96 protein-coding genes and 1 pseudogene (2 of these 97 only partly in view) are annotated in these 113532 nt (G+C 72.2%); 49 read left to right on the forward strand and 48 right to left on the reverse strand.

The window, feature by feature from the left end; genetic code table 11:
* Together ACZ6SA_RS12405 and ACZ6SA_RS12410 are read left to right on the forward strand one after the other, a co-directional pair.
* Window positions 1-571: the 3' portion of an ABC transporter ATP-binding protein gene (locus ACZ6SA_RS12405; RefSeq protein ID WP_347642973.1), read on the forward strand. Its footprint begins 296 nt before the window's first position; the window shows 571 of its 867 coding nt (coding positions 297-867); the start codon falls outside the window, past its left edge; its stop codon occupies window positions 569-571.
* On the forward strand, window positions 568-1533 hold the full coding sequence (locus ACZ6SA_RS12410) for a hypothetical protein (RefSeq protein WP_347642974.1): 966 nt from the start codon (window positions 568-570) through the stop codon (window positions 1531-1533). The genes ACZ6SA_RS12405 and ACZ6SA_RS12410 overlap by 4 nt, the downstream gene beginning before the upstream one ends.
* Before the next feature lie 2 nt (window positions 1534-1535).
* On the opposite strand, the gene ACZ6SA_RS12415 is transcribed toward ACZ6SA_RS12410, so the two are convergent.
* The 6 genes from ACZ6SA_RS12415 to ACZ6SA_RS12440 form a co-directional block, all read right to left on the reverse strand.
* The gene (locus ACZ6SA_RS12415; protein ID WP_465827875.1) at window positions 1536-1820 is read right to left on the reverse strand and encodes a maleylpyruvate isomerase N-terminal domain-containing protein; all 285 of its coding nucleotides are present in this window, start codon (window positions 1818-1820) and stop codon (window positions 1536-1538) included.
* 99 nt (window positions 1821-1919) lie between these two features.
* Entirely contained in the window at window positions 1920-3182 is a 1263-nt protein-coding gene (locus tag ACZ6SA_RS12420; protein WP_347642976.1) for a M20/M25/M40 family metallo-hydrolase, read from the reverse strand.
* Window positions 3179-5035 (reverse strand): prolyl oligopeptidase family serine peptidase, encoded by a 1857-nt coding sequence (locus tag ACZ6SA_RS12425; protein WP_347642977.1) that lies wholly within the window; start codon window positions 5033-5035, stop codon window positions 3179-3181. Before ACZ6SA_RS12425 ends, ACZ6SA_RS12420 begins: the two co-directional genes overlap by 4 nt.
* Before the next feature lie 4 nt (window positions 5036-5039).
* Window positions 5040-6194, reverse strand: a complete 1155-nt coding sequence (locus ACZ6SA_RS12430) for a C39 family peptidase (protein ID WP_465827878.1) — start codon at window positions 6192-6194, stop codon at window positions 5040-5042.
* A gap of 140 nt (window positions 6195-6334) precedes the next feature.
* Window positions 6335-7444: a DUF5925 domain-containing protein gene (locus ACZ6SA_RS12435; RefSeq protein WP_465827880.1), complete on the reverse strand. Its 1110-nt coding sequence runs from the start codon at window positions 7442-7444 to the stop codon at window positions 6335-6337.
* 59 nt (window positions 7445-7503) lie between these two features.
* Window positions 7504-9009, reverse strand: a complete 1506-nt coding sequence (locus ACZ6SA_RS12440) for a serine/threonine-protein kinase (RefSeq protein WP_465827881.1) — start codon at window positions 9007-9009, stop codon at window positions 7504-7506.
* 119 nt (window positions 9010-9128) lie between these two features.
* Between ACZ6SA_RS12440 and ACZ6SA_RS12445 the strand changes: the two genes are divergently transcribed.
* The 5 genes from ACZ6SA_RS12445 (at window position 9129) to scpA (ending at window position 18021) form a co-directional block, all read left to right on the forward strand.
* Window positions 9129-10994 carry a CASTOR/POLLUX-related putative ion channel gene (locus tag ACZ6SA_RS12445; protein ID WP_465827883.1) on the forward strand — a complete coding sequence of 622 codons (1866 nt, stop codon included), beginning with the start codon at window positions 9129-9131 and terminating at the stop codon, window positions 10992-10994.
* A gap of 31 nt (window positions 10995-11025) precedes the next feature.
* Window positions 11026-11964 carry an S-methyl-5-thioribose-1-phosphate isomerase gene (gene mtnA, locus ACZ6SA_RS12450; RefSeq protein WP_347642982.1) on the forward strand — a complete coding sequence of 313 codons (939 nt, stop codon included), beginning with the start codon at window positions 11026-11028 and terminating at the stop codon, window positions 11962-11964.
* 82 nt (window positions 11965-12046) lie between these two features.
* Entirely contained in the window at window positions 12047-13891 is a 1845-nt protein-coding gene (locus ACZ6SA_RS12455) for a peptidoglycan-binding protein (protein WP_465827885.1), read from the forward strand.
* 60 nt (window positions 13892-13951) lie between these two features.
* Window positions 13952-15790: a methylmalonyl-CoA mutase family protein gene (locus ACZ6SA_RS12460; RefSeq protein WP_465827887.1), complete on the forward strand. Its 1839-nt coding sequence runs from the start codon at window positions 13952-13954 to the stop codon at window positions 15788-15790.
* Window positions 15787-18021, forward strand: a complete 2235-nt coding sequence (gene scpA / locus ACZ6SA_RS12465; RefSeq protein WP_465827889.1) for a methylmalonyl-CoA mutase — start codon at window positions 15787-15789, stop codon at window positions 18019-18021. Before ACZ6SA_RS12460 ends, scpA begins: the two co-directional genes overlap by 4 nt.
* A gap of 137 nt (window positions 18022-18158) precedes the next feature.
* Here scpA and ACZ6SA_RS12470 read toward each other — a convergent pair whose 3' ends face one another.
* A complete protein-coding gene (locus ACZ6SA_RS12470; RefSeq protein WP_465827891.1) occupies window positions 18159-20708 on the reverse strand; it encodes a serine/threonine-protein kinase in 2550 nt (849 codons plus the stop codon).
* A gap of 111 nt (window positions 20709-20819) precedes the next feature.
* On the opposite strand from ACZ6SA_RS12470, the gene meaB reads away from it, so the two are divergent.
* From meaB to ACZ6SA_RS12490, 4 genes are all read left to right on the forward strand, one after another.
* The gene (gene meaB, locus ACZ6SA_RS12475; RefSeq protein ID WP_347642987.1) at window positions 20820-21779 is read left to right on the forward strand and encodes a methylmalonyl Co-A mutase-associated GTPase MeaB; all 960 of its coding nucleotides are present in this window, start codon (window positions 20820-20822) and stop codon (window positions 21777-21779) included.
* 27 nt (window positions 21780-21806) lie between these two features.
* Window positions 21807-22748, forward strand: coding sequence for an acyltransferase domain-containing protein (locus ACZ6SA_RS12480; protein ID WP_347642988.1), 942 nt, complete (start codon window positions 21807-21809; stop codon window positions 22746-22748).
* A gap of 279 nt (window positions 22749-23027) precedes the next feature.
* The gene (locus ACZ6SA_RS12485) at window positions 23028-23237 is read left to right on the forward strand and encodes a hypothetical protein (protein ID WP_347621348.1); all 210 of its coding nucleotides are present in this window, start codon (window positions 23028-23030) and stop codon (window positions 23235-23237) included.
* Window positions 23221-23925 (forward strand): hypothetical protein, encoded by a 705-nt coding sequence (locus ACZ6SA_RS12490; RefSeq protein WP_465827894.1) that lies wholly within the window; start codon window positions 23221-23223, stop codon window positions 23923-23925. The genes ACZ6SA_RS12485 and ACZ6SA_RS12490 overlap by 17 nt, the downstream gene beginning before the upstream one ends.
* Before the next feature lie 43 nt (window positions 23926-23968).
* Here the strand turns inward: ACZ6SA_RS12490 and ACZ6SA_RS12495 are convergent, their stop codons facing one another.
* A complete protein-coding gene (locus tag ACZ6SA_RS12495) occupies window positions 23969-24409 on the reverse strand; it encodes a YbaB/EbfC family nucleoid-associated protein (protein WP_465827896.1) in 441 nt (146 codons plus the stop codon).
* A gap of 114 nt (window positions 24410-24523) precedes the next feature.
* Between ACZ6SA_RS12495 and ACZ6SA_RS12500 the strand changes: the two genes are divergently transcribed.
* Window positions 24524-25144 carry a TetR/AcrR family transcriptional regulator gene (locus ACZ6SA_RS12500; RefSeq protein WP_347642992.1) on the forward strand — a complete coding sequence of 207 codons (621 nt, stop codon included), beginning with the start codon at window positions 24524-24526 and terminating at the stop codon, window positions 25142-25144.
* Window positions 25141-26229: an acyltransferase family protein gene (locus ACZ6SA_RS12505; RefSeq protein ID WP_465827899.1), complete on the forward strand. Its 1089-nt coding sequence runs from the start codon at window positions 25141-25143 to the stop codon at window positions 26227-26229. The genes ACZ6SA_RS12500 and ACZ6SA_RS12505 overlap by 4 nt, the downstream gene beginning before the upstream one ends.
* Here ACZ6SA_RS12505 and ACZ6SA_RS12510 read toward each other — a convergent pair.
* The 3 genes from ACZ6SA_RS12510 to ACZ6SA_RS12520 are packed head-to-tail and all read right to left on the reverse strand — an operon-like array spanning window position 26156 to window position 28576.
* Complete coding sequence (locus ACZ6SA_RS12510) at window positions 26156-26584, reverse strand: acyl-CoA thioesterase (RefSeq protein WP_465827901.1); 429 nt, start codon at window positions 26582-26584, stop codon at window positions 26156-26158. The genes ACZ6SA_RS12505 and ACZ6SA_RS12510 overlap by 74 nt on opposite strands.
* Complete coding sequence (locus ACZ6SA_RS12515; protein WP_465827903.1) at window positions 26581-28350, reverse strand: AMP-dependent synthetase/ligase; 1770 nt, start codon at window positions 28348-28350, stop codon at window positions 26581-26583. Before ACZ6SA_RS12515 ends, ACZ6SA_RS12510 begins: the two co-directional genes overlap by 4 nt.
* A 52-nt stretch (window positions 28351-28402) precedes the next feature.
* Entirely contained in the window at window positions 28403-28576 is a 174-nt protein-coding gene (locus tag ACZ6SA_RS12520; protein ID WP_347642996.1) for a hypothetical protein, read from the reverse strand.
* Window positions 28577-28601: 25 nt separating this feature from the next.
* Here ACZ6SA_RS12520 and ACZ6SA_RS12525 point away from each other — a divergent pair, with 25 nt between their 5' ends.
* From ACZ6SA_RS12525 to ACZ6SA_RS12535, 3 genes are all read left to right on the forward strand, one after another.
* Complete coding sequence (locus ACZ6SA_RS12525; RefSeq protein ID WP_347642997.1) at window positions 28602-29123, forward strand: CGNR zinc finger domain-containing protein; 522 nt, start codon at window positions 28602-28604, stop codon at window positions 29121-29123.
* A 241-nt stretch (window positions 29124-29364) separates the two neighbouring features.
* Window positions 29365-31047, forward strand: a complete 1683-nt coding sequence (locus ACZ6SA_RS12530) for an ABC-F family ATP-binding cassette domain-containing protein (protein WP_465827906.1) — start codon at window positions 29365-29367, stop codon at window positions 31045-31047.
* Between the two features lie 148 nt (window positions 31048-31195).
* Window positions 31196-32065 (forward strand): hypothetical protein, encoded by an 870-nt coding sequence (locus tag ACZ6SA_RS12535; RefSeq protein ID WP_347642999.1) that lies wholly within the window; start codon window positions 31196-31198, stop codon window positions 32063-32065.
* 66 nt (window positions 32066-32131) lie between these two features.
* Here ACZ6SA_RS12535 and ACZ6SA_RS12540 read toward each other — a convergent pair whose 3' ends face one another.
* Window positions 32132-32371: a TFIIB-type zinc ribbon-containing protein gene (locus ACZ6SA_RS12540; protein WP_443151539.1), complete on the reverse strand. Its 240-nt coding sequence runs from the start codon at window positions 32369-32371 to the stop codon at window positions 32132-32134.
* Between the two features lie 86 nt (window positions 32372-32457).
* Complete coding sequence (locus ACZ6SA_RS12545) at window positions 32458-33315, reverse strand: phosphotransferase (RefSeq protein WP_347643000.1); 858 nt, start codon at window positions 33313-33315, stop codon at window positions 32458-32460.
* A gap of 18 nt (window positions 33316-33333) precedes the next feature.
* Here ACZ6SA_RS12545 and ACZ6SA_RS12550 point away from each other — a divergent pair, with 18 nt between their 5' ends.
* Window positions 33334-34221 (forward strand): TIGR03619 family F420-dependent LLM class oxidoreductase, encoded by an 888-nt coding sequence (locus ACZ6SA_RS12550; protein ID WP_443151537.1) that lies wholly within the window; start codon window positions 33334-33336, stop codon window positions 34219-34221.
* Here the strand turns inward: ACZ6SA_RS12550 and ACZ6SA_RS12555 are convergent.
* From ACZ6SA_RS12555 to murQ, 12 genes are all read right to left on the reverse strand, one after another.
* Window positions 34218-34601: a VOC family protein gene (locus ACZ6SA_RS12555; RefSeq protein ID WP_347643002.1), complete on the reverse strand. Its 384-nt coding sequence runs from the start codon at window positions 34599-34601 to the stop codon at window positions 34218-34220. The two genes, ACZ6SA_RS12550 and ACZ6SA_RS12555, sit on opposite strands and share 4 nt — an antisense overlap.
* Before the next feature lie 9 nt (window positions 34602-34610).
* Window positions 34611-35819 (reverse strand): cytochrome P450, encoded by a 1209-nt coding sequence (locus ACZ6SA_RS12560; RefSeq protein WP_465827909.1) that lies wholly within the window; start codon window positions 35817-35819, stop codon window positions 34611-34613.
* Window positions 35816-37888, reverse strand: coding sequence for a beta-ketoacyl synthase N-terminal-like domain-containing protein (locus ACZ6SA_RS12565; protein ID WP_465827911.1), 2073 nt, complete (start codon window positions 37886-37888; stop codon window positions 35816-35818). The genes ACZ6SA_RS12560 and ACZ6SA_RS12565 overlap by 4 nt, the downstream gene beginning before the upstream one ends.
* 3 nt (window positions 37889-37891) lie before the next feature.
* Window positions 37892-41095 carry a non-ribosomal peptide synthetase gene (locus tag ACZ6SA_RS12570; protein ID WP_465827913.1) on the reverse strand — a complete coding sequence of 1068 codons (3204 nt, stop codon included), beginning with the start codon at window positions 41093-41095 and terminating at the stop codon, window positions 37892-37894.
* On the reverse strand, window positions 41095-44901 hold the full coding sequence (locus tag ACZ6SA_RS12575) for an amino acid adenylation domain-containing protein (RefSeq protein ID WP_465827915.1): 3807 nt from the start codon (window positions 44899-44901) through the stop codon (window positions 41095-41097). Before ACZ6SA_RS12575 ends, ACZ6SA_RS12570 begins: the two co-directional genes overlap by 1 nt.
* Window positions 44898-49577, reverse strand: coding sequence for an amino acid adenylation domain-containing protein (locus ACZ6SA_RS12580; RefSeq protein WP_465827916.1), 4680 nt, complete (start codon window positions 49575-49577; stop codon window positions 44898-44900). The genes ACZ6SA_RS12575 and ACZ6SA_RS12580 overlap by 4 nt, the downstream gene beginning before the upstream one ends.
* Before the next feature lie 8 nt (window positions 49578-49585).
* Window positions 49586-50632 (reverse strand): MupA/Atu3671 family FMN-dependent luciferase-like monooxygenase, encoded by a 1047-nt coding sequence (locus ACZ6SA_RS12585; protein ID WP_465827917.1) that lies wholly within the window; start codon window positions 50630-50632, stop codon window positions 49586-49588.
* A 13-nt stretch (window positions 50633-50645) separates the two neighbouring features.
* Window positions 50646-54110, reverse strand: coding sequence for a condensation domain-containing protein (locus ACZ6SA_RS12590; protein WP_465827919.1), 3465 nt, complete (start codon window positions 54108-54110; stop codon window positions 50646-50648).
* Between the two features lie 8 nt (window positions 54111-54118).
* Window positions 54119-54322: an MbtH family protein gene (locus tag ACZ6SA_RS12595; protein WP_347643010.1), complete on the reverse strand. Its 204-nt coding sequence runs from the start codon at window positions 54320-54322 to the stop codon at window positions 54119-54121.
* Between the two features lie 2 nt (window positions 54323-54324).
* Window positions 54325-55626 carry an MFS transporter gene (locus ACZ6SA_RS12600; protein WP_347643011.1) on the reverse strand — a complete coding sequence of 434 codons (1302 nt, stop codon included), beginning with the start codon at window positions 55624-55626 and terminating at the stop codon, window positions 54325-54327.
* Between the two features lie 195 nt (window positions 55627-55821).
* Entirely contained in the window at window positions 55822-56877 is a 1056-nt protein-coding gene (locus ACZ6SA_RS12605) for a serine hydrolase domain-containing protein (RefSeq protein WP_465827921.1), read from the reverse strand.
* 117 nt (window positions 56878-56994) lie between these two features.
* Entirely contained in the window at window positions 56995-57894 is a 900-nt protein-coding gene (murQ, locus tag ACZ6SA_RS12610; RefSeq protein WP_465827923.1) for an N-acetylmuramic acid 6-phosphate etherase, read from the reverse strand.
* Window positions 57895-57951: 57 nt separating this feature from the next.
* On the opposite strand from murQ, the gene ACZ6SA_RS12615 reads away from it, so the two are divergent.
* On the forward strand, window positions 57952-59079 hold the full coding sequence (locus ACZ6SA_RS12615; RefSeq protein WP_347643014.1) for an exo-beta-N-acetylmuramidase NamZ family protein: 1128 nt from the start codon (window positions 57952-57954) through the stop codon (window positions 59077-59079).
* A gap of 68 nt (window positions 59080-59147) precedes the next feature.
* On the opposite strand, the gene ACZ6SA_RS12620 is transcribed toward ACZ6SA_RS12615, so the two are convergent.
* The 8 genes from ACZ6SA_RS12620 to ACZ6SA_RS12655 all read right to left on the reverse strand — a co-directional run bounded on the left by ACZ6SA_RS12620 (window position 59148) and on the right by ACZ6SA_RS12655 (window position 68128).
* Window positions 59148-60053 carry a GNAT family N-acetyltransferase gene (locus ACZ6SA_RS12620; RefSeq protein WP_347643015.1) on the reverse strand — a complete coding sequence of 302 codons (906 nt, stop codon included), beginning with the start codon at window positions 60051-60053 and terminating at the stop codon, window positions 59148-59150.
* Window positions 60053-61063, reverse strand: coding sequence for an ABC transporter ATP-binding protein (locus tag ACZ6SA_RS12625; RefSeq protein WP_465827925.1), 1011 nt, complete (start codon window positions 61061-61063; stop codon window positions 60053-60055). The genes ACZ6SA_RS12620 and ACZ6SA_RS12625 overlap by 1 nt, the downstream gene beginning before the upstream one ends.
* Entirely contained in the window at window positions 61060-62058 is a 999-nt protein-coding gene (locus tag ACZ6SA_RS12630; protein WP_347643017.1) for an ABC transporter ATP-binding protein, read from the reverse strand. Before ACZ6SA_RS12630 ends, ACZ6SA_RS12625 begins: the two co-directional genes overlap by 4 nt.
* A 2-nt stretch (window positions 62059-62060) precedes the next feature.
* Window positions 62061-62960 (reverse strand): ABC transporter permease, encoded by a 900-nt coding sequence (locus tag ACZ6SA_RS12635; RefSeq protein WP_347643018.1) that lies wholly within the window; start codon window positions 62958-62960, stop codon window positions 62061-62063.
* Window positions 62957-63967: an ABC transporter permease gene (locus tag ACZ6SA_RS12640; RefSeq protein ID WP_347643019.1), complete on the reverse strand. Its 1011-nt coding sequence runs from the start codon at window positions 63965-63967 to the stop codon at window positions 62957-62959. Before ACZ6SA_RS12640 ends, ACZ6SA_RS12635 begins: the two co-directional genes overlap by 4 nt.
* An 11-nt stretch (window positions 63968-63978) precedes the next feature.
* The gene (locus ACZ6SA_RS12645) at window positions 63979-65799 is read right to left on the reverse strand and encodes an ABC transporter substrate-binding protein (RefSeq protein ID WP_465827928.1); all 1821 of its coding nucleotides are present in this window, start codon (window positions 65797-65799) and stop codon (window positions 63979-63981) included.
* A 162-nt stretch (window positions 65800-65961) separates the two neighbouring features.
* Window positions 65962-66930, reverse strand: a complete 969-nt coding sequence (locus ACZ6SA_RS12650) for a zinc-dependent alcohol dehydrogenase family protein (protein ID WP_347643021.1) — start codon at window positions 66928-66930, stop codon at window positions 65962-65964.
* Between the two features lies 1 nt (window position 66931).
* Entirely contained in the window at window positions 66932-68128 is a 1197-nt protein-coding gene (locus ACZ6SA_RS12655; RefSeq protein ID WP_465827929.1) for a M20 metallopeptidase family protein, read from the reverse strand.
* Window positions 68129-68237: 109 nt separating this feature from the next.
* On the opposite strand from ACZ6SA_RS12655, the gene ACZ6SA_RS12660 reads away from it, so the two are divergent.
* From ACZ6SA_RS12660 to ACZ6SA_RS12670, 3 genes are all read left to right on the forward strand, one after another.
* On the forward strand, window positions 68238-69017 hold the full coding sequence (locus tag ACZ6SA_RS12660; RefSeq protein ID WP_347643023.1) for an HAD-IIA family hydrolase: 780 nt from the start codon (window positions 68238-68240) through the stop codon (window positions 69015-69017).
* Window positions 69018-69060: 43 nt separating this feature from the next.
* Window positions 69061-69684, forward strand: a complete 624-nt coding sequence (locus ACZ6SA_RS12665) for a hypothetical protein (RefSeq protein WP_347643024.1) — start codon at window positions 69061-69063, stop codon at window positions 69682-69684.
* Between the two features lie 125 nt (window positions 69685-69809).
* Window positions 69810-70232, forward strand: a complete 423-nt coding sequence (locus ACZ6SA_RS12670; RefSeq protein WP_347643025.1) for a hypothetical protein — start codon at window positions 69810-69812, stop codon at window positions 70230-70232.
* Window positions 70233-70235: 3 nt separating this feature from the next.
* Here the strand turns inward: ACZ6SA_RS12670 and ACZ6SA_RS12675 are convergent, their stop codons facing one another.
* Window positions 70236-70685, reverse strand: coding sequence for an NUDIX hydrolase (locus ACZ6SA_RS12675; RefSeq protein WP_347643026.1), 450 nt, complete (start codon window positions 70683-70685; stop codon window positions 70236-70238).
* 77 nt (window positions 70686-70762) lie between these two features.
* On the opposite strand from ACZ6SA_RS12675, the gene ACZ6SA_RS12680 reads away from it, so the two are divergent.
* The 3 genes from ACZ6SA_RS12680 (at window position 70763) to ACZ6SA_RS12690 (ending at window position 74359) form a co-directional block, all read left to right on the forward strand.
* On the forward strand, window positions 70763-71692 hold the full coding sequence (locus tag ACZ6SA_RS12680) for an acyl-ACP desaturase (RefSeq protein WP_347643027.1): 930 nt from the start codon (window positions 70763-70765) through the stop codon (window positions 71690-71692).
* A gap of 57 nt (window positions 71693-71749) precedes the next feature.
* Window positions 71750-73714, forward strand: a complete 1965-nt coding sequence (locus ACZ6SA_RS12685) for an ABC1 kinase family protein (protein ID WP_347643028.1) — start codon at window positions 71750-71752, stop codon at window positions 73712-73714.
* Window positions 73715-73819: 105 nt separating this feature from the next.
* Window positions 73820-74359 (forward strand): NADPH-dependent FMN reductase, encoded by a 540-nt coding sequence (locus tag ACZ6SA_RS12690; RefSeq protein ID WP_347643029.1) that lies wholly within the window; start codon window positions 73820-73822, stop codon window positions 74357-74359.
* A gap of 9 nt (window positions 74360-74368) precedes the next feature.
* Here ACZ6SA_RS12690 and arfB read toward each other — a convergent pair whose 3' ends face one another.
* Window positions 74369-74776, reverse strand: a complete 408-nt coding sequence (arfB, locus tag ACZ6SA_RS12695; protein WP_347643030.1) for an alternative ribosome rescue aminoacyl-tRNA hydrolase ArfB — start codon at window positions 74774-74776, stop codon at window positions 74369-74371.
* Window positions 74777-74946: 170 nt separating this feature from the next.
* Between arfB and ACZ6SA_RS12700 the strand changes: the two genes are divergently transcribed.
* The gene (locus ACZ6SA_RS12700) at window positions 74947-75777 is read left to right on the forward strand and encodes a hypothetical protein (protein ID WP_347643031.1); all 831 of its coding nucleotides are present in this window, start codon (window positions 74947-74949) and stop codon (window positions 75775-75777) included.
* A complete protein-coding gene (locus ACZ6SA_RS12705; protein ID WP_465827932.1) occupies window positions 75774-76352 on the forward strand; it encodes an HAD family hydrolase in 579 nt (192 codons plus the stop codon). The genes ACZ6SA_RS12700 and ACZ6SA_RS12705 overlap by 4 nt, the downstream gene beginning before the upstream one ends.
* 18 nt (window positions 76353-76370) lie before the next feature.
* Here ACZ6SA_RS12705 and ACZ6SA_RS12710 read toward each other — a convergent pair.
* Window positions 76371-76529, reverse strand: a pseudogene (locus ACZ6SA_RS12710) (hypothetical protein); the annotation flags it as partial.
* A 155-nt stretch (window positions 76530-76684) separates the two neighbouring features.
* On the opposite strand from ACZ6SA_RS12710, the gene ACZ6SA_RS12715 reads away from it, so the two are divergent.
* Window positions 76685-77917 carry a cytochrome P450 gene (locus tag ACZ6SA_RS12715; RefSeq protein WP_347643033.1) on the forward strand — a complete coding sequence of 411 codons (1233 nt, stop codon included), beginning with the start codon at window positions 76685-76687 and terminating at the stop codon, window positions 77915-77917.
* Window positions 77918-77923: 6 nt separating this feature from the next.
* On the opposite strand, the gene ACZ6SA_RS12720 is transcribed toward ACZ6SA_RS12715, so the two are convergent.
* Entirely contained in the window at window positions 77924-79336 is a 1413-nt protein-coding gene (locus ACZ6SA_RS12720) for an MFS transporter (protein WP_465827933.1), read from the reverse strand.
* Window positions 79337-79349: 13 nt separating this feature from the next.
* A complete protein-coding gene (locus ACZ6SA_RS12725; RefSeq protein WP_347643035.1) occupies window positions 79350-79958 on the reverse strand; it encodes a TetR/AcrR family transcriptional regulator in 609 nt (202 codons plus the stop codon).
* Window positions 79959-80068: 110 nt separating this feature from the next.
* Between ACZ6SA_RS12725 and ACZ6SA_RS12730 the strand changes: the two genes are divergently transcribed.
* Entirely contained in the window at window positions 80069-81208 is a 1140-nt protein-coding gene (locus ACZ6SA_RS12730; protein WP_465827935.1) for a Fic family protein, read from the forward strand.
* Window positions 81209-81217: 9 nt separating this feature from the next.
* Here ACZ6SA_RS12730 and ACZ6SA_RS12735 read toward each other — a convergent pair whose 3' ends face one another.
* A complete protein-coding gene (locus ACZ6SA_RS12735) occupies window positions 81218-81862 on the reverse strand; it encodes a biliverdin-producing heme oxygenase (RefSeq protein WP_465827936.1) in 645 nt (214 codons plus the stop codon).
* 117 nt (window positions 81863-81979) lie between these two features.
* Window positions 81980-82795, reverse strand: a complete 816-nt coding sequence (locus tag ACZ6SA_RS12740; protein WP_465827938.1) for an alpha/beta hydrolase — start codon at window positions 82793-82795, stop codon at window positions 81980-81982.
* Window positions 82796-82954: 159 nt separating this feature from the next.
* Between ACZ6SA_RS12740 and ACZ6SA_RS12745 the strand changes: the two genes are divergently transcribed.
* The 6 genes from ACZ6SA_RS12745 to ACZ6SA_RS12770 are packed head-to-tail and all read left to right on the forward strand — an operon-like array spanning window position 82955 to window position 88833.
* Window positions 82955-83770, forward strand: a complete 816-nt coding sequence (locus ACZ6SA_RS12745) for an STAS domain-containing protein (RefSeq protein ID WP_347643039.1) — start codon at window positions 82955-82957, stop codon at window positions 83768-83770.
* Entirely contained in the window at window positions 83770-84135 is a 366-nt protein-coding gene (locus ACZ6SA_RS12750; RefSeq protein ID WP_465828207.1) for an STAS domain-containing protein, read from the forward strand. The genes ACZ6SA_RS12745 and ACZ6SA_RS12750 overlap by 1 nt, the downstream gene beginning before the upstream one ends.
* Window positions 84132-84533, forward strand: a complete 402-nt coding sequence (locus tag ACZ6SA_RS12755; protein WP_465827939.1) for an ATP-binding protein — start codon at window positions 84132-84134, stop codon at window positions 84531-84533. The genes ACZ6SA_RS12750 and ACZ6SA_RS12755 overlap by 4 nt, the downstream gene beginning before the upstream one ends.
* A gap of 48 nt (window positions 84534-84581) precedes the next feature.
* Window positions 84582-85586 (forward strand): ATP-binding SpoIIE family protein phosphatase, encoded by a 1005-nt coding sequence (locus tag ACZ6SA_RS12760; RefSeq protein WP_465827941.1) that lies wholly within the window; start codon window positions 84582-84584, stop codon window positions 85584-85586.
* Window positions 85583-87238: an ATP-binding response regulator gene (locus ACZ6SA_RS12765; RefSeq protein ID WP_465827942.1), complete on the forward strand. Its 1656-nt coding sequence runs from the start codon at window positions 85583-85585 to the stop codon at window positions 87236-87238. Before ACZ6SA_RS12760 ends, ACZ6SA_RS12765 begins: the two co-directional genes overlap by 4 nt.
* Window positions 87235-88833, forward strand: coding sequence for a SpoIIE family protein phosphatase (locus tag ACZ6SA_RS12770; protein WP_465827944.1), 1599 nt, complete (start codon window positions 87235-87237; stop codon window positions 88831-88833). Before ACZ6SA_RS12765 ends, ACZ6SA_RS12770 begins: the two co-directional genes overlap by 4 nt.
* A gap of 28 nt (window positions 88834-88861) precedes the next feature.
* On the opposite strand, the gene ACZ6SA_RS12775 is transcribed toward ACZ6SA_RS12770, so the two are convergent.
* Together ACZ6SA_RS12775 and ACZ6SA_RS12780 are read right to left on the reverse strand one after the other, a co-directional pair.
* Window positions 88862-89923: an ABC transporter ATP-binding protein gene (locus ACZ6SA_RS12775; RefSeq protein ID WP_347643044.1), complete on the reverse strand. Its 1062-nt coding sequence runs from the start codon at window positions 89921-89923 to the stop codon at window positions 88862-88864.
* Window positions 89907-90908 carry an ABC transporter ATP-binding protein gene (locus ACZ6SA_RS12780; RefSeq protein ID WP_465827946.1) on the reverse strand — a complete coding sequence of 334 codons (1002 nt, stop codon included), beginning with the start codon at window positions 90906-90908 and terminating at the stop codon, window positions 89907-89909. Before ACZ6SA_RS12780 ends, ACZ6SA_RS12775 begins: the two co-directional genes overlap by 17 nt.
* A 128-nt stretch (window positions 90909-91036) precedes the next feature.
* Between ACZ6SA_RS12780 and ACZ6SA_RS12785 the strand changes: the two genes are divergently transcribed.
* The 7 genes from ACZ6SA_RS12785 to ACZ6SA_RS12815 are packed head-to-tail and all read left to right on the forward strand — an operon-like array spanning window position 91037 to window position 98659.
* A complete protein-coding gene (locus ACZ6SA_RS12785) occupies window positions 91037-92245 on the forward strand; it encodes a dipeptidase (RefSeq protein ID WP_347643046.1) in 1209 nt (402 codons plus the stop codon).
* A complete protein-coding gene (locus ACZ6SA_RS12790; RefSeq protein WP_443151502.1) occupies window positions 92245-93828 on the forward strand; it encodes an ABC transporter substrate-binding protein in 1584 nt (527 codons plus the stop codon). The genes ACZ6SA_RS12785 and ACZ6SA_RS12790 overlap by 1 nt, the downstream gene beginning before the upstream one ends.
* Before the next feature lie 4 nt (window positions 93829-93832).
* A complete protein-coding gene (locus ACZ6SA_RS12795) occupies window positions 93833-94786 on the forward strand; it encodes an ABC transporter permease (RefSeq protein WP_347643048.1) in 954 nt (317 codons plus the stop codon).
* Window positions 94783-95631, forward strand: a complete 849-nt coding sequence (locus ACZ6SA_RS12800) for an ABC transporter permease (RefSeq protein WP_347643049.1) — start codon at window positions 94783-94785, stop codon at window positions 95629-95631. Before ACZ6SA_RS12795 ends, ACZ6SA_RS12800 begins: the two co-directional genes overlap by 4 nt.
* The gene (locus ACZ6SA_RS12805) at window positions 95628-96797 is read left to right on the forward strand and encodes a M24 family metallopeptidase (protein WP_347643050.1); all 1170 of its coding nucleotides are present in this window, start codon (window positions 95628-95630) and stop codon (window positions 96795-96797) included. The genes ACZ6SA_RS12800 and ACZ6SA_RS12805 overlap by 4 nt, the downstream gene beginning before the upstream one ends.
* Before the next feature lie 10 nt (window positions 96798-96807).
* The gene (locus tag ACZ6SA_RS12810; protein WP_347643051.1) at window positions 96808-97647 is read left to right on the forward strand and encodes an alpha/beta fold hydrolase; all 840 of its coding nucleotides are present in this window, start codon (window positions 96808-96810) and stop codon (window positions 97645-97647) included.
* A gap of 19 nt (window positions 97648-97666) precedes the next feature.
* Entirely contained in the window at window positions 97667-98659 is a 993-nt protein-coding gene (locus ACZ6SA_RS12815; RefSeq protein ID WP_347643052.1) for an Lrp/AsnC family transcriptional regulator, read from the forward strand.
* Here the strand turns inward: ACZ6SA_RS12815 and ACZ6SA_RS12820 are convergent.
* Window positions 98656-99678 carry a phenylacetate--CoA ligase family protein gene (locus ACZ6SA_RS12820; RefSeq protein ID WP_465827949.1) on the reverse strand — a complete coding sequence of 341 codons (1023 nt, stop codon included), beginning with the start codon at window positions 99676-99678 and terminating at the stop codon, window positions 98656-98658. The genes ACZ6SA_RS12815 and ACZ6SA_RS12820 overlap by 4 nt on opposite strands.
* A gap of 107 nt (window positions 99679-99785) precedes the next feature.
* Window positions 99786-100976 carry an RNA-guided endonuclease InsQ/TnpB family protein gene (locus tag ACZ6SA_RS12825; protein ID WP_465827950.1) on the reverse strand — a complete coding sequence of 397 codons (1191 nt, stop codon included), beginning with the start codon at window positions 100974-100976 and terminating at the stop codon, window positions 99786-99788.
* Here ACZ6SA_RS12825 and ACZ6SA_RS12830 point away from each other — a divergent pair.
* Window positions 100895-101134 carry a transposase gene (locus ACZ6SA_RS12830; protein ID WP_465827952.1) on the forward strand — a complete coding sequence of 80 codons (240 nt, stop codon included), beginning with the start codon at window positions 100895-100897 and terminating at the stop codon, window positions 101132-101134. The two genes, ACZ6SA_RS12825 and ACZ6SA_RS12830, sit on opposite strands and share 82 nt — an antisense overlap.
* Here ACZ6SA_RS12830 and ACZ6SA_RS12835 read toward each other — a convergent pair.
* The 3 genes from ACZ6SA_RS12835 to ACZ6SA_RS12845 all read right to left on the reverse strand — a co-directional run bounded on the left by ACZ6SA_RS12835 (window position 101097) and on the right by ACZ6SA_RS12845 (window position 103772).
* Window positions 101097-101540 carry a hypothetical protein gene (locus tag ACZ6SA_RS12835; RefSeq protein WP_465827953.1) on the reverse strand — a complete coding sequence of 148 codons (444 nt, stop codon included), beginning with the start codon at window positions 101538-101540 and terminating at the stop codon, window positions 101097-101099. The two genes, ACZ6SA_RS12830 and ACZ6SA_RS12835, sit on opposite strands and share 38 nt — an antisense overlap.
* 79 nt (window positions 101541-101619) lie before the next feature.
* Entirely contained in the window at window positions 101620-102279 is a 660-nt protein-coding gene (locus ACZ6SA_RS12840; RefSeq protein ID WP_347643054.1) for a response regulator transcription factor, read from the reverse strand.
* Window positions 102276-103772, reverse strand: coding sequence for a sensor histidine kinase (locus tag ACZ6SA_RS12845; protein ID WP_465827955.1), 1497 nt, complete (start codon window positions 103770-103772; stop codon window positions 102276-102278). The genes ACZ6SA_RS12840 and ACZ6SA_RS12845 overlap by 4 nt, the downstream gene beginning before the upstream one ends.
* Before the next feature lie 445 nt (window positions 103773-104217).
* Between ACZ6SA_RS12845 and lon the strand changes: the two genes are divergently transcribed.
* A complete protein-coding gene (gene lon, locus ACZ6SA_RS12850; protein WP_443151495.1) occupies window positions 104218-106575 on the forward strand; it encodes an endopeptidase La in 2358 nt (785 codons plus the stop codon).
* 101 nt (window positions 106576-106676) lie between these two features.
* Here the strand turns inward: lon and ACZ6SA_RS12855 are convergent, their stop codons facing one another.
* Window positions 106677-107114, reverse strand: a complete 438-nt coding sequence (locus ACZ6SA_RS12855; protein ID WP_465827956.1) for a MarR family winged helix-turn-helix transcriptional regulator — start codon at window positions 107112-107114, stop codon at window positions 106677-106679.
* 377 nt (window positions 107115-107491) lie between these two features.
* On the opposite strand from ACZ6SA_RS12855, the gene ACZ6SA_RS12860 reads away from it, so the two are divergent.
* The 6 genes from ACZ6SA_RS12860 to ACZ6SA_RS12885 all read left to right on the forward strand — a co-directional run.
* On the forward strand, window positions 107492-108469 hold the full coding sequence (locus ACZ6SA_RS12860; RefSeq protein WP_347643058.1) for a methionine ABC transporter ATP-binding protein: 978 nt from the start codon (window positions 107492-107494) through the stop codon (window positions 108467-108469).
* Window positions 108466-109122, forward strand: coding sequence for a methionine ABC transporter permease (locus ACZ6SA_RS12865; protein WP_347643059.1), 657 nt, complete (start codon window positions 108466-108468; stop codon window positions 109120-109122). The genes ACZ6SA_RS12860 and ACZ6SA_RS12865 overlap by 4 nt, the downstream gene beginning before the upstream one ends.
* Before the next feature lie 10 nt (window positions 109123-109132).
* Window positions 109133-109954 carry a MetQ/NlpA family ABC transporter substrate-binding protein gene (locus ACZ6SA_RS12870; RefSeq protein ID WP_465827958.1) on the forward strand — a complete coding sequence of 274 codons (822 nt, stop codon included), beginning with the start codon at window positions 109133-109135 and terminating at the stop codon, window positions 109952-109954.
* Between the two features lie 134 nt (window positions 109955-110088).
* Entirely contained in the window at window positions 110089-110673 is a 585-nt protein-coding gene (locus ACZ6SA_RS12875; protein WP_465827960.1) for a hypothetical protein, read from the forward strand.
* Window positions 110674-110787: 114 nt separating this feature from the next.
* On the forward strand, window positions 110788-112323 hold the full coding sequence (locus ACZ6SA_RS12880) for an AMP-binding protein (protein ID WP_465827961.1): 1536 nt from the start codon (window positions 110788-110790) through the stop codon (window positions 112321-112323).
* A gap of 222 nt (window positions 112324-112545) precedes the next feature.
* A protein-coding gene (locus ACZ6SA_RS12885; RefSeq protein WP_465827962.1) for a S1C family serine protease crosses the window boundary here: on the forward strand, window positions 112546-113532 show its 5' portion. Its footprint extends 234 nt past the window's final position; only the first 987 of its 1221 coding nucleotides appear in the window; the start codon lies at window positions 112546-112548; its stop codon lies off the right edge, out of view.

Here is a 113532-nt window from a genome sequence, read left to right on the forward strand (position 1 = left end):
GGGCGCCCGCGACCGGCTCGGCGCGCTCGGCATCCCGCTCGACAGGAAGGCGGGCCGTCTTTCGGGCGGGCAGCGCGCGCAGGTGGCGCTCACGCTGGCGCTGGCCAGACGGCCCGACCTGCTCGTGCTGGACGAGCCGCTGGCCAACCTCGACCCCCTCGCCAGGCACGACGTGATGCGCGCCCTCATGGGAGAGGTGGCCGAGCGGGAGCTGACCGTGCTGCTGTCCTCTCATGTCGTCTCCGACCTGGAGGAGACCTGCGACTGGCTCATCGTGCTGAACGGCGGGCGGCTGCAGGTCAGCGGCGACATCGACGACCTGCTGGCCGATCACCTCGTGCTCACGGGTCCCGCCGAGCTGGCCGGGGCCCTGGCCGATCGGCCGGCCGGCGACGTGGAGGTGGTGGGCGGAGGCCTGGCGGGACGGCAGGCCACCCTGCTCGTACGCGGCGCGCCCGCGCTCGACCCGCGCTGGCAGGCCCGGCCTGCGGGGCTGGAGGAACTGGTCATGGGCTACCTGCGCAGCCCCGAGTCGGCCGCCCTGCCGGGGCCCGTGGGGGTGGACACGTGATCTGGCTGACCTGGCGCCAGCACCGGGCGCAACTGCTCGTGACGGCCGGCTTCCTCGCGCTGCTGGGGCTGCTCCTGCTGGGCTCCGCCGTGGAGGCCGGGCTGTACGTCGCCGGCCACGCCGCGCCCGGCTGTCCCGGCCCCGGCGCGGCGTGCGCGGACCTGGAGGTGGCGCTGGGGCGGCGGTACGACGCGGTCTACTCCGTGTTCGGCTGGATGCCGCTGGTGCTGCCCGCGCTGATCGGGGCGTTCTGGGGCGCCCCCCTGCTCGGCCGCGAGTACGAGCGCGGCACCCACCGGCTCGCCTGGACCCAGTCCGTGCCCGCGTGGCGGTGGCTGGCCGTCAAGCTGTCGGTGCTGGGCGGCGCGGTCGTGGTGGGCGGTCTGCTGCTGTCGCTCATGGTGAGCCTGTGGCGCCCGGTGTTCAGGGAGGGGATCGACTCGTCTTTCGGCAACGTCGGCGTCTTCAACATGGTCGGGGTGGCGCCGGCCGCGTGGTGGTTGTTCGCGTTCGTGCTCGGCACCGCGGCGGGGGCCTTCTTCCGGCGTACGCTCCCGGCGATGGCGCTGGCCGTGGCCGTGGTGGCGGCGACGATGTTCACCCTGTTCGGGGTCAGCGACCATTACGCCGAGCCCGCGCGCGTGGAGCTGACCGGCACGGTGGTCCTCGACGACACCGACGCCCGGCTGGTCAGCGCGTCCTGGGTCGATCCGTCGGGACGGGAGGTCGCCGAGCCGGGCGCCGCGAGCGGCTGCCCGCGCCGCCTGGACGCGGGGCGCGGCAGCCGGAACGCGGAGGCGTGGCAGGCGTGCCTGTTCGGCAAGGGATACAGGTACGCCGTGTACTACCATCCGCCGTCCCGGTTCTGGCGTTTCCAGTGGACGGAGGCGGGCATCCTGGTGCTCGTCTCGGCGGCCCTCGCCGGCCTCACCGTCCGCCGCACCCTCCGCCACGCCGCCTGAACTCAGGAGGAGGGCGCCCAGCGGGGGTCGCGGCCGAGGTAGCGGAGAAGGACGGCGACCTCGTCGCCGCCAGGCTCGGTCTCCAGAGCCGCCGCGTACGCGCCCCAGGCGCGCAGCGGCTCGACGATCTGGTCACCGGCCGCGTGCCGGAAGACCTGGGTGACGCTCCAGCCCGCGCAGGGCGTCGGGAGATCCCAGCCGCCCTCGGGGGCGGCGCTGACGACCTCGCGCAGCGCCTCGTGCGAAGCGTCCAGAACATCCCAGCCGCTGGTCGTGATGCCGCTCATCGGTGAGCCCCCTTCGCCGTGGTCGCTCCATGATATCAGAACGGAATGCTTTGTTCCATTATATGGGTATCCGGAAACGTGCGGCGGCCGCCGGGCGGCTCAGGCGATCAGGCGGGCGAGCACCCGGGTGCCGAACTCCAGCCCCTCCACCGGCACCCGCTCGTCCTTGCCGTGGAACATCCCGAAATAGTCGAGGTCGGGCCGGAGCATGAGCGGCGCGAAGCCGTACCCCTCGATGCCGATCCGCGCGAACGACTTCGCGTCCGTGCCGCCGGCCATCACGTACGGCACCGGCCGCGCGAGCGGGTCCTCCGCCATGAGCGAGCCCGCCAGCTCGTCGAAGAACGCCGACGGGTAAGGCGCGGCGGGCGCGTCCTCCAGGTTGACGAACTCGCGGGTGATCTTCGGCCCGAGCAGCGCGTCGACCGTCTCCAGGAACTCCTCGCGCAGCCCCGGCAGGTACCGCCCGTCCACGTGCGCCCCGGCGGTCGAGGGCACCACGTTGACCTTGTAGCCGGCGTCCAGCATGGTCGGGTTCGCGGAGTTGCGGATCTGGCCCTTGAACAGGCTGCCCAGCGGCCCCAGCCGCGCGGCCTCCTCGTCCAGCCGGTCGAGGTCGATGCGCTGCCCGGTGATCTCCGACAGGTGCTCGATGAGCGCCGCGACCGGCGGCGTCAGGCGTACCGGCCACTGGTGGGAGGCCACCCGCGACAGGGCGTGCGCCATCGTCGCGACCGGGTTGTCCACGGCGGGGCGGGAGCCGTGGCCGGCCACGCCGTGCGCGGTGAGCCGCATCCAGGCGGTGCCGCGCTCGCCCACCGCGATCGGGTAGACCCGGTGCCGGCCGGAGGCCACGCTGAAGCCGCCCGACTCGCTGATCGCCTCCGTGACGCCGTCGAACAGCTCGCGGTGCTCGGTGACGGCGTGCCGCGAGCCGAAGTCCCCCGTCGCCTCCTCGTCGGCGAGGAAGGCCAGCACCAGGTCACGCTTCGGGCGCACTCCCCGCGCCGCCAGGTCGAGCACGGTCGCGAGGGTCATCGCGCACGAGCCCTTCATGTCGACCGCGCCCCGGCCGTACACGCAGCCGTCCACGATCTCCCCGGAGAACGGGTGCATCCGCCACTCGGCCGGGTCGGCGGGCACGACGTCGAGGTGGCCGTGGATGAGCAGCGCGTCGGGGGAGTCGCCGTCGATCCTGGCCACGACGGTGGTCCGCTTCGGCGCCGACTCGAACACCACGGGCTCCAGCCCGGCGTCGGCCAGCAGGGTGGCGACGTACTCGGCGGCGGGCCGCTCACCCGAACCCGGATTGGTGGTGTCGAACCTGATCAGATCCGAGCAGATCTCGGCAACGCTCTTCATGCTCTCCCCTTAAGCGTCAACGGCGGCACCTCGGGCGTCTCCAGGTCGAAGATCAGCCCGTAGAAGGCCAGCTCGGCCTCCAGCACCGCGACGATGGTCTCTTCCCTGCGCCAGCCGTGCTGCTCGCCAGGGAACGTCAGCAGGGCCCACGCCTTGCCGTGCCGGTCCAGCTCGGCGGTGAACCGCTCCGCCTGCCCGACGTCCACGATCGCGTCCTCCAGGCCGTGCAACATCAGGCACGGGCCCGACGCGCGGGCGGCGTTCAGCAGCGGCGAACGCTCGGTGTAGCGCTGCCGCGTCTCGGGCAGCGGCCCCACCAGGCCGTCCAGGTAGCGCGACTCGAAGTCGTGCGTCTCCGCGGCCCAGCTCTCCGGGTCGGTGATCGCGTAGTGCGCGACCCCGCCCGCGAACACGTCGCTGTGGACGAGCGCCGCCACCGTGGTCCAGCCCCCGGCGCTGCCGCCGCGGACGGCGATCCGCGACGCGTCGGCCCGGCCCAGCTCCACCAGGCCACGGGCCACCTTGGCGCAGTCCTGCACGTCGACCACGCCCCACTGGTGGCGCAGCCGCTCCCGGTAGGCCCGGCCGTAGCCGGTCGAGCCGCCGTAGTTCACCACGGCCACGCCGATGCCCCTGCTGGTGAAGTAGGCGATCTCCAGGTCGAGCACGATCGGCAGGTGCCCGGTCGGCCCGCCGTGCACGAAGATCACGTACGGGCTCGGGCCGGTGGCCCCCGACGGCGGGTAGAGGTGCGCGTGCACGCCCTCGATCGTCATCGCCTCCGGCGTGGGCAGCAGGTCCCCGTCCGGCAGCGGCTTGGGCGCCGACACGATCTCGTACGCGCCGTCGAGGCCGACCAGCGCCACCTCCAGCGGCGTGTACGGCGTCGCGCGCACCGCCGCGACCTTGCCGCCCGCCACCGACACGGTCGAGGACCAGTGGGTGGCCCCGCCGCCGATCTCGCGCAGGTCGCCCGTCTCTGAGTCCAGCACGCCCAGGCGGCGGCGGTCGGCGGTGCCGTACACGACGACCAGGTCACCGTCCTCCGCGAGCGCCAGGTAGGTCATGCCCGGCTTCCACGCCGCGCCGCCGAACTCCAGCTCCAGCGGCGTGAGGTTGCGGCCCGGCCCGCCGCCGGCGGGTACGAGGTGCACGTTCCACCAGCCGGTGGGGTCGGTGACCGCGTACAGGGCGGCGTCGTCGCGCCACTCGGCCTGGGCGACCGACTCGCGCGGGCCCCCCGCCACCACCCGGTGAGGGCCGGCCGTGCCGTCCGCGCGCAGTTCGGCCACGCAGAGCTCGGTGCCGTCCCAGGGCATGTTGGGGTGGTCCCAGCCGATCCATGCGACCTGCCGGCCGTTGGGTGAAATCCGAGGATTCATCAGGAAATGGTGGGCTTTGACGATGACTCTGGTCCGGCCGCCGTCCAGCGGCACCGCCACCAGGTCCCGCACGTCGTCCGTCTCCCTGACCGCCCACACCTCCTCACGTCCCGGGGGCAGGTACAGGTCCGCGTAACGGTACGTACCCACGGGAGTGATCGCCACCGGGTCCCCACCCGGGTCGAGGCGGTAGAGGCGCTGGTCGGCCCAGTTGGTGAAGACGAGGCCGCCGCCGGGCAGCGGGCGCCAGGAGCGGCCTCCGTACTCGACCACCCGGTTGCGCGCGTTCCAGCCGGGCGGCAGGACGTCCACGCGGGAGCCGTCCGGCAGGCGGCGCACCACGCAGCGCCTGCCGCCCTCGTGCGGGCGGGGCTCGTCCCACCAGACCTCGGTGCCTGAGGGCGTGGCCACCGCCTCCACCCACTGGGGGCCGCCGTCGGTACGGGCCACATCGATCGGACGAATACTCATATATTCACCAATTACCATTCATACAGGGAGGAAGGGGATGATCGGGTGGGTGGAGGATGTACACGATGCCGCCGCTGCCGCCGCTCCTGGGGCTCCTGAGCCACACGCGCTCGAACGCGGCCCGCGGATAGACCCGGCGGACCTCGGCCTCGGCGGGCGCGGCAGGGTCGTTCACGACGACGTCGCCCCCGGCGGTGAAACCCGTCACGACCATGATGTGCCCGTTCGTGGAGTAGCCGGAGCCGGGCAGCTCGTGCGCCTTGAACGACTGGGACGTGATCACGGGGATCCCGGCCCGTACGAACCGCTCCAGCTCCGCCGCCGACCGCAGCCGCGTCACGAAGCCGGCCAGCCCGTACCGGCCCGCGTACGCGACGTTGAACGGCCAGTTGCCGGTGCCCTGGTAGCTCTCGTCGTACACGCCCACGGCCGCGTGGTCCACCGTCGGCGCGGGGTCGTCCGTCCCGACCCAGGCCAGCTCTTCCTGGCCGGGGCCGCGGCCCCAGAAGCCGAGCACCATGGCCACCGAGGCGGGGCTGCACCAGTTGGCGCCCCCGCCGTCCCAGCGCGGGTGGTGCCCGGCGTGCGCGTACTGCGAGTGCCCGGGCACCGCCAGTTCGACGGCCCCCGCCCCGCCGCAGGCCCTCACCCCGCCGCCGGCCCCAGCCTCGCCGCCGGTCCCCACCCCGCCGCCGGTGCCCGGCGCGGCGGCGGCCGGGGAGTGCGGGTGCTGGGGCAGGGCCGAGGCCATCACGCCCAGGCCGGTGACGCGGGCGCCCTCGCCGTGCCGGGTGACGCGCAGCTGGCAGGCCACGACGGGACGCCTGGCGACGAAGGTGTCCACCGCCACGTCGCCGTCCCCGTCGCCCTGGCCGGGTACCGAGGTGCGCGGATCGCCGTGCTCGGACCAGCGGCCCATGACGTACCACTTGGTGCGGGCGCCGGACGCGGTCGTGGCGCGCAGCGCGATCTCGATCCACGTGCCCGGCGGGGTGCGAGCGGTCCACGAGGGCACGAGCTGCGTGGCGGCGAAACCGATCGGGTGCTCCTCACCGATCCAGATGTGCGGCCCCGCGTCGGCGTCGGGCCCTGCGTCGGGTCCCGTGTCGGGCAATCTGAAGCGGGTGAAGGCCACGGGGGACAGGTCGACGGTGAGCACCACCCATATTGTGGTTTCGCACCCCGTGTCGCACATCGGATGGTTTACGTACCGGCCCGGCCCTCCTCGGCGGGCGGAACCGCGCCGGACCGGGGGACACCGCGCACCTGCCTGTCCTGAACGGGTGCGCGGCCCGGCGGTCAGAGGTAGAGGCCCGTGGAGTCGTCGCCGGAGGAGTGGGGGAGCTCCCGGCCCGCGCGGAGCGCGTACAGCTCCGCGAGCGTCGCCCCCGACGGGCCGACGCCCTGCGGCGTGCCGAGCCACGCGATCGCTTCGTCCCTGCTCAGCGGCCCCACCTCGAGCTGCGCCAGGCAGCGGCCCGGGCGTACGACGGCGGGGTGGAGGCGGGCGAGGTCTTCGTTCGTGGTGATCGCCACCAGAACGTCGCGGCCCTGGCCGAGCAGGCCGTCCGTCAGGTTGAGCAGGCGCGACAGACCCTGACCCGCCTGGGCCTTGGCGCCGGCGCTGATCAGCTCGTCGCAGTCCTCCAGGACGAGCAGCCGCCAGCGCTGGGCGTCCTCGTCGGTGTCGTAGCCGACCGCCACCTCCATCAGGTAGCCCGGCTCGTTGAACAGCCGCTCGGGGTCGAGCACGCAGTCGACCTGGCACCAGTCGTGCCACTGCTTGGCCAGCGTGCGCAGCAGCGTGGTCTTGCCGGTGCCCGGCCGGCCGTGCAGGAGGATGAGCCGGCCGTTCACGTCGGAGGGCGTGACGGACATCAGCTTGTCGAGGGACCCGCGCACCTTTCCGGAGTAGTTGGCGCTGATCTCGTCCCACGGCTGTGCCGTGATCGGCCGCTCCGAGCGGGTGCCGCCGTGCGTGCCGCGCCACCAGAAGCCCATCTCGACGTGGTCGACGTCCGGCATCGCCTCTTCGGCGCCGTCGATGGCCTCGTGGAGCACCGACTTGGCCAGTTCCTCGCTCACCGCCGTCACGCTGACCATGGCCGTGCGGTCGCGGTGGCGCACGACGCGCAGCGTCCAGCCGTCGCCGCCGATGAGCCGCGACTCCGGGCCGTCCTCGACCCGCGCCGTGCGCAGCACGCGGCCTTCGGCGGGGCTGAGCGTGGCCTCAGGGCGTACGCGCTCCAGGTTGGCCAGCCGGGACCAGGGCTGCGCGCCCGTCGCGAACGGCGACAGCGCCAGGGCGTCGATGAGGTCGATGGCGGAGTCGGCGTCGTCGATGCAGATGTTCATCGGCAGCCCTGCGGCGCCGGGGCTGGGGAACGGCACCTCCCTGATCACTGACATATCGGTAATGATCTCCGCAGGGTCGTCGGATGTCGAAGGGTTTCCGGGAGGAGAAGTGGTCATTCCTTGTCGAGGGTACCCGTCTGCGAGATGAGATCGAGGCCGGGGACGTCGCGCCAGGTATAGGCGAGCGAGTCGCCCTCCAGCGCCAGCACGATGGTGCCGGGGACGCAACCGCCCTCGTTCTGGCCCAGGGCGAAGGTCAGCCGGGTCTCCTCCACCTTGGTCAGGGTGATGGTGCCCCTGCAGTCGTCGTCGCCGTCGCGTTCCCGCCACCTGGCGGTGGACTCGCCCTCCTCCAACTCCACCGTGTTCTCGTTGTCGTCGGGGTCCATCGGGTTGGTGCTGGTCGTACGGCCCGTCCAGACGCCCTCGAAGCGGGCCGGGATCCGCAGGCCCGCACGGGGTGAGGGCTCGGACCCGGTGGGTGTCGCGCCGGCGGACGCGGTGCTGGATCCGGCGGGCGACGGGCTGTCCGGCGGCCGGTTCTGCGACGGCGATCCGGCGGCCGGCGACCGCGTGGGAGGGGTGGCCGTGGGCGAGCGGTCGCCCTCCGCGAGCGGGGGGCGTACGAGCAGGGCCGTGGTGGTGGCCGCGGCGGCGGCGACCGCGACCGCCGTCGCGCCGATCAGCAGAGCACGCGTGCGGGGGCGCCGCCCCTCGCGCGTGGTCTCCCCGCTGCCGGGCGGCGGCCCCGTGGGGCCGGTGTGGTCGTGGCCGGTGCGCGGTGGCGGGCCGGCGGAAGGCGCTCCCCGCGCGAGCGGTCGGGCCGGGCGGTCGGGGTTGACCAGGGACACCATGAGCTGCTGCGCCGACGGACGGTGCGCGGGGTCCTTGGACAGGCAGGACGCGATCAGCCCGCGCAGGCGCGGCGGCAGGGGCGACAGGTCCGGCTCGGCGTGCAGCACCCGGTGCAGCACGGCGGGGACGGTGTCGGCCCCGAACGGGCTCGTGCCCGTGGCCGCGTACAGCATGGAGGCGGCCCACGCGAAGACGTCGGAGGCCGGAGCCGCGGGAGTGCCGTTGATCTGCTCGGGCGCCAGGTAGGCGGGCGTGCCGATCAGGCCGGAGGTCATGGTCGCCGTTCCCTCCGCCCTGGCGATGCCGAAGTCGACCACCCTGGGCCCGTCGGGGCCGAGCAGCACGTTGGACGGCTTGAAGTCGCGGTGCACGATCCCGGCCGCGTGGATGGCGGCCAGCGCCGTGGCCGTGCCCACCATCAGGCGCTCCAGGTCGCCGCCCCGCAGCGGGCCGCGCTCGCGCACCCGGCCGGACAGCGAGGGGCCCTCCACGTACTCGCTCACCACGTAGGGCCGTGGCCCGCCGGTGGAGACGTCGAGCACCCGGGCCGTGCAGAAGGAGGCGATGCCCGCCAGCGCGTCGAGCTCCCGCGCGAGCCTGGCCCTGGTCTCGGTGTCGCCGGTGCTGAGCAGCTTGACCGCGACCTGCTCGCCGGAGGGGGAGCGGGCGAGGTAGACCACTCCCTGCCCGCCCTCGCCGAGCCTGCCGTCCAGGCGGTAATCGCCCAGCGACGCAGGGTCGTCCGGTGTCAGGGGGGTCACCATGGGCGATACGTTACCGTCGTCACGCCCGGCAAAGATCCCATCGCCATGCGGATGCCAAGATCCACCGATACTTTGGATCGTTCGGTTATTTCACTCCTTAGGCGGAGGTATCAGGGGAAGTGTCGAAGATCACGTTCCGCGAAAGGGCGCGGTACTGGTTCGACAACACCATGTCCAGGGGGACGGCTTCGCTGATCGGCTGGCTGGCCCTGGTGTCGGTCGCGCTCCTCGTCGTGGTCACGGTGCTGACGCTCTGGCTCGCGCCGAACGAACCGGAGGGCGTGACAGGTCCCGGACACGTGCTCTGGCTCGCGCTCATGCACGCGCTCAGCCCTGGCAAGATCTCCAGCGATGAAGGCTCGACGGCCTACATGACGGTGATGTTCGCCGGCTCGCTCGGCGGCATCTTCATCGTCAGCATGCTCGTCGGCCTGCTCTCCAACGGCCTCAAGCAGAAGGTCGACCGCCTGCGCAAGGGCCGCTCGCGCATCGTCGAGTCCGGCCACACGGTGGTGCTCGGCTGGTCCGACCAGATCTTCACGATCGTGGCCGAGCTGTCCAAGGCACAGGCGAGCCAGCGCAGCTCGGTGATCGCCATCCTGGCGGAACGTGACAAGCTGGAGATGGAAGATCAGATCCGCGAGCAGGCCGGCGACCTGGGCAAGACGCGCATCGTCTGCCGCACCGGGCGGCCCACCGAGCCGCACGACCTCGACCTGATGAACCTGACGGAGGCCCGGTCGGTCGTCGTGCTCTCGCCCGAGCGTGAGGATCCCGACGCCCACGTCATCAAGATCCTGCTCGCGCTGGCCAAGCGCGAGGGCGTGCACCCGCCGGCCGTCGCGGCGCTGACCTCCAGCCGCAACCTGGCCGCCGCCCGCCTGGCCGGCGGCCAGGAGGTGCTCCTGGTCGACTCCGACGACACCGCGTCCCGGCTCATCGTGCAGTCCTCGCGCCAGTCCGGGATGTCCGTGGTGTGCATGGACCTGCTCAACTTCGACGGCGGCGAGATCTACCTGCGCACCCCGAAGAAGCTCGTCGGCGTCACGTACGGCGAGGCGCTGCACGCGTACCAGACCGCCTCCGTGATCGGCCTGCGCCGGCCGTCCGGCGTCGTGCTGAACCCGCCGGGCGAGACCGTCATCGACGCCGACGACCAGGTCATCGTCATCGCCCACGACGACTCCCACGTCCGCCTGGCGGCCGGCATGCCGTCCATCGAGGACGGCGCCATCGCCGAGACGACGGGCACGCCCGCCGAGCCGGAGCGCACCCTGCTGCTCAACTGGAACGGCAGGGCCGAGCAGATCGTCCGCTACCTCGACGGCTACGTCGCCCCCGGCGCCGTCCTGGAGATCGCCGCCGACCACCCCAAGGCCGGCACCGGCCTGGCCGGCCTGGCCCACCTCACCGTCAACGTCAAGGACTGCGACACCACCGACCGCTTCGCCCTCGAATCGCTCGGCGTCGGCCTCTTCCAGCACGTCATCGTGCTCAGCGACGACCGTTTCGACCCGCACCACTCCGACACGCGCACGCTCATGACGCTGCTCCAGCTCCGCGACATGCAGAGCGCGCTCGGCGAGCACTACTCGATCGTCAGCGAGATGCACGACGAGAACAACCGCTCCCTGGCCGAGGTCACCGAAGCCGACGACATCGTCATCAGCGACACCGTCATCGGCCTGCTCCTCGCCCAGCTCGCCGAGAACCGGCACCTGGCCGACGTGTTCGGCTACCTGTTCGACTCGCGCGGATCGGAGATCTACCCGCGCCCCGCCGCCTCCTACGTGAAGACGGGGGTGAAGGTGTCGTTCTCCACGGTCGTGGAGTCCGCCAGGCGCAAGGGCGAGACGGCCATCGGCTACCGCAAGAACACGGCGAGGAACGATCCGCCGCACTACGGCATCGTCCTCAACCCGGACAAGACCGAGCCCATCGTCCTGGAGGAGGCGGACTCGGTGATCGTGCTCGCCGAACGCTGACCCCGCGCCGCGGTGGGTTAGCGTGTGCCCCGTGAGGACCATTGACTGGGTGGACGGCGCGGTGGAGCTCGTGGACCAGACGCTGCTGCCCGACAAGTGCGTGATGTTACGCATCCACACCGTGGACGACCTCGTCGACGCCATCCGGCGGCTGGCCGTGCGCGGCGCCCCCGCGCTCGGCGTGGCCGGGGCGCTGGGCGTCGTGCTGGCCGGCGGCGACCCGGGCCGGATCGCCAGGCTCCGCGCCGCCAGGCCGACCGCGGTCAACCTCGCCTGGGGCGTCGACCAGGTCGCCGCGCACCTGCCGGACGGCCGCGACGCGGTGCTCGCCGCCGCGCTGCGCGTCCGCGACGCCGACATCGCCGCCTGCAGGTCCATGGGGGAGCGCGGCGCCGACCTCCTCGACGGCGACCGGCTGCGGATCATGACCGTCTGCAACACCGGCGGGCTCGCCGCCGTCGAACGCGGCACCGCGCTCGGCGTCGTCCAGACGCTGCACGAGCGCGGGCGGCTGGCCGAGGTGCTGGCGCTGGAGACCCGCCCGCTGCTGCAGGGCGCCCGGCTCACCACGTGGGAGCTGGCCAGGATGGGCGCGCCGCACCGGCTCATCGCCGACTCCGCGGGCCCCTACCTGCTGGCCAGGGGCGAGGTGGACGCCGTGCTCATCGGCGCCGACCGCATCGCCGCCAACGGCGACACCGCCAACAAGATCGGCTCGTACGCGCTCGCGCTCGGAGCCGAACGCGCCGGGGTGCCGTTCGTGGTGGTCGCGCCCGAGTCGACGATCGACCGGAACACCCCGTCCGGCGAGCAGATCGCGATCGAGGACCGGGACGAGGACGAGATCCTGGCCATCAGAGGGATGCGCGTGGCTCCGGAGGGCACGCGCGCGGTCAACCCGGCGTTCGACGTGACACCGCACGACCTCATCACCGCGATCGTGACGGACCAGCGGGTGATCCGCCCCTGACCAAATCCCCCATCTCCGGGACCGGTCCGCGCCACCCGCGTTACGCTCGGTCGTCACCGACAGCGACCCCCGGAGCTCACCTGTGGCCATCGACCTGGTATCAAGGCGCGGCTGGAACGCTCGCCCGCCACGCGGCGACTACACGCAGCTCGACTCCGCCAAAGGCGTGAAGGTCCACTACACGGGCGGCAGGGTCGACCCCGGCATCGTCTCCGACCACGACGCCTGCACGGCCTTGGTACGTTCCATCCAGGGCCACCACATGGACGGCAACGGCTGGATCGACATCGGCTACTGCGTGGACGAGAAGACCGAGATCCTCACGCGGCAGGGGTGGAGGTCCTACCGCGAGCTGCGTCCCGGCGACATCGCGCTCACGCTCGACCACGGCACGGGCATGTCGGAGTGGCAGCCCGTGCTGGAGGTGTGCGTGTTCCCCGCGCGCGAGCGGGAGATGATCCGGATGGAAGGCGCCGGCCACTCCTCGTTGACCACGCCCCATCACCGCTGGCCGGTGGAGCGCCGCCGCCGCGGCCCCGGCCCCGTACGGTGGAGGGGGCCCGGCACGAGGTGGCTTCCCGCCGGGAGGGCCGGCCGGACGGTCACGCTTCGTGAGCGCACGTGGGCGACCACCGAGACCTTCGGCCACGACGACCGCATCGCGATCGCGGCTCCCTGCGCCGACCTGCCGGCCGAGCCGAAATGGTCGGACGCCTTCGTGGAGCTGGCCGCGTGGTTCTGGACGGCGGGAGTCGTCGAGGGCGCCCGGGCTCAGGGCGGCGTCGCGATCCACCGGTCGCCGGAGGACGAAGCGCATCTCGTACGCGTCCGCGCCGCGCTCCACGGGGTCTTCGGCCCTCCCGCCGGTCGGCTCCGCCGGCGGGGCAGCGGCGGTCCCCGATGGAGGGAGACGGTCACCGGCGATCGCGTCGCGTTCCGTCTCCCGGCCGGGGCGGGCCGGCGGCTGCTCGGGGTGGCGCCCGGCGGGGTGCCCGCGCTCGACTTCCTGCTCTCCCTGTCGAGGGCGCAGCTCGCCCTGTTCGTGGAGACCTCCCTGGAGGCGGGTGAGGCCGGGCCCGGAGGGCTCGTGCGGAGGGATCGGGCGGCGGCCGAGGCCTTCATGGTCGCCGTGCTGCTGTCCGGGGCGGGAGCGTCGCTGCGCCGGGTGCCGCCGGTCGGTGACACGGGGACGGACGCGTGGATGGTCTCCGTCGACGGACGGCGGCACGTCGTGCCGCGACCGGCCGAAGAGCACGGCGACGGCGGCGTCACCATCAGGAAGGAGACGTACCACGGCCCCATCTGGTGTCCCAGGACCGAGAACCAGAGCTGGCTGGCGCGCAGGGACGGGACCGTCTACTTCACCGGCAACACCATGATCGCCTGCCCGCACCGGATGGTGTTCGAGGGGCGCGGGCCGCATCATCTGCCCGCCGCCAACGGCCCCGGGCTCAACTCCGGCCACTACGCCGTGCTCGGGCTGGTGGGCAACGCGGGCCTGGTGCAGCCGCCCGACGGCGTCCTGCACGCGATCGTCGACGCGATCGAGCACCTGCGCGCACGCGGGCGCGCGGGCAAGGAGATCAAGGGGCACCGCGACGGCTACGCCACCGACTGCCCCGGCGACCCGCTGTACGCCTGGGTCAGGCGTGGCGCACCGCGTCCCGGCACGCCCGCGCCGCCGGCGCCCTCGACGCCGCCGTTCCCCGGGCGGCCGCTGAGATACCCTCCGGTGACGCGCGGCGAGGACGTCCGGACGTGGCAGGCGCAGATGCGCAGGCGCGGCTGGGACCTCGACGTGGACGGCGCGTACGGTCCCGAGTCGCGCGACGTGTGCCGCAGGTTCCAGCGCGTGCAGGAGATCGACGACGACGGGATCGTGGGCCCGATCACCTGGCGGCTGGCGTGGGAGGCCCCGACCAGCTGATCTCACGTAGGGGTGGACCCTGGGTTACTGGGTTCGCGGCCTTCCGCCTACTATCCGAACATGGAACTGGCAGCGGGGTTCGCGCCCGTGTCGCGCGACGACTGGCGGGCGCTGGCGGTGGCGGTCCTGCGCAAATCCGGGATCGAGGCGGGCTCTCCCGAGGAGGCGCTGTCCACCCTGACCTACGACGGGGTGACGGTCGCGCCGCTCTACGACGCGGGCGACCTGCCTGGGGATCCGGGGCTGCCCGGCGCGGCCCCTTACGTCCGCGGAGCCAGGGCCGTGCCCGGCTGGGACGTGCGGCAGCGGCACACCGTGGCCGACCCCGAGGCCGTGCTGGCCGACCTGGAGAGCGGTGTCACCTCGTTGTGGCTGGCCGTCGGGCCGGGCGCCATTCCGGTGGGCGAGCTCGGCACGGTGCTGAAGGACGTCTATCTCGACCTGGCCCCCGTCGTCCTGGAGGCCGGCGAGCTCGCCGCGGAGGCCGCGGAGGCGCTGCTCGGCCTGGCCGCCGCCCGCGGCACCACGCTGAGCGGCAACCTGGGGGCCTCCGGCGCGCTCGGGGCCGAGCTGGCGCGGCGCTGCGTCGCCGGCTTCCCCGGGCTGCGGGCCGTCGTCGTCGACGCGACCCCCTACCACGACGCCGGCGCGAGCGACGCCGAGGAGCTCGGCTGCTCGATGGCGCAAGGGGTCGCGGAGCTGCGGGCGCTCACCGGCGGCGGGCTCTCCGTCGAGCAGGCGCTGGGGCAGATCGAGTTCCGGTACGCCGCCACCGCCGACCAGTTCGCCACCATCGCCAAGCTGCGCGCGGCGCGCCGGCTCTGGGCCAGGGTCGCCGAGGTCTGCGGCGCCCCCGAGCACGGGGGCCAGGCGCAGCACGCCGTGACGAGCGCGGCCATGATGACCGCCCGCGACCCCTGGGTCAACATGCTGCGCACCACGCTCGCCTGCTTCGCCGCCGGCGTGGGCGGAGCCGGGGCGGTCACGGTGCGCCCGTTCGACGCCCGCCTCCGTCTGCCGGACGCCTTCTCCCGCCGCATCGCCCGCAACACGCAGGCGCTGCTGCTGGAGGAGTCGGGTGCGGGGCGGGTGATCGACCCCGCCGGCGGTTCCTGGTACGTCGAACGACGCACCGCCGACCTGGCCGGGCGGGCGTGGGAGTGGTTCCAGGACATCGAGGCCTCCGGCGGGATCGAGGCGGGGGCCCGGCTCGTGTCCGACCGGATCGCCGCCACCCGTGCCCGCCGCGCCGACGACATCGCCCACCGGCGCCACCCGATCACGGGCGTGAGCGAATACCCCGACCTCCACGAGAAAGCCCTCCGCCCGGCCCCGGTCTCCGGCACACCCCCGCAGGCGGCACCGGACGACGTCCGGAGGGAAGCTCCGCCGGAAGAGGCGGGCCCTCCAGGCGCGTCGCGGGCGGGCCGCTCTCCTGAGCCGGTGGAGGCCGGCGGGAGCGCGGGGCTGCCGCGGGTGCGCTACGCCGAGCCGTTCGAGGAGCTGCGCGATCTGGCCGACGCGCAGGCCGAGCGCCCCAAGGTGTTCCTCGCCACCATCGGCCCGGTGGCCGCCCACACCGCCAGGGCCGCGTTCGCGGCGAACCTGTTCCAGGCGGGCGGCCTGGAGACCGAGACCGCGGGCCCGGGCACCGATCCCGAGCAGATCGCCACCGCCTTCGCCGTCAGCGGCACGACGGTCGCCTGCCTGTGCTCGAGCGACAAGCTGTACGCCCAGCACGCCGCGGCCGTCGCCGCCGCCCTGCGCAAGGCCGGGGCGAAGAAGGTGTGGCTGGCGGGGAAGGGGGACTACGACGGCGTGGACGCCACCCTGCACGCGGGCTGCGACGCGCTGGCCGTGCTCCGCACGACCTTCGACGACCTGGAGGTGACCCGATGATCCCGGACTTCTCCGGCATCCCTCTCGACGGCGGGCCCAAGCCGGGGACGAACGCCCCCGAGCCGCCGGGCGAGGTGTGGGAGACGCCCGAGGGCATCGAGGTCAAGCCGCTCTACACCGCCGGCGACCTCGACGGTCTCGACTTCCTGCGCACCTATCCCGGCGCGGCCCCCTACCTGCGCGGGCCGTACCCCACGATGTACGTCAACCAGCCGTGGACGATCCGCCAGTACGCGGGCTTCTCCACGGCCGAGGACTCCAACGCCTTCTACCGGCGCAACCTCGCCGCCGGGCAGAAGGGCCTGTCGGTCGCGTTCGACCTGGCCACGCACCGCGGCTACGACTCCGACCACCCCCGCGTCGCCGGGGACGTGGGCATGGCGGGCGTGGCGATCGACTCCATCTACGACATGCGGCAGCTGTTCGACGGGATCCCGCTCGACCGCATGTCCGTGTCCATGACCATGAACGGCGCCGTGCTGCCCGTTCTCGCGCTGTACATCGTGGCCGCCGAGGAGCAGGGCGTCGCGCCGGAGCAGCTCGCGGGGACGATCCAGAACGACATCCTCAAAGAGTTCATGGTCCGTAACACTTACATTTATCCCCCGGCCCCGTCGATGCGGATTATTTCGGATATTTTCGCGTATACGAGCGAGAAAATGCCGAAATTCAATTCGATCAGCATTTCCGGCTACCACATCCAGGAGGCCGGCGCCACGTGCGACCTGGAGCTGGCCTACACGCTGGCCGACGGCGTCGAATACCTGAGGGCCGGGGTCGCCGCGGGCATGGACATCGACCGGTTCGCGCCGCGGTTGTCCTTCTTCTGGTGCATCGGCATGAACTTCTTCATGGAGGTCGCCAAGCTGAGGGCCGCCCGGCTGCTGTGGGCCAAGCTCGTTTCCGGATTCAACGCGAAAAATCCGAAATCGCTGAGCCTCCGGACGCACAGCCAGACCTCCGGCTGGTCCCTGACCGCCCAGGACGTGTTCAACAACGTCGCCCGCACCTGCGTCGAGGCCATGGCCGCCACCCAGGGGCACACCCAGTCGCTGCACACCAACGCCCTGGACGAGGCACTCGCCCTGCCCACCGACTTCTCCGCCCGCATCGCCCGCAACACCCAGCTCCTCCTCCAGCAGGAGTCGGGCACCACGCAGGTGATCGACCCCTGGGGCGGCTCCTACTACGTCGAACGCCTCACCCACGACCTCGCGGAACGCGCATGGGAGCACATCCAGGAGGTCGAGGCCGCCGGCGGCATGGCCAGGGCCATCGAGGCGGGCCTGCCCAAGCTGCGCATCGAGGAGGCGGCCGCCCGCACCCAGGCCCGCATCGACTCGGGCCGCCAGCCCGTCATCGGCGTGAACAAGTACCGCGCGACCGGTGACGAGGACATCGAGGTGCTCAAGGTCGACAACAGCGCCGTACGCGCCCAGCAGCTCGACAAGCTCGCCAGGCTCCGTGCCGAGCGCCACGAGCCCGACGTCCAGCACGCGCTCGACGCGCTCACCAAGGCCGCCGACAACCCGGGACACGGCCCGGGCCTCGAGCACAACCTGCTGAAGCTGGCCGTCGACGCCGCCCGCGCCAAGGCCACGGTGGGCGAGATCTCCGAGGCGCTGGAGCGGGTCTTCGGCAGGCACGCCGAGCAGGTCCGTACCATCTCAGGGGTGTACCGCGACGAGTCAGGCCCCTCCGCCGCCATCGAACGCGTCCGCCAGGCCTGCGCCGACTTCGAGCGCGCCGAAGGGCGCCGCCCGCGCATCCTGGTCGCCAAGATGGGCCAGGACGGTCACGACCGCGGCCAGAAGGTCATCGCCACAGCCTTCGCCGACCTGGGCTTCGACGTCGACGTCGGCCCGCTGTTCCAGACACCGGAAGAGGTCGCGAGGCAGGCGGTCGAGGCCGACGTGCACATCGTGGGCGTGTCGTCGCTGGCCGCCGGCCACCTCACGCTGGTGCCCGCGCTGCGCAAGGCGCTGGCCGACCACGAAGCCGGCGAGACCATGATCGTGGTCGGCGGCGTCATCCCGCCGGACGACCACGACGCGCTGCGCGCCGCCGGCGCCGCCGCGATCTTCCCGCCGGGCACCGTGATAGCCGACGCCGCGCTCGACCTCATCGACCAGCTGAGGAGGCGTCCATCAGAGCCTCCTGAGGAGACCGTCGCCTTCAGGCGATGGGTGAATCGGGAGCGGGAGGGCCGCCAAGGCCCGGGCGTTCAGTGACAGAACCCCAGACATTGTCGCCCTCCTGCGGATAGGCTGGTGCTTGTGCTTTCGGGCATCGGTCAGGGCTTGGCCGTCGTCTCCCGCGCAAGCGGGGCGAGAAGCCGCTCCCTTCAGGGAGTGGAGGAGTCACAGGGCTACTGCGGGCACATGGTGACGGAGACGGTCCGCTGGGTGGTGAGGGGAGAGGTGATCCGCAACGTGACCTTGTGGACGCCCCCCGCACTCGTGAGGCTGCGCGGCGCGGCCAGATAACGCCGGCCGTTCCGCGAGATCCCCGCCGTCGCGCGGCCGATGACGGACCCGTCGACATACCAGGTGTAGGCGAAGTTCACCGCCTCGCCGGTCCGCTCGACCAGCGCCTGCAACGTCGCCTCGCCGCCGGCCCAGCAGTCGCCGGTCCTCGTGCCGCCGGCCCGTACGTAGACCAGCCTCAGCCGGCCTTTCGTGGCGCGGCCGGTGCCGGTCGAGTCGTCGGGCTGGGGGATGGTGGTACGGCTGCGCCGTGGCCGCTCGGCCCTGGTCGTGGACGGAGCGGCCGTCGGCGCGTCGCTGACGACGGCGAGTCTCGTGGTCTTGGGGGTGGGCGTGGTGGGGGTCAGCCAGACGATGGCGCCGCCGAGGGCGAGCGCGCACACACCGGAGACACAGGCGACGATCACTTTCTTCGCCCGGCGTCGTTTCCGCGGCGGGGGAGCCTCGGACCTTCTCTCGCCGGCCACCAGGGCGTCGACCAGCGCCGAGGACTGCGGCGCCGGCACCGAGTGCGTCGACTCGGGCGCATGAGGAGGCGCGGAGGCATGCGGCTGAGACTCGAACGGCGCCGACTCGAGCCCCTGTGCCGCGGCGAACGGCGCGGGCGGTTCCGACCATGCCGGCACCTCGGACGCCTGCCCGCCGTACCGGTCCTGCCCCTCGTCCCGGGTCCCGTGCCCGGACGGTGCTTCGTATGTCCCGTGCCCGGACGGTGCTCCGAACCCGGCCGGGGAGCCGTGCGGCGCGCCCTGCCCGAACGCCTGCCGCGGGCCGTGCCCGGACGTGGACTCGACCGGCGACGACAGATCGAACAGCGCCTGGAGCGGCGAGCCATCCTGCGCCGGACCTCCCTGCGCGGGACCTCCTTGCGCTGGGCCTCCCTGCGGAGGGCCTTCCAACGCCGGGTCTCCCAGCGGATCCTGGACCTCGCGGCCCGAGCCGTGCGGGACGCCGCCCCGCTGGTGATCAGGCGACGGGTACGCGGCCTGCCCGGGGTCCTGGTGGGAAGCGGGATCGCCGGGAGCCGTGCCCTGCTGCGGCGACCTGGTCCTGCGCCTGGGCAGGGGCTCGCCGACGACCCTGCCGAGGGGCGGCGGCTCACCGGCGGTGCCGCCGAGGGGCGGGGACGCCTCCTGGTCGAGAGTCTGGTCGGCGGTCTGCTGCCAGGCCGCGGAGTCTGCCTCCAGCCGGGACCGATCGGGCGTGTCGAACGCAAGCTGGCCGGGCAGGTCGCGCCCGGACCCGCCGGGTGTCTCGAACTCGGACCGGCCGGGCGGGTCGGGCCAGGCGGCCTGGCCGGGCGCGTCCGGCAGGGCCTCCTGTCCGGGAGCGTGGTGCGCGGGCTGTTCGCCACCGGGCCCCGCCGCGAGCTCGGTGGAAGCCGGCTCCGGTGTCTGCTCCCAGAGCCAGTCGGGGGTGTCGTTCCTGGCCGGTCGGCCGGCGGTCTGATGCTCAGGCGTCTGGTACGGCTCGCCGTACGCGGGCGCCTGCTGCGACCCCTCCGCCTCCGGAGAGCGCGTGCCCTGCCAGGAGCCGGAGGACGTGGAGCCGTCGCTGCGAGCGGAGGCGGCGCCCTGGTGGGAGGCGGCGCCCGGCGCTGGGGGCGTGGCTTCCGCGGAAGGGGCGCGCTGTGCGGGGGGCGTGCCCTTGCGCTGGGGCGCGGTCAGGTGGAGCAGGACGTCGCGCATCGCGGGACGGGCTCCCGGATCCTTGGCCAGGCACGCCGGCACGACCTCGCGCAGCGGCCGCGGCAGCTCGCCGAGCTGCGGCTCCTCGTTCACGATGCGGTTGATCACCACGGGCAGCGAGTCGTCCCCGAACGGCGGCACCCCCGTGGCCGCGAACACGATCACCGACGCCCACGCGAACACGTCCGCGGGCGCGCCCACCGGCTTGCCCGCGAGCTGCTCGGGGGCCATATATGCGGGCGTGCCCACGATGGTGCTGGTCGCCTTCATGCCCGACCCGAGCGCCGCCGCGATGCCGAAGTCCACCACCCGCGGCCCCTCGGGCCCGAGCAGCACGTTGGCCGGTTTGAAGTCCCCGTGGAGCACGCCCGCCTGGTGGATCGCGTCCAGCGCGGTCGCGGTCGCCACGGCGAGCCGCTGCAGCTCCACGCCGGCGTGCCGGCCGGCCTGCTGGAGCGAGGGCCCGTCCACGTACTCGGCCACGATGTACGCCCTGCCGCTGGTCGACGCGTCGAGCACGCGCGCGATGCAGAAGGGCTCGACCATGCGCGCGGTGGCGATGTCCTTGACCAGCCGGCCGCCCATGACGATCCCCTCGCGCAGCGCCTTGACGGCGACGGGGGTTCCGTTGCGGGCCTGGCCGAGGTAGACGACGCCGTGGCCGCCCGCGCCGAGCCGCCCGACCAGCCGGTACGGCCCCACCGCTGCCGGGTCGCCCTCGTGAAGGGGTTCGACGTTGGGCATGAGGGGAGTGACTCCTGTGACGGCTGAGATCAGAACTCCAGCACCCTACTGGCAAATGTCAAGCCTTGTAAGAGATTAGGCTGATCAACTGGGAAGAAAGGGGTAAGTCGGGTGCACTCGCTGGAGGACTACGCCCGCGGCGTACGCGCCGGCTCGCGTACGTGGATCGGCCGGGCGATCACGCTCGTCGAGTCGACCAGAGCCGACCACATGGCCCTGGCCCAGCAGCTGCTCGTCGAGCTGACCCCGCAGTCCGGGCACGCGCGCAGGGTGGGCGTCTCCGGCGTGCCGGGCGTGGGCAAGTCGACGTTCATCGACGCCTTCGGCACCATGCTCACCGGGGAGGGCCACAAGGTGGCGGTGCTGGCCGTGGACCCCTCCTCCACGAGGACGGGCGGCAGCATTCTCGGCGACAAGACCCGCATGGCCCGCCTGTCGGCCGACCCCGCCGCCTTCATCCGCCCCTCGCCCACGTCGGGCACCCTCGGCGGCGTCGCCAAGGCGACCAGGGAGGCCATGGTGGTGGTGGAGGCGGCCGGGTTCGACGTCGTGCTGGTCGAGACGGTCGGGGTCGGCCAGTCGGAGACCGCCGTGGCCGACATGGTCGACACGTTCCTGCTGCTCACGCTGGCGCGGACCGGCGACCAGCTCCAGGGCATCAAGAAGGGCGTGCTCGAGCTGGCCGACGTGATCGCGGTCAACAAGGCCGACGGCGATCACGAGCTGCCGGCCAGGAAGGCCGCGCGCGAGCTGGCGGGAGCGCTGCGCATGCTCCGCTCCGACTCCACGCCGCCGCCCGTGCTGACCTGCAGCGGCCTGACCGGTGACGGGCTGGACAAGCTCTGGCGGCAGGTCCTGGCCCACGAGCAGGCGATCGACCTGCCCGCCAAGCGCCGCCGGCAGCTGGTGCGGTGGACCTGGACCCTGGTGCGGGACCGGCTGCTGGCGGAGCTGCGCCACGATCCGGGCGTCGCGGCGATCACCGAGGAGGTGGAGCGCGACGTCCTCGCGGGCGACCTCACCCCCGCGCTCGCGGCCGACCGCCTGCTGTCGGTGTTCGAACGTCCGTGATCTCCGGTTGTGGTTAGGCTGGCCAGGGTGGATGTCAAGGCCCTGCTGAGTGCCCACCCCGACTGGCTCGCCCACCTCGAGTCCCTGGGCGGCATCGACCTCGCCCTCCCCGATGACCTGCCGTCCGAGCTGCTGCGCCTCGCCGTGCCGCACGAGGACATCAACGCCGTGCTCGCCGCCCGGCCCGAGCCGGGCAGCCCGCAGTGGTGGCTGGCCGAGCGGTGCGCGCACTCGCTGGTGTCGGCGATGGGCGACCTGGACGACCCGCCGCGGTTCCAGCCCCTGCCCGAGCTCGGGCCCTACTTCTACGTGTACGTCTTCCTCGCAGCCCTCCCGCACACCCGCCGCTACCACCGCGAGCTGGGCATCCCGGAGGAGGTGTCCTGGGCGACGTTCGCCGACCTGGGGCGCAACATGGCCGTGCACCGCAAGCGCCACGGCACCGGCGGCCTGCACGCGCCCCACTGGTTCATGCTGCACGCCCGCGGCATCCTGTACGCCCTTGGCAGGCTCCAGTTCAACCGGGGCACGACGGGGCAGCGGACCGCCGCGGCCATCGAGGAGGCGGGCATCGCGGTGGGGCCGCGGCGGCTGGCGCTCGGCGTGCACGTCCCCGACCTCTACGGCCCGCTCACGCCCGAGGCGTGCGACGCGTCGTTCGACCGGGCCAGGCGGTTCTTCCCCCGGCACTTCCCGCAGGAGGACTACCGGGTCATGACGTGCGGGTCGTGGCTGCTGGACGAGCAGCTCGCCCGCCACCTGCCGGCCGATTCCAACATCCTCGCCTTCCAGCGGCGCTTCCACCCGCTCCACAGGTTCGACAACGCGGAGACGGTGCCGTTCGTGTTCGGCGTGAACCCGGCCGACCCGGCCCGCCTGCCGCGCCGCACGCGCCTGGAGCGGGCCGTCGCCGATCACCTCGCCTCCGGGGGCACCTGGTACGGCCGCATCGGCTGGCTGCGCTTCTGACGCTTGTCGTCATGGACGCTGCCCGGGCCGGGGCATCGACGTGGCGGATCGCGACGGCCTCAATCAGCGATGAGCCCTGCCGCCGCTGCCCTGTGTGCACCTTTCGCAACACTTCGTTACTATTGCCTCCCAGTCATACATCTTGTACTTGGAGTAGGTGTGGTAGGGGACGAAGTATCACGTATCCATCAGTTACCGGCGATCAGGGCGCTGGGCGACGCTCTCACTGACGACAGCGACGGCACCTCTCCGGTGTCACATCTGAACGAGGCCGGTCGCATGCCCCCTAACATGCGCATGGGGCCGTTCGCCATGGGCGTGCTCGGCTTCCCGTTCGCGCTCGAACACGACAAGATCGTCGGCTACGCCGAGAGCACGGTCACCAACGCCATCGCCGGACTGCACCAGCGCCGGGAAGGGCTGCACTCGGTCGCCGGCAACATCGAGATCGCGGAAACCAGGAACGAAGAGCATGTCCGACGGATTTAAGATCCCCGTCCCCGGCGGGACCCCCAGCCCGTGGCAGCCCGGCGACGAGGGCGGCGACCTCAAGAACCTGCAGTACCTCACCCTCGCCATGTTGGCGTTCAGCGCTTGCGTCTTCCCGCACCTGGAGAGGACAGTGCTCACGTACGGGCTGACGGTGCCGACCGACCCCCAGGTGGTCCACAGGGCGGCCGACGGCTGGAGCTCCTTCGGCGGCGGCCTGTACGCCGCGGGCCGGACGGCGCAGCAGCAGCACGACAGCGTCTCGCGGGCGAGCTGGCAGGCGCCGGAGCGCGAACTCTACGGGGAACGGATGGACGGCTACGTTCTGGCGTCGGACACCGCGTCCGACTCCGCTCAAACCCTGTCGACCATACTCAGGTGGGTGGCCAACCTGCAGACGTTCGGGATCTACCTCAGCCTCCTCGCGGCGAGCATGGGAGCGACGACTGCGGCCAAGAGCTTGCTCATGGGGCCGGGAGGGCGCCTGTACGGCCGCCTCGTCATGGATTCGGTGGCGGCGGGCATCGAGGGAAGGGTCAGGCAGATGCGGCGTTTCCTCGCCCGTTCCGCGATGGGTGTCGGCTTCGCGGCCGCAGGCGCCATCGCTGCTGAGTTCACCCTCACCGACGGCCTCAAGCCGTCATACGGGGCGGGGCGGCCGGAAGGCGGCGGCGCCGCGGACGTCTGATCCTCCTTCGGGGGCGGGATGGACCCCGCCCCCGAAGGCTCCTTCAGTAGCCGAGCTTCCTCCGCAGGCGATCCAGCTCGCCCATGGCGTCGCCCATCATCCTGTCGAACGCCTGCTGCGCCTCGGCGACCTTCGCCAGTGCCGTGTCCGGGTCGGCCATGGCGGGATCCGGGCCGCCGGACGACTCGCCCATGATCGCGGAGAGCTGGCGCTGGAGGTCGGCGTCGGCGTCACGGATGGCGGCGAGAATCGCTTCGGACATCTCCTTGACGCTCATCCGCTTCGCTCGCGGATCGATGTCGAGCCGGGTCACGCCGCCCTGCGCGGTGCATTCGACCACGATGTGACCGTTGGCCGCCGTGGCCCGGCCGACCGCCGCCGCGGCCTCCTTCTGCGCGGCCGCGAATCTGGCCGCGCGCTGCTGGGTATCTCGCAGGAACGCCTCGACGTCGATGTTCGCGAAGCTGCCAAGCGGGCTCTCCACCAGTTTCCTCCGTTGCGTGTGAAATTCAACAGACGGTTAATAGCACACGTCACTTCTGTCACACCATCCAGGCAGGGCGGCAGAATCTTCGCCCGGCTGTGCTAGATTTTGGCCATGCGGTCAGAAAATGAGCCGAGTGGCCAGAAGCGTCGCTCCTTCATCGAGGAGGCCAGGCGTGCCCAGATCGTCGCGTCCGCCGTGGAGGTGATCGCCGAGGGCGGGTTCGCCCAGGCCTCTCTGGCGCGCATCGCCCAGCACGCGGGCATCAGCAAGGGCGTCATCTCCTACCACTTCGCCGGCAAGGACGAGCTGATGGTGGAGGTGGTCGAGCGGGCCTACGGCCGCATCAGCGAGGCCGTGGCGGCCAGGATGCAGGGCCTGAGCTCGGCCCGCGACCTGCTCAGGGCGTACGTTCTGGGCGTCGCCGAGCACATGCGCGGCCACCGCGCCCAGCTGGCGGCGCTGGGAGAGATCTTCGCCAACCTCCGGGGCGACAACGGGCGCCCCCGCTACGGGATCAAGGCCAACGAGGAGATCTTCCGAGGGCTGGAAGGGATCTACGCGCTGGGCCAGGAGAGCGGGGAGTTCCGGCCCTTCGACCGCCGGGTCATGGCCATCACGCAGTCCTCCGCCATCGACAACATGTTCGCCTACTGGGCCGCCTACCCCGATCACGACCTCGACGCGCACGCCAGGGAACTGGCCGACATCTTCGAAAGGGCATGCACATCATGAAGACCGAGCCCAGGGCCACGACCCGCCTCCACGCGGTCGACAACCTGAGGATCGTGCTGACCGTGCTGGTCGTCGCCCACCACGTGGCGGTCACCTACGGGAACATCCCCCTCTGGTTCTACACCGAGCCCGCCAAGGACCCCTCAGGTGGACTGCTCGATCTCCTGGTCTCCTTCAACCAGGCGTTCTTCATGGGCTTCTTCTTCCTCATCTCCGGCTTCTTCACCCCCCGCTCCTACGACCGCAAGGGCGGCCGCGCCTTCATGCGCGACCGGCTCATCCGGCTCGGCATCCCCCTGCTCGTCTTCCTCTTCCTGCTGCGGCCGCTGGTCAACTTCTCCGGGTACACCGAGTGGGCCGCGCCCGCGGGCATGCCGTACTGGCACTACTACATCGGCTCCTGGGACCCGGGGCCCATGTGGTTCGCCGAGGTGCTGATCGTCTTCGCGCTGGTCTACGTGTTGTGGCGGAGCCGGCGCCGGCCGCTCGACCAGCGTTCCGTCCCTCTCAGGTTCGGCTGGATCGCGCTGTTCGTCCTGGGGCTGTCGGTCGCGACGTTCCTGTGGCGGATCCCGGTGCCGACCGGCAGCTACGTGCCGGTGCTCGGGCTGCCCTCGCCGCAGTGCCTGCCGCAGTACGCGGCCATGTTCGTGCTCGGGTGTGTCGCCTTCAGGCGCGGCTGGTTCGAGACGCTGCCGGCCAAGGCCGGGCCGCTCGGCCTCGTCGCGGCGGGCGTGTCCACCGCGGTGCTGGTGCCGGCGCAGTTCATGACGGCCGGCGCCCTGTCGTCGGCGCTGACGGCCCTGTGGGAGTCGGTCTTCGCGGTCGGCATGATCATCGGGCTGACCGTGGTCTTCCGGGAGCGCTTCGGCAACCAGGGGCCGCGCGGCAAGTTCCTGTCCGACCACGCCTTCACCGTGTACATCATCCACCCGCTCGTGCTGGTCGCCCTCGGCTACGCGCTGAGCCCGATCCAGGCGATCGCGATCGTGAAGTTCGCCATCATGCTCGTCATCGCGCTGCCGGCCTGCTGGGCGCTGGCCTACGCGGTGCGGTCGCTGCCGGGAGCGAAGCGGGTGTTGTGAGCGTCTCCGGGAGCGGGGCGGCCCGGCCGCCGGCCACGCACACGTAGGTGACCGTGCCGACGGCGACCAGGTCGCCTTCCCGCCGCATCGTGAACGTCATCGTGATCGACGTGGTGCCCACCCTGGCCGGGGCGCTCTCCACGGCCAGGACGTCGCCCAGGCGGGCGGGGGAGTGGTGCTCGCAGCCGCTCGCCTTGACGACCAGGTCGGCCCCGCCCTCCCGGAGCCGCCCGTAGCCGCCGTTGGCGCCCAGCCAGTCGAGGAACGCGTCCTCGAAGAACTCGTAGTAGCGGGCCGCGTGCATCATGGCCTGGGCGTCGCAGTGCCGCGGGCGCACCGGGAGGTGGGAGATCATGCCGGCGAGGCGTAGAAGGAGTCGAGGACGTCGCCGTGGAGCTCCTCCACCACCTTGCGCTTGATCTTGAGACTGGGGGTCAGCTCGCCCGACTCGACGGTGAAGTCGTCAGCGAGGATCGCGAACTTCTTGACCGTCGCGTAGCTCGCCTCGCCGGCGTTGACCTGATCGATCGCCTTCCCGACCTCCGCGCGCATGCGCGGGTGCTCGCACAGCTCGCGCGGGTCCGAGGGCAGCGACTCGGCCTGCGCCCACGGCCTGACGACGTCCATGTCGAGGGTGACCAGCGCCGTCACGTAGTTGCGCCGGTCGCCGTGCACGAACACGTGGGACGCGTACGGGCAGGCCGCCTTGATCCGGCCCTCCAGGTAGGTCGGCGCCACGTATTTCCCGCCCGAGGTCTTGATCAGCTCCTTCTTGCGGTCGGTGATGACCAGCCGCCCGGCCTCGTCGAGCTCGCCGATGTCGCCCGTGTGCAGCCAGCCGTCCTGCAGGGCCGCCGCCGTCTCCTCCGGCAGGCCGTGGTAGCCGCGCATGATCCCGCGCCCGCCGATCAGGATCTCGCCGTCGTCGGCGATGCGCACCTCGGTGCCGGGGAACGGCTGCCCGACCGTCCCGAACCGCACCGACTCGGGCCGGTTGAGGAAGCTGCCGGCCGACGACTCGGTCAGGCCGTACCCCTCGAGGATCGTCAGGCCGGCCGCGTCGAAGAACTCGGCGATGTCCTGCGACAGCGGGGCGGCGCCCGAGATGAAGAAGCGGATCCGGCCGCCGAACCGTTCGCGGAGCTTGGCGAAGACCAGGCGGTCGGCCAGGGCGTACTCGATCCTCATGGTGATCGGGACGGAGACCCCGCGCTGGCGGGCCCGCGCGACCCTGATGCCCGTCCGCTTGGCCCAGGTGAAGATGGGCAGCTTCGCGCCGCCCTCGCGCCGCACGTTGGCCACGACCGTGTTGTGGATCTTCTCGAAGATGCGCGGCGCGGCCGCCATGACCGTCGGCCGCAGCGCGCCCAGGTTGTCGGCGATCTTGTCGAGGCGGCCGTCGATCGCGGTGGGCACGCCGGCGTCGATCATCACGACCTCCAGCAGCTTGCCGAACGAGTGCGACAGCGGCAGCCACAGGAAGTGCAGGTCGGCCTCGGAGATCAGCTCGATCTCGCGTACGGCCCCGGCCGCGTAGAGCCAGTTGTCGTGGGTCAGCTCCACGCCCTTGGGCCTGCCGGTGGTGCCCGAGGTGTAGATGAGCGTGGCCAGGTCGTCCTGGGCGATGGCGTCGACCATGGCGTCGTAGTCGCCGCCCGCGGGGTCCTCGCCGAGCGAGCCGAGGGTGATCACCCAGCCGTCGTCGCCCGGCGAGCCGTCGATCACCACGACGTGGGTGACGTCGGGCAGCTCCTTCCGCACGGACCGGATCTTGGCGACCTGGTCGTCGTTCTCGGCGATGACGATCGTGCTGCCCGAGTCGGTGATGACGAAGGCGGACTCGGCGGCCGTGTTGGACGGGTAGATCGTCGTCGTGGCCGCTCCCGTGGACAGCACCGCCAGGTCGGCCAGGATCCATTCGAGCCGGGTGGAGCAGAGGATCGACACGCGCGTGCCCGGCCCCGCGCCGAGCCGGGCCAGCCCCAGGGCCAGGCCGCGGACCCGCTCGCCCACCTCCCGCCATGACAGCGAGCTCCAGCCTTCGTCGGAGGGCACCCGGTACGCCTCGGCGTCTGGAGTGGCCGCGATCCTGTCGCGCAGCAAGGACGGAATGCTGGACATGCCTGACCTCCTGGAGGGTGTGTGGGGCCGACTCTAGGACCACGGCGGCGTCTCAGTCGATGGTCCTGATCGACCGTCCTCCGGGAGCGGCGGTCGCGACCATGCGTGAGGTCCGCACCTCCCAGACGCCGCAGGCGCACCTCAGGTAGGAGACCATGCCCTCGGACGTGCGGTGAGAGGAGACGACGGTCAGGGCGAGAGGGTCGTGCTGATCTGCGGAGTGCATGATTCCAACCTGATGTAATGACCTTATGCATTTCAACGCTTACGGCGGCAACGGGGCGGCGCTCGCGGCGGCGCTGGTCAACGCGACCGACTTCAGCCCGGCGGCGGTCGAGGCGATCCTCACCGAGCACCGCCTGCTGCGCGCGGCCGTCACCCCGGCGCAGGCGGGGGAGCTGCGGGAGTGGTCACGACGGCTGCGCCCGGTGTTCGGGGAGCTCGACCAGGACACCCAGATCAGGCTGGTCAACGACCTGCTCGACGTGACCGCGTCCAAGCCGTACGTGAGCGCTCACGACGGCCGCGAGCCCCACCTGCACTTCTTCTCGGTGGACGCCGACATCGTGGCCAGGGCGAAGGACACCACGGCCGGCGGCCTGGCCATGGCCATGTCGTTCGCCGGCGGTCGGCGGCTGGGTCGGTGCGACAGGGATGGCTGCGGTGTCGTCTACATCGACACCTCGCGCAACGGGCGCCGCCGGTTCTGCTCGCCGGCCTGCGCCAACAGGGTGAACGTCGCGGCGCACCGGGCACGCGGTCTTGCCAGGTGATCTGCACGTCGCATAAACTTTCCATCGTCCTATCGCCGATCCGTGGGGGCAGCCGACGTGAGGATCTGAGGTCGCGGGCACCGCGCCGTTCCGCCCTGTCCTGGGCCTGCGCGCGCACCTGACCTCGGTGGCGATCCTCGCCTCGATCACGGACTCCGTACGAGTTCCCCTGGGTTGCGCGTCTATGCGGTGATTTCCCGCCACGTCACGACATTTCGACGTTTGTGATGGGAGCCGCCTTATGTCTTTCTCTCTTGTCCTCGATCATGTCTCCTTCGCCTGGCCGGACGGTGGCAAGGTGCTCGACGGGCTCGACGCCGCGTTTCCCGCGGGGCGTACGGGGCTCATCGGGCTCAACGGATCGGGCAAGTCCACCCTGATCAAGATCATCGCCGGCGAGCTGGTCCCGCGGTCCGGGTCCGTCTCCGTCTCGGGCGAGGTGGGATACCTGCCGCAGAGCGTGCCGCTCGCCGCCGGCCGTACCGTGTCCGACCTGCTCGAGATCAGCGCGACGCGGGCGGCGCTGCACGCCATCGAGAGCGGCGACGTCGCCGAGGAGCACTTCACCGCGGTCGGCGACGACTGGGACGTCGAGGAACGTGCGCGGGCCGAGCTCGACCGCCTCGGCCTCGGCCACATCGGCCTGGACCGGACGGTCGGCACGCTGTCCGGCGGCGAGGCCGTCATGGTCGCGCTCGCCGCCCAGCTGCTGAAACGGCCCGACGTGCTGCTGCTCGACGAGCCCACCAACAACCTCGACCTCGACGCCAGGCGGCGGCTCTACGCCGCCGTGTCCGCCTGGCAGGGCGTGCTGCTGCTCGTCAGCCACGACCGGGCGCTGCTCGACCTCGTCGACCAGGTCGCCGAACTGCGCGACGGCGCCGTGCGCATGTACGGCGGCAACCTGAGCGCCTACGAGGAGCAGGTCGCGGCCGAGCAGGAGGCCGCCGAACGTACGGTACGCACCGCGGAAGGCGAGGTGAGACGGCAGCAGCGCGAGCTCGTCGAGGCCCGTACCAGGATCGACAGGGGCCTGCGCACGGGCAGGAAGGCGTTCGAGAACAAGAAGGTGCCGAAGATCGTCGCGAACGGGCTCAAACGCAAGGCCCAGGTGAGCGCGGGCAAGCAGCGCTCGCTGCACATGGAGAAGCTGGAGGAGGCCCGCGAACGGCTGACCACGGCCGAGCAGTCGGTGCGCGACGACGCGGAGATCCGCATCGAGTTGCCGGGCACGGAGGTGCCGGCCGGCCGTACGGTCCTGACCCTCCCGCTGGACCCGCCCGCCGGGGGCGAACCCGCCAGGCGAGAGGACGGTCATGAAGACGGCCCCGGCGCCGGAAGCGGCGCTGAGAAGGGCGCTGGGAACGGCGCTGGGAATGGTGCCGAGGAGGTCCGCACGGCCGTGCTGGAGACCCTGGTCGTGCGCGGGCCGGAGCGCATCGCGCTGCTCGGGCCGAACGGCTCGGGCAAGACCACGCTGCTCAGGCGGATCCTGGAGCACGGCGCCCACGTGCCCGTCCGCTACCTGCCGCAGCGGCTCGACCTGCTGGACGACTCGCTCAGCGTGGTGGACAACGTGCGCGCCGCGGCCCCCTCCGCCTCGGTGAACGAGGTGCGCGCCCGCCTGGCGCGCTTCCTGTTCAGGGGCGACAGGGCCAACCAGGCGGCCGGCACGCTGTCGGGCGGCGAGCGCTTCCGCGCGACGCTGGCCGCGCTGCTGTCGGCCGAGCCGCCGCCGCAGCTGCTCCTGCTCGACGAGCCGACCAACAACCTCGACATGGCCAGCGTCGGTCAGCTCGCGCAGGCGCTGTCGGCCTACCGGGGCGCGCTCATCGTGGCGAGCCACGACATGCCGTTCCTGGAGACGCTCGGCATCACCCGCTGGCTGCGCCAGGACAGGGAGGCGGGGCTGGCCGAAACATGATTGACGGCCGGGGATCAACCGGGCGATAGTGTGGCAGGTGGCAGCACCGCGGTTGATTCCCTGCGTTCTCGCCCTGACAACCCTCACACTGTGCGCGTGCTCGGCCGGTTCGCCGTCGCCCACAGGGGGTGAGCCGAAGGTCACCGGCGTGGCCGGCGGCCAGGACGGCGCCCCCTCGGTCAGCGGCGCCACGCCCGCCGCCCCCAGCGCGACCGCTCTCACTCCCGAGGCGTACAAGGACGAGCTCGGCAGCGAGCGCAAGCCGATCCGCGACGCGCTCGACGCGCTGGCGGGCGCGCGCGGTCTCAAAGCGCTGGACCAGCGGCTCGGCCGCGCGGAACTGGCCCTGAGCGGGGGCGCCGACGAACTGGCCGGCCTCACCCCGCCCGAGCCGGTGCGCGCCCGGCACGACGCCTACGTCGCCGGCCTGCGTGCCGTCGCGTCCGCGCTGGCCTCCACCGGCGACAAGGTCGGCGACAGGGACCTGTGCACCTCCTCGGCCGTGCTCACCGACCTCGACGACGCGCTGGACCAGCTCGACGAGGCCGGAGAGGCCCTGGAGAGCGCCGGAGACTACGAGGCCGACGTCGTCGGCGTGAAAGCGGGGAAGAAGCAGACCAGGAGGTTGCGCAACGGCTCGTACGTGCGCAAGAGCACGCTCAACGGCCGCAGCTCACTGGAGATCGACAACGGCGGCAACCGCGACGCGGTGATCACCGCAGTGCGGGGCGGCAGCAAGGCGTTCAGCGTCTACGTGCGCAAGAACGCGACGTACAAGGTGCGGGGCGTGCGCGACGGCACGTACCGGATCTATTTCACGCACGGCGTCGACTGGGACGGCAAGCGCAAGGCGTTCAGCCGCGAGTGCAGCTTCGAGAGGTTCCAGAAGACGGTGAAGTTCAGGACGACCTACACCGCCACCCAGATCCGCTGGCACGACTGGCGGGTCACCCTGCACGCCATCTCCGGCGGCAACGCCCGCACCTCACCGGTGGACCCGGACGACTTCCCCGGCTGACAACCGCGCAAGGCGCGAGGGCCGCGCACCCGCCCGGTGCGCGGCCCTCGGCAGAAGCGAGCCGGCTCAGCTCGAGAACAGCATGCCCACCCAGCTGCCCTTGCGGTGACCCTTGTGCCCGTAGTGGCCGCCGTGGCCGCCGTGCGGCGCGCCCCACGCGGGGCCGGGGCCGGGGGCGGGAGGGGGAGCCGAGTGGTACTGCGACTCCATCCGGGACAGCGTCTCGAGCTCGCCGTAGTCGAGGAAGATCCCCCGGCAGTTGTCGCACTGCTCGATGTGGACGCCGTTGCGCTCATAGGTCCGCATGTTTCCGTGGCACTTGGGGCAATGCATCTAAGTCGCTCTCCTTGGCTCTGAGGTCTCCAGGGTGAAACCTACCGCGCGCAACCCCGTCACGCCCGGACGATTCTGTTGCACGCTTCGATCAACGAATGCTCCACGTCGTCCAGTTCCCGGCTCTCGCGTTCGGCGTTGACCACCGCGACGGCGGCCAGCTGGACGGTGAGCGCCCTGGCCGGTACGTCGAGGCGCTGCCACGGGTCGTCGCCCTGGCCCAGCGCAGGTCCGCCGGAGGCCTGGTAGGCCCCCAGGAACCGGGCCCAGACATCCGGGTCGAGCAGGCCGGCGGCGTACCAGGCGGCCGGCCTGGCGAGATCCCACGCCGGGTCGCCGACGCCGAGATCGTCGACGTCGATGAGCAGCCACCCGTCGCGGTCGACCAGCTGGCCCAGATGCCAGTCGCCGTGCGTGAGCAGCCCCGGCTGCGGGTCGGTCGCGGGCAGGCGCATGAACGCCCTCCTGACGAGCCGCGCGACCGGGCCGTCCCCGGACATGCGCCCCACCGCACGGGCGGCCCTCGCGGGCCCACCGGCCGCGGGCAGGACCGGCAGCAGCGTCAGGGGGACCGCGTGCAGCCTGGCCAGCAGCCTGGCCCCTTCCTCCCACGGGGCGCAGCCCGGATCGTCGTCGCGCGCGACAGGCCGCCCCGCGGGCCACACCGTCACCGCGCGCCCGGCCACCGTCAGCACCTCGGGCTCCAGCGGGGCCAGCATCACGCCGCTCACCGCGGCCGAGGCGGCGGCCCGTAACCTCGGCCGCAACGCCCCGGCGTCGTCGCGCGCCGAGTGAGCCTTCACCACGACCTCGCCCCTGCGTAACACCACGACATCGGTGCGGGTCGGGTGCAGCTCGGGCGCGCCCGTGCCGCCGTACGCCGCGGCGACGCCCGCCAGCTCCGCCTCCAGACTCACCAGTACAGACTAGAGGGCATGAGAGTGGGTTTCGCAGTGCCCCAGTCAGGGCCATGGGCCACCCCGGCCAACATGCGCCGCGTCGCCACGCGGGCGGAGGAGCTCGGCTACCACGAGCTGTGGACGTACCAGCGGCTGCTCTATCCGGTGGGGCACCCGATGGGGCCGACCTACCGCGCCGTGCACGACCCGCTGATCACGCTGGCACACCTGTCGGGCGTGACGCGCGGGATCGGCCTGGGCGTCGCCGTGGTCAACGCGTACGTGCCGCCGGTGCTGCTGGCCAAGCAGCTGGCCACGCTGCAGACGGTCGCGGGCGGGCGGCTGAGCGCCGGCATCGGGCTGGGCTGGTTGCCCGAGGAGTTCACGGCGGCGGGCGTCGGCATGGAGCGGCGCGGCCGCAGGGGCGAGGAGTTCGTCGAGGTGCTGCGCAAGGCGTGGCGCGACGACGTGGTCGAGCACGACGGCGAGTTCTACCGCGTGCCGCCCGCCCACATCGACCCCAAGCCGGCGCCCGCGCCGCCACGCCTGCTGCTCGGCGGCACCGCCGAGGTCGCGCTGCGCCGCGCCGCCCGGCTGGCCGACGGATGGGTCAGTTCCAGCAGGGAGGACCTGGCCGGCATCGCGGGCAGGGTGGAGCTGATCAAGGCGGAGCTGGCGGCGTCGGGACGCGACGCGACCGGGTTCCGGTTCGTGTGCAGGGGCGTCACCCAGGTCCGGCCCGGCGACGAGGACCGGCCGCTGACGGGCACGTACGACAAGATCAGAGCCGATGTGGCCGGCCTGGCGGCCCGCGGCGTGACGGACGTCTTCCACGACCTCAACTTCGACCGCGAGATCGTCACCGCGGCGCCCGAGGAGGCGATGCGCCGGGCCGAGGAGGCCCTGGAGGCGCTGGCGCCCTAGGCCCCGCCGCCGTAGGGCACCGTGATGATCTCCAGGTTGTGGCCGTTGGGGTCTTCCCAGTAGAGGCCGCGGCCGCCGTCGTTGGTGTTGATCACCCCGGGCCGCCGGTGGTGCGGATCGGCCCAGTAGGTCAGCCCGCGCTCCTCGATGCGGCCCCTGATCAGGTCGAACTCCTCCTCGCCGACCAGGAACGCGTAGTGCTGCGGATGCACGGGCCCGCCCGCCTGGACGACGTCGAGCGAGACGTCGTTGCCGAGCGAGACGACGCGGAACGGGCCGTAGACCGGTGGCGGCTCCAGCCCCAGGACGTCGGCCAGGAACGCGGCGGTCGCGTCCCGGTCCTTCGCCGCCACGATGGTGTGGTTCAGGTGCACAGCCATACCCGCAGGCTACGCCAGCGCCACGGGGAGCGTGCCGACGCCGTTGATGAAGTTCGACGGCAGCCAGGTCACCGGGCCCGTCACCGTGATCGCCGACACGCTCGCCCGCAGCTCGGCCAGCAGCGCGCGGATCTCCGCCCGGGCGAGCTGGGCGCCCAGGCAGAAGTGCGGGCCGTGGCCGAACGTGAGGTGCCGGTTCGGCGTCCTGCCGACGTCGAACCGGTCCGGATCGTCGAAGACGGCCTCGTCACGGTTGGCGGACACCGTCCACAGCGCCACCACGTCACCGGCCGCGACCTGCCGCCCGGCCAGCTCCGCGTCCCGCGTGGCGATCCTCCCGACGTGGGCGGCGGGGGTGGTCCAGCGCAGGATCTCCTCGACGGCGGGGTCGACGAGCGCGGGGTCGTCGCGCAGGCGCGCCCACTCCTTGTCGTACGTGGCCAGCGCCAGCAGCCCGCCGGCCATCGCCAGGCGGGCCGTCTCGTCGCCGCCGATGATGAGGTTGTAGCAGTTGAGCAGCACCTCCTCCTCGGTCAGGTCGCTGCCGACGAGCAGGCTGATCACGTCGTCGCCCGGCGCCCGCCTGCGCCGGGCGGCCAGGCGCGTGTAGTAGAGCAGGATCTCGCTCTGGGCGATCATCGCCGCCGGCGGCGTGCTCCCGGCCCGCGGTCCGGCCTGCTGTCCCGCCGGGGTCTCGCCCAGCATGGCCTCGCCGGTCAGCTCCAGCACGCGCTGCCGGTCCTCCTCGGGGACGCCGAGCAGCTCGCAGATGGCACGCAGCGGCACCTGGGCGGCCACCTCCGCCACGAAGTCGCCGCCGCCGCGCCGCACGAACGCACCGAGCAGGTCGCGGGTGGCCTCCTCGATCGAGCGCGTGATGGGGCCGAGCGCGCGCGGGCCGAAGCCGGGCGTCAGCAGGCGGCGCAGGCGGGCGTGCTCGGGCCCGTCCGTGACGACCAGCATCTTGCCCGCGCCGGGATCGTGCCCGCGCAGGAGGGTCCGCAACATGTTGCCCTGGAGCGAGCTGAACGTGTCCGGGTCGCGCACGACGCGCAGCACGTCGGCGTGGCGGGTCACGCTCCAGAACCGCTCGTGCCTGCGCACCGGGTCGTGGGCGCGCAGCCAGCGCCACACGGGGGTGAGGTCGTGGGCGGCGTGGAGCGCGGGATCGAGCAGGTCGAGCGCGTCGATCCCGGCCGGGTCGGGGCCGGGCCTCATGAAGATTCCAGCTCGTCCAGGAGGTCGCCGAGCGGGTCGTCGTCCGGGTCGCTCAGGACGCGGGAGATGAGCTCCTCCAGCGGCAGCTCCTCCAGGAACAGCTCGATGGGCGCCTCCAGGCCGAAGCGGTCGCGCAGCTCGCCGACCAGGAAGACGGCGGTCAGGGAGTCGCCGCCGGCGGCGAAGTACGTCCTGGTCAGGTCCTGCCTGCCGGCCAGGTCCAGGGTGGTCAGGAACAGCTCGGTCACCGCGGTCCTCGTGTCCAGCGGCTGTTCGGGTTCGGGAGGCGGCGGGGCTCCGACGGTGAGCGCGCCGTGGTGCTCGCCCGCGAACGGGTACGTGGGCAGGTGGACCCGCCGCCCGCCGGTCTGCGGCCAGGCGACGTCCTCGCCCCGCACCCACGCGTCACCCAGCGCGGAACGGCCTCCGGCCGCCGCTTCTCCGGCCGCCCCTTCTCCGTGCGCGGCGAGCGCGGCCAGGGCGGCGGCGGCCTCGGCGCGGGTCGTGGCGGCCACGTAGGCGCGGGTGTCCAGGGCGGCGCGGCCCGTGGCCAGGGTGCAGGCGACATCGGCCAGCGAAGGCGCGCCGGGAGCGCGCAGCGCCTCCGCCAGCCGTCCCGCCGCCGTGGCGAGCTGGGCGGGGGTTCGCGCCGACAGCGGCAGCACCAGCGGCGGTCCGTCCCCCAGAACCGGGGCGGGTCCCTCCTTCCCGCGCGCCACGGCGGGACCGCTGTCCCCGCGCCACGGGGCCGCCGCGCGCGTCCCCGTGCTCGAAGCGGGAACGGGGGGTTCTGAGAGGACGACGTGGACGTTCGTGCCCCCGATGCCGAGGGACGAGACTCCGGCCAGGCGCGGGCCGGTCGCGGGAGCGACCCAGTCCGCGGTGGTGGTGAGCAGGTGGAACGGGGTGGAGTCGAGGTCGAGGTCGGGGTGGGGGCGGGTGACGTTCACCGTGGGGACCATCGTGCGGTGCCGGAGCATCAGCGCGGCCTTGATCAGCCCGGTGACGCCCGCGGCCGCGTTCAGGTGGCCGACGTTGGACTTCACGGAGCCGATCGCGCACCCGGACGCGCCGGCGAAGGCCGCGGCGGCGGCCGCCACCTCGATCCGGTCGCCGAGGTCCGTCCCGGTGCCGTGCGCCTCGAGGAACTGCGCGTCCGCGGGTTCGAGACCGGCCGCCGCCCACGCCTCGACGATGGCGGTCGTCTGCCCGTCCACGCCGGGCGCGGTGAACCCCACCCGCCCGGCGCCGTCGTTGCTGAGCGCCGTGCCGCGGACGACCGCGTGGATCGCGTCGCCGTCGGCCAGGGCGTCCTCCAGGCGCTTGAGCACCACCAGCCCGACGCCGTTGCCGCCGACGGTGCCCGCCGCCTTCTCGTCGAAGGGCCGGCACCGCCCGTCGGGCGAGAAGATGCCGCCGGGCTCGTACAGGTATCCCCGCCTGTACGGCGAGTCGATCGACACGCCGCCGGCCAGCGCCAGGTCGCACTCGCTGAGCAGGAGCGCCTGGACCGCCATGTGCACGGTGGCCAGCGACGTCGAGCAGGCCGTCTGCACGGTCATGCTGGGCCCGGTCAGGTTCAGCCGGTACGACAGCCACCCGGCCATGAACTCCCTGTCGGTGAACATCCGCACCTGCAGGGGCCCGAGCCGGGCCCGCAGCCCCGGATCGAGCTGCGCGGCGAGCGCGTGGTCGCTGGGCTCGCCGCCCACGTACACGCCGGTCCTGTCGGGAGCCGCGCGCGGGTCGTGCCCCGCGTCCTCCAGCGCCGACCAGGCCGTCTCCAGCAGCTGCCGCAGCTGCGGATCCAGGGCTCGCGCCTCCGCCGCGCCGAACCCGAACAGCTCGTGCTCGAACCGGTCCGCGTCCGCCAGGAACCCCTTGGACGGCACGTAGCCGGGATGGCGCAGCTCGTCGGCGGGCACGCCGTCGGCCAGCAGCTCCTCCTCGTCGAAGTCGGCGATCGAGCAGACGCCGTCGCGCAGGTTGGCCCAGAAGGCGGCCACGTCGCGGGCTCCGGGGAAGCGGCCGCTCATCCCCACGATGGCCACAGCAGGTGCGTCGGTCATTCGTTACCCTCTCTGTGCTTTCCTGCGCGCGGCGAGCCGTTCGCGCCTGCTCTGGCCGCGCAGTCTCGCCGCGCCGACGTCCGCCCCAGCCGGAGAGCCGGCGGGCGAACCGGCGGGGGAACCGGCGGGGCGGTCCAGCCGGTCGGCGAGGGCGGCGACCGTCGGATGCCGGAAGAGGTCGACCAGCTTGAGCCCGCCGTCCCCGCCGCGCTCGCGCAGCGCCGCCAGGACGGCCAGCAACCTGATCGAGTTGCCGCCCAGGTCGAAGAAGTTGTCGTGCGTGCCGACCCGCTCCAGGCCGAGCGCCTCCGCCCACACCTCCGCCAGCAGCCGCTCGGTCTCCGTGGCCGGGGCGACGTAGGGGCGGCCCAGGTCGGGGCGGGTCGGCGGCGGCTCGGGCAGCAGCGACCTGTCCACCTTGCCGGACCTGTTGACGGGCAACTCCGGCAGGAGGACGACCGAGTCGGGCACCATGTAGCCCGGCAGCCGGTCGCCGAGCCACGCCCGCAGCCGCGCGGCGGGTGGCGGCTCGCCGTCCGCCACCACGTACACCGCCAGCCGGTCACCGCGCACGGACGCCGCCGCCACCGACACCCCGGGGTGCGCCGCGAGGACGGTCTCGATCTCGCCCAGCTCCACGCGGAAGCCGCGCAGCTTGACCTGAGTGTCGACCCGGCCGAGGTAGGACAGCACCCCGTCGGCGTCGTACCTGCCGAGGTCGCCCGTCCGGTACATGCGCTCGCCCGGCGGCCCGTACGGGTCGGCGACGAAGCGCTCCGCGGTCAGCCCGGGCCGGTTGGCGTAACCCCTGGCCATCCCCGACCCCGCCAGGTAGATCTCCCCGGTCACCCCCACGGGCACGGGACTCAGCCGCTCGTCCAGCACGTACGCCCGGCCGTTGGCCACCGGGCGCCCGATCACCACGGGCCGCCCCGGCGACAGGTCGGCCGTGGTGGCGTAGACGGTGGTCTCGCTCGGCCCGTACGCGTCCACGATCCGCCGCCGCGGCGTCGCCCAGCGCTCCACCAGTTCGGCCGGGCACGCCTCGCCGCCGACGGCCAGCGTGCGCAGGTCCGGCAGCGCCGTCTCGCGGGCGTCCGGCGGGCAGGGCAGCGACATGGCGGCCGACGGCGGCAGGAAGGCGTAGGTGACGCGGGAGTCGCGCAGGCGGGCGTACAGGTCCTCGCCGAGCCGCTCGCACTCGCCCGCGACGTGCAGTTCCGCCCCCGCGACGAGGGAGAAGAACACGTCGGACACGGCCACGTCGAACCCGAACGACACGTACTGCAGCACCCGGTCGTCGCCGGTCACGGGGAACTGGTGGCGTACGGCGGTGGCCAGGTTCAGCAGGGCCCGGTGCTCGACGGCGACGCCCTTGGGGGTGCCGGTGGAGCCGGAGGTGTAGAGGATGTAGGCCGTGTTCGCGGGTTCGGGCCGCGCCGCGAGCACCGGCCCGACCGGGGGGATGGGGACGTCGCCGTCGGGGGCGGCCACGGGCACGCCGAGGTCCACGGGCTCGGTCGCGATCAGCAGCCGCACCCCCGCGTCGCCGATCATGAACGCCAGCCGGGCCGCCGGATGCCCGGGATCGAGAGGTACGTACGCGCCTCCCGCGCGCAGGACGGCGAGCGCCGCCACCACCATGTCCGCGCCTCTGGGCAGGCAGAGCCCCACGGGGATCTCCGGCCCGACGCCGGCCGCGCGCAGCCGGCCGGCCAGCCGGTCGGCGCGCTCCAGCACCTCCCGGTACGTGAGCGTGGTGGCGCCGCAGACGAGCGCCGTGGCGCCGGGACGTTCCGCGGCCCGTTCGGCCACCAGGTCGGGGACCAGGCGGGTGCCGGTGGGGGCGGCCGTGCGGTTCCACCCCTCGACGATCAGGCGGCGGTCCGCCGCGGGGAGGAGGCCGGCGGCGCTCACGGGCTGGCCGGGTTCGCCGAGCAGGGCGTCGAGCAGCGTCGCGAAGGCGCGTGCCCAGTGGCGCACGGTCTCCCGGTCGAACAGGTCGGCCCGGTAGACGAGGTGGGCGGCCAGCTCGCCGGCCTGCCGCTCGACGTTCATGAGCAGGTCGAACTTGGCGTCGTCCAGCAGCAGCTCGACGCGCTCCGCGGTGGCGCCGGGCAGGTCGAGGGCCAGCAGGGTGTCGTCGTCGTAGGCCAGCATCACCTGGACGAGCGGGTCGTGGCTCAGCTGCCTGCCGGGGGCGAGGGCGTGCACCACGGCCTCGAACGGGGCCTCGTGGTGCGGCCGGGCCGCGAGGAGGCGCTCGCGCACCTGGCCGATCAGGTCGAGGAACGCGGGGTCGTCCGACAGGTCGGCGCGTACGGCGAGCGTGTTGACCAGCAGGCCGATCATGTTCTGGACGTCCGGGTGGTCGCGGCCGGCCACAGGGACGGCGATGACCAGGTCCCGCTGGCCGCTGATCCTCGCCAGGAACGCGGCGAACGCCGCGAACATCACCATGTACGGCGTCGCGTTCCGCTCGGCGGCGACCTCGGCCAGCCGCCGGCGCGTGCCGGAGGGCAGCGGGACGCCTACGACGCCGCCCGCCGCCGACTGCACGGCGGGGCGGGGCCTGTCGGCGGGCAGGGCGAGCGTCGTGGGCGCGTCCTCGAGCGTCTCCGTCCAGAACGCGACGGAGTCGTCCATGGCGTGCAGCCGCTCCCGCTGCCAGACGGCGTAGTCGGGGTACTGCGGCGCGGGCTCGGACGGCGCGGCGTCCGCCGGTGACTCGCCGGGGGAGGCGAGCCGCCGGTAGGCGCCGGAGAGCTCCTCCAGCAGCAGCCGCAGCGACCAGCCGTCGCACACCAGGTGGTGGACGGTCAGCAGCACGAGGTGGTGCTCGCCGCCGAGGACGTACACCACGCACCGCAGCAGCGGCCCCGCCTCGACGTCGAACGGCGCGGCCGCCTCGGCCTTCATGAGCGCGTGCGCCCGCGCCGCGGGTACGTCCGGCTCGACGCGCAGCGCGGCCTTCCCCTCCTCCGCGACGACCTGGAGGTAGCCGCCGTCGTGCGGCTGGAACACCGTGCGCAGCGACTCGTGCGCGGCGACCACCGCGTCCAGGGCCGCGCGGAACGCCGCGACGTCGAAGGGCCCGCGCACGGTGAAGGCCACGGGCACGTTGTACTGGGCGGTGCCCGGGTTGAGCTGGTCGAGCACCAGCATTCTGGCCTGCGCCGGCGACACGGGGAACTCGTACGTCTCCATCACGACTCCCGGAGGATCGGCTCGATGACTGCGGCGATCTCGGCGGCGGGCCCGGGCCTGAGCAGATCGCTGTGCCCGCAGTCCAGGTCGTGGACCCGCACGTCGCGGGCGGAGCCGCTCCAGCGCTCCGCCTTGACCGCCGAGCCGACGTCGCCGGGCTGGGCGGTGGCCGAGAACAGCAGCACCGTCCCGTCGTAGGGCGGTGGCCGGTAGGTGACGGCCAGCCGCAGATGCCCGGCCACCGTCCCGGCCACCGCTGACAGGTGCTCGCCGGCCAGCCCCGACAGCGGGCCCTCGCTTCCGCGCACGGCGGCGAACACCCGCTCCCGCTCCAGCCGCCCCGGCTGCGCGTAGGGGTGCAGCGTCCGGGTGCGCAGCAGGATGGTCAGCGCCTCCTGCTCGACCTCGTCGGGGTCGGGCTCCACCCCCGGCGGCCAGGGGACCGCGTCCAGCGAGGCGACCAGCCCCACCTGCCGGCCCTCCTCCCGCAGCCGGGCGGCCATCTCGTACGCGAGCAGCCCGCCGAACGAGTGCCCGAGCAGCAGGTACGGCCCCTCCGGCCGGACCGCGAGCAGCCGCGCCAGGTAGTCGTCGGCCAGCTCCCGCATGGTGCCGGGCAGCCGCCAGGCGCCGTCACCGAGCACCGGCGACTGCAGGGCGTGCACCGGCCGGTCCTTCGGAAGGTGGGGGAGCAGCGCGGTGTACGACCAGCCGATGCCCCGGCCGGGGTGCACGCAGAACAGCGGCGCCCGCCCGCCCTCGGCCCGCAGCGTCAGCAGCGGCGACAGGTCCAGCTCGGCCGGCGCCCGATCGGAGCGCGCGTCGAGCCGGATGGCGAGTTCGGCGGGCGTGGGGGCCTCGAACAGGGCGGCGATGGAGGTGCGGACGCCGATCGCGGACTCGATCGCGGCGGTGAGCCGCATGGCCAGCAGCGAGTCCCCGCCGGAGGCGAAGAAGTCGGTGTCCGCGCCCGCCTCCGGCAGCCCGAGCACCTCGGCGAACAGGACGCACAGGTGCTTCTCGCGCGCGGAGCGCGGCTCCGCGGGGTCGTGCGGGCTCGCGGCGGGCCGGGGACCGGCGTCCTGGGAGGCGGCGAGCGGCCCGTCGAGCGGCCCGTCGAGCGGCCCCGGGAGCGGCTTCGGAGGCGGGACGGCGGGCAGGGCGGCGCGGTCGACCTTGCCGTGGGGGGTGAGCGGCAGGCGGTCGAGCGGCACGTACTGGGAGGGGAGCAGATACCTGGGCAGCCGGGCGGCGGCGTGCGCGCGCACCCGCTCCAGCGATCCGCCGGGCACCACGTACGCGACCAGCCGCCGGCCGCCTCCGGGCGCGTCGGCGGCGGCGACGACCGCGCGGGTCACGTCCGGCGAGCTCTCCAGCACCGACTCCACCTCGCCGGGCTCGATCCGGTGGCCGCGGATCTTGAGCTGGCCGTCGGCGCGGCCGGCGAACTCCAGCTCCCCGCCGAACGTCCACCGCGCGAGGTCTCCCGTCCGGTACATCCGCTCGCCGCTCGCGAACGGGTCCGCCACGAAGCGCTCCGCCGTCAGCCCGGGGCGGCCGAGGTAGCCGCGGGACAGGCCCGTCCCCGCGATGTACAGCTCACCGACGACGCCGGCCGGCGCCGGGCGCAGGCGCGCGTCCAGGACGTACACGCGCGTGTTGTCCAGCGGCCGGCCGATCGGCACCGGTCCGCTCCCTGGGCCGTCCTCCACGGGATGGGCGGTGGCGAACGTCGTCGTCTCCGTGGGGCCGTACCCGTTGACCACCCGCGCGCCGTGCCGTGCCGCCCGGCGGACCGCGTCCGGCGGCAGCACGTCGCCCCCCGCCCACACCTCGCCCACCGCGGCCAGTGCCGCGGGCGCGAGGTCGGCCACGGTGCGGAACAGCTCGGCCGTCAGCCACACCGCGTCCAGCCGGCCGTGCAGGATCGTGTCGGGATGGAGCGGGCCCGGCGGGGCGATGACGACGGTGCCGCCGTTCAGCAGCGGCGCCCACACCTCGTACGTGGCCGCGTCGAACGTGTGCGGGCTGTGCAGCAGCACCCGCCGGTGCCCGGCGAAGCGCCGGTCGGCGGCCAGTTCCGCGACGTTCTCGTGGGTGACGACGACGCCCTTGGGCGCGCCGGTGGAGCCGGAGGTGTACATGACGTAGGCGGCCGAGCCGGGGTGCGCGGGTTCCGGCGCGACACCGTCCCCGCCCCCCTCTACGGCAAGCGGGCTGGTCAGGACGGTGCGGGCGCCGCTGTCGGCGATGATCCGGTCGAGGCGGTCGCGCGGCTGCCCGGGATCCAGCGGGACGTAGCAGCCGCCCGCCTTCAGCACCGCCAGCTGGGCGACCACCAGGTCAGGCGAGCGGTCCATGAGCAGCGCGACCGGCGCCTCCCGGGCCACGTCGAGCCCGGCCGCGACCTGGCCGGAGCGGGCGTCCAGCTCGGCGTAGGTGAGGGCGAGCCCGCCGTGCTCGACGGCCACGGCGTCCGGGGTGCGGGCCGCCTGCGCCGCGAACCGCTCGGGCACCGACCCGCCCGCCCGCGCCCGCGTGGCGCCGTTCCAGGTCACGAGAAGCCGCCGCGTCTCCGCCTCGGGAAGCACGTCGCCGCTCTCCGAGCCCTCGGCCACCCGCTCGAACGCCCGGGTCAGGCGGGCCATGACGGCCTCGGCCTCGGCGCGGCCCACCAGGTCGGCGCGGTGGCCGAGCCGCAGCCACAGCCGCTCGCCGGCCACGACCGTGACGGTGAGCGGGTAGTGGGTGGCGTCGCGCACCTCGGTCAGGCGGACGCCGGAGGAGGCCAGGCCGTCGCGGGGGTAGTTCTCGAAGGCCAGCAGCGTGTCGAACAGCTCGCCGGCGCCGCGCCGCACGTCGGCGAGCCGTACGTGGTGGTAGGCCGAGAGCCGGGCCTGCTCCTCCTGCAGGCGCTCCAGCAGGAGGGGCTCGCCCGTCCTGACCCGGACCGGCAGCGTGTTGATGAACAGCCCCACCATCGACTCCACGCCCCCCAGCTCCGGCGGGCGGCCCGACACCACCGTGCCGAACACCACGTCCGAGCGCCCGGTCAGCCGCGCCAGCACCAGCCCCCACGCCGCCTGCGCCAGCGTGTTGACCGTCACACCCGACCGGCGCGCCCACCGGCGCAGAGCCTGGCTCAGCTCCGCCGTCAGCTCGGTCTCCACCCTCCCCTGCCGCAGGCTCGCCGCGCTGTCGGCCGGGCTCGCGCCGGGCCGCAGCAGGGTCGGCCCCGGCAGGCCCGCGAGCGCGTCCCGCCAGGCCCGTGCCGCGCGCTCGCCGTCCTGGGCGCGCAGCCAGGCCAGATAGTCCCGGTACGGCGGCGCGGGCGGCAGCGTGCCCGCCCCCGTGTAAAGGCCGGCCAGCTCGCTCGCCAGGATCGGCATCGACCAGCCGTCCACCAGAAGGTGGTGCAGGGTCAGCACCAGCTCCCGCCGGCGCACCAGGGTGGCGCGGACCAGCGGCGGCCGGGTCACGTCGAACGGGCGCAGCAGGTCGGCCTCCAGGATGCGCTCCAGCTCGGCGTCCGACGGCGGGTCCACCTCGGTCCACGGCAGGCGCACCCGGTGCGGGATGACCTGCACCGGCCGGTCCAGCCCTTTGTGGCGGAAGCAGGCGCGCAGGTTGGGATGGCGGCCGAGCAGGGTCTCCACGGCCGCCCGCAGCCGGGGCGGGTCCGCCGGCCCGTCGACGGCGAACCTGGCCTGGACGACGTACGCGTCGTCGCCGCCGTACAGGGCGTGGAAGAGCAGGCCCTCCTGCGCGGGGGAGAGCGGCAGCACGTCGGCCAGCGCGCGGCTCACCAGTCGCCGTCCAGGTCCGCTTCGAGCGCCTCGACCTGGCCTTGCGTCAGCTCGACCAGCGGGAAGTCCGAGCTCGTCGCGCCGCCCTCGCCCGCCTGCCCGGCCAGCTCGGCGAGCGCGCCGGACCAGAGCCCGGCCAGCTCCCCCGCGCGTTCCGCGCTGATCGCGGCGGCCGCGTAGGACCAGCTCGCCACCAGCCGGGCGCCGTCCCGGCCCGGTTGGGCGACGGCGTCCAGCTCCACCGCGTACGCCATCGGCGCCTCCGGCATGCCGGCCAGCTCGCCGTCGAACCTGCCCAGGTAGTTGAAGCGCAGGTCGGCGGCGGGCAGGGCGGCGAGCCTCGGCGCGGTGCCCCGGTTGAGGTGGCGCAGCAGCCCGTAGCCGAGCCCGCCCGACGGGACGGCGCGCAGCCGTTCCTTGACGCGCTTGAGCGCGGCGGCGGGCTCTCCCCGGGCGTCCAGCCGCACCGGGTGCTGGGTGGTGAACCAGCCGACGGTGGTGGAGACGTCGGCGTCGTCGGTGAAGGCGTCCCTGCCGTGCCCCTCGACGTCGACGAGCACCTCCGTACCGCCGCGCCAGCGCGCCACGGCGAGGGCGAGGGCGGTCAGCAGGACCTCGTCCGGCCCGCAGCGGAAGGCGGCGGGCAGGCGGGTGAGGACCTGACCGGTGAGGTCAGCGGGGAGCCGGGTGGTGAGGGTCGTGCGCGGGCCGCCGCGTCCCTTCCACCCCGGTGGCAGGAGGGTCGCGCCGCCCGCCGCCGTCTCCTCCCAGAAGGGCAGCTCCGCCACCCGCTCGGGACGTTCCGCCTCGGCGGCCAGCAGGCGCGCCCAGCGGGCGAACGACGTGCCCTGCGCAGGCCCGGCGGAGCGGGGCGAGCGCAGCAGCGCCTCCAGTTCGGGGCCGATCAGGCGCCAGGAGACGCCGTCCACGGCGAAGTGGTGCGCGGTGACGACCAGCCGGTCCGGCGCGTGCCAGACGGCGGCCAGCATCCGCCCGCTCCCGGGATCGAGCGCCGCACCCGCGTCCGGCCGGGACGCGGCGTGCGGCGGGTCCGCGCCGGGCGCGTCGCCGGCCGGCGCGGACGGGCCCGGGCCGGTGGCCACGCGGCTGAACGGGACCTCCGGCGCCTCCTCCGGAGGCAGGACCTCCAGCTCCCAGCCCGCGTCCGCGCCCCCGTCCGCGCCGGCGTCCGCGTGGCGCAGCAGGCGCGTGCGCAGCGCCGCGTGCCGGGCCGTCAGCGTGCGCAGCGCCGCCCTGATCCGCTCCTCGTCCGTCCCCGCGGGCACGGGCACGGTCAGCGACTGCGTGAACGTGCCGAGCGGGCCTCCGTGCTCGCGCCACCAGTGCATGATCGGCGTGATCGGGAACCGGCCGGAGGGGGAGTCGGCGACGGTGCGTGCGCCGGCCCGGGCGACGGCTGCCAGCGCGGCCGGGGTCCTGGCGACGAACACCTCGCGCGGCGTGAGCCCGAGCCCGTCCGCCCTGGCCCGGCTGACGAGCTGGATCGCCGTGATGCTGTCGCCGCCCATCCGGAAGAAGTCGTCCTCCGCCCCCACCTCCGGCACGCCGAGCAGCTCGGCGAAGAGGGCGCAGAGCGCCGCCTCACGGTCCGTGGCCGGTTCGCGCGACGCACGCCCGGCCCGCCCCGCCACGGGCGGAGCGGGCAGCGCGGCCCGGTCCAGCTTGCCCTGCGGCGTGAGCGGCAGCGCGTCCAGCACCACCAGGTCGCTCGGCACCATCGGCGCGGGCAGCGCCGCCACGGCCCGGGCCAGGACGTCCGCGGTGTCGCACGAGCGGCCCTCGCGCGGCACCAGATAGCCGACGAGGCGGCCGTCGCGGGGCGCGACCGCCGCCCCGGCGACGCACTCGTGCCCGGCGAGCACCGCCTCGATCTCGGCCGGCTCGATCCGGTGGCCGCGCACCTTCACCTGGTCGTCCGCCCGGCCCAGGAACTGCACCTGGCCGTCGGCACGCCGGTGGGCCAGGTCTCCGGTGCGGTACATGCGCTCACCTGGCGGGCCGTACGGGTCCGCGACGAACCGCTCGGCGGTCAGCCCGGGCCGGCCGAGATAGCCTCTCGCCACGCCGGGGCCCGCGACGTACAGCTCGCCGGGGACGCCCACGGGCACCGGCCGCAGCCGGGCGTCCAGGACGTACAGGCGGTGGCCGGCGAGAGGACGGCCGATCGGGGGGAGGCCGCCGCCGGGGGTGAGCGGGTCGCTGACGCTGGCGGCGACCGTGGCCTCCGTCGGCCCGTACGCGTTCCAGAACCGCACGCCCGCCCACGCCGACACCAGCTCCGCCGGGCACACGTCGGCGCCCGAGGCCAGCCCTCGCAGGTCGGGGTAGTCGCCGGGCGGCACGGTCGCCAGCACCGCCGGCGGGACCAGCGCGAACGTGACCCGCCGCTCCCGCAACACGCGGCCCAGGTCCGCACCGATCAGCGGACCCGCGGGCGGGACGACGAGCGTGCCGCCCGAGCCGAACGCCATGCACAGCTCGGCCACCGAGATGTCGAAGGCCGGCGAGCCCAGCTGCGGTACGCGGCTGGAGGCGTCGAGCCCGAACGCGCTCACCAGGGTGCGGGTCAGGCTCGCGACGCCCGCGTGGCCGACCACGACCCCCTTGGGGCGGCCGGTGGAGCCGGAGGTGTACATCACCCAGGCGGCGTCGTGCGCCCGGATCGCCGGCAGCGGTCCCGCGTCGCGCGGTCGGGCCGGGGGCGGCGGTCCGCCCGGCGCGGCCGCCGGTGACAGGCGCTCGATCGCCAGTTCCGGCAGCGTGCCCGGTTCGGCGACCAGCAGCCTCACGCCCGCGTCCTCGATCTGGTACGCGAGCCGTCCGAGCGGATGGTCGAGGTCGAGCGGCAGGTACGCGGCCCCCGCCCGCTGCACCGCCAGGATCGCCACCACCAGGTCCACCGAACGGCCGAGCGCCAGCGCCACCACCCGCTCGGGCCCCGCCCCGCGCTCGCGCAGCGCGCCCGCCAGGCGGTCTGCCCGCTCCAGCAGCTCCCGGTAGGTGAGCCGCTCGCCGTCCGACTCGACGGCGAGCGCGTCGGGCCTGCGCGCCGCCTGCCCGGCCACCAGTTCGGGCAGGCTCGTGAACGGCGGCTCCGAGCCGCGGCCGCCCGACGTGTCGCCCGCTCTGCCGCCCGCGCTGTCCTCGGCGGGGCACGCAGGGGCCGGCGGCAGCTCGCCGGGGGGGACCAGGGCCGCCGCCGACACCGGCGCGTCCGGGTCGGCCACCAGCGAGCCGAGCAACGTCGTGAACGCCTCCGCCCAGGCCCGGACGACCTCGGGGGCGTACAGGTCGGTGCGGACCTCCAGGCTCGCCTCGAACCCGTCGTCGGCGTCGCGCACGATGCCGATCAGGTCGTGCTCCCCGCCGGTGTGCACCCGCTCGGGGTCGGCGATCTCCCGCAGCCGGGCCACGCTGTCCTGGCGGGGCAGGTGCATGAACACCCACTGGAACAGCGGCGAGCGCCCGGCCACCCGCACGGGGTCGACCGCCCGCACGATCCTGCCCACGGGGACGTCGGCGTGCGCCGTCACCTCGGGGAAGCCGGCGGTGAAATCCGACAGCGACTGCGCGAACGTGGTGTCCTCGCCGAAGCGCCAGCGGATCGGGACGGAGTTCATGACGTAGCCGATGACGCGGTCCAGGCCCTTGGCGGACCTGTTGGCCATGGGCGTGCCCGTGATCAGGTCGCGCTCGCCGGTCATCCGGTGCGCGAACACCGCGAACGCCGTCATCAGCACGCCGTACACGGTGGCGCCCCGCTCCTTCGCGAGCGCGCGCACGGCGGCCTCGGTGTCCCGTCCGACGCGGAAGGCGATCTGCTCGACGCCGAACTCGCCGCCCGGGACGGCCGAGCCGACGGTGAGCGGCCGCGGCGGGTCCGCCAGGTAGCGCCGCCACCAGGCGAGCTGGGCGTCGAACACCCCCGCCGCCTCCAGCTCGCGCTGCCAGCCGGCGAAGTCGGCGTACTGGATCACGGGGCGGCGCGGACGCCGCCAGGACCGGTCCGAGGCGCGGTCGCGCACGGCGCGGTAGGCCTCGGTCAGCTCGCCGTGCAGCACGTCGAACGACCACCAGTCGGTCGCGATGTGGTGCAGCGCCAGCACCAGCGTGGAGCGCGTGCCGTCCACGGTGATGAACTGGCCCCTGATCAGCCGCCCGCCGTCGAGGTCGAACGTACGGCGGCTGAAGGCGTGCAGCGCCTCCCGCAGGCCCACGCCCGTGCCGCGCAGGTCAAGCCGCTCCAGCTCGAACGGCTCCGCCGGCGGGAGCTCCACCCGCAGGTCGCCCACCTCGCCCCTGATCCGCATGCGCAGGCTGTCGTGGTGGTCCTGCACGACGGTCAGCGCCGCCTCCAGGTCGGCGGGGTCCACGGGGGTGTCGAAGTGGTACGAGCAGCACAGGTTGAGCGCCGCCGTGTCCGGATAGAGCGACTCGAACACCCACAGATCCTCCTGCGCCGGGCTGAGCCGCACCGGTACGGAGGGGTCGCGCGGCGGCACGACGTCGGGGATCGCCTCCAGCCTGCCCGCCGCGACGAGCCGCCGCAGCAGCTCCACCCGGCGCTTCCCGTCGAGCGCGGCGAACCGCTCCGCGCTGCTGCCCCGTGACGCGGGTCCCGCGTGTCCCCCCGTCGATGTCACTGTCGATGTCACTGCCGACGTCACATGTCCTCCCGCAGCTCCGCGAGCCGTTCCAGCCCGGCCAGCACCTCGTTCACGCCGAGCCCGAAGTCGACGAAGCAGGCCACCTCGTCGCAGCCCAGGTCGGCCAGGTCGGCCAGGCTCTTGCGGCACGTCTCGGCGGAGCCGAGCAGGCTGCCCCAGGTCAGATAGCGCTGGAAGGCGAACTCGGCGAGCGTGCCGAGCTGCTCGTCGCTCAGCGCTGCCGCCCGGTTCCCGCCGCCCTTGTTCGCCGCGGTCTGCGCCACGTACGACCTGAGGTAGTCCTTGAGCGGGCCGCCCGCCCGTTCCCTGGCGTGCTCGTCCGTCTCGCCCACGTAGGTGTGGGCCATGAGCGTGACGGTGCCCCTGGCCGGGGAGCCGGGCTGCTCGGGGGCCCGGTCGTAGGCGTCCCGGTAGGCGCGGATCTTCCCGGCCAGCTCCTCGCGGGTCTGGCCGATGGTGGCGCCGAGGATGTTCGTCCGCGTCCGCCCGGCCGCCTCCCACGTCGCGGGGCTGCCCGAGGTCGTGGTCCACAGCGGCAGGTGATCGGAGTACGGGCGCGGCTGCGACGTCACCGTCACCGGCTGGCCCGCGCCGTCGGCGAACTCCACCGCCTCGCCCGCCCACAACCGCCGCAGCAGGGCGAGGTCGCGGAAGGCGCGCTCCCTGCGGTCCTCGTACGCGCCGGGGGCGAGCACGAAGTCCTTCGAGTGCCAGCCGGCCGCCACCGAGACGCCGGTCCGGCCGCGCGACAGGTTGTCGACGACGGCCCAGTCCTCGGCGACGCGCAGCGGGTGGTGCAGCGGGAGCACGAGGCTGCCCGCCCGCACGTGGATGCGCTCCGTGGCCACGGCCAGGGCGGCGCTGAGCAGGGCCGGGTTGGGGAAGACCTGCCCGACCTGCTGGAAGTGCCGCTCGGGGGTCCAGACGGCGGTGAAGCCGAGCCGGTCGGCGGCCTTCGTGATCGCCAGGATGTCGTCGTATTTCGTGGCGTGGCCGACGGTGCTCGCGTCGTCCGCGCCGAAGAACATCACGCTGAGGTCCATGGTGCGCTTCTCCTCAGTGGCGGGTGCGCGGGATTCTGGGCAGGCGGGGGATGGCCGGCCCCTGGGCGGCGGTCAGCCGGGTGGCCAGTTCGGCGATGGTGGGAGCGTTGAAGAGGTGGCCGGCGGTGGCGGGCAGACCCTGCGCCGCGAGGCGCGCGGCGACTCGTACGGCCTGCAGCGAGTTGCCGCCGAGCGCGAAGAATCCGTCGTCGAGCCCGATCCGCGCGACGCCGAGCACGTCTGCCCAGACCGCCGCGATCCGCCGCTCCACATCGGTACGCGGCATCCGCGCCCGCCCTCCGTCCGGCCCGGGAGCGGTTCCGGGAACCCCGTCGGTTCCTGGGGACGGGTCGGGTGCTGCTGGGGAGGTAGGGGACATGTCGGGTATGGGCGGCAGGTCGATGGCAGAGACCGGTACGCCGGGGTCGGCGGCCATGGACTCCAGCGCCCGCACCAGCGCGTCCGCCAGCCACTCCATCACCGGCTCGGCGAAGGCGTCCAGGCGGTACTCGACGGTCACGGCGATACCGGCGGGCGCTCCGTCGTCCCCGTAGTCATCCGTCACGTCGACCAGCAGCTCGAACCGGGCCGCCCCGGTCCTGACCACCTCCACCCGCGTCTCGGCGCCGGGCAGCGACAGTTCGGCCCGCACGTTGTTCTGCAACGCCAGCACCACGTCGACGAGGGGATGCCGCCCGGGGCGCCGTACCGGGCCGAGCTCCTGCACGACCCGCTCGAACGGCACCTCCTGGTGCGAGAACGCCTCCAGGTCCGTCTCCCGCACCCGCGACACCAGCTCGCCCGCGGACGGATCGCCCGACAGGTCGGTACGCAGGACGAGCAGGTTGACGAAGAAGCCGACCAGGTCTCCCACCTCGTCGCCTGACCGCCCCGCGACCGGCGCGCCGATGGGCAGGTCGGTGCCCGCGCCCGCCCGTTCGAGCACCACGGCCAGGCCCGCCTGCAGGACCATGAACAGCGTCGCACTGCGTTCCCTGCCCAGCTCGACCAGCCGCCGGTGCAGGACGGGGCCGACCCTCGTCCGCACCGTGCCCGCCGCGCCCGCCGTGCCCGCTGTCTCCGCATCCCGCGTCCGGGGCCTGCGTGGAAGGGCGAGCGGCTCGGGCAGATCCGCCAGCGTCTTCCGCCAGTAGCCGAGCTCGGCGCCGGACAGCGCGTCCACCCGCGTACGGTGCCGCACCGCGTGGTCGGCGTACCGGACCGGCAGGGGAGGGAACGCGGCGGTCCGGCCCTCCAGCCGCTCCCGGTAGGCCCGCGACAGGTCGCGCATGAACGGCGGCAGCGACCACCCGTCGGTGGCGATGTGGTGCATGACCAGCAGCAGCGCGTGCTCGTCCGGTCCCGTCGTGAACAACACGGAGTGGATCGGCAGCTCGGCGCCCAGGTCGAAGCGGTGCCTCGCCGCCGCGGCCACCCGCGCGTCCAGCTCGTCCGGCGCCACCTCGACGGCGCTGAAACCGGGTCTGGCCTGCTCCGCGGGCAGCACCCTCTGGGCAGGCTCTCCGTCATGCGCGGCGAAGACCGTGCGGAGCGGCTCGTGCCGTGCCACCACGTCCTCCAGGGCGCCGCGCAGGGCCGCCACGTCCACGGAGCCGCTGAGCCGTACCAGCATGGGCATGTTGTAGGCCACGCCCGCGTCGATCTGGTCGAGGAACCACAGGCGGCGCTGCGCGAACGACAGCGGCAGCGCGCTCCCCGGCGCCGGGGAACCGTCCGTCACGCCGTTCCCGGAGTTGCTCGCAGGGGCGCCCACCAGAGCGCCGGCGGGCGCCGGGTCGTGGCGGAGGTCCGGGACGTGAGCGGCGACCGCGGCCACCGTCGGCCCCTCGAACAGGGTTCTGACGCCCACCTCCACGCCCAGCTCGGCGTGGATCCTGCTGAGGAGCCTGGCCACCGTCAGCGAGTCGCCGCCCAGCCTGAAGAAGTCGTCGGTCACCCCCACCTCCGGCACCCCGAGGACCTCGGCGAACAGCTCGCACAACCGCCGCTCCACCTCGTCGCGCGGCCCTTCGGCGATGGCCGGCTCGTACGACGGCGCGGGCAGGGCGGCGCGGTCCAGCTTGCCGGTGGCGGTCAGCGGCAACGCCTCCAGCACCACGAACGCCGACGGCACCATGAAGGCGGGCAGCGCCGCCGCAGCGTGGGCCCGCAGCGCCTCGCCGTCCACCGCGTCCCCGGGGCGCGGCACCACGTACGCGACCAGCCGCCGCTCGCCGGGCGTGTCCTCCCTGGCCACCACGCTCACCCGGGCGGCGGCGGGGTGGGCGGCCAGCACGGAGGCCACCTCGTCCGGCTCGACGCGGAACCCGCGGATCTTGACCTGCTCGTCGGCCCGCCCCACGTACTCCAGCGTTCCCGCGCGGCGCCGTACCAGGTCGCCCGTGCGGTACATGCGCTCGCCCGGCGCGCCGAACGGGTCGGCCACGAACCGCTCGGCGCTCGCCGACGGCCGTCCCAGGTAGCCCAGGGCCAGCCCCTCACCGGCCGCGTACAGCTCGCCGACCTCCCCGTCCGCCACCGGCCGCAGCCGCGCGTCCAGGACGTGCACCCGCTTGCCCCGCAGCGGCGTGCCGATGGGCACGGGCCCGCCGCCGGGGGTGATCGGGTGCGTGGTCATGAAGATCATGCCTTCGACCGGCCCGTAGCCGTTGCTCACCCGCAGGCCGGGATGGCGTTCGAGAGCGCGCCCGACGTGCGCGGGCGACGGCGCCTCGCCGCCGACGATCAGGTGCCGCACGCCGGCGAGCGCGCCGGGGTACTCGTCCACGATCACGTTGAACAGGCTGCTCGACAGGTACATGCAGGTGACCTGGTGTTCGGCGGCCAGCCGGGCCATCACCATCGGATCCGGCCGCTGCCCCGGGTGCAGCACGCAGGTGCCGCCGGACAGCAGCGGCCCCCACAGCTCCAGGGCGAACGCGTCCCACGACACCGGCGAGCACTGCAGCCACACCGCGTCGAACGGCGCGTAGTCCTGGCCCGTCACCGTGGCCACGATCGCCCGGTGCGGGGCGGCGACGCCCTTGGGCCTGCCGGTGGAGCCCGAGGTGTACATGACGCAGGCGACGCCGTCGTGGCGGGCGTCGTACGGCAGGGGTTCGAGCCCGGAGGGGGTGAGGACGGCGGCGGCGCCCGCGTCGGCCACCACGGCGCGCAGCCGTTCCTCGGGGAAGTCCGGGTCGAGCACCAGGTATCCGGCGCCGGCCTTCAGCACGGCCAGCAGCGCGACGACGAACTCGGGGCCGCGTTCCATGCGCACCCCGACCAGGCGTCCGGGCCGCACACCAGGGCCTTCCGCAGCCCGGGCCCCGAGCCGCGCGGCGAGCTCCGAGGCGCGCGCGTCCAGCTCGGCGTAGGTCAGCCGCTCGCCCGCGCCGATGAGCGCCGTCCTGCCGGGGGTCCGCGCCGCCTGCCGCGCGAAGACCTCGTGCACACCGCCGGGAGATCCGTTCGGCACGCCCATCGTCACGACCGGGTGAGGCTCGCCGGGCGCATGTCCGTCCAGTGCGTCTCGATGTAGGACAGGCACGCGGCCCGCGGGCTCTCCTCCAGCGCCACCCGCCAGCCCGCGGGCACGCCGATGCCGGCCGGCCAGAGCGAGTGCTGGTTCTCGTCGTTCACCAGCACCAGGTAGGAGCCGTTCTCGTCCTCGAAGGGGTTGGTGGTCATGGTCAGCCTCCCGCGGGTTGCTGCTCGAGGTCGGGGGTCAGGACGTCGATGTGGCGTACGGCGCGGCGGGCCAGCCCCCACAGGGCGGCGCCGGCGCCGAGCAGGCCGGCGATGAACAACATCGCCGCCATGCCGCTGCCCGGCCCGGTCCCGACGAGGGGCCGCAGCAGCCCGGCCAGGCCGGTCCCGGCCGCGGCCTGCGGTTCGAAGACCTGGTCGGCGAGCGGGCCGGAGAAGGCCATCGCGACCGGCGAGGAGATCTGCGAGACGAACATGACGGCGCCGAACACCCGCCCCTGCCGGTCCTTCGGCACCTTGGTCTGGATGATCGACTGCATCGAGCCGTTGACGATCGGCATGATCATCGCGCCGACGAGCATGGTCGCGGTCCAGGCGACGACGCCGTGCACCACGGCCGTCGCGATCTGCGCGCTCACGCACATGCCGACGACGCCGAGCATCATGCCGAGCGCCCGGTTCTTCGGGCCGCCCCATGCGGCCAGCAGCAGGCCGCCCGCGATGCCGCCGGCGCCGATGCCGGCGTTCACGCTGGCCAGCGCGGAGACGTCGCTGCCGGTCCTGGCCAGGATCATCGGCTGCACCACGGCGAACCCGAAGACCATCACCAGGTTGACCGTGAAGAACACCAGGATGAGCCCGCGCAGGCTGGGCTGGGCGAACAGGTAGCGCAGCCCTTCCAGCGAGTCGGCGCCGAGGCGCTTGCGCGTCCCGGCCTCGCCGGGCCGGTCGCCGTCCATGCGCACCAGGCGTACGGTGAGCAGCGCGACGGCGAAGCTCAGCAGGTCGATCCAGAGCACCACGCCGAGGCCGCCGGTCACCACCAGCAGCCCGGCCAGCGCGGGCCCGCCCACGTCGGCGACGCTCTTGGCGGTGGCGAGCAGGCCGTTGGCCCGCTGCAGCTGCTCCTTGCCGACCAGCAGCGGCACGGCCGACGACAGGGCGGGAAACTGGAAGGCGGCGGCGGCGCCGAGCAGCGCGACGGTGACGTAGACCTGCCACAGGTGCAGGTCTCCGAGGAAATAGACGGCCGTCATGGCGGCGACGGCGACGAGCCCGCCGAGGTCGGCCAGCTGCAGGGCGGTGCGCTTGCGGAAGCGGTCGACGATGGCGCCCGCGGTGGGGCTCAGCAACATCTGGGGCAGCAGCGCGCAGAGCGACAGCGCCACCACCTGGGTGACCTGGTGGTCGACCGTCCATGCCTGGATGACCAGGGAGAAGCGGAGAACGGAATTCCCGATGAGGGTGACGACCTGGCCACTCCAAACCAGGCTGAATCTACCCATTCCAGAGAATCGCTGGATAAATCGGTTCTGTTGCGACGGTTGTTTGGACGATGGAGGTTCACCCATGTGTGCCCGAGGCCCTTCTGATGAAAGGAACCCTGAGGTGGCCTACCGTTCACAGCCGCCTCATGTGTACCTTCACACACCGTTATGGGCGGAGCAATACGCTCTTTGTGGTTTTGTAATTACGTCCTGTCAAAGGTCGAGGTCAGCCGCGCGGAGCGCTTCGGCGGCGACCGCATGGCGCATCTCGCGGATGCCGTCGCGGCCCCGCACCGGATGCACGGAGTTCGTCAGCAGCACCACGGTCAGCCGGCGACCGGGATCGACGACGAGCGAGGTCCCGGTGAAGCCCGAATGCCCGTACGCGCCGTCCAGCGGTCCCACGATGGCCGGATCGCCGAGCCGCACCCCCAGCCCGTGGCGGAAGGGGGCGCCCTCGGCACCCTGGTCGCGTGTCATCTCCGCCACGCTCTCCCGGCTCAGCATCGGGCCGCCGCCGCGCCGCAGCGCCTCGCCGAAGGCGAGCACGTCCCCGGCCGTCGCGAACAGCCCCGCGTGCCCCGCCACACCGCCCAGCGCGTAGGCGGTCTCGTCGTGCACCTCGCCCCGCACGCAACCGGGCCCGGGGCGCTCCGCCTTCCACTCGGTCGCGGCCACCCGCGCCGGCGACGCGGGCCGGTAGCCGGTGCCGGCCAGGCCGAGCACCTCGGTGATGCGGGCGCGGACCAGCGCGTCCAGCGGCGCGCCGCCGGCCAGCTCCGCGATCCGGCCCGCCACGACCATGCCGACGTCGCTGTAGAGGTAGGGCCCGCCGACCGGATGGACGATCGGCGTCTCCAGCATCGCGGCCATCCGCGCGGCGGCGTCCGCGCCGGGCAGTTCCAGGTCGATGCGGCGGGTCGGCGGCAGGCCCGCCGTGTGGGTGAGCAGGTGGCGCAGGGTGATCCGCCCGTCGCGCACGGGGATCCGGCGCGCCACGGGCTCGTCCAGGTCCAGCCGGCCCTCCTCGGCCAGCGAGAGCAGCACGACCGTGGTGAACAGCTTGCTGATCGAGGCCAGGTCGAAGATCGAGTCGCGGAGCGCCGGCGGGCGTTCCCCGGCCGGCGTCCCGTCCGCGTCCGCGTACCGTACGAGCTCGCCGGCCGCCGAGGCGGCGGCCACGGACCCGTTCACGGCGATCAGCGCGACCGCCGCCGAGCACACGCGCGACACCCCGTCCGCCAGGATCGTGTCCAGCCGGTCGTTCATCCCCGTCCCCTCATCCCCGTCGCGGTCCTGCCCGCGGTCCTGTCGCGGCCCTGTCGTGGTGTGGTGGCCTCAGCCGCTCAGCCGCTCAGCCGCTCAGCCGCTCAGCCGCTCAGCCGCTCAGCCGCTCAGCGCGTCGCTGAGACGCTCGCCGTGCGACTCCAGCAGCGCGCGGGCCGCCTCGGCGTCGAGCCCGTGCTGGATCATCAGCACCGCGATCTTCGCCTGGCCGCCGGCCGCGTCCAGCGCCGCCACGGCCGTCTCCTGGTCGGCTCCGGTGATGTCCCTGACCATGCGCAGCGCCCGCCCGGCGAGCTTGTTGTTCATCGCCGACATCTCGATCATCTCGTTGCCGTACGTGCGGCCGAGCCTGACCATGGAGATCGTGGAGATCATGTTCAGCACGAGCTTCTGCGCCGTCCCGGCCTTGAGGCGGGTCGAGCCGGTCACCACTTCAGGCCCCACGACCACCTCGATCGTGTGTTCGGCGGCGGCCGACAGCGGCGCGTCCGCGTTGCACGACAGGGCGGCGGTGAGCGCGCCGCGGCCGGCCGCCTCCGCCAGCGCGCCCAGCACGAAAGGGGCCCGGCCGCTGGCGGAGACGCCCAGCACCGAGTCCAGCGGCCCCGCCTCCAGGGCCTTGATCGCGGCGGCCCCGGCCTCCGCGTCGTCCTCCGCACCCTCGACGGACCGGGTCAGCGCCTCGGGCCCACCGGCGATGATCCCCTGCACCAGCGAAGGGTCGGTGCCGAACGTGGGCGGGCACTCGCTGGCGTCGAGCACCGCCAGCCGTCCCGACGTTCCCGCGCCGACGTACAGCAGCCGGCCGCCCTCGGCCATCCGCGCCGCGATGGCGTCGATGGCGGCCGAGATGGCCGGGATGGCCGCCGCCACGGCGGCGGGCACGGCCGTGTCGGCCTGGTTCATCAGTCGGGCGATCTCCTCGGTGGGCAGCCGGTCGATCTGGCTGTAGCGGGGGTCGCTCTGCTCGGTGGACAGCTCGGGTAGCGGATCAATCATGACGCTAATTTCCACCCTTTACTTCTCTCTTGTAAATATCTTTCAGACAATGGGTTCATGACGCACGTACGCACCGGAGCAGAACGGCTGGCCACGACCCCCTCGCTCGCAGGGGGAACCCGCCTCGGCCTGATCACGAACCCCACCGGAATCCTCCCCGACCTGACCCCCACCCCCGACGCGCTCATGGCCGCCGGCGCCCGCCTCACCGCCATGTTCGGACCCGAGCACGGCATGCGCGGCACCGCTCAGGCGGCCGGCAGCGAGGGCGACACGGTGGACGAGAGGACCGGGCTGCCGGTGTACGACACCCACAAGCTCTCGGGCGAGGCGCTGGACCGCGTCGTCGCCGCCTCCGGAGTGGACACCCTGGTCTTCGACATCGCCGACGTCGGCGCCCGCTTCTACACCTACGTCTGGACCATGTACGACCTCATGGAGTCCGCCGCCCGGCTGGGCCTGCGGTTCGTGGTGCTGGACCGGCCCAACCCGCTCGGCGGCACCGTGGAGGAGGGCCCGCTGCTCGACCCGGCGTTCGCCAGCTTCGTGGGGCGGTTCCCGCTGCCCGTGCGGCACGGCAGGACCGTGGGGGAGCTGGCCGTGCTGTTCGGGTTCGACCTGGACCTGCACGTGATCGAGATGGAGGGCTGGCGGCGCGACATGGCGTACGCCGAGACCGGGCTGCCCTGGGTGATGCCGTCGGTCAACATGCCGACCGTGGACACCGCGCTCGTCTACCCGGGCACCGGCCTGTTCGAGGGCACCGACTTGTCCGAGGGGCGCGGCACCACCAGGCCGTTCGAGCTGGTCGGGGCGCCGTACGTCGACGAGCGGTTCGCCCCCGCGCTGGCCGGGCTCGGCCTGCCGGGCGTGCGCTTCCGCGAGACGTGGTTCACGCCGACGTTCCACAAGCACGCCGGCACGCCCGTCCGCGGGGTCCAGCTCCACGTGCACGACCGCCACGCGTTCCGGCCGGTGCTGACGGGCCTGTCGATGTTGCACGTGGCCCGCACCCTCTACCCCGACGACCTGCGCTGGTGGGGCCCCGACCTGTTCATGGACCACCTGTGGGGCTCCGACGCGCTGACCCGCACCATGGACGCCGGCGGGGACCCCCGCGAGCTGTGCCCGCCCCCGGCGCACCCCGACGGCCCGCTGCTCTACGGCGGCTCCGCGGAGGGCTGAACGCGCGCCTGCGGGGGCCGTGTCCAACGGCCCCCGGCGGGTGTCAGGTTGTGCAGGGACGCGGGCCATCACGCCAGATCGCGCCGGTAGAGCCAGAAGACGCGTTCCGCCCGCGCGCCGACGGCACGCGAGTAGAACCGCAACGGCCCGACCCACCCGATCTGGGCGTCGGCCTGCCCGGCGGCCCGCTGGTCGGCCAGGCACCTGCGCAGCAGCACCCGGCCGAGGCCCAGGCCGCGCGCGTCCGGCGCGGTGCCCGTGGGCCCGAACCAGGCAGGCCGCGCGCCCCAGGCGGCGAACCCCAGGACGCGCCCGTCACGCTCGCCGTAGTGCACCCCGGCCGCCTGCGCGGCCTCCCAGGCCCAGGAGTCGTTGAAGTGCTCGCGGACGAACGCCGTGACCCGCCCGCGGTCGTCGCCGGCCGCGTGCACGGTCACGCCGTGCCGGGCCAGCCGTTCGAGGTCGTCCTCCACGGACAGGTCCACGCTCAGGTCGGCCGTCATGTTCCAGACGACGGAGTAGCGCTCGTATCCGAGGCGCTCGGCGAGACAGGCGGCGGCGGTGTAGCGCACGTCGATGCCCGGCCAGGCGTAGCACGGCGTGTTGCCGGCGAAGCGCACCTGCCGGACGCCCTGCCCGGCCAGCCACTCCTCGGCCGCCCGCACCAGCGCCCGCCCGCGCCCGTGGCCCTGCGCCGACGGGTGCACGGCCAGCAGGTCGATGTGCCCGGCCGGGCCCTCGGCGTCGTCGGTGTCCTTGGTGGACGTCGACGCCATCACGACCCCGCCGTCCGTGGTCAGCGCCGTCCACTTCCGCCCGGCAGGGGGCCGCGACAGATGGCCGATCAGGGCCGCGGCCTCCGCGATGTCCAGCCTCAGCGCCGCGGTGGCGACCTCGGACGCCTCGGCGAGCCCGTCGGCCGATCCCGTGGACCCCGGTGTCGCCCACGGGGCGGCCCGCACGATGTGGGCCATCACACCTCGCTCATCGGGCGGGCGATCATGCTGCGGCGCTCGGGGAAGAAGCACGCGTGCTCCTGCGGGACGCCCTCGGTCAGCTGCAGCAGCGGCCGCTCGTCCTCGCACCGCTCGCCGCGGAACGGACAGCGGCGCGCGAACAGGCAGCCCTCGTCGGCCTGGCTCTCGTCCAGCGACTCCAGCGGCTCCACCGGCTGCTCGCCCGGCCGCTCCAGGCCGTGCAGCACCGGGATGGCCGACAGCAGCGACTGCGTGTACGGGTGCACCGGGTCGGCGATGATCGTGTCCACCGGGCCGCGCTCGACGACCTGGCCGCGGTAGATGACGTACAGCTCGCCGTCGCCGCCGATGTAGCGGGCGGTTGCCACGTCGTGCGTGATGAACAGCACGCTCACGCCCAGCCGCTCGCGCAGGTCCTTCAGCAGCGCCAGAATGCCCAGCCGCAGCGACACGTCGATCATCGAGACGGCCTCGTCCGCGACGAGCATCTCGGGATCGACGGTCAGCGCCCGGGCGATGACGACGCGCTGCCGCATCCCGCCGGACAGCTGGTGGGGGTAGCGCGACAACACCGAGCCCGGATCGAGCCCCACCAGCGACAGCACCTCGGCCGCCCGCTCCTCCATCCACGTCCTGGACCGCCCGGTCTGCCTGGCCCGCAGGCTGAGCGGCGCGTGCAGCGTCTGGTGGACCGTCCTGGTCGGGTTGAGCGCGGAGTAGGGGTCCTGGTGGATCATCTGGATCTTGCGGAAGTGCGGCTGGCGCTGCTTGGGCTTGAGCGGCGACATCGGCACGTCGCCGATCACGACGTCACCCGCGTCGTACGTCTCCAGCCCCGCGATGATGCGCCCCAGCGTCGTCTTGCCGCACCCGGACTCGCCGATGAACGAGGCGGCGCCGCCCTTCGGGATCGCGAAGTCGACGCCGCGCAGCGCCTGCACCTCGCGGGCGCCGAGCACCTTGCCGCGCTGCTTGAACGTCTTGACGATGCCGGTCCCGGTGATCATGCGTGCTCCTTCACGGTCACGGCGTGGCAGGCCACCGTCCTCGGCCCGCCGGCCCCGTCGCCGGTACGGGCCTCGGGGTCCATGGTGTCGCACACGTCCATGCGCAGCGGGCAGCGCTCCCTGAACACGCAGCCCTCGGCCGGCACCGTGGCCAGCGTCGGCGGCCGTCCCGGCAGCGCCTGGGCCTCGTCGATGTCGCCGACGAGCCGGGGAATGGCCTTGATCAAACCCCTGGTGTAGGGGTGCCGCGGCGCGCCCAGCACCTCCCTGGTCGGGCCCTGCTCGACGAGCCGGCCGCCGTACATGACGGCCAGCCGGTCGGCGACCTCGGCCACCACGCCGATGTCGTGCGTGATGACGAGCGTCGTCAGGCCGCGCTCCGCGTGCACCTCACGGACGATCTTCAGGATGTTCGCCTGGGTGATCATGTCGAGCGCGGTCGTCGGCTCGTCGAGCACGACCAGGTGCGCGTTGAGCACCAGCGCGAGCATGATGCCGACCCGCTGGCGCATGCCGCCGGACAGCTCGTGCTGGTGCGAGTCGAGCACCCTGGCGCCGTCCAGGCCCATCCGGCCGAGCAGCTCCTTGGCCTCGCGCACCAGAGCGCGCAGGTCGTCCACGCCGTGCGAGCGGCCCAGGTCGAGCAGCTGCTTGCCGACGGTCTTGAGCGGGTTGAGCGAGTTCTGGGCGGCCTGGAAGACGTAGCCGATGTGCTTGCCGCGCGCCTTGCGCAGCTGCTCGTTCCGCAGGCCCACCACGTCGCCGAGCCCGTCGATCTCGACGCTGCCCGCCGAGATCCGGCCCGGCGGCTGCACCGCGTTCAGCAGCGACAGCGCGAGCGTGGACTTGCCCGAGCCGGACTCGCCGACGATGCCGGTGATGGTGCCGGGCTCCAGCGTCAGGTCCACGTTCCTGACCGCGGGCAGCTCGCCCGCGGGCGTCTTGTAGACGACCGTGAGGCCGTCGATGCGCACTCCCGGCGCAGTCTTCGTCACGGTCACTCCTCGCGCAGCCGGGGGTTGAAGATCTCGTCCATGGCGTCGACCACGAGCACGATGGCCAGCGTCAGCAGCAGGATCGCCAGCAGCGGCCCCAGCAGGAAGCCGAGCGCGCTCGGCACGGTCAGCGCCCCCGAGCGGAACACGGCCGTGTTGAGCATCTGGCCCCAGTTGTTCGACTCGTACGGCAGCACGCCCAGGAAGAAGAGCCCGACCTGCGAGTAGACGCCGCCGGTGATGGCGATGAGCATGTTCATCGCGATGTACGGGGCCATGCTCGGCAGCAGTTCCTTGCCCACGATGTGCGTGGTGGACAGCCCGAGCCCGCGCGCCGCCTCGATGAAGCCGCGCTCGCGCAGCGACAGGGTCTGCGCCCGCACGGCCCGCGCCACGCCGCCCCAGCTGAGCAGCCCCAGCACGAGGCCCATCTGCACGGCGCTGTTGAACTTCCACACCGTCGACAGCACCAGCAGCAGCGGCAGGCCGGGGATGGTCAGCTTCATGTCGGTGAGCCGCATGAGCACGGTGTCCCAGCGGCCCCGCTTGAAGCCGGAGAACAGCCCGATGGCGGTGCCCAGCACGACCGTGATGACGGCGGTGACGAGGGCGGCCAGCAGGACGTACCGGGAGCCGGTGACCACCAGGGCGATCACGTCCCTGCCCTGGTCGTCGGTGCCGAGCCAGTGCTCCCAGCTCGGCGGCCTGGTGAGCATGGCGGGGTCGCGGGGCAGCGGGTCGGGGTAGAACAGCGGCCCGAACAGGCCCATGAACACGAACCCGGCCATCAGCACGACGCCCACCAGGCGGCTGGGCTTGCGCTTCATGACGCGCCACACGCCCGTCCAGAAGTTGCGCCGCATGGCGGCGCTCGTCGACGTGCTCTCCAGCAGCACACTCATGCGCCGGCCTCCTCACCGCTGCGGACCCGCGGGTCGATCACGCTGTAGAACAGGTCCGCGATGATGTTGGCCACGATGATGGCCGCCGTGATCAGCAGGAACGCCCCGCTCATCAGCGCGTAGTCGCGCATGGTGATGCTGTCGAGGAGCAGCAGGCCGAGCCCCGGATAGTTGAAGATCCGCTCGATGAACACCGCGCCGCCGAGCAGCAGCCCCAGCGACAGCGCGAGGATCGTGAACAGCGGCAGGATCGCGTTGCGCGCGATGTACCTGAAGATGATCGAGCGCTTCATCCCGCGCAGCTCGGCGGCCAGGATGAAGTCGTCGCCCAGCACGGTCACCACGCTCGACTTCATCGCCAGGATCCACCCGCCGTACGCGGCCAGCGCGTACGTGACCACCGGCAGCACCGCGTGCTCGACCAGCGAGCCGATGTAGCCGGCGTTGAACCCGGGCTCGAAGAGGATGTCCACCGGGCCGTCGGCCGGCAGGATCGGGATGAGCGTCGCGAAGATCGCGCTGAGCAGCAGGCCCAGCACGTACTGCGGCACCCCGTGCAGCAGCGACCCGGAGACGGCCAGGACGTCGCCGAGCTTGCCCGTGCGCTTGATGGCCGCGTAGACGCCCAGGATGATGCCGACGAGGAAGCTCAGCAGCGTGCCCGCCAGCACCGGGAGCACGGTCCACTTGGCCGCCTCGCCGAGCACCTGGGTGACCGGGGCGCCCGCGTGGGTCACGGACTGGCCCAGATCGAAGGTGAGCAGGCCCGCCATGTAGTCGGTGTACTGCTCCCAGAGCGAGCCCGTGGGCTGGAATCCGTACAACACGCGGGTCGCCTGCTCGGCCGCCTCGGGCGCCATGCCCTGCTCGATCAGCTTCTGCACGTTCGCGGCGACCGGGTCACCGGGAATGCTCCTGACGATGAAGAAACTGATCGTGGCGACGACCAGGATCATGACGATCCCGCGGGCCAGATGGCCCGCGAGTCGGCGTGCGATGACCGTCATAGGCTCTTTCTCTACTGCTTCTTCTTGACCAGGCCGAGCTGGATCCAGACCCCGGCCGGCAGGCGCAGCAGGTCGCTGTCCTGCTCGGGCCAGCCGGTGAAGCGGCTGGTGTTGGTGAACTGCGTGTTCACGTAGTCCCAGAGCTGGATCGCGGGAAGGTCCTGGTTGGCGGCCTTGGCGAGCTGCGTCATGATCGGCTTGGCCTCTTCCGCGGAGGCCGCGTTGAGCTTGCCGGTCAGCTCACCCGGGTTGATCGTGCCGACGCCTTCGACGTCGATCTCCTCGGCGCTGCCCATCCAGTTGCCGCCCTTGCCGGGGGCGCTGTGCTTGACCTTGCCCGCGACGTTGGTCCAGCCGTTGGAGGCGCCGTAGAGGCGCTGGTAGATGTCGTACGGCGCCGGGCCGAGCGCCATCAGCCAGAAGCCGACGTCGTACTTGCCGGCCGCGATCTCCTCGAGGTAGATCGGGTAGTCGGCGACGGTGACGACCTCGGCGTCCACGCCGTTCTCGATGAGCTGGCTCTTGATGTTCTCCTGCGCGGAGATCCAGTCGGAGAAGCCGGAGGGCGCGTGCATGGTCACCTTCCACGGCGACCCGTCGGCCAGCGTCCACTTGCCGTTCTTCTTCTGCAGGCCGGCTTCCTTGAACTCCGTCTCGGCCTTGGCCACGTCGTGCGCGTACGGCTCCAGCTTCGGCAGCTCGTCGCCGATCCACTCCTGGGCCGGCTTCTGGTGGATGCCGGTCGTCGTCACGGCCGCCGTGCCGCCCTCGGGCGAGGCGACCTTGGTGACCTGCTGGCGGTCGATCAGGTAGGCCAGGCCGCGCCGCACGTGCACGTTGTCGTACGGCTTCTTCGACTGGTTGAACGCCATGCCGACGGCCACCGGGGAGAAGCCCTTGATCAGGTGGGAGCCGGGCGCCTGCTTGATGCGGTTCATCACGTCGGTCGGGGCGGCGACGAAGCCGGACTGGTCGAGCTTGCCGGCGGTCAGGTAGTTCCAGATCTGCTCGTTGCCGCTGTAGTTGAGGAACTTGACCTGGTCGGGAGCGACGTTGGCGGCGTTGAAGAAGTTCTTGTTCTTCAGCAGCAGCGCCTCGCCGGGGTTGACCCGCTCCAGCGTGAACGGCCCGGCGGAGACGTCCTGCGGCGGCTTGAAGGCGAGCACCTTCTGGCCGACGGCCAGGATGTCCTCGCGCGCCTTCTCGGCGGCGTCGCCGGTGCCCCTGGAGGTCTTCAGGGTGTCCCAGAAGTCGGCGGGCAGCACGCTGTTCCACACGTGGGCGGGCACGACGAGGCTGTCGAGGACGCCGCGGGCGAACTTCGAGCTCGGGTTGGACATGTCCTGGGTGATCTTGATCGTCTTGTCGTCGACGACCTCCACCTCGGCCGCCGCGCCGGCCGCGCCGGGCGTGATCGCGAACGCGGTGCTGCCCTGCGTGTAGGCGATGCCGATGGAGAGCTTGACGTCCTCGGCCGTGACCGGCTTGCCGTCGGACCACTTGGCGTTCGGCTGCAGGTGCAGGGTGATCGAGGAGTTGTCCTCCGCGACCTCCCACTTCTCCGCGATGCCGGGGTAGAACTGGTTGGGGTCGGTCACGTGGTTCTTGACCCAGCCCAGTTTCATCGCGTTGTAACCCAGGTAGGAGTTACCCTTCGGGTGCCAGGGGTTGGCGGGCGCGCTCGCGTCGAGGCCCGGCCTGTTGACGTCGATCGTGGTGAACAGGCCGCCACCACCGCCCGAGCCGCCTGACTTGTCGGGGGTGCCACCACTGCATGCCGCAGTCGCGGTGGCAAGGCCCAGCAACGCCACTACCGCTGCCAGTCGCTTCATTTGCCGCTCCGGAGGATGTCGAGCCTGTTGAGGGATCTGCAGGAGTTGACCGGACACTACGATCGCGTCAGACCGGCGTCAATAATCTCCAGATGTTGTGAGGCTAATGTAACTTTCCTTCATCAGTGTGCGAAGTGGAGCTAAGCGCCGTCAAGTAAAACGTCAGTTCATTACCAAGACGGCAGCCCCGTTGACCTGGTCGTTCGCCAGATCCGTCAGCGCCCTGGCGGCCTCCTCCAGGGGGTAGGGGGCCGTCGTCACCCGCGGCCGGTGGGCCAGCGCGAGCTCCAGATAGGCCCGCCCGTCGGCCCTGGTGTTGGCCGTCACGCTGCGCACGGTCCGCTCCTGGAAGAGGTGACGCTCGTAGTTCAGCGGCGGCACGTCGGTCAGGTGGATCCCGGCGATCGCCAGCGTCCCGCCCCGGTCGAGCGCCTCCAGCGCCGGCGGCACCAGCGTGCCCACCGGAGCGAAGAGGATGGCCGCGTCCAGCGGCTCCGGCGGCGGACCGCCCGTCGCCGAGGCCGCTCCCAGCTCGAGCGCCAGCTCGCGGGAGGCGGGAGACCTGCTGACGGCGTGCACCGTGGCCCCCTGCGCGATGGCGGCCTGCGCGGTCAGGTGGGCCGAGGCCCCGAACCCGTAGATGCCCAGCCGCCCGCCCTGCGGCAGGTCGGCGCGGGCCAGCGCCCGGTAGCCGATGATCCCCGCGCACAGCAGCGGCGCCAGCCACTCGGCGGGAGGCTCGTCCGGCAGGGGATAGACGTAGGCGGACGGCGCGACGAGATAGTCGGCGAACCCGCCGTCGGCGTCCCACCCGGTGTAGGCGGAGTCGGGGCAGAGGTTCTCCATCCCCCTGACGCAGTAACGGCACCTCCCGCAGGTGGAGCGGAGCCAGGCCACCCCGACCCGCTGGTCCGTGCCGACGACCCGGCCGACCGCCTGGTGGCCCGGGGTGGTGCGGGGCCGCCGCGGCGCCAGGTCGCCCTCCGCCAGATGCAGGTCCGTACGGCACACGCCGCACGCCTCCACCCGCACCAGCACCTCTCCGGGCCCCGGCTCGGGCACCTCCCGCTCGACGAGTTCCAGCGGCCCCGACGCCATCGGCCCCGGCCGGTTCACCACCCAGGCGCGCACGTCAGCCGACCCCGGCGAGGCGCTCGTGGGCGAGGGTGGCGTAGAGCGCGGCCCCGTCCGGCAGGACCGAGTCGTCGAAGACCGCCTCGGGCGAGTGGTTGTAGGGGGCCGTGGCCGGGTCACGGCCGGGCGGGCACGCCCCCAGGAAGACGAACGCCCCGGGCACGGAGTCCAGCACGTACGAGAAGTCCTCCGAGCCCATCACCGGCTGCGGCGAGACGAAGTAGCGGCCGGGCCCGAACAGCTCGTCGGCCGTCCTGCCCAGGAAGTCCGCCTCGCTCTCGTCGTTCACCGTCACCGGGTAGCCCATCCCGAACGACGCCTCGGCCCGCAGCCCGTGGGCCGCCGCGACGCCCTCCACGACCTCGACCAGCCGCCGCTTGACCAGCGTCCTGTTCTCCTTGCTGAAGGTCCGCACCGTCGCGTCGAACCGGGCGTCGTCGGGGATGATGTTGTCCTTCGACCCGCCGTGGAAGCTGCCCACCGTCACGACCACGGGGTCGAACACGTCGAACGTCCTGGTCACCATCGACTGCAGCGCCGCGACCATCTCGCAGCCCGCCTGGATCGGGTCGAGGGACCGGTGCGGGCTGGAGCCGTGGCCGCCCCGCCCCCTGACCGTCACGGAGAACGTGTCCGCCGCCGCCATGATCGGCCCAGGCCGCGAGGCGAACAGCCCCAGCGGCAACATGGAGGAGACCACGTGCATGCCGTAGGCCGCCACCGGGCGGGAGCCGGCCGCGTCGAGCACGCCCTCGGCGATCATGTGCTTGGCGCCGTCGTGGCCCTCCTCTCCCGGCTGGAACATGAAGACGACGTCCCCGGCCAGCTCGTCGCGCCGCGCGCTCAGCAGCCGCGCCGCTCCCACCAGCATCGCGGTGTGCAGATCGTGCCCGCACGCGTGCATCTGCCCCGCCAGCCGGGAGACGTACGGCAGGCCGTTCTTCTCCGTCACCGGCAGCGCGTCCATGTCGCCGCGCAGCAGCACGGCGGGGCCCGGCCGCCCGCCCCTCAGGACCGCGGTCACGGAGCTCAGCGCCGTGCCCGTCTTGATCTCCAACGGGAGCCCGTCCAGGGCGGCCAGCACCTTCTCCTGGGTGCGGGGGAGCTGGAGACCGATCTCCGGAGTGGTGTGCAGCGAGTGCCTGAGCTGAACGATTTCATCCCGCATGTCCTGCGCGGATTCAGTGAACGACATGAGGCCATTGTTCATGTCCGTGCCGCCGCGTCCAGTGATGCCACGCTGGTGGCGGTTCGCACACCGAGCGGGCCGGAGGCCGGCGCGGCGCCATCGGTAGGATGGGGCGGTGACCGAGCGTAAGCGGATCGACTTCTGGTTGTCCGACATGGACGGCGTGCTCGTCCACGAGGGGCGTCCGATCCCCGGTGCGGACGAATTCATCAAACGGCTCAGCGAGTCAGGCACACCCTTCCGGGTGCTGACCAACAACTCGATCTACACGGCGCGCGACCTGTCGGTGCGGCTGAGCGCCGCGGGCCTCGACGTGCCCCCCGCGTCCATCTGGACCTCGGCCGTGGCCACCGCGGAGTTCCTCGACGACCAGCGGGCGGGCGGCACGGCGTACGTGATCGGCGAGGCGGGCCTGACGACGGCGCTGCACGAGGTGGGCTATGTGCTCACCGACCTCGACCCCGACTACGTGGTGCTCGGCGAGACCCGCACCTACAGCTTCACCCAGATCACCCGCGCCATCCGGCTCATCGAGGGCGGCGCGCGCTTCATCGCCACCAACCCCGACGCGATCGGCCCCTCCACCGAGGGTTCCCTGCCGGCCTGCGGCGCCGTGGCGGCCATGATCACCAAGGCCACGGGCGTCGCCCCCTACTTCGTCGGCAAGCCCAATCCCCGCATGATGCGCAGCGCGCTCAACGCCATCGGCGGCCACAGCGAGACCACCGCGATGATCGGCGACCGCATGGACACCGACATCGTGTGCGGCATGGAGGCGGGGCTCTACACGATCCTCGTCCTCACCGGCGTCACCGCGCGCGACCAGGTCGAGCGGTTCCCCTACCGCCCGTCCCTGGTGGTCGATTCGGTGGCCGACCTCATCGATCTCATCTGAACCTGACGTTCCCTGACAGGAACACCTGGCAGGCTCACCCGTCATGACCCGCGTTTACCTGGAGACCGGCCCGAAGAAGATGTTCGCCTGCTCGCTCGACTGGCCCGGCTGGTGCCGGATCGCGAAGGGCGAGGAGGCGGCGCTCGACCGGCTGGTGGAATACGCGCCCCGCTACCGCGTGGTGGCGGCGCGGGCCGGGCTGGAGTTCGCGCCGGGCGACCCGGTGGTGGCAGGGCGCGTGCCGGGCAGCGAAATGACCGACTTCGGCGTGCCGTACGCGGTGCCCGATCTCGACCTCGAGCCGCTGCCCGCTCCCGAGGCGGAGCGCGGCGTCACCCTGCTGCGGGCGGCCTGGGGCCTGTTCGACGAGACCGCCGCCGCCTCGCCCGAGGAACTGCGCAAGGGCCCGCGGGGCGGCGGGCGCGACCTCACGAAGATCGTCGATCACGTGGAGAACGCCGAGCGCGCCTTCGCCAGGAAGGTCGGCGTGCGGCACCGGCCCTACCGATCCCGCGGTGACCGCGACGCGATGCGCGAGGAGCTGGCGGAGGTCCTGGCCCGCCCGTGGGAGCCGCCCCAGACGACGGGCTGGCCCCCTCGCTACGCGCTGCGCCGCATCGCCTGGCACGTCATCGACCACCTCTGGGAGATCGAGGACCGGCGGTGAGGCGGGGGAGCAGCCGTTACGGCGAACACCGGACACGGCTACAGGCCGTGACCATATGATGGCGGAAATCGCCCGCCGGTGCCGGCGGCCGATGTCCCATCCGGTCATGGCAGAGGTAGGCGTGCGTGGACATGCGGGCGGAGATTCTCGACCTGAAACTCCGTGTCGAAGAGCTTGAGACGGGCGTCCGGCACGGGGACGTGGCGATCGGGCGCCGCGGCGAGCCCGACCGCCAGGAGGAGTTCCTGCGCGAGATCGGCGACCGGACCAAGAGCCTGCGGGCCGACGTCGCGGCGGTGAAGTCCGCGCTCGCGGACGGCCGGGTCGAGATGGCCGAGCAGTTCGCCGCCGTCGAGACCGAGATCGCGGCCATCCGGCGGGAGGTGAACTCCTGGCCGCCCGGCCCGGAGGCGGATGAGGGCATGGTCGCCGACGAGTTCGCGGCCGTCCGGTCGGGGCTGGAGCACGAGTTCAACTCCCTGCGCTCCGAGATGACCGATCTCGGCATCAAGCTGGACCGCCTGCTGAAGCGGCGTGAGGACGGCTGACGGTCACGCGTCCTGGCCGATGAGCCGGGGGAGCCGGGTGATGGCGGACGACAGGTAGTCCGCCACCGCCTCGGGCACCAGGTGACGCGTGGTGATCTCCTCGCGGTCCAGCGGCACTCGCACCACCTCGTACACTCCGCGCGACGGATCCTCGAACTCCGGTCCGTGCCGCAGCCCGGGGTCCATCGACGCCAGCCGGCAGCCGAAGACGTGCTGTGTCTTGACCGCGTCCTTCCACGCGTACGACACGGTGGTCAGCGGCGTCACGCCGAAGACCGTGGCGCCGAGCTCCTCGAGCAGTTCGCGGCGCAACGTGTCGACCAGCGAGCCGTCCTCCGGCTCGACGTGGCCGCCCGGCACCGACCAGTAGACGTCGCGGCCCGGCACCGTACGCCTGAAGAGCACCAGCCGCTCGTCGCCGTCGAGAAGGACGCCCCGGACACTCGGTCGCATACGGCCACCCTATTTGACCGGTATGTCCTTCGGGTAGCCTAACCTACGGTACCGTAACCCCAAGGAGAAGATCTTTTATGGCGATGACGCAGACGGAGCTGCTGCACGAGCTCGAGCCCGTGGTGGCGGGGGAGCTCGACCGCCACGAGAAAATGGCCAAAGAGTGGTTCCCGCACGAGTACATCCCGTGGAGCGAAGGCCGCGACTTCGACGGCGTCTACGGGGGCGAGGCGTGGCAGGAAGGCGACTCCAAGATCCCCGAGGCGGCCCGCGTCTCGCTCATCGTCAACCTCCTCACCGAGGACAACCTGCCGAGCTACCACCACGAGATCGCCACCACGTTCGGCCGCGACGGCGCCTGGGGCACCTGGGTGCACCGGTGGACCGCCGAGGAGGACCGCCACGGCACCGCGCTGCGCGACTACCTCACCGTGACCCGCGCCGTCGACCCCGTCGCCCTCGAGCGGGCCCGCATGCGCCACATGGAGCACGGCTTCGCCACCGCGTACGGCACCATGCTCCAGCAGCTCGCGTACGTCTCCTTCCAGGAGCTGGCCACCCGCATCTCGCACCGCAACACCGGCAGGGCCTCCGGCGACGAGGGTTGCGAGCGGCTGCTCGCCAGGATCGCCGCCGACGAGAACCTGCACATGCTCTTCTACCGCAACCTGCTCAAGGCCGCCTTCGAGCTCGACCCCAACCAGACCATGCGCGCGGTCACCGACGTCGTCACGACGTTCCAGATGCCGGGCACCGGGATGGACGGCTTCGCCCGCAAGGCCATGATCATCGCCCACGAGGGCATCTACGACCTGCGCCTTCACCTCGACGACGTGCTCATGCCGGTGCTGAAGCAGTGGGCCGTGTTCGACAAGACCGGGCTGGACGCCGAGGGCGAGCAGGCCCGCGAGGAGCTGTCGGCGTTCCTGGCCAGGACCGACGCCACCGCCGCCAGGTTCGTCGAACGCCGGGAGGAGCGCCGCGCCCGCGCCGCCGCCCGCACATGACCTCCCGCACCTGACCCCGGCGCGCGGCGCCGCCCGTCGGTGGCATGATGGCGCCCCATGGATCTCCCCGCCCAGCTGCTCATCTGGTTCTTCACGTTCCTGACGGTCATCGCGCTGGCCGTGGCGGCGCAACGGCTGCTGAACGTCAGGTTCGGCATGGTCCGCACGTTCCTGGCGGCCCTGGTCGCCTTCGGGCTGGCGCAGCCGGTGATGGAGCCGATCCTCGGGCTCATCGGCCCGACCGACCCGGAGACCGTGCCCGGCCCGGGCGCGCTGGGGCTGCTGCTGCTCGTCATCATGTGCGTGGTGCTCATCCCGATGGTGATCCTCGTGCTGGCCGAGGCGCTGGTGCCGCCCGGCTCGGTGCCCGGCCCGCTGGAGCTCGTCCGCTCCGTGCGCGGCCGCGTCTCCCGGGCCAGGCGCTACTCGCAGATCACCAGGATCGCCATCAGGCACGGCCTCGGCCCCTACCTGCGGGGCCGGGGCGAGCGCCTGGAGGACCACTCGGGCAAGATGCGGCTGGCCAGGTCGCTGCGCGAGGCGCTCGAGGACGGCGGGGTCACGTTCGTCAAGCTCGGCCAGGTCCTGTCGACCCGGCGCGACCTGCTGCCCGCGGAGTTCGTCGAGGAGCTGGGGCGGCTGCAGGACCAAGTGGCGCCCGCGCCGTGGGAGCGGATCGAGCCGGTGCTCGCCGCGGAGCTGGGCGGGCCGGTCGACGAGGTGTTCGCCGAGTTCGACCGGACACCGCTGGCCGCCGCCTCCATCGGGCAGGTCCACGTCGCCCGGCTGCACGACGGTCAGAGCGTGGTGGTCAAGGTGCAGCGGCCGGGCATCGGCGCGGTCGTCGCCAAGGACCTCGACATCGTCCGGCGGCTGGCCGTCACGCTGGAGTCCAGGACCCGCTGGGGCCGCTCGCTCGGCCTGCGCGACCTGGGCGAGGGGTTCGCCACCGCCATCCGCGAGGAGCTGGACTTCCGGGTCGAGGCCGCCAACATGGCCGCCGTCACCGCCTCAGGCGGCGGCAGCGTCACCTACCCGGCCCCGATCGGCGCCCTGTGCACCGAACGCGTGCTCGTCATGCGGCGCCTGTCCGGCAGGCCGGTCACCGCGGCCACCCGCGAGCAGGGCCCCGCGCTCGCCCGCGACCTGCTCGACTGCCTGCTCAGGCAGATCCTCGTCGAAGGCGTCTTCCACGCCGACCCGCATCCCGGCAACCTCATGCTGCTCGACGACGGCACGCTGGGCCTGCTCGACTTCGGCTCGGTCGGCCGGCTCGACGCCGGCGTGCGCTCGGCCCTGCAACGTTTCCTGCTGGCCATGAACCGGCAGGATCCCCTGGGCGTGACCGACGCGCTGCTGGAGGTCGTGCCGAGGCCCGAGGACATCGACGAGGCCGCGCTCGAACGCGCGCTCGGCCAGTTCATGGCCAGGCACCTGGCCGGCGCCATGGACAGCGCGCAGATGTTCACCGACCTGTTCAGGATCGTCTCCGCGTACGGGCTGTCGATCCCGCCGGAGGTCGCCGCCGTCTTCCGCGCCCTGGCCACCCTGGAGGGCACGCTCATCCGCCTCTCGCCCGGCTTCAACCTCATCGGCGAGGCCCGCGCGTTCGCCGGCCGCTACCTCGCCGAGCAGGTGAGCCCCGAGACGATCAAGGAGTCCGTCGCCCAGGAGCTGGCCGCGCTGGTGCCGATGTTGCGCCGCCTGCCGCGCCGTGTGGAGCGCATCGCCAGCGCGGCCGAGCACGGCAGGTTCAGCCTGAACGTGCGCCTGCTCGCCGACGACCGCGACCGCGCCTACCTCACCGGCCTGCTGCACCAGGTGCTGCTCACGGTACTCGGCGCGACGGCCGGGATCATGGCGGTCATCCTCCTCGGCATCGACGGCGGACCCGCCGCGCTGGGCACGACGTCGTTGTTCCAGCTCATCGGCTACAACCTGCTGGTGATCTCGGCCATCCTCGTCCTGCGCGTGCTCGCGCTGATCTTCCGCCGTCCCCGCGCCTCGGACGAGCGCCTGTGAGCCCTCGCCGGTAAAGCCTGTGGGGCTCTTGACCGAGGGATGGTCTTGGACATCCAAGGCATCGGGCAGTTTCCCGGTAACACCGGAACCCCTTGGGAGCAGAGGGTGAAAATCATCGGGATTGCGGCCAGCCTCAACAAGGGGTCCTTTATCAACCGGCTGCTCGTCGCCGCGGGCGCCGAGCTGCCCCGCGGCATCGCCTTCGAGGAGTGGCGCGGGCTGGGCGAGATCCCGCCGTACACCCGAGGTCCGGTTCCCGCGCCGGCCGCCGCGCTGGCCCGCCTGGTGGCCTCCGGTGACGCCGTGCTGCTCACCGCGCCCGAGCACAGCCTGCTGCCGCCCGAGCTGGCGTACGCGCTGGACTGGATGGCGGCCCGCGACGGCCTGTCCGGCAAGCACGTCGCCGTCATGAGCGCCAGCGCCCGCGCCTGCGGCGCCATGTGGGCCCAGGCGGAGCTCTACAAGCGGCTCCAGAGCGCCGGGGCGGTCGTCATGGGCGCCGAGCTGGTGATCTCTCCCGCCTGCCCCCATTTCGACGAGTACGGACGCCTCAGGCCGGCCGCCCTGCGGGACCAGGTGCGCGCGGTGATCCGGCAACTCTGCCCCGCCGGGATCCTGGAACCCGTGCTCTCGTTGTCGCCCTGAGGGCCGCCCCTAAGGATCGCGGCGCAGGCGTTTGACGTCGGAGCGGTGCTTCTTGGCGGTGATGCGCCGCTCGACGGCGCCGCGGCTCGGCTTGGTCGGGCGGCGGCGCTTGGGCGGCGGGGCGATGGCCTCGCGCAGGCGCTGGGCCAGGCGGTGCCGCGCGGCCTCCCTGTTGCGCAGCTGCGAGCGGTATTCGGAGGCGGCGATCGTGATCGTGTCGGCGCCCAGCCGGCCGCGGGCCCGCTCCTTGAGCGCCGGCGGCAGCGCGGTGCTCGCGGCCAGGTCGAAGGTCAGCTCCACGCGGCTGTCCGTGGTGTTGACACCCTGGCCGCCCGGGCCTGACGAGCGCGAGAAACGCCAGACGAGCTCGGCGTCGGGGATGACGACCGAGTCGTTGACGACCAGCGGGCCGGGCATGCGTGAAACTCCTGTTCGACGTCCACAGTGAAGTGTCACCGTATCCGGGCGACCCATGCCGGTCGCAACGGCATTTCCCTTGTCGTGCGGCGCGGAGCACCGGCTTGACGGCGGGATGCAAGGGGCGTATGCCAATATCGCGCAACAACGATCAAGGGCGGGGAGGCGCTGTGGCGGCCATCGTCGGCGTGCACGGAATCGGCAAGTACAACTACTACGTGGACGCCGGGCGGTCCGCGGCCGGGGCGGCGGAGGCCATGCGCCGCAAGTGGGACCGCTACCTGCACGCGACGCTGGACGCGGAGTCCGCGGCCTACTTCGCCGAGATCGCCTACTTCGCCCACCACCTGCACGACGGCGGGCCCGATGACCGGGGCGACGACGCACCGGAATCCGCCGCCGCGATGGAGATCCAGGCCCAGGAGGTGCTCGCCGGCTGGGCCAGGAACATGGGCCTCGGCGAGCACATCACAGGAGCGCTCAAATCGGTCACCGGCTGGCTGCTCGACAGGCTGGACGGCAGGTCGGCGGCGTTCGCGAAGCTGTTCGTGCCCGAGGTGGCGACGTACCTCACCGACCAGGCCAGGCGGGAGAGCTGCCGGCAGGTCGTCGCCGACGTCATCCGGCGCAACCGGCCCAGGGTCGTGATCGCGCACTCGCTCGGCAGCGTCGTCGCGTACGAGACGCTCTGGGCGTACCCCGAGCTCGAGATCGATCTGCTCGTCACCCTCGGCAGCCCGCTCGGCATGCGCCACGTCGTCTTCGAACGCCTCCTGCCCGCCCCCATCAACGGCCGTGGCGAGCGGCCCGAGAACGTCGGCCGCTGGGTGAACATCGCCGACAAGGACGACATCGCCGCCATCCCGCCCGCGTTGCGGGAGAGCTTCACCGGCGTCGACGCCGAAGAACTGGTCAACCTCGACTGGATCGACTTCCACACGGCCGAGAAATACCTTGGCTGCCCGGCGCTCGACCCGCATCTGCGACCATTCCTGGCATGACGTGGATCGTGTTCGACTATGGCGGTGTCCTGTCCCTGCCCCAGCCCGAGTCCGACGCGGACGCCATGGCGCGGGCCGCCGGGGCCGACCCCGAGCTGTTCAGCCGCGGCTACTGGGAGCACCGCCTCGCGTTCGACCGGGGGAGCATGACGCCGTTCACCTACTGGTCGGCGGTGCTCGGCAGGCCCGTCACCCACTCCGAGGCCGCCCGGCTGGTCGCCATGGACATCGCGAGCTGGGCCCATCCCGACGAGGGCACGCTCGCCGTCCTGGGCGAGCTGATCGAGGCGGGACGTGACGTGGCGCTGCTGTCCAACGCGCCCGTCTGCGTCAGCGAGGGCCTGGACGAGCTGCCCTGGATCGCCGCGATCGGGCGGCGCTTCTACAGCGGCAGGATGGGCCTGGTCAAACCCGACAAGGAGATCTACGACGAGATGGCCCGCGAGCTCGGCGCCGACCCCGCCGAGATCGTCTTCATCGACGACCGGCCGGAGAACGTCCAGGGCGCCGAGCGGGCCGGCATGACCGGCGTGCACTTCACCGGCGCCGCCGCGCTGAGGGCGGCGCTGGGGTGAGCCGTACAGCACGGTCACGGAACCGGCTCTGGAGGCGTCGTAGGGTGCGGCCACGGCGAGGTCGGGCCGCCCGTCGGCGTCGAAGTCGAGCGGCTGACCGCCGCACGACCGGGCGGTGGCGTGGGCCGTACCCGTGACGAGAGGAAGAACCAGGCAGGCGGCGAGCACAGCGTTCATACCGGAAGTAATGACCAGACAGGTCGAACCGAGCTTTAACGCCACGAGAACGGGTCAGGAGGGCAGGATGCACATCGCCCGCCGACCGCGACGAGCCCTGTGGACGCGGAATTTCCCGTGTCGGGGCCGGCGCGGGACCGTGCCAGGATAGTCGGGTGGACGACATCGACCTCGCTGATCTGGATTTCTGGCGCAAGCCGCCCAAAGAGCGCAATGAGGCGTTCGCCCGGCTCCGCCAGCTGGAGCTCCCGGTGTTCTTCCCGGAGAAGAAGGTCCCGCTCCTCCGCTCGGGCAAGGGCTTCTACGCCCTCGTACGCCACGCGGACGTGGTCGAGGCGAGCCGTAACGCCAAGGTGTTCTCCAGCGAGCCCGCCGTCACCAATCCGGAGCCGCCCGGCTGGGTGAAGCAGGTGTTCGGGGAGTCGATGGTCAACATGGACGATCCGCGCCACGCCCGCCTGCGCAGGATCGTCACCCGCTCGTTCAGCCCGAAGATGCTGGCCGGCCTGCAGAGCGACATCGAGGCGGCCTGCGCCCGCATCGTCGACGACGTCGTCAAGGACGGTCCGCGCGACTTCGTCTCGCAGGTCGCCGCCCGGCTGCCCATCCACGTCATCTGCGACATGCTCGACATCCCGCACGAGTTGCGGGCCAAGGTGCACCAGCACGTCGACATCTCCACCGCCTACACCGGCGTGCGGCCCAGCCTGGCCCGCAGCGTCCAGATGGCCGGCCAGAACATGCTGGCCCTGCTCGCCCTGCAGCGCATGGTCATCAAGCTCGGCCACGAGCGGGTCGCCAACCCCCAGGGCGACCTGGTCTCCCTCCTGGTCAACGCCAACCCCGACGGGGAGAAGCTGACCGACAAGGAGCTCGGCTCGTTCTTCGCGCTGCTCCTGGTCGCGGGCAACGAGACGGCCCGCAACACGATGGCCCACGGCATCAAGCTGCTCACCGACAACCCGGCGCAGCGCGAGCTGCTGATGAGCGACTTCGACACGCACATCAACGGCGCCGTCGAGGAGATGGTCCGCTTCGTGTCGCCGATCATGCAGTTCCGGCGCACGGTCACCGAGGACTGCACGCTGCGCGGCCTGGAGCTGAAGAAGGGCGACAAGGTCGTGCTCTTCTACGGCTCGGCCAACCGCGACGAGTCGGTCTTCGCCGACCCCGACACGTTCGACATCACCCGCGACACCAAGCCGCACGTCGGCTTCGGCGGGCCAGGGCCGCACTTCTGCCTCGGCGCCAACCTGGCCAGGCAGGAGCTGCGGACGATGTTCCGCGAGCTGCTGACCAGGCTGCCCGGCATCCGCTCGGTCGGCGAGCCCGAGCTGCTCCTGTCGAACTTCGACAACAGCGTGCGCAGCCAGGCGTTCGCCCTCTAGCCGTCGCTAGTCGTCGGACACGAGGACGTTCGACCTGATGGTGAAGAACGTGATCAGCGCCGCCACCACCATCATGCCGGCGCTGATCAGCATCGCCATCCTGAAGCCCGCGTCGAACACCGGCGGGTTCTCGAACGCGTCGCCGACCAGGCCGACCACCGGCGGCACCGCGGCCACCGCGAACAGGCTGCCGGTGCGGGCCACCGCGTTGTTGACGCCGCTGGCCGTGCCCGCGTGGCGGTCCTCGACCGTGGCCAGCACGGTCGCGGTGAGCGGCGCGACCGCGCCCGACAGCCCCAGCCCGAAGACGAACACCGCGGGCAGCACCTGGAGCGGGTAGGACGCACCGAAGCCGATGGTGCTCATCCACAGGAAACCGGCGCCCGCCAGCAGGATCCCGCCCGTCATCGGCCAGCGCGGCCCGATGCGTTTGGCCAGCTCACCGGCCCGGCCCGACAGCAGCATCATCAGGATCGTCGTGGGCAACATCGCGAGCCCGGCGGCGATGGGGGAGAAGCCGGAGACGACCTGGAGTTGCACCACGAGCAGGAAGAACACCACGCCCATGGCCGCGTACATGATCAGGGTGACCACGTTGACGGCCGTGAAGACGCGGTCGCGGAAGATGTCGACGGGCACCAGCGCGTCCGGCGACCTGCGCACCTCGATCGCCACGAACGCGGCCCCCAGCAGCAGCCCGGCGAGCAGCGGCGCCGGTGCGCCCTCCTGGATCAGCCCGTAGGTGATCCCGGCCAGCGCCAGCGCCGCGAGGACCGAGCCCAGCACGTCGAAGCGCCCCGCGGCCTGCTCGTCCTTGCTCTCGGGCACGTGCCGCAGGGCGACGAAGACGATGAGCGCCGCGAACGGCAGGTTGATCAGGAACGCCCACCGCCACCCGGCGGTCTGCACCAGCCAACCGCCGAGCAGCGGCCCGATGGCGCTGGCCACCCCGCCGAGCCCCGACCACGTGCCCACGGCGCGCGGCCGGTCGTGCCGGACGAACGACGCCTGGATGATCGCCAGCGAGCCGGGCGTGAGCAGCGCGCCGCCGATGCCCTGCAGCGCCCTGGCCCCGATCAGGAACTCGATGCTCGGCGACAGCCCGCACAGCGCGGAGGCCACGGCGAACCACACGACGCCGATGACGAAGATCGTGCGCCGGCCGTAGCGGTCACCGAGCGAGCCGCCGAGAAGGATCAGCCCGGCGAGGGTGAGCGTGTAGGCGTTGATCGTCCACTGCAGCCCCGCCATGCCCGCGTCGAGCTCCCTGCCGAGGTAGGGGAGCGCGACGTTCACGACCGTGCTGTCGAGCAGGGCCAGGCCCGAGCCCAGCACCGTCGCGAACAGGATCCAGCGGCCGCGCGCCGACCTGAGCTCGACATGGTCGCCGGCATGCAGCTCGTTGGGCCCGGAGGTCATGGGCCCAATCCTGTCACCGCCGCCCGGTCTCGCTTCCGAGGGCTCGCAGGACGAACGCCGAAACCAGCTCGGCGGCCGCCTCCACCGTCACGTCGCCGCTGATCAGCGGCACCCGTTCCGCGCCGATGACCGCGAGCACCATCCGCGCCGTGGCGGGCACGTCGATCACCTGGAAGTCCCCGGACGCCTGGCCGCTGTCGAGGATCTCGACGAGGACGCGCTGCATGGGCGCGACGTGCTCGGCCAGCCGCTGGTAGGCGTCGGGGCCGAGGGCCGCGCTGAGGTCGGCGGCCCCCGGATGCGGATGCGCGAGCAGCCCGGCCAGCTGGAGGCGGACGAACGCGCGCAACCGGTCGGCGGGCGATGCGTCGGCGGGCAGCTCCCGCTCGTAGCTGTCGATGAAGTAGCGGGTCACCCGCTCGGTGAACGCCAGCAGGAGCGCGGTCTTGTCGGGAAAGTAGTTGTAGAGCACGGTGCGCGTGATGCCGGCCTCGCCGGCCACGTCGGTCATGGAGATGGCGTCGATGCCCTGCTCCCTGGACAGTCGCGAGACCGCCTGCAGGATGCGGTCGCGCGTCTGGGCGCGGTGCTCGCCGATGGTGGCCGCGGAGATGCGGGGCATATGCCCATGGTACGGCGTACGGGCGATCTCGCCTGCGGAACATACCGGACATATTTAATCGAATCATTCATTCATTTGCTTGGAAGATTCGGCTATGCTTCCATGGCCTCATGCTGTACGGCACACCGGCCCTCGACCCCGCCGACAAGGCGGTGCTCGCCGAGATCGAGGACATGCGGCAGGATCTGCGCTTCCGCCTGGCCGAGACCCACCGATGGGACGGCCAGCTCCGCAGGCAGCTCCAGGCACGGGCGATCCAGGGCTCCAACTCCATCGAGGGTTACCGGGCGGGGGTGGAGGACATCCAGTCGATCATGGCGGGGGAAGAGCCGCTGGAAACCTCCGCCTCGGTCGCCAAGGAGATCGCCGGCTACCAGCAGGCGCTGACCTACATCACGCTGCTGTCGCGCGCGCCGGCGTTCCGCTACGACGCGGGAGTGCTCAACGCGCTCAACTTCATGATGATCGGCCACCACCGGCACAAGACCCCCGGCGTCGTCAGGCCGGGAAGCGTCTTCATCCGCAACGGGCGATCCGGCGAGGTCGTCTACGAGGGACCGGACGTCGAAGTCGTGCCGGGGCTCCTCGGCGAGCTCGTGACGTGGCTCAACGAGGGCGACCTCGCGGCCCTCAGCTACGTGCGGGCCGCGATGGCCCACCTCAACCTGGTGAACATTCATCCGTGGCGCGACGGCAACGGCCGCATGTCTCGTGCCCTGCAGACCCTGGTGCTGGGCAGAGACCGGATCACCACCCCCGAGTTCGCCTCCATCGAGGAATGGCTGGGGGAGCAGCGCACCACGGTCGAATACTACGACGTGCTCGGCGCCGTCGGCGGGCGCCGATGGAGCCCGCACGGTGACACCCTTCCCTGGGTGCGGTTCTGCCTGAAGGCGCATCACATGCAGGCGCAGCGCGTCCGGCGCCGGCTCGCCGAGGCGGGTGAGATCTGGACCCTGCTGGAGGAGCGGGTCGACGCCGACGGGCTCAACACGCGGTGCGTCTCGGCGTTGTACGAAGCGTTCGTGAGCAGGCGCCTGCGCCGCAGCCGCTATCAGGCCGACGAGGACCTGAGCCAGGGCCAGGCCGCCCGTGACCTGCGCGACCTGGCGGCCAAGGGCTGGCTGCGGCCCTACGGAGAGACGAAGGGCCGCTATTACGAGGCCGGCCCTCGGATGGCCGAGATCAAGGCCGACTTCGCCGGGCGCGCCGCCCCGCTGCGCGACCCCTATCGCGAGGACGCCGGCTAGGGCCGGCGGTCAGGCGGCGGCCCTGACGGTGTGGAAGAGCTCGGCGAGCACCGCGGTGTTGAGCCGGTAGGCGAGCTTGACCTCGCTGACGACGCGCTGCCGCTCGCTGTCGTCGAGCTCCAGCGCGTCGAGCCGGGACCGGTATTCGGTCTTGAACCGGGGCAGGCTGCCCAGCTCGTCGAAGAAGTAGAAGTCGACGCCCCCGCCCCTGGCGTAGCCGTAGATCTTCTGCAGTTCCATCCGGATGAACTGCCCGCCGGACAGGTCGCCCAGGTAGCGGGTGTAGTGGTGGGCGATGTAGCCGCCCGGCCAGCCGGCTGTCTCGCGGATGCGCGCCACGAGGGCTTCGGTGGATGCCGACGGCGCGATCCGGTCGCGCCAGCCCGGCCCGTAGACGGCGGCGAGGTCGCGTTCGAGAGCGGGCTCGCGGTAGAGCTCGGGGAAGACGAAGCGGCCGGCCACCGGGTGCTCGGCCAGTTCCCGTGACACCCCGTCGAGCGCGGTGTAGGCGAAGTAGTGCTGGGCGACCATCTCTCCGTATTCGTGCTCGCTCAACCGGCCGGCCATGAGCTCGGTGAGATAGCCCTCGGACTCGGCCGACTCGTGGTCGGCCCAGGTGGCCTTTCGCAGGCTCTCGGAGAACGACGTCGTCACAGCTCACCTCTACTCCGCTGGTGTTTTCATGACGAAGTGTCACAAACGGTGCTCGCCCGCGTCAAGCTGATGACGACACCATGTCATCAAAGTTCGTCCTACCCCGCCCGGCCCCGCTCAACCGGTGACCTGCTCGGATCGCCCCAGCACGATCAGGGTCAGGTTACGCAGCGACGCGCTGCCGGGCGCGAAATAGTCACTGTGCCCGCCAGAGCCGGCGTCGAAGACGCGGGCGCCGAACGCGGCGCTCATGGGGTCGGTGCCGAACCCGAACGGGCCGAGCTTGGTCTTGGGCACGAACCTGATCCAGTCGTTCGCCCCGAGCCCCGCCCACACCCGCGGCCGGGCGGGCACACCCGGCGACGCCCCGATGCGCGGCTGCGCGGGCCCACCGTGCGAGGCCAGGACGGACCCCGTGCGGGGCGGAGCGGTCAGGGCCGCGGCCGACGGCGCGCCGACGCCGGGGCTGCCGAAGACGGCCAGGTCGGAGACCGGCAGGCCGGGCATGGCCTTGGCGCACACCGCCGAGCCGTAGCTGTGGCACAGGAGCGTCACCGGCGCGTCCGTGCGCCCGCGCAGCCTGGCGACGGTGCGGCGCAGCTCGCCGGCCCCTTCGCCGGCCGCGCCGTCGGCGATCGCGCCCAGGCTCAGCGTGGGCGGGGCGTCGTAGCCCAGCCACGCCACCACCGCCAGCCGCTCGTGCGGCGCCAGCCGGGCGGCCTCGGCCAGCAGGGCCCGCGCCGCGCCCCCGGGCCGCTCGGGACCGTCGTCGAAGGTCGTCACCGTGGTGTCCGCGCCCGGCACGATGACCGCCACCCGGTCGGCTGTCTTCAGCTCTCCGTAGATCTTCACCAGCCGCCCGCCCGGCGGAGCCGGCCACAGCAAGAACGCGCCGGTCGCGACAAGCCCGGCCACGGCGAGGTTTCTGCACATGCCGCGACGTTATGGAGGCCGCGGGGTAATCCGCGTCCCCGCACGGTTCGAACCTGCACGTAGTACTCGGGGGTGACTTTGGGCAGGGAAGGTGTACCGGGATGCCGGAAGAGCACATCGAGAGTCCCCGCTGGAGAGATCTTGTCCGATCATGCAGACGTGGAACGGCGGTTGGGGGAGCTGCTCCGCACCCATGAGGAGCAGGCCATCCGCCGGTGGGCGGAGGCGGCCAACGCGCAGCGCGACGAGCTGGCGGAGATCTACGGCGCCATACTCGGCGCCATCGAGGAGGGCGGGCGCGACCTCGCCGACCTGCGCGGCCTGCTCGCCGAGCTGTCGCGCTCGCGGGCCCGCGCCGGCTACTCGCCCGCCGAGACCTCCAAGGCCGTCTTCGGCCTGAAGGGCGCCCTGTACGAGGTCGTGGTCGACCACGCCGACGACGAGGTGCTGCGCGGATTCATCCGGGTCGCCCGCCTCATCGACGACCTCGGCCTGTTCACGTTCGAGGCGTACGCGCAGGCCCGCGAGAAGATCATCATGGATCAGGCGGAGCAGCTTCTCGAGTTGTCCACCCCGGTGGTCAAGCTCTGGGAGGGCATCGTGGCCGTGCCGCTGATCGGCACGCTCGACTCCGCCCGCACCCAGGTCGTCATGGAGAAGCTGCTGGAGACGCTGGTGGAGACCGGCGCCGAGCACGCGGTCATCGACATCACCGGCGTCCCCGCCGTCGACACGCAGGTCGCCCAGCACCTCCTCAAGACCGTGTTCGCGGCGCGGCTCATGGGCGCGGAATGCGTCATCTCCGGCATCCGCCCGCAGATCGCGCACACCATCGTCACGCTCGGCATCGAGTTCGGCGACATCGTGACCAAGACGTCGCTGGCCGACGCGCTCGCCCACGCCTTCAGCCGCAGCGGCGTGCAGGTGAGCGGCGGGCCGGCCACGCGCGTCAGCGTACGGGCGGAGCAGGCGTGATGGAGCGGGTGCCCATTCTCAAGCTCGGCGACCTGCTGATCGTCTCCATCCAGGTCGATCTGGATGACCAGACCGTGCTCGCGCTGAAGGAAGACCTGGCCGAGATGGTCGTCTCTCGCGAGGCCAGAGGAGTGATCATCGACATCTCCGCCGTCGAGATCGTCGACTCGTTCACCGGGCGGATCCTGGCCACGATCGGCGAGATGTGCCGCATGCTCGACGCGCACGCCGTGGTCGTCGGCATGCGGCCGGCCGTGGCGATCACGCTCGTGGAGCTCGGGCTCTCGCTCGGCGGCGTCCGTACGGCGCTCAACCTGGAGAAAGGGGTTGCGCTGCTGAGCCACGTCAGGGGCGCGGTGCCGTGAGTGCCGGGCGGGAGACGGCCATCGCGGGCAGCGCCGACGTCGTGGCGGTTCGCCGGCTCGTCAGGAGCGCCGCCATCGAGGCGGGGCTGTCCCTCATCGACCAGACCAAGATCATCACGGCCGCCAGCGAGCTGGCGCGCAACGCCCTCGTCTACGCGGGGCGGGGAGAGGTGCGCGTCCACGTCGTCGAGAACGGGCCGAAACGCGGGCTCAAGCTGGTCGTCAGCGACGAAGGGCCGGGCATCGCGGACGTCGAGCGGGCGCTCACCGACGGCTGGACCACCGGCACGGGCCTGGGGCTCGGGCTGGGCGGGTCACGCCGGCTGGTCGACGAGTTCGACCTGCTGTCCGAACCGGGAAGAGGCACGACGGTGACGGTGACGAAATGGGCCCGGTGAATGGCCCGGCGAATGGGCCCGGGGAATGGGCCGGAGACGAGCCCGGAGATGAGTTACGTGACCAGCCGGCGGATGGAGGCCTGGGTCCGCGCCGAAGACCCCAGCGTGGTGGGCGCGGTACGCCGGCGGGCCGTGCAGCTGGCCGAGCGGGCCGGGTTCGACGCCACGCTGGCCGCGGAGATGGCGGTGGCCGTCAGCGAGGCGGTGTCCAACCTCGTCAAGCACGCCGTCGAGGGCAGCGTCATGGTCCGCCTCCATCCCGAGGCCCCCGCCACGGTGGAGCTCATCGCCTTCGACAAGGGGCCGGGCATGGCCGACGTCGCCCGAGCCCTGCGCGACGGCTACTCCTCATCCGGGACGCTCGGCATCGGCATGGGCGCCATCGCCCGCATCGCCACCGGCTACGACGTGCACTCCCTGCCCGGCAGGGGGACCGTGCTCGCCATGCACTTCACCGCCGGCCGCCGGCCCGCTCCGCCGGCGGCGGCCAGCGGCCTGACGCGGCCCATCGGCGACGAGGAGGTGTGCGGCGACTCCTTCGCCATCTCCACGACAGGCCCGGCCACCACGGTCATGGTCTGCGACGGGCTGGGCCACGGCCACATCGCGGCCCAGGCCTCCCAACTGGCCGTGGAGCTGTTCTCGCAGGTGTGCGAGCGGGAGCCGCTGGCCATCGTGGATCACCTGCACCGCAGGATGGGCGTCACGAGGGGAGGTGCGGTCGCGGTCGCGCGCCTCGCCGGCGACGCGGTGACCTACGCGGGGCTCGGCAACGTGTCCGGGTGGGTCGCGCACGCCCAGGGGCGGCAGGGCATGGTGTCGGTGCCGGGCATCGCCGGCCACCAGGGGGCGCGGCTGCGGCAGCTCACGTACGAGCTGCCCGGCCACGCCACCGTGATCATGCACTCGGACGGGCTGTCGGAACGCTGGGACCCGGCGCACGTACCCGGCCTGTTCGCCCGCACCCCGTCGGTGATCGCCGCGTGCCTGCTGCGCGAGGCCGGCACCAGGCGCGACGACGTGTGCGTGGTGGCGGCGAGGCCGGGCCCGTGAAGGCGGCCGAGCTCATTCGCGTCCGCCTCGACGCCGGGAAGGACGTGTTCGTGCTGCGCCGCCTCGGCCGCGCGGCCGCCGAGCTGGCCGGGCTCGAGCCGCAGGACCAGGTCCGGGTGGCGACGGCGCTCAGCGAGGTCGGCAGGGAGGTGTACGGCCCCGGCGCGGCGGCGGTGATCGCGCTCGGCGACGACGAGCTGCGGATCACCCTGAGCCACGGGCAACGATCCGGCCTGGCCGGGTCCGAGGGGGTCAGGCTGGCGGGCCGGCTGGTCGACCAGGTCGAGCTGGACGACGGGCACGTCACGCTCGCCAAGCGGTTGCGGGAGCGGCCGTGGCACGGTCAGGTCGCCGGCATCCGCGACGGGCTGGCCCGGCTGGCGCCCGTCTCCGTCCTCGACGAGCTACGGGAGCAGAACAGGGAACTGGCCGCGACCCTGGATGACGTGCTGCGGCTCAACGCCGAGCTGCAGGAGACCAACACGGGCGTGCTGGCGATGTACAACCAGCTCTCGGCCGAGCTGGAGGAGACCAACAGGGGAGTGGTCGCCCTCTACGCGGAGCTGGATGAGAAGTCCAGCCAGCTCCGCGAGGCGACCGAGGCCAGGAACCGTTTCTGGGCCACCGTCAGCCACGAGCTGCGGACCCCGCTCAACTCGGTCATCGGCCTGGTGCGCTTGCTGGCGGGCCCGGGGGGCGATCCGCTGACCGAGGAGCAGACCCACCAGGTCGAGCTCATCGGCAGGTCGGCCGAGACTCTGCTGGCGCTCGTCAGCGAGCTGCTCGACATGGCCAAGGCCGAGTCGGGCCGTCTCGACCCGCACCCTGCCAGGATCAGCCTGACGGACGTGGTGGAGCACCTGCACGTGACGATGCGCCCGACGAGCGGGCGGGGCGGCGTGGACCTGCGCCACAGCGTGGCGCCCGAGGCCGCCACGCTGTACGTGGACGAGGGCATGCTCGTCACGATCCTGCGCAACCTGCTGTCCAACGCGCTGAAGTTCACCGAGAGCGGCGAGGTGCGGCTGGAGGCCCGCGCGGACGACGACAGGGACGAGGTCGTCATCACGGTGGCCGACACCGGCATCGGCATCGCGACCGAGCACCTGAAGCGCGTGTTCGAGGACTTCTACCAGGTGCCGGGCTCCTTCCAGGCCGGGGCGAGGGGCACCGGCCTGGGCCTGCCGTACGCGCGCCGGCTGGCCGAGGCGCTCGGCGGGACGCTGGAACTGTCCAGCACGCCGGGCGAGGGCACCACCGCCACGCTCAGGCTGCCGCACCACGGCGGCCCGCCCGAGCTGGAGCGGGTGCTCGTCGCCGACGACGACGAGGTGTTCCGCGCGGCCGCCCGCCGCATGTTGCACGGCTTCGCCACCCACGTCGACGAGGCCGCCGACGGCGCCGCCGCCCTCGAGGCGATGGCCGCCGAGCCGCCCGACGTGATCCTCATCGACCTGCTCATGCCGCGCGTCGACGGCCACGCGCTGCTCCTCCGCATGGCCGAGGACGATCGGCTGAGCCGGATCCCCGTGGTCGTGGTGACCGTGGAGCCGCGGTACGCGCCCGAGGGACGGGCGGTTCTGTCCAAGCACGGGTTGCGCAGGGATCAGCTGATCCAGGCCATCCGCCAGGCCAGAGGGGGCGAAGCGTGACGCGTCAGGAAACCGTCCCCGTGGCGGACAGCCGGCCGGGAACCGTCCTCGTGGTCGACGACACGCCCACCAAGCGTTACATCCTCGCGAGATGGCTGCGCAGGGCCGGGCACGGCGTGGTCGAAGCGAGCAGCGGCGAGGAGGCGCTGCGGAAGCTGGCCGGCCGGCAGATCGATCTGGTCGTCCTCGACGTACGGTTGCCCGACATGTCCGGGTTCGAGGTGTGCGAGCGGATCAAGGCTGATCCGGCCACCGCGTCGATCCCCGTCGTCCAGGTGTCGGCCAACGCCATCACCGTGGCCGACCGCGCCGAAGGGCTGGAACGCGGCGCCGACGCGTACCTGATCGAGCCGATCGAGCCCGCCGAGTTCGCCGCCACCGTGCGGGCCATGCTGCGCTACTACCGGGCGCGGTGGCAGGCGGAGCTCATGGCCGGGCGGCTGGCCCGGCTGGCCGGCGTGACGCTGTCGATGAACGAGGCGGAGACGTTCGACCAGGTGCTCGCGGTGGCCGCCGAGGGCACGGCCGACCTGCTCGGCCGGTTCTGCGGCACCCTGGCGCTGCTGCCGGAGGGCTGGACACGGCGCTTCTGCGCCTGGCCGGGCGAGCAGGCCACCTCCCACACGGCCGGTCCCGACGTGCTCGACCGGCTCTCCCGGATGGCGCCGGAGGGGGCCGCGCAAGCCCAGGTGTTCACGGTCGAAGCCGCCGGCTGGCACGCTCTCCTGCCCGGCGTGAACGCGGAGGGCCCCAGCACCGGCGTGCTCTGCCGGACGAGGAAGTCGAGGTCGCCCATCTACCTCGGCGTGGCGAGCGGCCCGCCGCTCGACGCGGACGAGGTCAACCTGCTGCGCCAGGTGGGCCAGCAGCTGGCGCTGGCCGTCGACGCGCTGCGCGCCTACACCGAGGAGCACGCGATCGCGCTCACCCTGCAGCGCAGCCTGCTGCCTGCCGGCATCCCCCGGGTGCCCGGTCTGCAGGTGGCCGTGCGCTACCAGCCCGCCGTCGACAACGTCGAGGTCGGCGGCGACTTCTACGAGGTGCTGCCGATCGACCACCGGGTGCTGGTGGCGATCGGCGACGTGGAGGGGCACTCGCTGCACGCCGCGACCGTGATGGCGGAGATCCGCCACGCCATGCGCGCCACGCTCATCGCCCAGGTCGACCTGCGCGCCTCGCTCGACCTGCTCAACCGGATGATGCGGCGCTATCACCCCCGCGTGACCGCCACCGTCTGCATGGTGCTCATCGATCCGGTGACGGGCGAGGCCGAGGTGGCCAACGCGGGCCACCTCCCGCCGCTGCTCGCCGGGCCCGGCGCCGCCTACCACGGCCTGGGCAACCTCCTGCTGGGCGTGCTGCCGGAACGCTATGAGGTCGACCGGCTGAAACTGCCGCCCGGCGGCACGATGGTGCTGTTCACCGACGGGCTCGTGGAGGACCGGGACACCCCGCTCGACGACAGCCTGGAGGTGGCCAGGCGGCTGGCGGAGACCGTCGAGGACGACCTGGAACAGTTCGCCGAGCGCATGCTGGGGGCGTTCGGCGTGCGCGAGGACGACGTCGCGCTGGTCGTCCTGCGCCGTGATCCCTGATTTCTGCGCCCTGACCCCGGGCGTGGAGTCAGGACGGCCGCTCGGCGTAGTGGCAGGCGGCGTCGTGGCCGTCCCCGGGGACGGGCTCGAGCGCGGGCTCCTGCTCGGCGCACCGGTCGGTGGCCTTCCAGCAGCGGGTGTGGAAGCGGCAGCCGGGCGGCGGCGCCACGGGGCTCGGCGGGTCGCCGGCCAGCATGATGCGCGAGCGGCCCCGCAGCCGCGGTTTGGCCGCGGGGGCCGCCGACAGCAGCGCCATCGTGTACGGATGCGCGGGGCTGCCGTACACCTCGGCCGCCGGTCCGGTCTCCGCCAGCCGTCCCAGGTACATCACGGCCACCCGGTGCGACACGTGCCGCACCACGGCCAGGTCGTGGGCGATGAACACCAGCGCCACCCCGAGCGTGCGCTGCAGCTCGGCGAACAGGTTGACCACCTGAGCCTGCACCGACATGTCCAGCGCCGACACCGGCTCGTCGCACACGATCACGTCCGGCTCGGTGGCCAGCGCGCGGGCGATGCCGATGCGCTGGCGCTGGCCGCCGGAGAACTCGTGGGGGTAGCGGTTCATCCGCTCGGGCGGCAGGCCCACCAGCGAGAGCAGCTCCCCCACCCGGTCCCGCAGGGCGCGGGCGTCCGCGCACAGCCGGTGCACGCGCAGCGGCTCGGCCACGATGTCGAGCACGGTCATGCGGGGGTTGAGCGAGGTGAGCGGGTCCTGGAAGACCATCTGGACGCGGCGGCGGATGTCGCGGGGCACGCCGCCGCGGGTGAAGAACGGCCGGTCCCGGAAGGTCACCTCGCCCTGGTCGGGGCGTTCGAGGCCGACGAGCATGCGGGCCAGGGTGGACTTGCCGCAGCCGGACTCGCCGACGATGCCCAGCGTCTCCCCGGCCCGCAGTTCCAGGTCCACGCCCGCGACCGCGCGTACGGCCCCGCCCCGCGAGAGGATCCCGCCGCGGTAGGTCTTGTGCAGTCCGGTGGCGCGCAGCACTGGCTCGCCGGTCGCGCGGGTCGCCGGCGTGGCCGGTGCGGCGGTCGGCCCGGTGGTCTGCGTGGCGTCCGTGGCGGCGGGTTCAGGCGGGGGCGTCATCGAGCGTCTCCTTCGCGTGGTGGCAGGCGGCGTACCGGCCGGCGCCGGTCTCCAGCGGCACGAGCGCCGGACGCGTGCTCGTGCACACGTCGCTCGCCCGGTCGCAGCGGGGCGCGAACGAGCACCCGGGCGATGCGGTCGCGGGGCTGGGCGGCGCGCCGGGGATGGCGCGCAGCTCCGACGCCGGCCTGTCCAGGTCGGGCACGGCCGCGAGCAGGGCGGCCGTGTACGGGTGGGCGGGCAGGTCGTACAGCTCCTCGGCCTGGCCGCTCTCCACGAGCCGGCCCGCGTACATCACCGCGACCCGGTCGCTCACCTCCGCCGCCACCCCCAGGTCGTGGGTGATCAGCAGGACGGCGGTGCCGAGCTCGCGCCGCAGCCGGTCGATGAGCTCCAGGATCTGCGCCTGTACGGTCACGTCGAGCGCGGTGGTCGGCTCGTCCGCGATGATCAGGTCGGGTTCGAGCGCCACGGCCATGGCCACGAGGATGCGCTGCCGCATGCCCCCGGAGAACTGGTGGGGGTAGTCGCCGATCCGCGTGGCCGCCGCCGGGATGCCCACCAGGTCGAGCAGCTCGACCGAGCGTGCCCTCGCCTCCTTGCGCGACAGGCCCCGGTGGACGCGGAAGAGCTCCCCGATCTGGTCGCCGACGCTGAGCACCGGGTTGAGCGCCGACAGGGCGTCCTGGAAGACCAGCGTCATCGCGCTGCCGCGCAGGGCGCGGCGCTCCTCGGCGGACATGGCGAGCAGGTCACGGCCGCCGAGGCGGGCGACCGCCGAGCGCACCTCGACGCCGGGCTGGTCGAGCAGCCCCATGACGGCTTTGGCGGTGACGGACTTTCCCGAGCCCGACTCGCCGAGCAGGGCCAGCGTCTGGCCGCGCTCGATGGTCAGGTCCACTCCGCGCACCGCGTGGATCTCCCGCCCGCGCGCGGTGAACGTGACGTGGAGGTCGCGGATCTCCAGTACCGGTGACTCGCTCACCGCACCCCTTCCTCGCTGTGACGAATGATGGCGTATGACTCTTCTCTGACGCCGAAATTCACCATCGATGTTGCCTTATGCGCCTGATCCTGGCAAACTTCCGGCAATCGGACAAGAGGGGATACCAAGTGCTGGAAGCCGCGAAGAGCTACAAGGGCTACCGTTCCTACGAATACCTGGAGGCGGGCACCGACTACCGCGTGTTCGACCTGGCGCCCGAACTCGGCCGGGTCCCCGCGTACGAGGGGCCCGAGCTCACCACCGAGCAGTCGGAACGCGTCCGCCGTCTGCTGACCGACAACCTGGTCGTCTCCCTGCACGACCACCCCTCGGTCTTCCCCGACGACATCCGCCAGACGGTCGACTACAACCGCACCGCCCGCCACCACACCGGGTACGCGGGCCTGGCCCGCTCCGGCATGACCGTCGTCTTCGACAACCTCATGGACGGCACCTGCTGTATCACCAGCCAGGCCGGCTGGAAGTGGAACGACGTGGTCGCCGACATCGGCATGCGCCTGTCGGACCTCGCCCACCAGGACTACGTCATCAAGGTCGAGCGCCTGGCCGACGTGCACGAGGCGCACGCGAGCGGCCGCATCGGCCTCGTGCTCGCCCTCGAGGCCGCCACCATGATCGAGAACGAGGTCGACAGGATCGACATGCTGTACGGCTTCGGCGTACGGCAGATGGGCATCGCCTACAGCGAGGCCAACACCCTGGGCAGCGGCCTGAAGGAGCGCGGCGACGGCGGCCTGACCCTGTTCGGCGAGAAGGCCGTGCGCCGCATGAACAAGCTGGGCATCGCCATCGACGTCTCCCACTCCGGCGACCAGACCTCGCTCGACACGATCCGCCACTCCACCAAGCCGATCCTCATCACCCACGCCGGAGCCCGCGCGGTCTGGCCGACCAACCGCATGAAGCCCGACTCCGTCATCAAGGCCGCGGCCGAGCGCGGCGGCGTGATCGGCCTCGAGGCGGCCCCGCACACCACGCTGTCGCCCGATCACCCCCGCCACAGCCTGGAGTCGGTCATGGACCACTTCACGTACTGTGTGGACCTGGTCGGCATCGACCACGTGGCGTTCGGCCCCGACACGCTGTTCGGCGACCACGTCGGGCTGCACGACACGTTCGCCGAGCACCTGTCGCTCAACGAGGCGCACGCCGGCATCGCCTACGACAAGGTGCCGTACGTCGACGGCCTGGAGAACCCCGCCGAGTGCTTCTGGAACATCATCGCCTGGCTGGTCACCCACGGTTACTCCGACGAGGAGATCACCAAGGTGGTCGGGGGCAACGTCATGCGCGTGCTGGAAGAGGTCTGGATCTGATGAGACGTGTCACCGTCCTGGGCGCGCTGGCCGCCCTGTCCGTCGCGCTGACCGCCGCCTGCGCCCCGAGCGTGCCCGGCTCGTCGCAGTCCACCGGCTCGTCCGGCGCGCCCGCCGAGGCCGGCCGGCTGACCATCGGCACCACCGCCGACGTGGTCAACTACAACCCGCTGGTCGGCAACAGCCGTACGGACTCCTGGGTCACCAGCCTGATGTACCCGCACCTGACCCAGATGGACGAGGCCGGCAAGCGCGTCCCGTACCTGGCGACCGAGTGGTCCTACTCCGAGGACGGCAGGACCGCCACGGTCAAGCTGCGCGACGACATGACGTGGTCGGACGGCAAGCCGGTCACCGCCGACGACGTGGTGTTCTCGGTGACGGCGGTGCAGAAGGAGAAGTTCGGCGTGGTCGCCGGGCTCATCACGGCGCTGGACAAGGCGAAGGCCGTCTCGCCGACGGAGGTCGAGTTCGCCCTCAGCCGTCCCGACGGGACGTTCCTGGACAACGTCGGCTTCTGGCTGCCGATCGTGCCCAAGCACGTGTTCGGGAAGGCGCCCAGCGTGCAGAAGTTCGCCAACGACTCCGACTGGGTGAGCGCGGGCCCGTTCAAGCTGACGAAGGCCGAGCGCGGCCAGCGTTATGTCATGGAGCGCGTCGACGACTTCGGCCCCGGCAAGCCGGCGATCAAGGAGGTCGTCTTCCGGGTCTTCCCCGACGTGAACACCGAGGTGCTCGCCCTGCGCAACGGCGAGATCGACCTCATCGGCAACGTGCTGCCGCCCGCCACCGCGGCCGAGCTGAAGAACGACCCCAAGGTCAAGCTCCAGCAGATCCCGTCGCTGGGCTGGGCGCACCTGCAGTACAACACCAAGCGCAAGCCGCTGGACGACGTCCGCGTCCGCAGGGCGCTCGCGCACGCCGTCGACTACGAGGCGATCAGGAACATCGCGCTGAAGGGCTTCGCCAAGTCCTCCAACTCCAGCGTGCTGACCCCCTCGCTGCCCGACTACGCCGACCCGGCGTCGAAGGAGTACGTCTTCGACCCCGAGCAGTCCAAGAAACTGCTGGCCGAGGCGGGCGTGAGTAACCTGAGCCTGAACATGATCTACGACCAGGCCGACCCGAACATCGCCCGCTGGGCCCCCATGGTCCGCGACGCGGCGAAGAAGGCCGGGATCACGATCAAGCTGCAGGGACTCGAGCGCAACACGTACCTGGACAAGACCGCCAAGCGGGACTTCGACATCTACGCCGGCTCGTGGGCGGTCATGGACAACCCGCCCGCCAACCTGGGCCTGGCCTTCAAGACGGGCGGGTTCATCAACTACGCCCAGGTCAGCGACCCCAAGCTGGACGACCTGATCGACCAGGCGCAGCGGGCGCTCACCCAGGAGGAGGCCAAGCAGCCCATCCAGGAGGCCGCCAGGATCATCCACGACCAGGTCTACGACAACGTCCTGTACGTGGAGACGTTCAACATCGCCCACTCCACGAAGTGGACCGGGTTCAAGCCGATGCCGAGCGAGCTGCTGTCCATCCTGAACCCGCTCTCCCTCGCCGCGGCGAAGCCGGCGGGCTGATCCCATGCGGTTCATCGGCATCCGGCTGGCCCGCGGCCTGCTCACCCTCTGGTTCGCGGTCACGGTGACGTTCTTCCTGGTGCGCCTGCTGCCCGGCGACCCGGTGCTTGCCGTGGCCGACCCGAACATGACCGAGGAACTGCGCAGGAAGCTGCTCGCCGACTTCGGCCTCGACCAGCCGCTCGGCGTTCAGTACCTCAACTATCTGGGGCAGCTCCTCCAGGGCAACCTGGGCATGTCGTTCCGCCAGTCGGTCCCGGTGACCAGCGTGCTCATGGAACGGCTGCCGTGGACGCTGATCCTGACGATCTCGGCCATGGCGGTGACGATCGCGCTGGGCATCCCGCTCGGCGTGCTCGCCGCCACCCGGGCCAAGGGCTGGATGGACCGCGTGATCCAGCTCACCGGCGTCACCGCGCAGTCGCTGTTCGTGCCGAGCGTGGGCATCCTCCTCATGTACGTGCTGGGCGTCTGGCTCGGCTGGTTCCCCATCGGCGGGGCGGTCGACCTCGACGCCACCGGCTTCGCCGCCACCCTCAGCATGCTGCACCACCTGGTGCTGCCGTGCCTGTCGCTGGTGCTCATCCAGCTCGGCGGCTACGTCCTGACGATGCGCACCACGCTCATCGACGCGCTCGGCGAGGACTACGTGTCGCTCGCCAAGGCGAAAGGGGTCAGGCCGGGCAAGGTCGTGTGGAAGCACGCCCTGCGCAACGCGCTGCTCCCGACCACCACGATCGCCGGACTCCAGCTCGGCACCCTGGTCGGCGGCGCGGTGCTGACCGAGACGATCTACGCCTACCCGGGCATCGGGCGGGCCGTCTACGAGGCGGTCGGCCAGCTCGACTTCCCCGTCCTTCAGGGCGCGTTCGTGCTGCTCGCCGCCGCCGTCGTGGTGGCCAACCTGATCACGGACGTGGCCTACGGAATCCTCGACCCCAGGGTGCGTACCTCATGACGACGGTCGAGCTCACCCCCCGCCAGCGGACCTGGTCCGCCTTCCGCCGCAACCCGCTCGGCATGGGCAGCGGGGCCCTGCTCATCCTGCTGGCCCTGGTCGCGCTCCTCGCGCCGCTGCTCGCGCCCTTCCCCGAGGGGTACGGCGCCGACACCTCGCAGCCGCCGTCGGCCGCGCACTGGTTCGGCACCGACGACATCGGGCAGGACGTGTTCGCCCAGGTGGTGTGGGGGACCCGGGTCAGCATGGCGGTCGGCCTCAGCGCGTCCGTGCTGGCCATCGTCATCGGGCTGCTGATCGGCGTCAGCGCCGCCTACTTCAGGCGGCTCGACACGCCGCTCGGCGTGCTGGTGGACCTGTCCCTGTCGCTGCCCATGCTGCCGCTGATGATCCTGGTGGCGGCGCTGGCCGGGCCGAGCGTGCGCACGCTGGTCGTGGTCATCGCGCTGTTCAGCTGGCCTGAGGTGGCCCGCGTGGTGCGCTCGCAGGCGCTGGCGATCGTGCCCATGCCGTTCGTGTCGGCGGCCAAGGTCGTCGGCGGCTCGTCGTGGTGGATCGTCCGCAAGCACCTGCTGCCCGGCGTCATCCCGGTCGTCGGCGTGTCGGTCGTGCTGACCACCTCCCGCGCCGTGCTCGCCGAGGCGGGGCTCTCCTTCCTCGGCCTGGGCGACCCGAACAGCTGGTCGTGGGGCACGATCCTGCACAAGGCGCAGCAGTCGGGCTCCCTGGCCTCCGCCTGGTGGACCACCCTGTTCCCGTCAGTGGCGATCCTGCTGCTGGTGCTGTCCACGACCCTGCTCTCCGTGGCCTACAACGACGCTCGCAACCACAGGAGCGATGCATGACCTTCTCCCAGAAGTTGCCCGACGCCTTCTACGCCGGCGCGCTCGGCCGGGTCCGAGCCGAGATGTCCGCCGAGGGGCTGGGGGCGATGCTGCTCGACGACCCGCTCGACGTCGCCTACCTGACCGGCTTCCACCACTTCCCGAACGAGCGCCCGGTCGCCTGCTGGCTGCCGCTCGACGGCGACCCCGTGCTGCTCGTCCCCGACCTGGAGCGGGAGTACGCCCAGGACCAGGGGGCGCGGGCCGAGATCGTCGCCTATCCGGAGTTCCCCGGCGTCAGGCCGCCGTTCGCGGTGCTGGCCGGGCACGTGAAGGCGCACGACCAGGCCGCGTACGCGCCATCCACCAGCGTCGCCAGGGCCCAGGCGCTGGCCGAGGCGTTCCCCGCCACCCGGTGGAGGGCCTCGAACGCGGTCGGCCGCGTACGGCTGCGCAAGCTGCCGGAGGAGATCGTCCTGCACGAGGAGGCCGCCCGCATCGCCGACGCGATGATCGAGGCCGGCGTCGAGCTGGTCAGGGCGGCCGTCGAGGCCGGCGGCGACCTGCCCGCGGAGACGGAGCTGGCCTCCCACGTCATCGCCCACGGCAGCGCCCTCATGTACGCCAGGCACACGGACGTCGTCGTCGTGCCCATGCTCACCGGCGGCCTCGTCTACGGCGGGCCCAACTCGGCCCAGCCGCACCGGCTGCCCGGCGGCGACCGGCTGCGCCAGGGGGAGACGTTCATGCTCTCGCTCGGCTGCGCCGTCGGCGGCCGGTTCGTGGAGAGCGAGCGCACGTTCGTGATCGGCGAGCCGACGACGCAGCAGGCCCGCTACTACGAGACCGTCCGCGAGGCACAGGAGACCGGCACCGAGGCACTCGTCCCGGGCGTCTCCTGCGAGGAGGCCAACCGCCGCTGCCTGCGGGTCATCGAGGAGGCCGGGCTGGCCGAGCACATCCGCCACCGGCAGGGGCACGGCATCGGGCTCGGCTTCCACGAGCCGCCGTGGTTGTCCGACGGCGACGCGACCGAGCTGGCCCCCGGCATGATCCTGTCCAGCGAGCCCGGCGTCTACGTGCCGGGCCACGCCGGCTACCGCATCTCCGACACCGTCCTGGTCACCGAGACGGGCCCGCGCCGGCTCACGGCGTACCCGCGCGAGCTCACCGACGTCATCATCTGAAAGGGACCCCGTGTTCGTCGACATCAACGACAACCCGCTCAACGTCGAGATCCTCGGCGACGGCGAGCAGACGATCATCGCCCACCACGGCGCCCCGGGCCTCGGCTCGCTCGCCGAGCCCCGGGCCAGCTTCGGGCGGCTCGCCGACGAGTACCGCGTCGTCGTGTTCGACGCCAGGGGCTCGGGCACGAGCGGCCAGGCCGGCCCGTTCACCCACGAGCAGTGGGTCGCCGACGTCGAGGGCCTGCGCCGCTGGCTCGGCGCCGAGCAGGTGATCGTCGCCGGCGGTTCGTACGGCGGCTTCATCGCCATGGAGTACGCCGCCCGCCACCCCGACCGGGTGAGCGCCGTCGTGCTCCGCGACACCTCGGCCGACAACGCCAACCAGGAGCTCGCCACCCGCAACGCCGCCGCCTCGTCCCGGGTGAGCATCGACCAGGCCAAGCTCGACCGGATCATGTCCGGCACCGTGCGCGACGACGACGACCTGCGCGACTGCTGGCGGGAGATCCTGCCGCTCTACGACCACGACTACGATCCGGCCAAGGTGGAGCAGCGGGTGGCCGCCACGCCGTACCACTATCAGACGCACAACTACGCGTTCGCCGTGAACCAGCCCGCCTACGACATCAAGCATCTCCTGCCCGGCATCACCGCCCCTGCCCTGATCACCGTCGGCAGGCACGACTGGATCACCCCGGTCGAGTGCAGCGAGACCATCGCCGCCCTCATCCCCGACGCCGAGCTGCGCGTCTTCGAGCGATCGGGGCACTCGCCGCAGGTCGAGGAGGCCGAACTGTGGGAGGCGACCGTCCGCGGGTTCCTCCGCAAGGTGCGCGAACGGTCCTGAACGCGCGATGATGCCCCCGATGGATGATCTCGACGACCTCGACCGCAAGATCCTCGCCGCGCTGCACGTGAACGGCAGGGCCAGCTGGACCGACATCGCCCAGCTGCTCGGCATCTCCACCACCACGGTGGCGCGGCGGGCCCAGCAGCTGTTCGCGGCTGGGCTGGCCCGCGTGGCCGTGCTGCCGCACCTGGAGTGCGACGGTCCTGTCAACACCTTCATCGTCCGGCTCACCTGCGCGCCCGGCAGCCAGTTGCGGGTCGCCGGGCTGCTCGCGGCCAACCCCGACGTCCGCTACGTCACCATCGTCACCGGTGGCTACGACATCGTCTTCGAGCTGGTCGCGCCCAAGGACCGCGACCTCTACTCGATGCTGGTCGAATTCGTGCACGCCATCCCCGGCGCCCAGCAGAGCAGCGCCGACCTGGTGCTGCACACGTACAAGGTCAGCTACGACTGGAGCGTCCCCGTGCTGGGGGAGCAGGCGGCGTCGTTCGCGGTGCCGCCGCGCGCCCGGACGTGCGGGCGCTGCCACCTCGACGACGTCGACCGCGAGGTGCTGGCCGCGATGCGGGAGGACGGGCGGGCCAGCTTCCAGTCGGTCGGGCGGCGCCTGGGCATCAGCGAGAGCACCGCCAGGCGGCGGCTGGAGAGCCTGCTGGAATGCGGCTGCGCCATGGTGACCACGTTCATTCCGGCCGCCGCGCTCGGCTACGAGGCCGAGATCCTCTTCTGGCTGTCGGTCGAGCCCAGCCTGCAGGACAGCGTGGCCGAACGGCTGTCCGGCGAGCGCGGCGTGCGGATGATCGCCTCCATGCTGGGGCAGGCCTCGCTCGTGTGCGAGGTGATCGTCCCGACCACCGCCGACATCCACCGCTTCACCTCCCGCACCTTGGCCTCGATCCCCGGCATCCACTCCTGGACGGCCGGCGTGCAGGTGCTGACCGTCAAGCGCGGCTTCCTCATGGTGCCGTGGGCGGAAGACCGCATCGCCGCCGCCCTGACCGCCTAGCGGGTGTAGCGGTGCTTGGCGCCCGGCGGGAAATACTCCGGATCGCCCGACTCGCGAAGGCGGATGAACGGCGGCTGCCGCGCGGCGGGCACGTAGTGGGCGAACTCGCTGTTCAGCCGGAGCAACTGCGCCAGGATCGACTCGCCCGCCGCCCGGGCGATCTCCTCCGATGGCTTCTCGCCCGGCATCAGCTCCACCGTCACCGTGAGATGCCGGTCGCGGTCGGCGTCCTCGCTCGCCTCCAGCACGAACTTGCCCGTCACCCGGCCGCTGATCGCGGGCTGCTCCAGGCCGATCGCGATGTTCTCAGGGAAGACGTTGGCGCCGTAGTAGGAGACGGTGAAGTGGCTGCGGCCGAACACGTACACGAACGGGCGCTCGGGGCCGCGCGCGGCCGGCTCGGGGCCGCGCGCGGCCGGCTCGAAGCCGTGCCTGCGGACGAAGGCCAGCATCTCGTTGTACGCGACCAGCCCGCCCTCGTCGGCGATGTGGTAGCGGATCAGCGGGACCCCGTTGTCGCCCGAGAACAGCAGCGTGCCCTGGTGCTCCTCGAAGAACCGGACCTCGGGGTCGTACTGGACGAGGGTCGGCAGCCGCGACTCGCGGAAGAGCTCCCTGGCGGCGTCGGGACGGGCGGACAGGAACCGGCGGATCTCGACCGACAGCGGGGTCTCGTTGCCCAGCACGCCCGCGTCGGCGGTGCCGTAGAGGGAGGCGATGCCGCGTACCGGGTCCTCGATCCCCGCCCGACCGGCGACCAGCGCGCGCCACTCCTCGCTGAACACCTCGCCCGCCGTGACCAGCCTGACGTTCCAGCGGTGCCACGGAAGGTCCTCGGTGTCGATGACGTTCTTGAGGAACGGCGGGTAGCCGAGCAGCACGACCTGGTCGAAGTGGGGGGCGAGCTCCGGCAGGACGCGCAGGATCTCCCTCCGGTCGGTCCCTGGGGCGACCACGGTGATCGGGTAGCCGCGCGCGGCCAGCTGGCGGCAGCAGTCGACCGTGAACAGGCCGCCCACCCAGGTGCCGAGGGCGGCGAACGAGTCTGTCAGCTTCTCGGCCGTGAACTGTGAACGACCGAGCTTGCAGCTCCTCGCCGTGCATGGGGTGCACGGTCTGGTCCGCGTTAGGCAGCGTGACTCACTGCCCAGCCCGTTTCACCGCGTGCGGCGATGTTGCGGGCTGCGTTGACGTCGGCGTGCTCAGCGAAGCCGCACGACGTGCAGGAGAAGGTGGCCCGGCCGGGCCGGTTGCGCCGGTCCACGTGCCCGCACTGCGAGCACTGCTGTGAGGTGTAGGACGGGTCGACGTGGATGACGGCGACACCGGCCCGGGCCGCCTTGTAGGAGATGAAGCTCCCGAGTTGGTGGAAGCTCCACGCATGCAGCGTGACCCGCTGGGGCTTGCGAAGCCGTACCCGGTCGCGGATGCCTTGGAGGTCTTCCAGGGCGATCCCTTGTCCGGTGCGTTCCGCCTCGGTCACGATCTGCTTGGCGATGACATGATTGGTGTTGGCGGCGAACCGCGCCTCGGCCCGGCGCCGCTTTTTCAGCAGCCGCTTGGCCGATTTGGTGGCTTTGGCCTGCAATCGGCGGCGCAATGCACGATGCCGGTGGCGGACCGCGTTCAGCCCTTTACCGCAATGCCGGGTGCCGGTGCTGGTGGTGGCGATGTTGGCGATGCCCAGGTCCACGCCCAGGAACCCCTGCGGCGCGGCGGCCGGGACGTCGGGGACCTCGATGGTGGCGTGCAGGAACCACATCCGGTCCCGGCACACCAGATCTGACTCGCCACGCCGATGGGCGGCCAGCAGGGCCAGCTGCTGGTCTGAGCCGGTGAAGGCCACCCCTTTCAGCCGGCCGCCGGTCGTCCAGATCGACACCGTCCGCGCCTCGTGTTGCCAGGACAGGCACCGGTCGTCATACGGCTGAGCCGCCAGCGGCCGGAAGGAGACCGGCTTGGCTTCGGCCTTGACCCGGCGCGCCGATCCGGGCTTGCCCAGATTCCCGGCGGCCAGGTTGGCGTGCAGCGTGCGGTAGGCGTCGCACACCTTCTTGATCACATGCTGGGCGGCCTGGGCCGCCAGCCCGAACCCGGCCTTGATCTGATCGTAGGCGTGCCTGCGCAGATCGAAGTTACGGAAACAGTGGCGCTGGAACGCCAGTGCCGCGACCAGATTCGCCGCTCGGTTGGCGGCGTCCAGGGTGGCTTCCAGCGCCGCCGCCTGCTGCGGCGTTGGCAGCAGCTTCACCTGCACCACCAGTTTCACAATCGAACACACTATCAAGAAGTCCACGTCGCAGCGCGGGAACCCCAACCCCGATATCAGCGCTGCGCAAGGAGTTTGCGGTCCACATCCGCCGGTATCGGCAGGGCAGCCGGCTCTGGTCCCCCTCGTATGTCTCCGCGTCCTGCGGCGGGCCACCCCTGCCGATCATCAGGGAGTACATCGAGAACCAGAAGCGGCCAGGCTGAGCCACCCGCACAGACCGACTGTCAGAGCACTGCTCGGGCCTGGAGGCCCTCCCGCGCTGTCGTTTCCTCCCGGGCGTAAACGTAAACGCCCGGGGTTCCACGCCAGATCACGCTGAAGACCTCCTCGAAGCGCGGCGATCACCTGCTCGTCGGCCGCCGACCTCGGCCAGAACGACGGCTCGCCGGTGGAACCGGACGACACCGCCACGATGTCCCCGATCACGCCGTCCCTGCACAGGTCAGGGAGGGGATGGCGACGCGTGTAGGTCTCCTTGGTCGTCATCGGCGGCCGCGCGAAGTCCTGAGACGTACGGATCTTCCCGGGATCGATGGAGTTCTCCGCCAGAAAGGCGCGATAGGCGGGAACGCTCGCCGCCACCTGCTGGAAGAGCGCAACCGGGTCCATCAGCCGACTCTACGGCGAACCCGCCCCCAACGAAACGCCCACACCCGGTGCCTACCCGGTGGTGGCCGCCGTGAGCGTCTCATTCGCCGGGGCGGACCAGACCCGTCTCGTAGGCGAAGACGATCGCCTGGGCCCGGTCGCGCAGCCCGAGCTTCATCAGCACCCGCCCCACATGCGTCTTGACCGTCTGCTCGGCCACGAACAGCTTGGCGGCGATCTCCTGGTTGGACAGTGCCTGGGCGACCAGGGCGAGCACCTCCGTCTCCCGCTCGGTCAGCTCGTCGAGCCGCCGCCCGCCCGGCACCGGCCGTGGACCGCCGAGCCGGGCGAACTCGCGGATGAGCCGCTTGGTGATCGACGGGGCGATGAGCGCCTCCCCACCCGCCACCACCCGCACCGCCTCCGCGAGCTGCGCGGCCGAGGCGTCCTTGAGCAGGAACCCGCTGGCTCCCGCCCGCAACGCTTCGTAGACGTAGTCGTCGAGGTCGAACGTCGTCAGGATGAGCACCTTCGTCGACTCCTGGCGGGCGAGGATCTCCCTGGTGGCCTCGAGACCGTTCATGACCGGCATGCGCACGTCCATGAGCACCACGTCGGGATCGAGCTCGGCGGCCCGATCCACGGCCTCCCGCCCGTCGGCCGCCTCGCCGGCGACCTCGATGTCCGGCTGGCCGCTCAGGAACACGGTGAACCCCGTGCGCACCATCCCCTGGTCGTCGGCGATCAGAACCCGGATCAAGCGTTCTCCCTCGTCACGATCGGCAGCACTGCGCGTACCTCGAAGCCTCCACCGGACACGGGCCCGGCGTCGAGCGAGCCCCCGAGCAACGCCGCCCGTTCCCGCATCCCCACGAGCCCTTGCCCCGCACCGCGCGCCGTGTCCTGGCCTGGCCCGCGAGCGGCCTCGCCGCCCGCCCGACGTGCCCCGTTGCGGGAAGCCTCGTGCGGGACGTCGGCAGGGACATCAGCAGGGACATCAGCAGGGACATCAGCAGGGGCGCCGGAGCCGCCGGTGCCCGCGGCGCCGCCGGGGCCGCTGCCCGGACCGTTGGCCACGCACAACCGCAACTCGTTCCCGTCGCGGGTGATGTCCACCGCGACGGGCGCTCCCGGCGCGTGCCGCATCACGTTGCTCAGCGACTCCTGCACGATCCGGTACGCCGACAGCTCAACGGCGGGCGGGAGCCCGTCGATCGGGCCCGACCGCTTGACGAGCACGGCCAGCCCGGCGGCGCGGGCGTTGGAGAACAGCTCGTCGATCCGGTCGAGCCCCGGCTGGGGCGCGGTGTCGGTGCGGCCGTCCTGGTCGCGCAGCACGCCGAGGACCTGGCGCAGCTCCGCGATCGCCTCCAGCGACAACCCGCGGATCTCGGCCAGGCCCGCCTCCAGCTGCACCGGGTCGCCGGCCGCCTTGAGCGGCACCGCCTCCGCCTGGATCGCGATCACCGACATGTGGTGCGCGACCACGTCGTGCAGCTCGCGGGCGATGCGGGTGCGCTCGGCCAGCACGGCCTTGGCGCTCTCGGCGACCTGGGAGCGGAGCTCCTCGACCACGAGCTTGGCCGTGGCCGAGCGCCTGACTCGTACGTTGTAGCCGAACAGCACCGCGACGGCCGTGACGACCGATACGAGCGGCATCGAGTTGGGGTCGGCGATCCAGGCGGTGAGGACCGTGAGGATCCAGACGACCCAGGTGATCTGCCGGTCGCAGCGCACGGCCACGGAGTAGAGGACCAGCAGGTAGGCCACGATCACGGGGGGCGCGTAGGGGATGGCTCCTGGCGGCCCGGCCGTCTTGGCCACCCAGAGGACGAGAGGCATCGACACGAAGGCGACCCGCCACGCGGCCAGCGGCCACCGGTCGCGCAGCACCACGGGCAACGCGACCGCCACAGCGGTGAGGTAGGTGAGCTGCTCGCCGACCGGCAGCCGGGCCCGGAGACTCCAGTCGTTCACCATGGACTGGGTCACCCCGAACAGGGCGAAGGCCAGCGCCAGCTCGGCCAGCTGGAGGAGGTTGACCGTCCTCAGCGGCACGAGCACCGCCAGCCAGCGCGGCACGGTGAAGACCAGGCGGCGGGGGGACGGTGGCGGGTCGGCGTCACCCTGCCACAGGGCTCGCGCGAAGGGCCGCACCAGCCTCAGCGCCACATCGCTCGCCGGCCCGTCGCTCCACCGTGGCGAGTCACCCTTGACGTGCTCGTCGCCGGGCGCGGCGCGCGGACCCGTCACGGACGGGGCGCCAGGAGCTCCGCCGGGCCCTGCCACGGGCTCCGTCGTGGGCTCTGTCGTGGGCTCTGTTGTGGGCTCTGTTGTGGGTTCCGTCGTGGGTTCCGTCGTGGGTTCCGTCGCGAACGTCGAAGGCATCGTCGCGGGCATCGTCGCGGGTTCCGTCGCTGGTCCGGCGCCGGTCGTGCGGTCGGCTGCCTCGCCGGAGGCCGCGCGGGAACGGCCGGGACGCCGGCGGGCGAGGTCGCGGGCGCGTCGGACGGAGATCACCTGGTCAAGCTTACGGTCGGGTCGTCGTCGGCCGCGTCACACCAGGGGTTGATCCCGCTGTCGCCCTCAGGTATCCGATTACATGCTTACGATCGCCGTGAGCGAACATCGGCAAGGAAGGGAACAATCCGAGGCTCCGATGAATTGAGTCGGATGTACTCAACCCTTTGGAGTTCGCATGAGTGAGAGCTTGATCCTTCCGGTCCTGCCGCTCGACGACGAGGTCGTCCTGCCGGGCATGGTGGTTCCGCTGGACCTGTCCGACTCCGACGTGCGCGCTGCCATAGACGCGGCCCGTGCATCTGGTGGCAACAAGCCGCGGGTCCTCCTCGTTCCCCGCATCGACGGCCGTTACGGCGCCATCGGCGTGCGCGCGGTGGTCGAGCAGGTCGGGAGGCTTCCGGGCGGCGAGCCCGCAGCCGTGGTGCGCGGCGTCGACCGCGTCCGCGTGGGCACCGGCACGACAGGCCCCGGCGCCGCGTTGTGGGTCGAGGCCGACACGATCGACGCCGTCGCCGCCGGCGAGCGCGCCCAGGAGCTGGCCAGGGAGTACAAAGCGCTGGCCACGACGATCCTGCAGAAGCGCGGGGCCTGGCAGGTGGTCGACCAGGTCAACCAGATCGACGACCCCTCGGTGCTGGCCGACAGCTCCGGCTACACCCCCTGGCTGAGCAGGGCGCAGAAGGTCGAGCTGCTCGAGGCCGCCGATCCCGCCGACCGGCTGGCCAAGCTGGTCGAGTGGTCGCGCGAGCACCTCGCCGAGCTCGACGTCGCCGAGACGATCCGCAAGGACGTCCAGGAGGGCATGGAGAAGCAGCAACGCGAGTTTTTGCTGCGCCAGCAGCTCGACGCGGTGCGGAAGGAGCTGAAGGAGCTCAACGGCGACTCCGAGACCGAGGAGGAGGACTACCGCGCCCGCGTCGAGGCGGCCGACCTGCCGGAGAAGGTGCGCGAGGCCGCGGTCAAGGAGGTCGACAAGCTGGAGCGGACGCCCGACCAGTCCCCGGAGACCGGCTGGATCCGCACGTGGCTCGACACGATCCTCGACATCCCGTGGAACGACCGCACCGAGGACACCTACGACATCGCAGGCGCACGGGCCGTGCTCGACGCCGACCACACGGGCCTGTCCGACGTGAAGGACCGCATCATCGAGCACCTGGCCGTGCGCAAGCGCCGCCAGGACAAGGGTCTCGGCGTGGTGGGCGGCCGCCGCAGCGGCGCCGTGCTCGCGCTGGCCGGTCCTCCCGGAGTCGGCAAGACCTCGCTGGGCGAGTCCGTGGCCCGGGCGATGGGGCGCAAGTTCGTCCGCGTCGCGCTCGGCGGCGTGCGTGACGAGGCGGAGATCCGCGGTCACCGGCGCACCTACGTCGGCGCGCTGCCCGGCCGCATCGTCCGCGCGATCCGCGAGGCCGGCTCGATGAACCCCGTCGTCCTGCTCGACGAGGTCGACAAGGTCGGCGCCGACTACCGCGGCGACCCCACGGCCGCCCTGCTCGAGGTGCTCGACCCGGCCCAGAACCACACGTTCCGCGACCACTACCTCGAAGTCGAGCTCGACCTGTCCGACGTGCTGTTCCTGGCCACGGCCAACGTCCTGGAGGCCATCCCCGGGCCGCTGCTGGACCGGATGGAGGTCGTCACGCTCGACGGCTACACCGAGGACGAGAAGGTCGCGATCGCCCGCGACCACCTGCTGCCCAGGCAGCTGGAGCTGGCCGGGCTGACCGCCGAGGAGGTCACGGTCGAGGAGGCGGCGCTGCGCAGGCTGGCCGCCGAATACACCCGCGAGGCCGGCGTGCGCTCCCTGGAGCGGTCGGTCGCGAGGATCCTGCGCAAGGTGACCGCCAAGGACGAGCTGCCCGTCACGGTCGGCGAGGACGACCTGGTCGGCTACATCGGGCGGCCGAGGTTCGTGCCGGAGTCGTCACTGCCCGAGTCCCGCCAGCGCACCTCGGTGCCGGGTGTGGCCACCGGCCTGGCGGTCACCGGCGCCGGCGGCGACGTGCTCTACGTGGAGGCGTCGATGGCCGACCCGGAGACCGGCGAGACCGGCCTCACGCTGACCGGCCAGCTGGGCGACGTGATGAAGGAGTCGGCCCGGATCGCGCTGTCCTACCTGCGCTCGCACGGCGCGGAGCTGGAGCTGCCGGTCACCGCGCTGAAGGACCGTTCGGTCCACGTGCACTTCCCCGCGGGTGCCGTCCCCAAGGACGGCCCCTCGGCCGGTGTGACGCTGACGACCGCGCTGGCCTCGCTCCTGTCGGGGCGGCTCGTCCGGGGTGACGTGGCCATGACCGGCGAGATCTCGCTGACGGGGCGGGTGCTGCCGATCGGCGGCGTCAAGCAGAAGCTGCTGGCCGCGCACCGCGCGGGCATCACCACCGTCCTCATCCCGGCCCGTAACGAGCCGGACCTGGACGACGTGCCCGAGGAGGTCCGCGACGAGCTGACCATCCACGCGGTCAGCGACGTGCGCGAGGTCCTGGATCTCGCGCTCACCCCGGCTCAGGTCGCCTCCTCCGTGGCGGCCTGACCCCCACCGCCCGCCGTATCCGAACATGTCCGGGTACGGCGGGCGGCGTGTCTGCGCCCGTTCGGCGGCGGGATGTCGTACCCGGCCCTGGCCGGGGAGTGTCAGTCCCGGCCGTGTGAGCCGTCCGTCACCAGCAGGGCCTCCAGCTGCGTCAGGAGCGAGACCGCGCGTTCGGCGTCCTCCCCGTCCGGTACGGCCCGGCGTACCACCTCCGCCACGGGTGTGGTGGCCCGGCGGAACAACGCCTGCACGGTGGTGTCGGGGACGCGCACCCGGGTGCGCCGGCCGTCGTCCGGGTCGGGTTCGGTGGCCAGCAGGCCGCGCTCGCGCATCCGGGCGACCGAGGCCGACACGTGGCTCTGGGCGAATCCCGTGCGGGCGTGGATCTCGCCGACCGTGCTCCCCGGATGGCGCAGGACGTCCTCGAAGACCGCCTCCTCCCCGGGGGTGAACATCGGCTCTCCCTCGTCGCCCGTCGACATCGACAGCTCCACCAGCCGCCGCCCCAGCCTGCGCAGTCTCGCGGTGTTCATGACCATGGCAGGACATTATATCGCTACCGATGCATCTCCAGCGATATAAATCGCGAAGTGACACGAATCACGCGCCGACCGGGGAATGGGGGCATCTCGCCGCGTCGTTAGCAACCGCGTGAACGAGGCATACGCGAACGACCAGGGCGCCCGCCGGGGCGCCTCGTGTTGTCGCATGCGTATGGGGCGAATGCCGGCCCGTTAGAGCACCCCGTCCGCCCGTTCTCCTCGAAGGTCCTCATGATCACACCAGGTTTCGTGCTGCGCAGGCTGAGCCACCTGCCCTTCCACCCGGGCATGCGCTGAACGCCGGCCACCTGCTGTTCGATCCTGTACGTTTCCGCGGCCCCGACGACGGCCGCCCTCAGTGGTGGGGATGATCCGTGATCCAGGCTTCAGGCCTGCGCAAACACTATGGCGAGACCGTCGCCCTGGACGGTGTCGACCTGCACGTGCGCGAAGGCGAGATCCACGGCGTGCTCGGCCAGAGCGGCGCGGGCAAGAGCACGCTGCTGCGCTGCGTCAACCTGCTCGAACGCCCCACCGCGGGCACCGTCACGGTCGCGGGCCAGGATCTGACCGCGCTCGGCGACGGCGAGCTGAACCGGGCCAGGCAGCGCATCGGCATGATCCACCAGCACTTCGCGCTGCTCTCCTCGCGCACGGTCGCCGGCAACGTCGCCTTCCCGCTGGAGGTCATGGGCGTGCCGCGGGCCGAGCGCCGGCGCAGGGTCGCCGAACTGCTGGCCCTCGTGGGGCTGGACGGGCGCGGCAAGGACCGCCCCCACCAGCTCTCCGGGGGGCAGAAGCAGCGGGTCGGCATCGCGAGGGCGCTGGCGGGAAACCCGTCGGTGCTGCTGTCGGACGAGGCCACCTCCGCCCTCGACCCGGCCACCACCCAGTCGATCCTCGCCCTGCTCAAGCGGCTCAACACCGAGCTGGGCCTGACGATCCTGCTCATCACTCACGAGATGGACGTCGTCAAGACGGTCTGCGACTCCGTCGCCATCATGTCGGAGGGACGCATCGAGGAGTCGGGGGCCGTCGCCGACCTCATCAGGACGCCGGGTTCCCGCCTGACCAGGGAGATCTTCCCGCTGCCCGAGCCCGCCCGGCCCGGCGTGGTGACGCTGACGTTCACCGGTGACCCGGGCCGGCCGGTCGTGTCGGAGGTCGTGCGGAAGTTCGACGTGGACGTCAGCATCCTGGGCGGCTCGATCGAGGAACTGGCGAGCGGATCGGCCGGGCGGCTGCGCGTCGCGCTCGACGGAGCCGAGACCGGTGCGGCGCTGGCGTACCTGCGTGACTGCGGGCTGATCGTCGAGGTCGCGGGGGAGACCAGGGAAGGCAGGGCCGCATGACCTGGGAGGAGATGCTGCCCCTGCTGTGGCCGGCGACGGTGGAGACGGCGCAGATGGTCGGCTGGTCGACGTTGTTCACCGTGCTGTTCGGGCTGCCGCTCGGCGTGGCGCTCGTGGTGTTCGACCGCGGCGGGCTCCGGCCGATGCCGGCGCTGAAGCAGGCGCTCGGGTTCGTGGTCAACATCGGGCGCTCGCTGCCGTTCATCGTGCTGATGATCGCGATCATCCCGTTCACCCGCCTCGTCGTCGGCACCACGATCGGCACCGCCGCCGTGGTGGTGCCGCTCACGGTCGGTGCGGTGCCGTTCTTCGCGCGGCTGGTCGAGACGGCCCTCAGGGAAGTCGGTACGGACGTCGTCCAGGCCGCCCAGGCCATGGGCGCCGGCCGCGCGGCGATCGTGCGCAAGGTGCTGCTGCCCGAGGCGCTGCCCGGACTCGTGGCGGGCCTGACCGTGACCGTGGTCGCGCTCATCGGCTACTCCGCCATGGCCGGCACGATCGGCGGCGGCGGGCTGGGCGACCTGGCCATCCGGTACGGCTACCAGCGGTTCGAGACGCTGGTGATGATCGTCACCGTCGTGGTGCTCATCGTGATCGTGCAACTCCTGCAGAGCCTGGGCGACTGGGTCGCCAGGCGCCTATCGCACAAGTAAGGAAAGAATCATGAAATTTGGTCGCATTGTGGGTGCGGTTGCGCTGGCGTTGTCGCTCGCCGCATGCGGTACGTCACAGTCCGCCACGAAGGAAGCCGAGTCGGCCGACAGCGTGCTCAAGATCGGCGCCAGCCCGGTGCCGCACGCCGAGATCCTCGGCTTCGTCAAGGAGAACCTGGCCCCGGCCGCCGGCCTCAAGCTGGAGGTCGTGGAGTTCACCGACTACGTGCAGCCGAACACGCAGCTCGACGAGGGCCTGCTGACCGCGAACTACTTCCAGCACAAGCCGTACCTCGACGACTTCAACTCCTCCAAGGGCACCGAGCTGGCCTTCGCCGCGCCGGTCCACCTGGAGCCGCTCGGCCTGTACTCGAAGAAGATCACCGAGCCGCAGGCGCTGCCGGCGGGCGCCACGGTCGCCGTCCCGAACGACGCCACCAACCTGGGCCGCGCGCTCAAGCTGCTGGCCGACCACGGCATGGTCAAGCTGAGGGACGGCGCGGGCACCGCCGCCACCGAGCGCGACGTGACGGAGAACCCGAAGAACCTGCGCTTCCAGCCGCTGGAGGCGGCGCAGCTCCCGCGCTCGCTGGAGGACGTCGACGCCGCGGTGATCAACGGCAACTACGCGATCGAGGCCGGGCTCAAGCCCGCGTCGCAGGCGCTGGTGCTGGAGAAGGGCGAGGGCAACCCGTACGTCAACGGCCTGGTCGTGCGGGCGGGCCACGAGAAGGACGCGAACATCGTGACCCTCGGCAAGCTGCTGCGGGACCAGCGGGTCAAGGATTTCATCCAGCAGAAGTACGCCGGCTCGGTGATTCCCGCAGAATGATATCGAGAACGCGTGTGACGGCCGGGAATAACGGGTGATCAATGCCATTGCGGTGGCAAGTCATTTGTAAGCGGCGCGCAATCCGCCGGGCGTATTAAAACAGGGTCAGCAAAACCTCTCCCGAGGAGGCCCAAGTGCGATTCGTCTCGCGAATCATGCTCGGCGTCGTCGCCGCCCTTCTGGTGGCGCTCATCGCTCCTGCCGCCGCGAACGCGACGGCAGGCGGCACGGCATCCGAAACCCGCTCCTACTACGTGAGCTGGGGACCTTATGACTCCACCGACCACAAGGCCGAGGCATCCGGCCACGTGGCGGTCGACAAGAAGCGCGTCAAGCACTGGTACGTGAAGTGGGTGCCGGTGAAGAAGCAGGTGTGCTGGGAGGACCGTAAGGGCCACAAGCACTGCAAGTGGGTCGTGAAGAAAATCAAGAAGCACGTGTGGCAGTGGCGGTACGACCACTCCTACACCGTGCGCAGCACCCTCTCCAACCACAAATGGTGGGGCCAGAACAAGTGCGCGTGGGAAACGTTCAAGGTTGTGCGTGAGGACGGTTCCTCGTATGTCGAGCGGTTCCGCAACTGCGACAGGCACCCGAGGCGCTTCTCCTTCCACGCCACGGACGTCGACCACATCTACGTGGACGTGAGCAGGGGCGGCCGTCACCACCCGGCCGGCCACCACAGCGGCTGGCAGGACGTCTTCCACGCGGGCGCCTGACACGGCGGCGTAGGAGCCGCGGCCTCGACGACGGGGCCGCGGCTTCGCCATGCCGGAGGAAGCCCGCGAATCGGGTTATGGCGGGAGGGCAGGCGACCGAATACTGTTCTGTTCATGTATCCGGGAGCCATCGCAGCAGCCACCCCAGACAAGCCCGCTGTGATCATGGCGGGCTCCGGGAAGGTCGTCACCTACCGCGAGCTGGACGAGGAGTCGAACCGGCTGGCCCACCTGTTCCGCGCGGCGGGACTGCGGCCGGGCGACCACATCGCCTTCATGCTCGCCAACCATCCGCTCTTCCTGGCCATCGCCTGGGCCGCACACCGCTCGGGCCTGTCCTACACGCCCGTCAGCTCGCGGCTGCAGGCCGACGAGCTGGCCTACATCGTCGGCAACTGCGGCGCCCGCGTCTTCATCTCGAGCGCCGACCTGGCCGGCGTCGCCACCTCGATCGTCGACGCCACGCCGGGCGTCGAGCTGCGGCTCATGCTCGACGGCGTGGCCGACGGCTTCGCGTCGTACGAGGAGGCGGTCGCGAAGCAGCCGGTCACCCCGATCGCCGACGAGTGCCTCGGGGCGGACATGCTCTACTCCTCCGGCACCACGGGGCGGCCGAAGGGTGTCAAGACGGCCTCCACGCACGGCCCGCTCACCGAGCCCGGGATGTTGTTCAAGCTCATCGAGGCCCTCTTCGCGCCGTCGTCCGGCAGCGTCTACCTCTCGCCGGCGCCGCTCTACCACGCCGCGCCGCTGCGCTACTCCCTGACGTTCCAGCGGCTCGGCGCGACGGTGGTGGTGATGGAGCGCTTCGACCCCGAGCAGTACCTGGCGCTGGTGGAGAAGTACGGGGTGACGCACTCGCAGCTCGTGCCGACGATGTTCATCAAGATGCTCAAGCTCCCGCCAGAAACCCGCGCAAAATACGATATTTCCTCGCTCAAGTATGCGATCCACGCCGCCGCCCCCTGTCCCATCCCCATCAAGGAACAGATGATCGACTGGTGGGGCCCGATCATCCACGAGTACTACGCGGGCACCGAGGGCAACGGCTTCCTCTACGTCGACTCCGAGAACTGGCTCCGGCGCAAGGGCACCGTCGGCCGCTCCCTGCTCGGCATCGTGCACATCTGCGACGAGGACGGCAACGACCTGCCGCCGGGCGAGCACGGCACGATCTACTTCGAGAACGGCGGCCGCTTCGAGTATCACGGCGACCCCGGCAAGACCCGCGCGGCGCAGGACCCGCGGGGGAGGGGCTGGACGACCCTGGGGGACATCGGCTACCTGGACGCCGACGGCTTCCTGTACCTCACCGACCGCCGCTCGTACATGATCATCTCGGGTGGGGTGAACATCTACCCGCAGGAGGCCGAGAACGTGCTGTCGGTGCATCCGAAGGTCGCCGACGTGGCGGTGTTCGGCGTGCCGGACGAGGAGATGGGGGAGCAGGTCAAGGCGGTGGTCGAGCCGGCGTCCATGGCCGAGGCGGGCCCAGGGCTGGAGGCGGAGCTGATCGCGTACTGCCGCGAGCGCCTCGCGCACTACAAGTGTCCCAAATCGGTCGACTTCCGCGAGGAGCTGCCCCGCCACCCGACGGGCAAGCTCTACAAGCGCCTGCTGCGGGACGAGTACTGGCCGGCGCGAACGTAAAAGTTCGGCCACGGTCGGAAAGCGCCGGCGGCGGCCGCGAGCAGGGCAGGGCCGCCGTCCGCGAAAAATTTCTGACCACGATCTCGCTCCCTGCGACCGGCCCTTGACCAGCGGTGATAAACGACATGTCAAAGCGCCCCGACGCGGCCGATCACGACCTTAAACGGCTCTTACGCGTGACTTGGCACTCTTGAGTCATCGGGACTTGAGGGAGATGGACGAATGGACGCGAACGAGCCTCGCGAGCAGAGCACCGGCGGGTGGAGCCAGTTCGGGGCCACCCCGCCGTCCGCCGGGGGCTTTCCCCGGCGCGACACGATCAGGATGGAGCAGCCGCCGCCCCCGCCGCCCGCGCCGCCGAAGAAGCCGGGTTTCTCCGCCGGCAGGAAGGCGATCGCCGGGCTGGCACTGGCCGCGGTGGCCGTCGGCGGCGGCGTCGTGGGCGCCGCCGTGGCCACCTCGTTCCAGCCCGAGCCGGTCGCCAGCACCGGAACGCCGAGCCCCGTCTTCAAGCCCGCCGCCGACCAGCTGACCGTCGCCGACGTCGCGGCGAAGGTGCAGCCGACCGTGGTGATGATCAAGGGCCAGACCCGTGAGGGCTCGGGAGTCGTGCTGTCGGAGGACGGCCTCATCCTCACCAACAACCACGTGGTGGAGCCCGGCGGCGGGCAGATGACCGTCAAGTTCAGCGACGGAAAGACGGCCAAGGCCACCGCCGTCGGCACCGATCCCGCCACCGACCTCGCGGTCATCCGCGCGGAAGGGGTCTCGGGGCTGCCCAAGGCCACGCTCGGCGACAGCGACAAGCTCAAGGTGGGCGACGCCGTGCTCGCCATCGGCAGCCCTCTCGGCCTGGCCGGGTCGGTCACGGCGGGCATCGTCAGCGCGCTGGACCGTACGCTGACCACCGGCGACGAGCCGCGCCAGCAACTCCCGCCGGGCTGGCCCCAGCAGCAGCAGGAGAGCAGCGGCACCACGATCGGCGGGGCGATCCAGACCGACGCCTCGATCAACCCGGGCAACTCCGGCGGCGCGCTGGTGAACGCCGCGGGCGAGCTGGTCGGCATCAACACCGCGATCGCCTCCGAGGCGGCCGGCGGCGGCGTCGGCTTCGCCATCCCGGTCAACACCGCCAAGCAGGTGTCCGAGCAGCTCATCACCAGTGGCAAGGTCACCCACGCCTTCCTCGGCGTGAGCGTCACCGACGCC

The sequence above is a fragment of the Nonomuraea sp. NPDC049378 genome (genome assembly GCF_055586745.1).

What these genes read in the sequence shown, in the direction of transcription:
- ACZ6SA_RS12415 (WP_465827875.1), bottom strand. Translation starts at nt 1,820, where the DNA reads ATGAGCGGCATCACGACCAGCGGCTGGGATGTTCTGGACGCTTCGCAC.
- ACZ6SA_RS12420 (WP_347642976.1), bottom strand. Translation starts at nt 3,182, where the DNA reads ATGAAGAGCGTTGCCGAGATCTGCTCGGATCTGATCAGGTTCGACACC.
- ACZ6SA_RS12425 (WP_347642977.1), bottom strand. Translation starts at nt 5,035, where the DNA reads ATGAGTATTCGTCCGATCGATGTGGCCCGTACCGACGGCGGCCCCCAG.
- ACZ6SA_RS12435 (WP_465827880.1), bottom strand. Translation starts at nt 7,444, where the DNA reads ATGTCAGTGATCAGGGAGGTGCCGTTCCCCAGCCCCGGCGCCGCAGGG.
- ACZ6SA_RS12440 (WP_465827881.1), bottom strand. Translation starts at nt 9,009, where the DNA reads ATGGTGACCCCCCTGACACCGGACGACCCTGCGTCGCTGGGCGATTAC.
- ACZ6SA_RS12460 (WP_465827887.1), top strand. Translation starts at nt 13,952, where the DNA reads ATGGAACTGGCAGCGGGGTTCGCGCCCGTGTCGCGCGACGACTGGCGG.
- scpA (WP_465827889.1), top strand. Translation starts at nt 15,787, where the DNA reads ATGATCCCGGACTTCTCCGGCATCCCTCTCGACGGCGGGCCCAAGCCG.
- ACZ6SA_RS12470 (WP_465827891.1), bottom strand. Translation starts at nt 20,708, where the DNA reads ATGCCCAACGTCGAACCCCTTCACGAGGGCGACCCGGCAGCGGTGGGG.
- ACZ6SA_RS12485 (WP_347621348.1), top strand. Translation starts at nt 23,028, where the DNA reads ATGCCCCCTAACATGCGCATGGGGCCGTTCGCCATGGGCGTGCTCGGC.
- ACZ6SA_RS12490 (WP_465827894.1), top strand. Translation starts at nt 23,221, where the DNA reads ATGTCCGACGGATTTAAGATCCCCGTCCCCGGCGGGACCCCCAGCCCG.
- ACZ6SA_RS12500 (WP_347642992.1), top strand. Translation starts at nt 24,524, where the DNA reads ATGCGGTCAGAAAATGAGCCGAGTGGCCAGAAGCGTCGCTCCTTCATC.
- ACZ6SA_RS12505 (WP_465827899.1), top strand. Translation starts at nt 25,141, where the DNA reads ATGAAGACCGAGCCCAGGGCCACGACCCGCCTCCACGCGGTCGACAAC.
- ACZ6SA_RS12510 (WP_465827901.1), bottom strand. Translation starts at nt 26,584, where the DNA reads ATGATCTCCCACCTCCCGGTGCGCCCGCGGCACTGCGACGCCCAGGCC.
- ACZ6SA_RS12515 (WP_465827903.1), bottom strand. Translation starts at nt 28,350, where the DNA reads ATGTCCAGCATTCCGTCCTTGCTGCGCGACAGGATCGCGGCCACTCCA.
- ACZ6SA_RS12520 (WP_347642996.1), bottom strand. Translation starts at nt 28,576, where the DNA reads ATGCACTCCGCAGATCAGCACGACCCTCTCGCCCTGACCGTCGTCTCC.
- ACZ6SA_RS12525 (WP_347642997.1), top strand. Translation starts at nt 28,602, where the DNA reads ATGCATTTCAACGCTTACGGCGGCAACGGGGCGGCGCTCGCGGCGGCG.
- ACZ6SA_RS12530 (WP_465827906.1), top strand. Translation starts at nt 29,365, where the DNA reads ATGTCTTTCTCTCTTGTCCTCGATCATGTCTCCTTCGCCTGGCCGGAC.
- ACZ6SA_RS12540 (WP_443151539.1), bottom strand. Translation starts at nt 32,371, where the DNA reads ATGCGGACCTATGAGCGCAACGGCGTCCACATCGAGCAGTGCGACAAC.
- ACZ6SA_RS12550 (WP_443151537.1), top strand. Translation starts at nt 33,334, where the DNA reads ATGAGAGTGGGTTTCGCAGTGCCCCAGTCAGGGCCATGGGCCACCCCG.
- ACZ6SA_RS12555 (WP_347643002.1), bottom strand. Translation starts at nt 34,601, where the DNA reads ATGGCTGTGCACCTGAACCACACCATCGTGGCGGCGAAGGACCGGGAC.
- ACZ6SA_RS12560 (WP_465827909.1), bottom strand. Translation starts at nt 35,819, where the DNA reads ATGAGGCCCGGCCCCGACCCGGCCGGGATCGACGCGCTCGACCTGCTC.
- ACZ6SA_RS12565 (WP_465827911.1), bottom strand. Translation starts at nt 37,888, where the DNA reads ATGACCGACGCACCTGCTGTGGCCATCGTGGGGATGAGCGGCCGCTTC.
- ACZ6SA_RS12570 (WP_465827913.1), bottom strand. Translation starts at nt 41,095, where the DNA reads ATGGAGACGTACGAGTTCCCCGTGTCGCCGGCGCAGGCCAGAATGCTG.
- ACZ6SA_RS12585 (WP_465827917.1), bottom strand. Translation starts at nt 50,632, where the DNA reads ATGGACCTCAGCGTGATGTTCTTCGGCGCGGACGACGCGAGCACCGTC.
- ACZ6SA_RS12595 (WP_347643010.1), bottom strand. Translation starts at nt 54,322, where the DNA reads ATGACCACCAACCCCTTCGAGGACGAGAACGGCTCCTACCTGGTGCTG.
- ACZ6SA_RS12600 (WP_347643011.1), bottom strand. Translation starts at nt 55,626, where the DNA reads ATGGGTAGATTCAGCCTGGTTTGGAGTGGCCAGGTCGTCACCCTCATC.
- ACZ6SA_RS12605 (WP_465827921.1), bottom strand. Translation starts at nt 56,877, where the DNA reads ATGAACGACCGGCTGGACACGATCCTGGCGGACGGGGTGTCGCGCGTG.
- murQ (WP_465827923.1), bottom strand. Translation starts at nt 57,894, where the DNA reads ATGATTGATCCGCTACCCGAGCTGTCCACCGAGCAGAGCGACCCCCGC.
- ACZ6SA_RS12615 (WP_347643014.1), top strand. Translation starts at nt 57,952, where the DNA reads ATGACGCACGTACGCACCGGAGCAGAACGGCTGGCCACGACCCCCTCG.
- ACZ6SA_RS12620 (WP_347643015.1), bottom strand. Translation starts at nt 60,053, where the DNA reads ATGGCCCACATCGTGCGGGCCGCCCCGTGGGCGACACCGGGGTCCACG.
- ACZ6SA_RS12625 (WP_465827925.1), bottom strand. Translation starts at nt 61,063, where the DNA reads ATGATCACCGGGACCGGCATCGTCAAGACGTTCAAGCAGCGCGGCAAG.
- ACZ6SA_RS12635 (WP_347643018.1), bottom strand. Translation starts at nt 62,960, where the DNA reads ATGAGTGTGCTGCTGGAGAGCACGTCGACGAGCGCCGCCATGCGGCGC.
- ACZ6SA_RS12640 (WP_347643019.1), bottom strand. Translation starts at nt 63,967, where the DNA reads ATGACGGTCATCGCACGCCGACTCGCGGGCCATCTGGCCCGCGGGATC.
- ACZ6SA_RS12645 (WP_465827928.1), bottom strand. Translation starts at nt 65,799, where the DNA reads ATGAAGCGACTGGCAGCGGTAGTGGCGTTGCTGGGCCTTGCCACCGCG.
- ACZ6SA_RS12655 (WP_465827929.1), bottom strand. Translation starts at nt 68,128, where the DNA reads ATGTCGTTCACTGAATCCGCGCAGGACATGCGGGATGAAATCGTTCAG.
- ACZ6SA_RS12665 (WP_347643024.1), top strand. Translation starts at nt 69,061, where the DNA reads ATGACCCGCGTTTACCTGGAGACCGGCCCGAAGAAGATGTTCGCCTGC.
- ACZ6SA_RS12675 (WP_347643026.1), bottom strand. Translation starts at nt 70,685, where the DNA reads ATGCGACCGAGTGTCCGGGGCGTCCTTCTCGACGGCGACGAGCGGCTG.
- ACZ6SA_RS12680 (WP_347643027.1), top strand. Translation starts at nt 70,763, where the DNA reads ATGGCGATGACGCAGACGGAGCTGCTGCACGAGCTCGAGCCCGTGGTG.
- ACZ6SA_RS12685 (WP_347643028.1), top strand. Translation starts at nt 71,750, where the DNA reads ATGGATCTCCCCGCCCAGCTGCTCATCTGGTTCTTCACGTTCCTGACG.
- arfB (WP_347643030.1), bottom strand. Translation starts at nt 74,776, where the DNA reads ATGCCCGGCCCGCTGGTCGTCAACGACTCGGTCGTCATCCCCGACGCC.
- ACZ6SA_RS12705 (WP_465827932.1), top strand. Translation starts at nt 75,774, where the DNA reads ATGACGTGGATCGTGTTCGACTATGGCGGTGTCCTGTCCCTGCCCCAG.
- ACZ6SA_RS12720 (WP_465827933.1), bottom strand. Translation starts at nt 79,336, where the DNA reads ATGACCTCCGGGCCCAACGAGCTGCATGCCGGCGACCATGTCGAGCTC.
- ACZ6SA_RS12725 (WP_347643035.1), bottom strand. Translation starts at nt 79,958, where the DNA reads ATGCCCCGCATCTCCGCGGCCACCATCGGCGAGCACCGCGCCCAGACG.
- ACZ6SA_RS12730 (WP_465827935.1), top strand. Translation starts at nt 80,069, where the DNA reads ATGCTGTACGGCACACCGGCCCTCGACCCCGCCGACAAGGCGGTGCTC.
- ACZ6SA_RS12740 (WP_465827938.1), bottom strand. Translation starts at nt 82,795, where the DNA reads ATGTGCAGAAACCTCGCCGTGGCCGGGCTTGTCGCGACCGGCGCGTTC.
- ACZ6SA_RS12750 (WP_465828207.1), top strand. Translation starts at nt 83,770, where the DNA reads ATGGAGCGGGTGCCCATTCTCAAGCTCGGCGACCTGCTGATCGTCTCC.
- ACZ6SA_RS12760 (WP_465827941.1), top strand. Translation starts at nt 84,582, where the DNA reads ATGAGTTACGTGACCAGCCGGCGGATGGAGGCCTGGGTCCGCGCCGAA.
- ACZ6SA_RS12775 (WP_347643044.1), bottom strand. Translation starts at nt 89,923, where the DNA reads ATGACGCCCCCGCCTGAACCCGCCGCCACGGACGCCACGCAGACCACC.
- ACZ6SA_RS12790 (WP_443151502.1), top strand. Translation starts at nt 92,245, where the DNA reads ATGAGACGTGTCACCGTCCTGGGCGCGCTGGCCGCCCTGTCCGTCGCG.
- ACZ6SA_RS12795 (WP_347643048.1), top strand. Translation starts at nt 93,833, where the DNA reads ATGCGGTTCATCGGCATCCGGCTGGCCCGCGGCCTGCTCACCCTCTGG.
- ACZ6SA_RS12800 (WP_347643049.1), top strand. Translation starts at nt 94,783, where the DNA reads ATGACGACGGTCGAGCTCACCCCCCGCCAGCGGACCTGGTCCGCCTTC.
- ACZ6SA_RS12805 (WP_347643050.1), top strand. Translation starts at nt 95,628, where the DNA reads ATGACCTTCTCCCAGAAGTTGCCCGACGCCTTCTACGCCGGCGCGCTC.
- ACZ6SA_RS12815 (WP_347643052.1), top strand. Translation starts at nt 97,667, where the DNA reads ATGGATGATCTCGACGACCTCGACCGCAAGATCCTCGCCGCGCTGCAC.
- ACZ6SA_RS12835 (WP_465827953.1), bottom strand. Translation starts at nt 101,540, where the DNA reads ATGGACCCGGTTGCGCTCTTCCAGCAGGTGGCGGCGAGCGTTCCCGCC.
- lon (WP_443151495.1), top strand. Translation starts at nt 104,218, where the DNA reads ATGAGTGAGAGCTTGATCCTTCCGGTCCTGCCGCTCGACGACGAGGTC.
- ACZ6SA_RS12855 (WP_465827956.1), bottom strand. Translation starts at nt 107,114, where the DNA reads ATGGTCATGAACACCGCGAGACTGCGCAGGCTGGGGCGGCGGCTGGTG.
- ACZ6SA_RS12865 (WP_347643059.1), top strand. Translation starts at nt 108,466, where the DNA reads ATGACCTGGGAGGAGATGCTGCCCCTGCTGTGGCCGGCGACGGTGGAG.
- ACZ6SA_RS12870 (WP_465827958.1), top strand. Translation starts at nt 109,133, where the DNA reads ATGAAATTTGGTCGCATTGTGGGTGCGGTTGCGCTGGCGTTGTCGCTC.
- ACZ6SA_RS12880 (WP_465827961.1), top strand. Translation starts at nt 110,788, where the DNA reads ATGTATCCGGGAGCCATCGCAGCAGCCACCCCAGACAAGCCCGCTGTG.